A 114,711-nucleotide genomic window follows, 5' to 3' on the forward strand; every position below is an offset into this window, starting at 1 on the left:
GCGATGAATTGCAGTGAATGGAAATAAACAGGTTGCCATGGTTTTGATTAGCAATAGCCGAGCGCTGGTTTAGCGGGATAAAGGTATCATCGGTACGGGTAAGGATAGCGTTAACATCAGTAATGGCCGTATCAAGCGCTGCCTTGAGCTTCAGGGCTATGGACAGTGTTACATTTTTCTCAAACGAATGTGAACCACGCGCCCCGGCATCCTTACCGCCATGCCCGGCATCAATAACAACCGTTTTAAACCTAAAAGTTGTAACAGCAGGTATAGTATCTTTTTGCTGCGCGAATGAATTTTGAAACAGGAACACCAGGATGATCATCCCGGGCAAAGCGACGTATTTCATTTTTTCACCGCCTTTTTACTGCACCTGGGGCATAAGCCATGAGCATACAGGGTAAAGCCATGCGACTCAAATCCCGCAGGGAGATCTATAGCGGGCAGGTTCATATCATTAAGGCAATACACATTTTTGCACTGGGTACAATTAAAATGCAGGTGTTCATCATGGTGATCATGCTCATTACAACTTGATGAGCAAAGGGCATAATTAGCCGTACCGTTTAAATCAAATATCTTATGGATGATCCCTTTTTCTTCAAAAGCATTAAGGATCCGGTAAAGGGTAACCCTGTCAATATCATGCATCAGGTTCTCCAGGTCGGGCTGCGAGGTAGCGGAATGTCTTGACGACATCATAGATAAAACCCGCAGCCTGGGCGCAGTTTTTTTCAGGTGATGTTTATCAAGCAGGTGCTCAAAATGATGTATATCGCGGGTTTGTGTCATGTATCAATTGGGTAATAATTATAAGGCCGCTAATTTAATAATGGTACGTATAATATACGCCATTAGTTGCCGGCTTTTATAACGGTATTTTTTATCGGCTTAGTATGACGGTTTGATACAGCCGGGGCACCATGCTTTTCATGATTACAAGCCGGACTCAAAAAGCAGTTGAACAGCAAAAATGCATAAAAGAATTTCCTGTGGCGCTTATCCATTACTCAACCTTTTCAAGTTTATATGTTTTATGATCATGATTGCAGGCACCGGTATACCTATAATTTATATAATGCGCGGCGGCTATCAGCAAGCCCCCAACAGGAACTATCATAGCCTCGTATTTTCCTGTTGTTGTAAACGCGTGCCCTCCCATGATGATAACAAAACCTGATACAAGCATAAATAGTGGAACTGAACGGCGATGCGTACGCCGGTAAGATAAGCCTATAGAATACACTCCTATCACCAGGGCGAAAATGATCATCCCCCACTCTACCCAGGCGTTAGCCAAAAACCCGAGGCCCACCAACGGCAAACTGGTAAACAACAAAGGCACTACCGCACAATGGATAGCACAAAGCGTTGAAGCAGTGATACCAATATTATCCAACCGGGGTGAAAGCTTTTGAAAATCCATGCCGCAAATATAAACAAGTTAATGCAACACAATTGCATTTGTTTTCACTATCCATATCTACATCTATTAAATTAACAAATACCTGACAATTACTTAATATTAACCAGCAAACTGTATTTTTGCAGGCTTTATAAAAAAACATAGATTGAATTTAGCCTCCATTTATCATATAAAACAGCTTTGGCAGAGCGCCTATGATACCCAGGCCAGCAGGCTCAAGTTACTGGGCGCCACTATGGTCATAGTCATCATCATTAACCTGCTACCGTCTTTTTTCAAGTATATTGAAAAAAGGCAGGACGGGGTTGTACTTAATGATTGGGTATTGGCCCATTTACCCTCTTACGATCTTTCAGTCCCGATTTTTATACTCATCTGGAGCATGGGCATGCTGATGATGTGGCGGGCGCTTTATAACCCGAGGATATGTATCACTTATATCTGGACACTTAATTTTGTATGTATTGCCCGGTTTATTACCATCGGCCTGGTCAAGCTCAATCCGCCAGTGGGCCTTGTTCCGCTTATTGACCCAAGCACAAGCGTGTTTTACGGGCATACGTTTATCACCAAAGACCTGTTTTTTTCGGGCCACACAGCAACCATGGTACTTGTGTACCTCCACCTGCAAAAGCGAACAGATAAACTGATCGCCCTGGCCTGTGCAATTGTATTGGTAGTATTACTGTTGATACAGCATATTCATTATACTATTGATGTAGTGGCCGCGCCATTTTTTGTATATGGTTGCTGGAGATTGGTTAAATGGCTGGGGCTGGAATGATGACTTTTTTAATCAGTCTTCACTCCCATCCATCCACCAAATGCATGCTGTCCTTTAAATCACCGTACAGCTTTTTAAATACAGGGAACATCCTGCTATAAACCTCATGGTTTTTAGCACTTGGTTCGATAAAATCCTGCTGTTCAACACGGGTAAGCTTGTCATAACTTTCAGGATATAATACCCGTGCCGCGAGATAAATAGCGCCGAGCGCCGATGAATCTTCAGACTGAAGCACTGCGAGCCTTTTCCCGGTGATATCTGCCAGTACCTGTGTCCATACTGCCGAGCTGGTAAAACCACCACTGATATTAACTTGTATAATCCCGCCCGATGCATCTTCCAATGTTTTAAGCACATCGTTCAGTGCAAAGCAAATGCCTTCAAGCCCCGCACGTAAAAAGTGCGACCGGGTATGTGCCGGCTTGATATTAAAAAAGGTGCCGCAGGCTTTGGTATCCCAGAGCGGGGCGCGTTCACCGTACAGGTAGGGTAAAAATATAAGCCCGTTGCTGCCGGCAGGCATTGTTGCTATCTCATTAAATAAAGCGTCATAATCAGCAGCGGTAAGGTTATCCTTTTGCAAAAAGTTTTTGAGCAGCCAGTTTACCGCTATACCTCCGTTATTTACTGCTCCGCCGCATACATAAGTCTGCTCATCAAGCAGGTAATTAAAAACCATGGCTTCGTAATTGTAAACCGGCTTCGGGCTGGTAATGCGCACCGCGCCGCTGGTGCCTATAGTAAGCGCCGCTACATCCGGGCCGGTTGTGTGGCTGCCTAAATTAGCACAGGCTCCATCACTTGCCCCTATAACAAACGGGGTACCGGCATTTATCCCGGTTAACACAGCTACTTCGGGTCTGATACTGTTCCGGTAATAAGTGGTATTAACCGGGGTTGATAATTTTGAAGCCGTGATACCGGTGAGTGTAAGAGCCTCATCATTCCATTCTTTCGTTACAATATTAAACATTCCCGCAGCCGACGCAATGGAATAATCAACCTCAAAAACACCAAAAAGCCTGAACCAGATAAACTCCTTTATCGAAATGAATTTATGGGCGGCTTCAAAGATCTTACTTTGATTATCACGCAGCCACAGCAACTTATTTAAGGGCGACATGGCATGGATCGCAGTGCCGCAGTTATGATAAAGGCGTTCACCTTTTTCCGTTGCACGCAATGCCTGCGCGATGTTCTCGCTCCGCGCATCTGCCCAGGTCATCATAGGCAGCAGTGCTTCGCCATGCTCATCAACCGGAATAATACTATGCATGGCGCTGCTCAGGCTCACGGCCTGCGGGGCGGCGCCCAATTTAGCAGTAATACCAGCAAGGCATTTTACAAAAGCGTCCCAAATCAACAGCGGATTCTGTTCGCTGTAACCGGGTTCGGGGCTATTAATGGGGTAATGATTGGATACTGTACCTAATGGTTCACCCGTTAAACTTACCGCTACGGCCTTTGTACTGCCGGTGCCAATATCAATACCTAAAATATATGCCTGCATGGAGATGTATTTGATTGCCAAAATAATAAACAGAACCGGGATTTGGGGGGATTTTTAGGATTAAGGGATTTCTTTAACAGTTTAGCGTAAAACTGCTTATGAAATCCTGTCCATCCCATTAATCCTTAAAATCCCGGTTAAGACGAAATTACGGTTACATCCATGACAGCAAAGGACAGTTCAGGCATTTAAATTATCTACATTAGCCATACCAATATAAACCAATCAGAGAATATGCAAGTAATTTTAGGGGTCATCTTCCATTTTATCGGTGGCTTTGCTTCGGGGAGTTTTTACATCCCCTACAAAAAATAAAAGGCTGGGCCTGGGAAAGCTACTGGATAGTAGGCGGCATTTTTTCATGGCTCATTGTACCACCGCTGGCAGCATGGCTTACTATTCCCGGCTTTGCCGACATTATAAGCCATACAGCTACAGCTACCCTTGGCTGGACGTACCTTATGGGACTGCTGTGGGGCATTGGTGGTTTAACATATGGATTAGGGGTACGTTACTTGGGAGTATCGCTGGGTAGCACCATTATACTGGGCTTATGCTCAGTTTTTGGATCGATAATTCCATCGGTGTATTATGACCTTTTCCCGAAAGAGGGGAAAGATACTTTTACGCTGATGATGCACAGCGAATGGGGGCAGATGGTTTTATTGGGCATTGTGCTTTGTGTAGTGGGCATTATTATATGCGGTAAAGCAGGTATGATGAAAGAGAAAGAACTGTCGGCCGATAAAACCATAGCCCAGGAGAATAAAGATTACCGCTTTGGTTTAGGTATACTGGTGGCCGTAGTTTCGGGGATCCTGAGCGCTTGTTTCAACTTCGGTATTGAAGCCGGGAAACCAATGGCCGATACCGCTAACCAGATCTGGCAGGCGGCGCATCCGGGACAAGGTAACTTCCTGTTTTCAAACAATGTAACCTATATTATTATATTATGGGGCGGTTTAACCACTAACTTTATATGGTGTATGGTGCTAAATGCCCGCAATAAAACGTTTGATAATTATACCGATAAAAAAACACCCCTCCTTAAAAACTACCTGTTTGCGGCACTGGCCGGCACGACCTGGTTTTTACAGTTCTTTTTTTACGGTATGGGCGAAAGCAAAATGGGGAATGGCGCCAGCTCCTGGATCCTGCACATGGCTTTCATTATCCTGATAGCTAATACGTGGGGCCTGGTACTTAAAGAGTGGAAAGGCGTAAGTAAAAAAGCATTCGCAACGGTAATAGCCGGTATAGCGGTAATTGTAATATCGGTACTGGTTGTGGGATATGGGAATAAGATAAAACCCGAAAAACCGACGGTAAAAGCCGAATTAAATAAGCCAACGATAAAAACAAATCAATAATTCATTAACTCAATAATTCAACAATTAAAATATATGTCGTCGAAAACAACTGAATTTAAACACGTAAGCTATTTGTGGGATGAAGCAAAAGCCGCCGAACTGGCGGGCGATGAAGTAGCCCTGCTCATATACCGCTCCAACCTTTTGGGTGCCGATCTGCGCCTTACCAACTATGGTGGTGGTAACACATCATGCAAGTTGATGAGTAAAGATCCACTCACCGGCAACGATGTTGAGGTAATGTGGATCAAAGGCTCAGGCGGTGATATTGGCACGTTGAAAAAGAGCGGCTTGGCTGCCCTTTATGTTGATCGTTTACGCAGCCTGAAAAACATCTATCGCGGGGTTGAATTTGAAGATGAAATGGTTGAGTTGTTTAATCACTGCATCTACGATCTTAACTCGAAAGCACCATCTATTGATACGCCGCTTCACGGCTTCCTGCCATTCAAACACATCGATCACCTGCACCCGGATGCTGCCATCGCTATTGCTGCCGCAAAAGACGGTAAGAAAATAACCCAGGAGCTTTTTAACGGTACCATCGGCTGGGTTGAATGGAAAAAACCAGGCTTTGAATTAGGCTTGCAATTAAAACAATGTTTGGATGAAAACCCAGGCATCCGCGGTATTATGTTAGGTTCGCATGGTTTATTCACCTGGGGCGATACAGCTTACGAAAGCTACATGAATACGCTCGAGGTTATTGAGCGCTGTGCCGAATATCTTGAAGAAAACTACGGAAAAAAAGGCCCTGTTTTCGGTGGCCAAAAAGTGGAAAGCCTTGACGAGACCGGCCGTAAAAAACAGGCTGCTGCCCTTGCACCGGTATTGCGCGGTTTTTGTTCAAGCTACAGGCACATGGTTGGTCATTTTACGGATGATGCCCGCGTATTGGAGTTCATCAACTCCAATGATCTTGACCGTTTAGCACCATTAGGCACCAGCTGCCCGGATCATTTCCTTCGCACCAAGATCAGTCCGCTGGTACTTGACCTTGCACCGGGCGAAGACCTGAGCGATGTTACCGCGTTAAAAGCACGTTTGGCTCCTGCCTTTGAGGCTTACCGCCAAATGTATACCGACTATTACAATACCTGCAAGCATGATAACAGCCCGGCTATCAGGGATACCAACCCGGTTATCATCCTGTATCCGGGTGTAGGCTTGTTCTCTTTTTCAAAAGATAAACAAACCGCCCGCGTTGCCGCCGAGTTTTATACCAACGCCATCAACGTAATGAAAGGTGCTGAAGCAATTTCGGAATACACTTCTCTCCCGCGCCAGGAAGCGTTTGATATTGAGTACTGGTTATTGGAAGAAGCTAAATTACAGCGCATGCCTAAGCCAAAAGCTTTATCAGGTAAAATTGCCCTGATCACCGGTAGTGCTGGTGGTATAGGTAAAGCTATCGCCAAAAAATTTGTTGATGAAGGCGCTGTAGTTATTCTGAATGATATGAACGCCGAGCGTTTGGAAGGCGCAGGTGAAGAGTTTAAAAAACAATACGGCAAAGATTCATACACCACAGCCGTACTTGACGTAACCAAAGCCGACCAGATCAACGAAGCACTTGAAATTGCAGCCTTAGCTTTCGGCGGTGTGGATATAGTGGTAAATAATGCCGGTTTATCTATCTCTAAATCAATTGCCGACCATACTGAAAAAGACTGGGACTTATTGTACGATGTATTGGTTAAAGGCCAGTTCTTTATTACTCAGGCGGCAGTTGCTGTGATGAAAAAACAAGACATTGGCGGCGACATTATCAACATTGTAAGCAAAAACGCCTTAGTGAGCGGACCGAACAACGCCGGCTACGGCTCGGCAAAATCGGCCCAGTTACACCTGAGCAGACTGAACGCGGCCGAGCTTGGTACCGACAAGATCCGTGTGAACGTAGTTAACCCGGATGCCGTAATCAGCGACAGCAACATTTGGGCCGGCGGATGGGCCGAAGGCCGTGCTAAAGCTTACGGCGTTACCGTGGATGAACTGCCTGCTTACTATGCAAAACGCACATTATTGAACGAGGTAATACTACCTGCCGATATTGCTAATGCCTGCTTTGCCTTTACCGGCGGCCTGCTCAACAAATCAACCGGTAACGTGTTGAATGTTGATGGCGGCGTGGCGATGGCGTTTGTGCGATAGTTACAGTAACCCATGTCATTGCGAGCGATAGCGTGGCAATCGCACGGAAGCATGACCACCATGCGTAGCCACTCTGTATAGCATGCGATTGCTTCGTTCCTCGCAATGACATATTTATAAATTTTGCAAGTTCAAGCGTCAAACTTGAACTTGCTTTATAACCAATACCAATTATGCAGTTAGAAAAATATAAAATTGATGAAGCCAATCATCAGCAACTGAAAGATCACCAGCGCAAGTTTGATTTTGTTGCCGGTGACGTAAAAAACCTGGATACTATCCTGCAAAAACTGATTGATTTTAATATTGCTATACCAAGCTGGGCTTTAGGTACCGGCGGTACACGTTTCGGCAGGTTTTCGGGCGGTGGTGAGCCCCGCAGCCTGGAAGAAAAAATTGAAGACGTGGGCTTGATCCATGCACTTAACCGTAGCAGCAACTCTATATCATTACATATTCCCTGGGATATCCCATCCAATGCCTCAGCTATCAAAGCCCATGCGGCACAATTGGGTTTGCATTTTGACGCGGTTAACTCAAATACCTTCCAGGATCAGCCTAATCAGGAATTGAGCTACAAATTTGGCTCATTGCACCATGTAGATAAAGCGGTACGCAAACAGGCTATTGCCCACAATATTGAGGTGATCAAATACGGTGTTGAGCTTGATTCAAAAGCATTATCTGTTTGGCTGTCGGACGGATCGAACTTCCCCGGTCAGTTGAATATGCGCGGCGCGTTTGAACGCACTTTAGAAAGCTTGCAGGAAATTTATGAGGCCTTGCCCGATGACTGGAAAGTTTGGGTTGAGTATAAACCTTATGAGCCTAACTTCTACTCAACCACTATTGGCGATTGGGGTCAATCTTACCTGCTATCATCAAAACTGGGCCAAAAAGCGCAGACATTAGTTGATCTTGGTCATCACTTACAGGGCGTAAACATTGAGCAGATAGTTTCATTACTGCTGATGGAAGGCAAGCTGGCCGGTTTCCACTTTAACGATTCAAAATATGGTGATGATGACCTTACCGTTGGCAGCATCAACCCATACCAGTTGTTCCTGATCTTTAACGAACTGGTTGAAGGTATGGACGCCCGCGGCATGACACACGCCACTTCTATAGGCTGGATGATCGATGCTTCACACAATGTAAAAGATCCGATTGAGGACCTGCTACAATCAGTAGAAGCCATTAAGATAGCCTATGCACAGGCATTGTTAGTAGATACTCCAGCATTGGTACAGGCACAACAGGATAATGATGTAGTACTTGCCCAGGAAATATTGCAGCAGGCTTACCGCACCGACGTCCGTTCGTTATTGGCCGAAGCACGCTTAAGAGCAGGCGGCGCGTTAAACCCGCTGGCTGTTTACAGGCAGCAAACTATCAGGCAGCAACTGATAAACGAAAGAGGAGCTAAAGCAGTATCAACCGGATTGTAAGCCTATGGAGCCGATACCTGTTATAGCCGTTTTTGATGTGGGTAAAACCAACAAGAAGCTGTTCCTGTTCGATGAAAACTACAAGATAGTTTTTGAACGTACAGCCCGTTTCCTGGAAACCCACGACGAAGATGGCGACGCATGTGAAAACCTCGACAGCCTCAGGTTATCGGTGTTTGATTCATTGCGCGAAATTTTTAAGCATAAGGAGTTTGATCTTAAGGCGGTCAACTTTTCAACTTACGGCGCCAGCTTTGTTTATGTTGATGAACACGGCAAGCCGCTTACCCCACTTTATAATTACCTTAAGCCATATCCGCCTGAACTGGGCAGGCAGTTTTATGAAAACTATGGCGACGAAGCCAGGTTTGCTTTAGAGACCGCCTCGCCGGTTTTGGGCAACCTTAATTCGGGATTGCAGTTATACAGGCTTAAATATCAACAGCCCGAAGTGTTTAAGCGGATAAAGTATGCCTTACACCTACCCCAGTATATGAGCTATCTTATCAGCGGGCAAATGGTGAGCGACTTAACCAGTATCGGCTGCCACACTGCTCTTTGGGATTTTGCTAAGAACACCTATCACAACTGGCTTAATGCTGAAGGGATTCTGCCCAAAATGGCACCTCTGCATCCCGCGGATAGTGTGCTTCCGGCCGAGTTTCCGGGCAGTACTTACAAGGTTGGTATTGGGTTGCACGATAGTTCGGCAGCGCTGATCCCTTACCTGGTAAGCTTTAATATGCCTTTTGTGCTGATCTCTACAGGTACCTGGTCAATCAGTCTTAACCCTTTTAACCAAACACCGCTTACGGCTGATGAGCTGAAGCATGATTGTCTTAACTACCTGCAATACAAAGGCAGCCCGGTGAAAGCCTCACGCTTGTTTACGGGTTATGAATATGAGCAGCAAGTAAAAAGAATAGCCGCCCACTTTAACCAGGACGAGATCAGGTATCGTACCATAAATTATGATCCTGCAATTGCAGCCCGGCTAAATAATCAACCCTCATTACAGGCCGACGAAAATGAAGGCCAGTTACAGAAATCGGCATTTGAGCAGCGCGACTTAAACATTTTTGCCGATGATGTTGAAGCTTACCACCAACTCATGATTGATATTATTGCCCAGCAAACCATCTCAACCAATTATGTTTTAAACGGCTGTAAGGTAAAACGCATTTTTGTAGATGGCGGCTTCAGTAAAAACAGCGTTTTCATGCACCTGCTGGCGTTGGCCTTCCCTCATTTGGAAGTTTACGCCGCGTCGATGGCACAGGCAACTGCCGTAGGTACGGCATTGGCTATTCATCATGCCTGGAATACCAAAACACTACCGCATGACCTGATCGAGCTGAAATATTATTCGGGGGTGCAGAGCGAGGTTGTATAGCTCTATTTCGGTAAAAACCGATGTCATTTCGAACGAATGGCGGGGGGCCAAAGGTTGGGGTGAGGAGAAATCCTATACGGCATGCATTTAGGCTCAACAAGGTGTACAAGATTTCTCTTTCGCGCCCGCACACCATCCGTTCCAGCTCTATCGAAATGACATTTTTATAAACGAAACTCTTATTTAAAAATCCGGTTATCGACCGGATTTTTTTATTTTAGGGCAACCAATCAATAACCCTCTCATGAAAAGATTCGCTTTGTTTCTGTTATTGCTCAATTTTGCATTTATTGCCAATGCCCAACAAGCTAAGCATAAAAAAGCCATTATTGTGCTTACTTATGACGACGGCATCAATTCACAGTTAAACATAGCCATACCACAGCTCGATTCTGCACACCTTACCGCCACCTTCTTTTTAATGGGCAACATGACCGAAGCTACCTTGCCGCGCTGGCGCGAGGTAGGCAAAAAAGGTTATGAACTGGCCAATCACACTTTATATCACCCTTGCCTGCTCACTAATGTAAAAGCTAATCCGGCTAACAATTCGGCTATTTATACACCGTACATGATGCTGCGCGAGATCAATGAAATGAACACGCTGCTTTTTGCTGTTGATGGAAAAACAGGCAGCCGAACCTATGCATATCCATGTACCGAGGTTGAAGTTGGCGGCGTGAACTATGTTGATACCCTGCGTAAAGCAGGCCTCGCAAAATACGCCCGTATAGGCGGCGGACCGGATGCTGTGATCACTGATTTTAAAAACCTCGACCCGTTAAAAGTGCCCTCATGGGGCGTAACAGGCAACCCGGTAACCGGCGATGCCCTGATAGATTTTGTAAAGAAAGTACAACAAAGCGGCGGACTGGGCATCTTCATGTTTCACGGCGTAGGCGGCGATTATTTGGTTACACCCGCAGATGCGCACAGGAAGCTGTTAGCATATTTAAAGGCACACCGAAACGAAATTGAAGTGACAACTTTTATGAAAGCCATGGATGAGGTGATGGCCGCTAAATAGTTTTATAAAAGCTAAAAGCAGAAGGCTAAAAGCTTAAAGCCAAATTACTATATATAAAAATTAAGCTATCAGACTAACGAGATCTGATATAACAAGCTCATCTTTAATAACGCGTTCATGACCGGGGCCCTGGTATACTTTGGTCTCAACTTCGGGATGAGCGATAAGGAAGTTTTCCAGGAATGCGAAGGGTGCAATTTTATCTTCCGGGTCATAGGCTAACCAATGCCTCCTGACCAAACCGCCAGGATATAAATTATGGAGTGTAAAATGCGAAGCCTCCATATCAAACAATGACTCAAAATTAGTAAAGAATTGATCCTGTAAACCAGGAGCTACATCGGCCGCGTTCAGGCTGGCTATAAAATTCTCTTTCAGATTGATTAGCGGGGCAATGCTGATGAGCAAGGCAGGCTGAATAGCTGTTTCCTTAATAGCGATGGCATTGGCCATTGCCCCTAACGAGTGACCGATGAGCACATCGGGTGCGCCAAAGGTTTTGATTACCGTAGTCGCAGCTTTGGCAAAGAGCAGGAGGTTTGACAGCTCTCCTTCCGAGCTGCCGTTACCCGGTGCATCGAAAGCTATTACCTGCATATCATCAACACTTTTTAAAGCTGTGATGAGCTCGGCAAAGTCGGCGGCTTTTGAGCCCCAGCCGTGGGTGATAAGTATTTTGCGTTTCCCCTCTCCCCAGGTAAACCCCTTGAACTTTAAAGTAGATTTGGCAAAATGAGGATCGTCTACTTCAAGCGTAAAAGGTTTGGCTTCATCAAGCAAAAGTTGCTGCTGCAGGCGTACCGGCATTTTGGGCGAATAACAGATCAATTGCCATAGCAAACTGATCATATCAGGCGCCCCGGCGCCGTTAAGAGATTTTACCTGGTTAAATACCGTTTTTAACTTTTTCATAAGCGACGCAGGATTTCGTCGGCAAAATAAGCAAAAGCGCCTTTAAAATATACCAATAGGTATTTTATTTACATTGTCCCGACGAAGCCTTGCATTCCAATTGTAACAAAACGCATGTCCCAAATTTTTGATTCCCCATAAAAATTTAAAAATCCTCCCGGCGTTCTTTTTCCGGAAAACTGGAGTGTTCCAAATTCTGAATGTAAAAACGCGGGACACCTATTTTATGAAACACGTTGATGTTCAATACTTTAATCATTTACCTGAAACATCATTAAAATACTGATAATCAACACTTAAAACTATAAAGAGTTTAAAATACTTTTTTTCGAAAGATTAAAACGGCGACATTTAAAAGTGTAATTTTTGCTGATTTTTAGGATTTTTTTGAGAAAAAACCAAATGGCGGCTTTGCCTGTCTTGCATACTGACAAGGTAGCGACACCATTTTTATGGTCTGTTTTTCCGATAGTTTTTTGCGCCGGAATACGCAGGATTTTCTGCCTGTGACCGGGAGCGATAGCCGCTCCATCCATGACCATGTTCAGGCGTGGACGCCATAACCATTACCTAAGGGATTAATTTAGCGTAAGCGCTTTAAAATCCCCTCTTGAGAGAGTAATAGCCCATGAAAAGGCAGGAATAATTTGTATATTTATGATAATGAATATCATAGAGACGATTAAGCGTTTTCCAGATCAGTCCAGTTGCATAGACTATCTTGAAGGATTAAGATGGCAAGGATTGCCAGAATGCCCGTATTGCAACAGCAAACGGAGCAGCAAGCGCCAGGAAAGCCAACGGCATATTTGCAATAGCTGTAACCGCAGCTATAGCGTTTTGGTCGGCACTGTTTTCGAGGGCACCAAACTTCCTTTGCCGCAATGGTTTTTGGCTATTTCATTAATGCTGAATGCGAAAAAGGGGTTATCTGCACGTCAGTTAAGCAGGGATCTGGGATGCAATCGTAAGACAGGCTGGTATTTGCAGATGCGGATACGGGAAGCCATGCGGGACGGCGGGGATGGCGGTTTGTTTAAGGGTATTGTTGAGGTAGATGAGACTTATTTAGGTGGTAAAAAAGCCAATCACTCAAAGAAAAAGCGGCAGGAAAGGCGCGATAATAATTTGCAGGTCACCGGCATGCAGGATAAACAGCCCGTGATTGGGTTATTGGAGCGGGATGGCCGTCTAAAGCTTCAGGTCATAGATAAGGCACATGGGAAAACGCTCAAACCCATTGTTGAACAATCAGTGAGCACAGATGCTACTATTGTAACGGACGGCTTTGGTGGATATGCCGGTTTAAATAAAATATTCCGTGAACATCAGGTATTAAACAAGGAAAAAGAAGAGTATGCCCGGGGAGAGTATCACACCAATACGATTGAGGGCTTTTGGACATTGTTAAAACGGGGGATATATGGTCAATACCATAAAGTATCGCTCAGACATTTGCAATCATACCTGAATGAGTTCACATTTAAATATAACAATAGAGGCAATAACCAGGTGTTTAACTTTTTAATTAACAAAATGGCTACTGCCTCTTGATGGGCTATTACTCTTGAGAGGGGGCGCGGTGGGAAAGAGCGGGAGCAGGGGGTGTGTTATACAAGCGATAAGCCCCACGTAGAATAACACACCCCTCCGCCCCTCTCAAGAGGGGAATCGCACATTCCCCCACTTTTGAAGAGTTTTTTTCTTAGGTTACGGTTCAGGGCGTGGACGCCTAAACCCACGTAAAAATAAAACTTCTGCTTCAGTGGGCTGGTGACACTACTTTCCTCTGCCTAACCAAAGCAGCGAGTTGATGATCAGTTTATCAACATCGGCATTTTCAAAAGTTTGCGATAACTCTTTGTTGGTGCCGCCGTCATAGTCCATATCATTATGGCCTATGTTGAAATAAACCATGCGGTAATTTTTATTAGTCCAGGCTACGGGGTAGTAACCGCTATGCCAGATCTCGTGTTGCTTTGGGCCTGTACCCAAGGGAAAACTTGTTGAATCAACCGCAAGCAGGATATCGATATCCGGATTTTTGCGGAGATCGTGTTCCCAGCGGTACCATTCGTTAGGGTTTGTTTTAAAAATGGTGGGCAGGCCTTTGATTACCGGATGATTAGCATCCTCAACTCTTAAAATCGCCGAAGTTGGGTGCCAGGTATTGCTCACATATTGTCCCGAACCAAGGAACTCGTTATGGTACCAGTCCCAGTTTTGCGGAAAGTCCGAGGGCGTAAGCGCGAAGGCCGAAAAATGAAACCCCATCCAGGCGCCGCCCTTTTTCATATACTGTTCAAAAGCTGCACGCTGTTCGGGGTTATCAGTGCGGGTGTCTAAAAATATTACTAACTGGTATTTGGCCAAAAACTCCGGGTTCATATTTGCCCAGTTGTTGGTGCTGTCGTAGGTAAAATTGTACTTTTCAGCCATTTTAGGAAACCAGCGATTAGCCTCGTGCACAAAGCTGATATGCGCCAGGTCGCTCCGGCCGGTATAAAAGGCTATTACTTTGAATTTTTTATGGCTTTGGGCATGGGCGCTGCTTACACAAAAAAATGCCATGCAAAGCACGATGGCAAACAGTATTACTTTCCTGATATTGATTTGATAGATCATAAAAATCCCCGTGGTTATAATTGTGATATAAAAATAAGGGATTTACAGGGTCGGCGTTAGTAAAAGTGGGGGTGAGAGGTGATGTAGGGGGGATTAGAAGTTGATGACAACACTGTAACACTGTCGCGGCGGGTTAACACAAATACTGCCGTACATAATTAATCTATAGCGATTGGCACCGCATCCATAACGCATGGTTGTCTGTAAACGTCAATTTTATAATATGTTTTTTTACCTTGCTTTAAAGCAGGATAGTTGATGTTAAAAATTCTTTGATGATTTAAAAATACACTTCCTATATAAAAGTTGACTAAGGAATCACTCTGTGCAGATTTTAGTATCGACTTGTAATTTTCCTCATCAACCATCAAACAAGTATCAGGAAAGGTTCGTGTTCCATAACCGTTGATCTTTAGGTTTGCCGAATCGGTCTTATTAACAGAAGTGGCTTGTAAAACAGATATGAAGATTTCATTGAGCACTATCCTTCCATCATAACCATTATTGAGTTTTAGTATGTCCAAAGCTTTATTAAGTTCGGCTTCAAAAGTCGCTGTGGCGGAATGCATTTGTATAGGAGTGGTATCATAAACAAAGTTCCAATAGCTTCCCTCCTTGCGCTCGTTTGCAACGAGCGCTTAATATGGTTTGGCGATTGTATCGCCTGTGCGTTATAAACGCAAACCCAGCTACGCACTCGTTACAAACGAGCGCGAGTTTCTTGTCTTCCCCTTTGCCTGTGTCCTCACGGGCAAATATCATCACAACACCATCTGCTCAAACAACCTGTTCAGCGTAGCCTCCGCATCAGCGGTCATGCCCGGATGCACTTTGGATGCCTGCACCACCGTACTGCGTGTAGCCGTAAGCCAACGGAAGCGTGATGGCTGATCTAACTGAGCTATTGGCCCTGCATCTTTTTCGCCATTACAGATCCGCTCAAGCGAATTAATATTTTCCTTCAGGCAATCCAGGTCAAGGTCACCGCAAAAGGCAGCTAACCTTGCATCATCAGCCTTGAACAATACTTTTAAAAATTTTTGTTTGGGACAAAACAGGATCACCCCTATATTGATAAACTCTTCGCGCTCCACCCTTGGTACAACGCGGATTATGGCGTACTCAAATACCTGCATATAGGGCTTGTTTTGCGGCGTTAACCAATACATCTGAAGCGGTCAGCCGGGTTATTAAAAACTCGGCATATATATTCCGCACTTCTTCAGGCGTTTCTTCAAAATCGCGGTAGGTGATCCACTCGTCGGGGATCAAGCCCACAATATCACGGATCTTTTCGGGCGTTAGGATTGCTTTAAATTCAGCATCAACCGTATCCAGTTGGTTGGCGCGGGGCAGCAGCACATGGTCTTTCACCTGTAAAAACGGGCGGGTAGCCATTTCCTGCCAGTTATTCCATGAGTGATGGAAATACAGCGCGGCGCCGTTATCAATCATCCACAATTCTTTATGCCATATCAGCATATTGGTATTACGGGCGGTGCGGTCTACATTGGTAAGCAAACAATCGAACCAAACTATTTGCGAAGCCAGTTTGCCATCAACAATAGTTACCGCCGGATCGAAAGTAATAGCGCCCGACAAATAATGCAGCGCCAGGTTAAGCCCTACACTAAACTTCAGCAGGTCCTGGATCTCTTCATCAGCCTCCGAACGGCCGAAGGCTTCATCTAAATTGGCAAATACCAGCTCAGGGACCTTGAAACCTAACAGGCGTGCTATTTCGCAGCCAATAAGTTCGGCAATGAGGGCTTTTACCCCCTGGCCTGCCCCACGGAATTTCAGTACATATAAAAATTCGTCATCAGCTTCGGCAATGGCCGGTAATGACCCGCCCTCGCGCAAAGGCGTTACGTAACGGATCACGTTAACGGTGCGGAGCTGTGGTGGTGTGTAACTCATAGCTGCAAATTTATTCAATACTTACATTACTGCCTGGTGTAGTAAGTATTTTGTGTGAAGCTTTTATTTTTTCCATCCTCTACATACGGCGGAACTTCATAGTATAAACCAAGAGTAGCTGAGTTCACTTTTATTATTTTAAATACCCTATCAGGTAGCCTGCTTTTTGTTTTGTCGTTATAATCTGTTACTGTATCGTTTGTAAGCGTTAACGTTCTACCGGAAATACTGAAGTTGAACTTTTCATAAGTAAATAAATTGTTCGTACTTGTTCCGGTGCCATCTTTATTAAATTGTTTAAATTGTATTAAAGGATAATTTGCAATAGTATCATAGCCAGTGCGTATTCCATCTGTATAATCTATTTCGGCTATTGAAGTGGCTTTCCAATTGCCAATAATAAGAGTTGTTACAGGAATATCTTTGGACTGATCATTTTTTCTTTCTTGCAGGATGCGATAGCCAACGCTAAAATTGCCGGCAACAACAGGTTTTGTTTCTTCATTTGTTATAAGGTTTTACGAAGTTAATATTTAATCAGCAAAACCACTCATGGAAAAATCTCAAGTACCTATCATCAGGGTATATTAACAGAGCGGGTAATGAACCCTATCCACCAACAACATCCTGCCAATCCTAAAAATCACGGTTCAGAAAAATAATATTACCCTCCCCGGTCCCTGCTGACATAGGGCTGTCATTACCCCTTTGTTATTTTACATCATAAAACAAACAACAACACTTATGGACACTTTGAAATCGTTATTGCAGGAGATGGAGCAGGAAGCTCAAACCACCGAAAAAATGCTGAGCCGCATCCCCGACGATAAATACCAGTGGAAGCCGCACCCTAAAAGCATGACCATTGAACAGCTCTCGACCCACATTGCTGAATTACCTACCTGGGTTACTATTACCTTAAATACCGACGAACTGGATTTTGCCACTGTACCTTACGAGCCTAAAAAAGTGAGCGGCACTGCCGATTTGCTGAAGTTGTTTGAGGATTCATTGGCCGATGGCTATTCGAGCCTGCAAAAAGCTGACGTTAGTACGTTTGATAAAATCTGGACGCTCCGTAATGGCGAACAGATCCTTAATCAGCGGACAAAAGCAGAAGTGATCAGGATGACTTACTGCCAGATTGTACACCACAGGGCACAGTTGGGAGTTTATTTACGTTTACTGGATATCCCGATACCGGGCAGCTACGGCCCAAGTGCCGATGAGCAGGGCTTCTGAAAAAACAGGAGTAATAAGATCAGTTTTTAAATACAAAAGCAAAGCAGGCAAAAGTGTGCTTTGCTTTTGTATGTTTTGCACTCAACTACGGTGCTTTGACAGCTTGCCTGTGTTTATTTCTTCAAGGAAGCCATTTTCATTAATAGCATATCGGGCCTCAGAGGTATCGGTATCTATCTTATAATTAACGGTCTTTACTTTTTTGTTCCTGATCTTTTTGCCAAATATGAACATCGGCAAAATGAAAACCGCAAGCAGGACTACAACTTGTAACAGGGTTGTGTACATAACGTCTAACATAAAAATTTAAGTCTGATTGGTACCCATATAACGTTATCGGGAGAGAAATGGTTCGCCTTTTTAATGTTATTTTATACCCATCATGTGTACATACAGCTAAATGTGTGCCATACTTATATCTGACGCTCTGTGTTACCGTAATATTACATTTATGCTGACATTTAATTGATTTATAATTAAATGCACTAAACACTGCGCTATCATATTGATAATAGAGCCTATCGTTTTGAAATAAATAATATACAGCACAGTTTAGTGATTTTAGTACAGTGGCGAAGTATCGTAAAAACGCGGAATTTGATGAGATTATGGAACGTGAAATGAATAAAAAGAATTGTCATTTCGACGAAGGCGGGCAGGGAGATAGTGATGGCGTGAGGAGAAATCTTATGCGCCCTGTCCCGAACATGCGTTCTTGTTAGTCGTATAAGATTTCTCTTTCGCCCCCGGCGCTCAGCGCCCCAATGCTCTATCGAAATGACATTTTAGGTACTTTTAAGTATCTGGAATTTACCCTAAACCGTAAAAAGCAGCCGCGTTCCCACCAAAAAACAATTCCTTTTCTGCAGCTGATAGTCTTTCAGCATACAGGTCCATTACCTCCATTGTTTTTTCATAGCCTCCGGCCAGGAGGCACACTGGCCAGTCGGAGCCGAACAATACCCGGTTGATACCGAAAGCGTTGAATACAATATCGATATAAGGGATAAAATCAGCTGCGGGAGTGTTGTCCCAGTCCGCCTCGGTGAGCAGGGCCGATACCTTGCAGGATACATTGGGATAGCTTGCCAGCTTTTCGATATCCTGTTTCCAGCCATCTATTTTCCCGGCTTTGATGTAGGGCTTGGCCATGTGGTCGAGCACAAACTTTTGATCCGGAAATTCAGCTGCCAATTGCGCGGCATACGGCAAATGGTTAGGGAAGATGAGGATATCATAAGTGTATCCGTGTTTGCCCAAAGCGGCGATGCCTTTTTTAAATTGCGGATCAAGCATATATTGCTCATCGGGCTCCGACTGCAGAATATGCCGGAAGCCTTTAAGCTTTTCGTATTTCTTAAAATGATGCAGGCGGTCTTCCAGATCATCGGCTTTCAAATCTATCCAGCCTACTACCCCTTTGATGAAGGGATTAACGGATGCCAGATCTAACAGAAATTCCGTTTCCTTTTCCGACTGATCGGCCTGGACGGCGACACTGCCATCCATGCCGTGTTTTTGCAGTACAGGTAACAGGTCTTCGGGATAAAAATCCCGCCCTATTACCTGCATGTCTTCAGTGATCCAGCTGTCCCTTACCGGGTTGTATTGCCAGAAATGCTGATGTGCATCAATTTTTAGCATAAGCTATCAGGTTTTGTTTTGATTCACCCAGGCCTTCAATACCTAATTCTACCACGTCGCCCGCTTTTAAGTAGATCGGCGGCTTCATTCCTAATCCAACACCTGCAGGTGTACCTGTCGATATAATATCGCCCGGCAGCAGGGTCATGAACTGGCTGGTATACGAGATCAGGTGCGGCAGGTTAAATATAAAGTTTGAGGTAGTACCGTCCTGCATGGTTTCGCCGTTAACTTTTAACCATAGGCGCAGGTTATGCGGATCAGCAATTTCATCAGGTGTAGCTAAAAACGGACCAAGCGGCGCAAAGGTGTCGCAGCCTTTACCTTTATCCCAGGTACCATTACGCTCCAGTTGGAACTCACGCTCGCTTACGTCATTGTGCAGTACGTAACCGGCCACATAATCCATAGCCTCAGCTTCTTCCACATACGATGCTTTTTTCCCGATAACCACAGCAAGTTCCACTTCCCAATCGGTTTTTACGGAGTTTTTAGGGATCATGATATCATCAAACGGACCAACAATAGCGGTGGTAGCTTTCATAAAGATCACCGGCTCAGGCGGCAGCGGTGCATTGGTTTCTTTGGCATGGTCGGCATAGTTAAGACCAATACAAACCAGTTTTGAAGGGCGCACGATAGGGCTTCCTAAGCGTACATCATCGGCAACTTCGGGCAGTAAATTATCCTGTACAAAAGCGGTAAGGCGGTTGATGCCATCTGTTTCAAAAAACTGTTCGGTGTAATCTTCGCCAAAGGCCGATACATCATATCTTTTATCGTTCTGTATAATTCCCGGCTTCTCTTTCCCAATCTCGCCAAATCGTATAAGTTTCATATTATCGTTGTATTAGTTAGTTGTCAGTTTAATAATAGTATCGTTAGGGTCGGTTGCCACGCCGCTAAGATATACAAACACGCCCTCGGTTTGTTGTTTAAATTTCACCGCGCTGCCATCGGCCAGTAAAGCGGCTTTGGTTACTTTTCCTTTTAATTGCGGAATGAAAACGTAGGGTTGTTGCGGTGCTGTCATCACATGCACATACAGGTTTTTATCTTTCTGAGTGATTACTCCCCATGGCTGTGCCGGGATACCGCTGCCGCGGGTACCGTAAATCGCTTCGCCATTTTTTTGTACCCAGGCGCCTACAACAGCCAGCGTATCGGTAAATTCAGGCTGAATTTTTCCGTTTGGCATCGGGCCTATGTTCAATAAAAAGTTCGCATTTAAACCGGCCGCGTTAACCAGGTAATGGATAATGCGTTTGGATGACTTAAAACTCCTGTCGGTAATGTTAAAGCCCCAACTGTTGTTAATGGTTTCGCAGGTTTCCAAAGGTAATGCACCTATTTTTGATTTACCGCTGAAACCTGTAGTATTAGCTCCGGGCAAATCCTTTTCAAACATCTGAAAATCTTCGCCCTCTTTTGGCTCAAGGTGATGGTTATTGCCTACCAGTATAGCAGGGTTCAGTTTATGGATCAATCCGTAGATCTCGTCATAATGCCAGTTAACATCACGCTCCCAGTGGCCATCAAACCAAATGCCTTTAACGCCGGGGTATTTGGTAATGAGTTCCGTAAGCTGCGCTTTCATAAAACTGATGTAGCTGTCCCAGTCGCCGTTTGCGGGCTTGCCGTCAACTATCGGACTGCCATAAGCATAATCCTTGCGGCCCCAATCCAATAGCGAATAGTAAAAATGCAGCTCAATACCTTCCTTAACACATTCCTGTGCCAGTTCCATTAAAGGATCTTTGTGGTAAGGAGTAGCATCAACAATATTGTACGGCGATGCTTTAGTACCAAACATGCTGAACCCATCATGATGGCGCGAGGTAACGGTGATATACTTCATGCCCGCTTTTTTGGCAAACATCACCCAGTCGTGGGCGTTAAAAGCCTGCGGATTAAAGAAATCGGCCAAACGTTTATAGCTATCATAAGGGATATGCTTTTCATTCATCACCCACTCGCCCGCGCCAAGCTCACTGTAAATACCCCAGTGAATAAACAGGCCAAACTTCATATCCTGGAAGTTTTGCCTTGCAGCAAGGTTGTCGGTCGTTGGCGTGTAGGTTTGAGCGCCCGCGCGTACGGCGCCAAGCAGCATACCCATTAATAATAGCTTTTTAATCATATTAAGTCAGGTTTTAATTGTTCAGGGTGATAAAGCCGCCATCGATAGGATAATCGGTGCCGGTAATAAATCCAGCTTCGTCTGAGCAAAGGTAAAGTGCCAAAGCAGCTACTTCTTCCGGTTTACCCATCCTGCCTATCGGTTGACTTTTTGAGAGCTTTTCAAAGATTTCATCCTCACGACCAGCGTAGTTTTTGGCGATGAACCCATCCACAAAAGGTGTATGCACCCTTGCCGGCGAGATACAGTTGCAACGGATGTTATCATGCAGAAAATCACGCGCTACAGATAAGGTCATAGCATGGATGGCGCCCTTGCTCATGGAGTAAGCAAACCTGTCGGTAATGCCAACGCTAGCTGCTATGGAAGCCGTGTTGAGGATCACGCCGCCGCCATTGGCTTTCATTGCCGGGAGGGCCGCGTAAAGGCAGTTGTAAGCGCCTTTAACATTCACGTTAAACACACGCTCAAAATCTTCGGTACTGGTATTATCTGCCCTGCCAATATGCGCTATGCCTGCGTTATTGATCAGGATATCTATCTTACCTATTTTGGTAAAAGTATCAACCACTTGCTGCTGGTTACTTACATCACAGGCATAGCCCGTAGCTTTACCGCCCGCCGTAGTTATTTCGGTCACGGTATCGGCTGCCGCCTGATCGTTTAATTCGATGATATGAACCTCGGCGCCTTGCTGTGCAAATAACACGGCCATAGCTTTGCCTATGCCGCTGCCGCCGCCTGTTATAATTACTGATTTATTGGTTAGTTTGAACATAAGTACGGGCCGGGCCCCCTCTAAATCTCCCCCGAAAGGGGAGACTTTTTTGTTTTATGGTTATTAATATTTTATCTCTCAACGCCGTTGTTGGTATTGTCACCAACAACTTTTTCAATTCCCTCCCTCGGGAGGGGTGCGGTTGGACTATGCGGTGGCAGGGAGGGGTTTATACGCCATGCTTGCCGATTAAGCATATCGAAGAAACCCTTCCCTACACCCTCCCGAGGGAGGGAATCGCACGAGCCCCAGCTTTTATTGATGTTATAACGACACTCTCCTCTTCGCCGTTGTTGGTGTTGTCACCTACAACTTTATGCCTCCACGCAAATCTTTCGCCGTTGTTGGTGTTGTCACCAACAACCTCCTATATTACAACGACACCCCTCTCTTCCACGGGATAAAATCATCCTGGCCAAGTTTTACCGATTTAGGTTCGGCTTCGCCGCTGGCTACTTTTATTACGTAATCCAGGATCCGCTCGCCGGCCTGGTGAATGGTTTCGGAACCTTCAATAATGGTACCGCAGTTAATATCTATAATATCGGGCATACGCTCAAACATAGCCGTATTGGTTGATAGTTTGATGACCGGCGTAACCGGGTTGCCAGTAGGTGTCCCCAAACCGGTAGTGAATAGTACGATGTTTGCGCCTGCGCCTACTTCGGCAGTGGTGCTTTCCACATCGCTTCCGGGGGTACATAGTAAATTCAAACCAGGTTTGGTTACTTTTTCAGGATAATCCAAAACTGCTGTTACCGGCGACGTACCGCCTTTTTTAGCGGCACCTGCCGATTTAATGGCATCAGTGATCAATCCATCGCGGATATTGCCCGGCGACGGGTTGGCATAAAAGCCCGATCCATCCGCCTCTGCACGTGCATTATAAGTAGTCATGAGGTGCATGAAGCGGCTAGCGGTTTCCACATCGATACAACGGTCGCTCAGTTCCTGCTCCACACCGCAAAGCTCAGGGAATTCCGACAGGATCACGGATCCGCCCATGGTAACCAGCAAATCAGACAAGTAACCCAATGCAGGGTTAGCCGAAATGCCCGAAAAACCATCCGAACCGCCGCACTCCAAGCCAATACACAGTTTTGACAATGGTGCAGGTTGACGGGTTGTTTCATTGGCTTTCACTAAACCCGCGAAGGTTTGTTTCAAAGCTTGTTTCAATAGCTCGCTTTCGGTGCCTACTTTTTGTTGCTCCAATACTACCAGCGGCTTGCTGAAATTAGCATCACGTTTAGCAATTTCATTTTGCAAAATGCTCACCTGCGCATGTTGGCAGCCTAAGCTTAATATGGTTGCTCCGGCCACGTTGGGGTGGGTAATGTAGCCTGCTATCAATCCGCAAAGGGTATCTGAATCCTCGCGGGTGCCGCCGCAACCCATGCTGTGACTCAGAAATTTAATACCGTCGATATTTTTGAACAGGCGTTTAGAGTTTGGCTTATCCTCGGATACCTGGATATCGGCGTTCAAGATCTCCTCTACAGATTTACCAGCCTGGTAAAGTTCCATCAACTGCTCCACATCGCCCTCGTAGCTTTTGGCTTTTTTGTAGCCCAGCTTATCAACCAGTGCTTCCTTTAATACGTTGATATTCCTGTTTTCGCAAAAAACCATCGGTACCACTATCCAATAGTTACCTGTACCTACCGAACCATCGGCACGGTGGTAGCCCATAAAGGTTTTGCCTTCAAAGTTAGTCGTATCGGGCTGGTGCCATTGTAGCTTGCGTTCGCCCAAATGGAAGCCTTCGGCTGCGTGGTGCACATTTTCGGTGGTTAACAAACCACCCTGCGGTATGACGGCCGAGGCTTTGCCTACCAGCACGCCGTACATGTAAATTTCCTTGTCTACCGGCAGTTCGTTAATGGCGAATTTATGCTTTGCCGCTACTTTATCTACCAGTGTAAAAGTTTGTCCATCAAACGTGATAACGGTTCCCTGCGGCAGGTCCTGTAAGGCTACCAGTACGTTATCATGCGGATGGATCCTTAAATATGTTTCCTTTTGTGTTGACATTATTTGTATATGATCGGCCCTTTTTTTAGTAAGGACAATATTTTTTTGCTTATTGCTGAAGCGTAAGTTCAATTACCGGAATTTCATACGGCGGTTTTTGTGCGGGGAGCGTTAACTCCAGGTCGTCACCGCTGCCATCCTTATATAAAAGTTCAGAGCTGTCATTTAAAAACTGCGCGTATTTGATCTTGCCTTTGTAACCAGGTAAAACCAGCTTGCCTTGCGGATAGTTAAACAAATGTATATACAGTTTACCGGCGGCTTTGTTATAAGTAAGCTTGGTTCCCTCTGGTATTTTATAAGTATCAGGAGCAAACGTGCAGTTGTATACCGATTTGCTGTTGGCGTGCATCCAGTAAGCCAGGCTATCCAGCGCGCGGGTAGCACGATAGTCAAACTCGCCGCGTGCGGTTGGCCCCACATTCAGGATCAGGTTGCCGCCATTGCTTACCGAAGTAATTAACAGATCGAGCAGTTGACGATGGGTTTTCCAGGTATTTTCATCACGGTAGTACCCCCATGAACCCGAAAAGGTTTGGCAGGTTTCCCAGGTTTTGCCACGGTATTTGGCCAGTTCGGCAGTGCTTACCTGTTCAGGGGTTTCAAAATCAGCGCCGTCTTTATACTCTTCCAAGTTAAGGCGGTTATCTACAATAATGCCCGGCTGTAACTTCCTGATCAGCTTAAGCAACTCAACAGATCCCCATTCGTCTTTGCCTTTACCGTGACCATCTTTGCGCGGGAATGAGAAATCAAGCCAAAGGATATCGATTTTGCCGTATTTGGTTAGCAGTTCGGTGATCTGATCGCGCATGTACTGGCGGTATTTGGCCATATCGCGCCCTTTGTTCAGTTTAGCATATGAGGCATCGCTTTTATCGGCAGGCGACTGTGGGTGGATCTCGTCAATAGTATATTGCGGATGGTGCCAGTCTAACAGCGAATAATAAAAGCCAACTTTTAAACCCTGTGCCCTGAAAGCGTTTACGTATTCACGTACCAGATCGCGTTTGGCTTTGGTATTGGGAGCTTTATAATCAGTAAATTTTGAATCGAACAGGCAAAATCCTTCGTGGTGCTTGGTGGTTAGTACCGCATATTTCATCCCTGCCGCTTTGGCCTGCTTTGCCCATTTTTGCGGGTCAAACAGGTCGGGGTTAAACTGGTCGAAATATTTCTGGTAACCGGCGTTATCAATTTTTTCGTTATGCTTTACCCATTCGTGGCGGGCAGCCTGCGAGTACAGGCCCCAGTGAATGAACATACCAAAACGGTCGTCCTTCCACCATTCCATGCGTTTCTCTTTCTGGGTATCGGTTTCGGTGCCTATCATTTTTTGGGCAAATACCGATGGGGCCATCAGCAACACAAACATCAACAGTAATTGTAGTTTCTTTAGCATAACTATTCTATTTATAAGGAGAAAATTTTGTCCATTAAAACCCATTTTGCACCTGCGGGCGCATTTTTTACCGGCGACTGAAATCCCCACATCAAATCTTCCCATTCCTTTACTTTAGGGTTCGCCGCATCTAAAGCTGCCGATTTTTCGAAACTGAAAGTATCATCAACCTCCATGATCATGAACATGCGGGTATCAAAACGGTAGATCTCCATTTTGGTGATTCCTTTGGCGATAATGCTGTCATGAATTTCGGGCCAAATAGCCTGGTGATATTTTTCGTATTCGGCAATGAGTGCCGCGTCGTCTTTCAGATCGAGGGTTAAACAGTATCGCTGGCTCATAGAATAGCTCTCAAAAAAGTTTATATCGGTAATACAAAGAAATAAGGTTTGCAGGTAAATAGTTATCGGGAATTAAACAAAATGTTCAACTATTTTGGCATAGACCGTTGATGTGTTTTGATTACGCTGATAGCGTTGATTTTGAACTTTGATTTTTAGAGATTGGGGATTGTCAGTTTTTTTCTGAAACGGGATTTTTAAGGAATCTATTAGATGGACAGGATTTTTGTCTGAACTGTTTTTTGAATTTGTTAAATGGACAGGTTTTAAATAGCCAGGGATATTTCGATTATCATCCCGGCAATCCTTAAGTCCCTAAAATCATGGTTCAGAATCAATCAAAACCTAAATATTCCTTTTGGTGCACTTCTACCGAGCCGGAGATATTATCGTGATTAAGGAATATTACGATATGGAAAAAATCATTATCAAAAAGATAGATATCGTTTTTCACATCAGAGCCGTGGAGTTTCATGATCAGACCCATGTGTTTAGCCTGGCCTATTAAATTAATGATGTGTTGCGGTGTAGAAGTGGTATAGGTAACGGTACGCAGTACAGCTCCGCTGCTAAGCTTGCTACTAACGCCTATTACAATGGTTTCTTCCTTATTATCCGGCCCTATCCTGTTCAGGTGCTCAATGCTGTTGCCGTTAACATCCTGGAGATACCGGCGCTTGAATTTTTTCCCGAGGGTAAGATAGTTGTGTGCTTCGGCGTTTGAAAGATTGGAGATATTTGCCAGATCATTAATGGTTATGCTTTGGGCAAACAACGTTTCGCTGCAAAACAACAATAAGGCAATTAACAGGGTTCTCTTCATTTTTTAACTTACCAAATATACTTTTTACTATTTAAAACCGTCGCCGGGATGATAGGTGCGCTGCACGTGCTTTAAAACATCTTTTTTGTAAAACAGCACATCCTTAAATTTACCGTCAATAATGCCCTGCTCCTGATCGGTGAAGTTTTTTGATGCAGGGTCAAAAGAGCTGCCGCCATTTACGATGCTTTTGGCCCTTAACCGTGTACCAAATTCCACAACAGCGATAAAACTATTGCCCGAATATCCATACCGCTTGTTGGTGTTCATGGTACGGCTCTGGAACGATGGCAGCTGTCCAAAGCCCGATCCTGTTAAACCAACCGGGATACTGGGTTTGTTATCATCAAAGCTAATGCCATCATCCGGGCGCTGGTAACGGTTCATCTCCCCCACTCCACTTTCCAGGTACCAAAACGGCTTTGCAAATTTTTAAGTACATCATTTAACCAGGCTAATTGCTGCGCCGGACTTATGGTTTTAACCAATGTTTGAAAGCGCCGGGTAATAAAAGTGCTTTCCTGATCGGTTTGAGGCGGCGGCAGTGCTTTCACCATCAGGGTGCCCCATTCAATAGCAAGCGAACTGGCTACAGAATGGATAGCGGTATTCCTGTCCCATTGCTGCAGTATCTTTACTGGCTCAGCAAGCGATTGCTTTACAGAATCGGGGGCTGCATCGTATGCTTTAAAAAGTGAGGGTAACAGATCGTCAAAAGCGGCCAGGTAGTGGTCATACCCTTTGACTACCAGGCCATCAAGCGTAAGGTTTTTCGCATCTTTTAAAATCCGGATAGCAGTTACTGCCCGGTAGTTTTCACCATCGGGGGCCATGTACGCCGGGTATTTACTTTTATCCGGACTTGACGTGCCCGAAGCCGTATATGGTGTTGAATTACAGTTCTGGATCCAGCCGGTGGCGGGGTTGGTAATGGTGATGATCTCGCTCAGCTTGTGGACACCCTGCCATTCGGTAGCTGATGTGCTGCCATCAACCGGCAGGCTCCAGTCATATTTGGGATTGCGTTTGGGGATGTAGTTGCCGTACCAAAAAATTGTATTCCCCTTATCATCTGCGTAAACGGTACTGTTTGTAGCGTTTGATAACATATTCATGGCCTTTTTATATTCGCCCAGGTTATTAGCTTTGGTTATCAGCCATGACTCAACCAGGGCATTGTATGAGCGGTTGTTAGCTTTAAGTGCCATCCACTTACCATCCCTGGCGCCCAGCACCGGGCCGTGATGGGTATAATAGCCTGTTATGGAGCGCTGTTCAATCTCATCGTTATGCTTTATTTTGAAAGATAGTTCGCGGGTGATAACGGGCCTTAGCTTACCATCATATTCGTAATACCATTTACCCTCTTTTTTACTCACTTTTTCGGCGTAAAGATCGGCTACGTCGGCATAGGCACTGGTATGCATCCATCCGCAGTGCTGGTTAAAGCCCTGGTAAATAAAAAACTGGCCCCAGGTAACAGCCCCGTACGCGTTAAGGCCTTCATCGCTTACCAGCGCAACCTCACTGCGAAAATAGAACGGCACATGCGGATTGATATACAACAAAGCATGGCCCGATGCCGATTTGGATGGTGCTATAGCAAAGCCGTTTGAGCCGGTTTCGCGCTCGTTCACCATGTCGTAAATATTTTTTCCGGCTCGCTGATCACCGCGCCGAGCTTTTCGGGGGCAGTACTGTAAAACTCTTTGGTTTCGCTTAGTTTAATCCCCCCGGTTTCGGTAGCGGCAACGCTGCCATCGGTAAACATCAACGCGTACCAGGGTTCAAAATGTTTAAATACCTGGGGTTTTACTTCGGGATGTTTGTATAGGTAATAGTTAATGCCATCGGCAAACGCATCCAACAGTTTCCGGAACCAGGGGGCGCTTGTTTTATAATCTTTAATGGCATCGGCACTATCGGCAATCAGTTGCAGTTGCACGTCGGTATATAAATTAGTTTCGCCATCAACCTGGGTCTGTTTGCCTAGCTGGTAAAGGTAATTGCGTTCAATACCTTTAAAGTTATCTTCGCACTGGGTATACATCAATCCGAAAACAACAGCGGCATCTGTTTTTCCATAAATGTGAGGAACTCCCCAATTATCCCTGATAATGGTTACTGACTTTGCTAATGATTCGCTCCGTTTTATTTCCTTTTGATTAATTTTTTGAGCAAAAACCAAAGCAGGAAGAAACATTGAAACAATAATAAAATTAACTTTCACGGTAACAGCAATTTTACCAAACAATTTATCCATATAAATGTGAAGTAAACGAGGCTTTTTAAAGATTTTGAAGTAAATTTGGAGATTAATTCATAATAATTACATAGCACTGCCGTTTTTATTCAAATATTTACAATCGGCTTTTTTTAAGGTAATTATTTGCTGTACTTTTAAACTGTATAGTTAACATTTGATAAATTTCTGTACCGGTTTCCTTTCCGGTATCCGAATATAAAGAACTTGGGTACACATTTAATATGATATCTGAGATTTAGTTGATTCAATATCATTTGAGACGTGATATTGTGTGCGTTCCGGGGTGAGATACGGAACGCATTTTTTTATCTGCTACGCTCAATTTCACTTCGCGTCATTTTGCTTCGCGTCATTAGGTCATTTACCTTGTGTCATTGAGTCATTTTGCTTTGCATCATTAAGTCATTTTGTTTGTATTTCATGGCTCGATAATTCCAAAACAGTTGCATATCGCCTTCCAAAATGACTCAATGCCGCGAAGCCGATGACAACCATTGGTTTCGGTACCACGCCATAGCTAACAACACCATGCGGTTATAGGTTTCGAGGCCCTGGGGCTGGTTGTTGGCTTTCAGGAAATTATCGTAAAAAACACTGCTTATGGCCCCCAGCTTGTTTTCGTAGGCCAGCCAATAATTGCGCTCGGTGATATAATCGCCGCGTACATCTTTGCTGATGAGCGCTTTGAGTTCTTTATGCGCAAGGGTATCACGGGCGCCAAGCGAGTGCATGAATTCCTGCACGGCGAGATGATATGCCGAATAACGTAACAACCTGTCATGTGATTTTACGGCGATGACAAAGCCGGCAAAATCAGCTTCATCCTCCGCCCCGTACCCCATCTGGTGCGACATTTCATGACATACCACAAAGGGTCGGTTAAAAATGGGCATCTGGTAATTTACCTGGGCTTCGGAGGTGAAAGGGTTATAATAGCCCGAGGTACCGATATAATTTAATAATGGCGTCAATATCGATGGTTTTACATCAGGATTATAAGCCCTGAAATTAACAGAATCTTTACTGAGCACGCCGATGGCATGCCGTGCTGTATTATAAATATGGGTATTACTTTGGGCCCAGTCTGCTGGTGTAAGCCGTGCACGGGTAACGTTGGCGCTGTCAATCAGGATCCGGGTTACCGCTTTAAGATCAGCGGTTGTAAAAGCAGTATCCCTGAGCCCAAGCCGCTCGGAGGCCGGCAGCCTGAAATAGTTCATTCCCCACAAAAGATAAAAAGCCACAATGCCTGCCTGTATACCTATAACCAACCCTAAAAAAGTCTCCCAGCCATTTGAAATCTTTTTTTAAACAACAGGGCAATTAACATGATCACCGCATAAATCAAATAAATAACCACGGCTATATATGCAATGTCGCCAACACTAAACGGAAATACGTTTAAAACGGAATGAAAAACCCGGCATATGACAATGTAAAAACCATTGGCATAATAACGTTCAACAGCCACCGGATGATCAGCAAACAGCATCAGCAAAAAAATAGTCAATGCCAATAATGTTATCGCCATGATTCTTTTTAGTACAGGTTTTTTTGGGTTGGGTAGCGCATTATCTAAGGTAAATATAGCGCTTTAGGGTTCAGGTTTAAAAAAGAATGCTTTTGCGCGCTAAAACCCGGGTAATAGAAAAGGCCCCTGGCGGGGCCTTAAAAATTGTGAAAAATAAGGTTACTGAATATCATTTACTTACAGACACCGGCACTACGATCTTATCCCAGAACATGCAAAAGCTTTTTGCATCAACTGTATAAACTAATCTTTCGTGCATTGGCGCGGCTTTGGTTTTTACGTTTACACGCAGGGCGTCTTTTGACTCATCGTATTTAAACGCGCCCCATTGTTTGGCCACCTTGTTAAAAATAACTGTCCAGGTACCGTTTTCGGCAGGAATCAGGAAAAAGCCGTAAGTACCCGCTGCCAGTGGTTTACCCTCAACTTTGATATCTTTTGTTGTTGTAAAAGTTGTGGCCTCGTTAGCACCTGCACGCCATACTTTACCGTAAGCTTCAAGACCGCCCCAAATTTTACGGCCTTTAACCGATGGACTGCCATAGTTAATAGTAATAGTTGAACCTGCAGCTGTACCGCTAACGCTATCGCGCGGGCTTGCAGGTTTGTTCTGGGCAAAGGTTACCGCTGATACTAATAAGGCGAAAGCAAACAGGAATGCTGCTTTAAGCTGAAATGATTTTTTCATAAGATTTCTCATAATTTATTTAATATAAAGATAGATTGAAATTTGATTTAAAAACAACTATTCGTTTAAATACCTTCGAGAGGTGATTTTAACACATAAAACACTGAAAATAAACACCCGATGATTAAACTATTTTGATTTTATATTGTTTAATAATTGAAAGATCACATTGCAATTAGGAATAGACCGGAGGGATTCATAGCCCAAAGGTTAAACAATTGTTGTGGTTTTTTTACCCTGCCTACCATGGCAGGGTTTTTTATGCGCCGGCATCATTGTACCTTATAAGTTAATATGCTCCGCCCTATATTGCCTGCTTCATCAATACCCTCTATCACCAAACGGTAATTACCTTTGCTATCTGCATTAAAAAAATCAAACGAGGCATTGCCATCTTTGCCAGTTACAATATCGGGGTTCCAGTAGATAGCGGTTCTTGCGTCAGGTTTCTTATCAGCACCTGTTGATGCTTCATAAACCGGCGAATAAAAGGTACGGGCTTTGTAAAAACCCCTTGCTGTAAAATACAGTAAGCCTGGCGAAATCACATTATTTGAAACAACCGGAGCTTGAGTTTTCCACATTTTGAGCACCAATACCCCATTTGCCCCTCTTACACCATATATGGTAGCATCGTTATTTTTTAACACATTTACACTTTCAACATCAGCAGCATTGTAATTATCAATACTTGTTCCGGCCGGCAATACGGTATCATCAACTACAATCAACATTGGCCCTCCCTGCATGACCGGGTTCACCTTGTCGGCCAGGTAGGGCACACCTTGTCTCAAAACAATACCATTTAAACGTCCCTGCAACCCGTTTGACAGGGTGCTTTGGTCTCGCAGGTTATTTTTCCCCAAAAACTCTGTAGTAAGCTTACCGGCATTAATGCCTCTTTCACTAATGGTAACCGCATTAAGTGCCCTGCTATTTGCATCAGCTATATAAACCGGCTGTTGCGTAGTTTTATCAAAGCCCGCACCATTTACCCCTTGTGCCGGGCTCATCAAATCTCCGGTTTTGATATTTGTTAATGCCTTTGCCTGAGAAATGGATATTTTGGTATTACTTTTCCCTTGGGCCGTTTTAGCCTGGATCATGAACGGGGTTTTATCGTCATAAACCAGGTTTTTGAAAGTAAAATTACCATCATGATCGGTGGTTTGTGTTAATAAAGCCCCGCCTGCCTGCGGCATCAGGGTTACCGTACCGCCATCAACCGGCTTCCCCGAAATTGTTTTCACCTGGCCCGATACATCGAAACCGTTTTCGGCAGTATACACTGCGGCAGTGTTGGCATCATTTAGCACTTGCTTCCACTCAAAGTGGCGGTACCCCTGGCTTAGCATCAATACATCAAGGTTTGACCGGGTATCATTGCTAACATCAGCAAAATAATAATTGGGTTGCTCAATTGCCCCTTTCAGATCTGAAGTTAGCAGCAGACTTGATAATATGCTATTTTCATCGTCCCCGGTTGTGGAAACTTTGTCGGCATCAATAACTGCTGCTGATAAATAGCTTTTTACCGCCTCTCCATTTTTGTTTTTAGTATTGATAGCAATATGCACCTTTCCTCTTACCGGGTATAAAGGTTTATCGCTAACAGATGTAATCGTTAACAGGTCGGGATTTTGGATAAATACCAGGCGCTCATTGAGTGGTTCGCCCTGCTCCGAAAAAAGCGTTATCCGGGCTATACCTGTTTTAAAATCTTTTTTATTAAGATTTAGGTCGAGCACCTGGTTATCAAGCACGGTTTTTACCGAGCGGATACTACCGGCCGAATAAATAATTATCCCTATTTCCTTGTTCTTATTTTTAAGGTAATAAGCTTTATTGGCATTTATTTCAATGCCAAGTTTATCGGGATTATCATTGTTAACCATCAACGTGATCCCCTCGTTATCGGCTTTCGGTAAATCCACTATCGCTTTGGTACCATTGGCATAGGTTAAATTAGCTTTATAAGTTTTACCTGCTTCGGCAGTAATAAATATAAGCCCCATGCCCAGGTGTTTCGATTCAAACCTGGTTACTTCGGCATTGGTGTTGTCAACCACAACACCTTTAACATCAAGCCCCTGACCGTTTGTACTTACCGCTTTGAAGGCCAGTTTGATTGGTATACCGTTTACAAAACTTCCCCTTCCGGAAAAAAAGCGATGTTAGGTTTACCTGCTTTAACCACTAACGCTTTATTGCCTGCAAATGCCCCGCCATTGACGTTTACCTGCCGGTCAAATAAACTCTGCCCGTTATCGATCATCCACTTAGTATAAGCCCTGATACGATAGGTTCCTCCGGGCAAGATACCGGGAAGACTAAAATCGCCTGCGGCCAGGCCGTTAACCATTTGCAGTGGGATAGTTTGCAGCAGGGAATCGGAGGGGCTAACCAGGTCGACATGTAACATGCCACTTAACTTTGAAGGCTCATGCTGTTCGCCCAGGGTTACATATGCTTTGAAGTATATGGTATCGCCTGCATTGTAATAAGGTTTATTCAAATGCAGGTACACTTTTTCAACTGCTTTATTGGCCGATAAAGTTTGCAGACGCGATACCACAGCGTCTAAAGGAACGGAAGGTGAAACCGGATTATTATTTTGTGAAAAAACAGGCACAGAGCAACACCATGCCGCTAACAGCGATAAAACTATCTTTTTCATAAGCGGGAATGACAGCAGGTTAAAACTGGTTATATAATGGCAATTAAATATAAGTATTTATTTGCAAAAACACTCATTTTAAATTAGTTATACACACCTACAAAACTGCGCCTGCTATTGCGTCAGTTCGGCATCCTGCTTGATTTCTTCCCAGTAAAGTGTTTCAAGGTAAATACCGTTTTGAATAGCTACACGCGCACGTATTTTTTCTAATTCGGCTTTCACTTCTTCATTGCTGAGCTCCCTACCCAGCGAATGGTAATAAATGGCGTAACCTGTTTTGCTGTTTACGCATTTATAATGCTTTTCCCCGGCTTTCATAATTGGATTGACTAATACAAATACAATACTGCAGATGGCAGGATTGTTTTAATTAAACTCAAATGTTACACAATTTTCCTTATTCAATTAGCAGGTTTCTTTTTACTTTAAGTCAGCAACTTACAACCTCACTAATTTCGTTTTATTACATTGGCTTAACCATTCTTAACATTAACTTAACAATTGGCATTATATTAATGGTTACTTTTATCCGCTGAATAATTTATAGTGACATATTTTAAAATCCACTTAATATAACTACTGTAAATTCACGACTGATAAGACAGATCAATGAAGAGCACTAACTCAAAATCGATATTTCCAAACTCAAACCAGGTTTTTTACGATTTGTTCAACACTGCTGTAGCCAATGTTACCGAAATGGCCAGGCTACTGGATGAAGCCGTTAATGCCCCCACCTCATATGAGCAGAAGTTTAATTTTGCCCATATTGATAAGCTGAAATTTAAAAGTTATGAGATAACGCACAGGGTATTCTCCGAATCGGGCCGGACGCTGATCTCGCCGTTTAACCGTAAGGATATGTGCGAACTGGCATCGGCCATTGATGACGTAGCAGACAGGATTACCATGGCCGCCCGCAGAATAAACCTTTACAACGTACCTGTTATTACCCAGCCAATGATAGATTTGGCTGCCCTGATCCTTAAAACCAGTACCGAGCTTGAAAAGGCAGTAAACGCCATGAACAACCTGAACAAATCGTCCGAAATTTTTGAGCTTTGCAGTAACATCAAAAAACTGGAAGCCCAGGCCGATGCAGTTCATAATAAGGCCTTTGCCGATCTGCTCAATAATGAAAAAGATCCGATTGAATTAATTAAATACACCGACGTTTTTGCAGCCATGGAAACTGCTACCGACAGCTGTGAAGATACAACGCTGATCATTGAAAGTATCCTGATCAAGAACGGATAAGACCTCACCCAACCCTCTCCAAAGGAGAGGGCTTTAAATAGATATTTTAAACAAAAAACGCGATGATAACTCATCGCGTTTTTTGTTTTTAAAGTCCTCTCCTTTGGAGAGGATTTAGGTGAGGTTATTTCCCCTTATCAGTTTGAGGACCATTGTCACCTCCATTATTATCCTGCTCATTGTTTCTCTCTTTTTCCCGCTCCTTCTTAAATTCAAGCTTGCCAAACTTATAACTCAGGCTTATGCCGAACGACTGTACCGGCACTAATCTCAGGTTGGTTGAATAAAAGTTACTGCCAAAGGTTGATGAGCTTTGACTCACGTATTTGGCAAACGGATTGGTAGCCGTAAGGCCGATGCTCGCCTTTTTATTCATGAACATTTTGCGAATGGCAAAATTGTAGAATACAAATTTGGGATTAGTACCCTGGATGCCCTTTTGCGATGAGTTATAGTTACCAAAAAACTCCGCGCTCAAATCATGACCAAAGCTATATTGCGCGTTGAGGTTAAGGCGGTATGCGAAGGCACTTACATTGGCAAAACCCGGGTTGGTGCTGCGCCTGTCGCTAAAAATCATATTGGTACGCAGGCTTAGTTTACTGGTTACCGGTACCGAAGCATAAATATTGATACCGGTGCGCTCTTCCGAACCTATATTATAGCGCTGGTTCAATGACACATCGGTATAGGTAGTGCCGTTTACATCAAACGTAGAATAGAAGGTAGTGAACTGCTGAATATCATCGGTGTTACGACGGTAGAAAGCTGCTATGTTAATATTGGCGCCTTTATCAAATGATTTGTTATAGCCTAACTCAAAAAGGTCGCCTTTTTCGGGTTTCAGGTTGGGGTTACCTGTACTGATATTATGCGGATCGCTGATGTTCAGGAAGGGGTTCAGATCGCCATAATCAGGACGCTGGATGCGGCGTGTATAGCTCAATTTAACAGACTCAGCACCATTGCCAAATTTGTGCGAAAACACAAGCGATGGCGCAAGGATATTATAAGATGGAATATTTACTCCCTGAAAATCGGCCTTAGTAGTAGTATACTCATCTCTTAAACCTGCTTTCACATCCAAAAATTTATCAAATACCGACGCTGAAGCTGATAGGTAATAGGCATATACCTTGCGTTCATAAGTAAAACCATAGGTTTGATTTTGGTTGGGCACGAAAGCATTACCGCCAAAAAGGGTATCTGTCACCACATTATTATTGATGTGGTTAAATACAAGCTTACCACCTGTTTCCAGTGTAAAGTTTTTGCTTACCGGCTGGGTATAATCAACAGAAATATCGGTCTCCCTGTCCTTACCCGGATTGTTGTTGGAGATACCGGATGAGGTTATGCCCGAATCATAATCCTGCCGCTGAAATGAACTGAACGAATTACGGCCAAAACTTGATGAATATAATACATCAAGCTCCTGTCCTTCTTTGGCGAAAGTTTTTTTGTAATTCAAACTTACATCGGTTGAGTAGCCACTGAATTTACTGCTTGAGTTACGGATACTCCTGATATCAGATATCGGGTTACCTGCTGCGTCAACCTCGCTTTGATCCTGGTTGGTAATTCCGTTGCCATGGTTACCAAAATGATTAAAGCCCACACCTGCGGTCAGCTGATCTTTAGGGCTGATATCCCAGTTAAAATTAATGCCCGATTCATAACCGCTGCGTTTAAAATTATTGCTGCCCTGCTGAAAAAGAGTGGTCCTGTTAGCGGCCGAATCGGTTGATACGCGGTTACGGGTATTGGGTGCGTTACTATTGATCTGGGCGTTACCGCTAAAAAAAGCGTTAACCCCAAAATTGCCTTTACGGGCATTGAGGTTAAATGAGCCGTTTTCGCGGCGGGTACCTGCCGATAGGTTAACACTGCCGTTAACGCCCTGCACTTTGCTATCTTTTAAGATAATGTTTACGATACCTCCCGTACCGGCCGCGTCATATTTGGCGCCAGGGCTGGTAATCACCTCAATACTTTTGATCTGACTGGCCGGGATGCTGGCCAAAGCATCGGCAAGGCTGGCCCCAAAAATGCTTGATGGTTTACCATTGATCAAAAAACGGATATTGGCATTGCCCTGAAGCTCCACATTACCATCAATATCAACCGTGATCTGCGGTACTTTTTTCAATACATCAATAGCTACGCCGCCCTGTGCACTTAAATCGTTTTGAGGGTTGTAAACCATTTTATCTATCCGGTTTTCAACAGTAGGTACTTTGGCAGTTATGGTTACGCCTTTTAGTTCATTGGCAACCGGAGCTAATTTGATCTCGCCCAATGATACGGCTCCATCTTTAACCATTACATGTTCGATAGTTGCTTTCTGGAAACCTAAAAATTCGGCGGTTATTTTATACTCCCCGGCGGGGATGTTATTTATGCTAAAATTTCCTTTGGGATCGGTACTGATGCCATTGAAGGGTGAAGCAGCGCCTTGTTTAAATACAGATACGGTGGCATAGTCAACCGGCAGCTTGGTAGTGGCATCGGTAACTTTACCGGTGATTTTCCCCTTGGCTCCGGGGACAGTTTGGGCGTGTAAGGTGGTTATAAAAATAAAAGAAAATAATATCAAAAAAACAGACTTCATTATAAAATACGGGTGTTTGGAACCACAAATTTTATAAGAAAGATTGGATTAAATCTGAATTAAATGGTATTGAAGTGTATTTGTTACAATATGTTTTTGTTATGTATATATGCTTGTTACATTGTATATGAGCATGTTACAAAAAGATTAGAAAATCAATACAATTGTGCCGCCAATGATAAGCAGCGCGCCTATGGCATTTTTTAAAGTTAATGGCTCGCCCAGAAAAATAACAGAAAGCGCTATGGCCAAAGCAACGCTTAGTTTATCAACCGGGGCAACCTGGCTTACCTTGCCCAACTGCAGGGCGCGGAAATAACAGATCCACGAAAGGCCGGTTGCACAGCCCGAAAGAATGAGGAAAGTCCAGTTGGTTTTAGTAAGACTGCCGATACCGCCATGAGTCCCTTTAAAAAGCGATATGGCCCAGGCCAGGATCAGGATTATGACGGTACGGATGGCCGTAGCAAGGTCGGTATCAACTCCTTTAATCCCTATTTTGGCAAAAATGGCTGTAAGCGCCGCAAACAGTGCCGAAAGTAATGCGTAGATCCACCACATAATGATCCAATTTTGTTTTTAACTTGCAACAAGCTAAATGCAAATTTGCTTAGGTATTCTGTACAAAATCTGTGAGATAGCTGTTAGCCTCTGCTCAAAATCCAGAATCTGTACAAATTGGCGTTTTAACTTTATCAAAAAAACGTTTTGAAAATACTCATCATCGAAGACGAAGAAGGCCTGCGCGAAAGTATTGAAGAATATTTTACCGAAGCCGGCAACATTTGTGAAACCGCGGCCAGCTATGCAGCAGCCCTCGCAAAGGTTGAATTATACCGTTACGATTGCATCCTGCTGGATATCACCTTGCCCGGCGGTAATGGTATTGATATATTAAAAAAGCTTAAAGCCAATAACTACACCGATGGGGTGCTCATCATATCGGCCAAAAACTCGCTCGATGACCGCCTCCAGGGCCTTGACCTCGGTGCCGATGATTATCTGGTAAAACCCTTTCACCTTTCGGAATTGAAGGCGAGGGTATCTGCCATCATCAGGCGTAAAATGTTCAATGGCAGCAACGTGCTTAACTTTAACGAGCTCAGTATCGACCTGATGGCCAAAACCGTAGCTGTAAACGGCACGCCGGTAAAGTTTACCCGTAAGGAATTTGCTTTGCTTATCTATTTTATCTCCAACAAAGGCAAGGTAATTTCAAAAAACGCCATTGCCGAACATTTATGGGGCGATGGCATCGACCTGGTCAATAATTTCGACTTTATTTATTCGCACATTAAAAACATCCGCAAAAAAATAATGGAAGCCGGCGGTAAGGATTATATTTATGCAGCCTATGGTATGGGCTACAAATTTGCCGATCAATAATGAAGCTTTCGGAAAGGTATAACCGGGTAAATTTAATTGCTACTATCGTTATCATGCTGATAACCGGTGCCATTTATTACCAGGCCATCAGCCTCATCCTTACTAATCAAAAAGACAATTCACTTAAGGTTGAAGAGCAGGAAGTTTTTGATTACGTAAAGCTCAATCACCACCTGCCCCAGGTTTTCGCCTCTAAAGATCAGCAGATCACCTTTATTTCGGCCGAACCCAATTCCGTTAAACGCGAATTTTTTAACACTACTTATTACCGCGAAAAAGACGAGCCGGAATCAGGTCGCGGTTTGGTCAGTTCGGTAAAAGTTGGCGACAGGTATTATAAAATTCTGATAGTTGAATCAAAAGTAGAAACGGAAGATCTGATCCAGATCATCTTCGGCATTACCATTGGCGTTATCTTATTACTGCTGCTGGTGCTGGTAATTACCAATCGCCTCATATTGAGCCGGCTTTGGCAGCCATTTTACAGTATCCTGAGCGAGTTGAAACTATTTAACGTTACCGATAGCCGCGAAATGCCATCTCCCAATACCACTATCGACGAGTTTAACGAACTCCAGGCCGAAGTTACCGCCATGGCCGAACGGGTAAAAAAAGACTACAAAGACCTTAAAACCTTTACCGAAAACGCCTCGCACGAATTGCTTACCCCTATCGCTGTGATCAATTCAAAACTGGATACCCTAATCCAGACAGAAAACTTTAGTGAGCATCAAAGTAAATTGCTCAATGACCTTTACAGTGCTGTATCCCGCCTGAGCAGGCTTAATCAATCGTTGTTATTATTGGTCAAGATTGAGAACAAACTACTGAACGATCGACAGCACCTGGATTTGCAGGAACTTATAGATGATTTGCTGTATCAATTGGAAGATATTTTCAACGACAAAGAAATAACGGTTATTTCAACAATTGGCGAAAAAGAAATTGATGCCAGCAATTACCTTATTGAGATATTGTTAAATAACCTAATCATCAACGCTGTTCGGCATAACCGAACTAACGGCGAGATCATCATCAGCCTCACAAGCCAAAATTTAACTATCAAAAACACCGGTGAGCAAGTAGCCTTGAATCCTGAAAATATCTTTACACGTTTTCATAAAGCATCCACATCCGAAGGCAGCGGCCTGGGGCTCACTATCTCCAAACAGATCTGCGAAAGTTTGGGTTATCAGCTGGTTTACAGTTATGAAGAACTTTACCATATCTTCACGGTTAACTTTTAAATTTGTTACACTGCCCCTACCAATTTTTTCCAGAATTATCGTGTAGCTTAGCTATTATTTAACACAATACGCATTATTTTGACCATCCGGATAAAATGGGTTTTCGGCTTTTTATTTTGCCTGTTTAGTGCTGCTATACAGGCACAAACCTACAATCTTGAACATTACCTGGAGCTTGCCAAAAGCAACAGCCCGCTGTTAAAGGACCTGCAAAACCAGGTTGCGTCAGGCCAACTGGACAGCCTCCGGATCAGGGCAGGTTACAGGCCACAGGTAAGCGCTAACAGTGCCGGTCTTTACGCGCCGGTTGCCGGCGGCTATGGCTATGCCCCTGCTATAACCAACGAGCATACGCTTAATGCACTATTAGGCATCAATCAATCGCTGGATAGCAAAAAATATCGCCGCGCAGATCGACGCCGTTAAGCTACAGTCGCAATCGGTGCTCAATACCGCTAAAATATCCGAACAGGATTTGAAAAAAGCAGTCACTGCACAATACATCGCCGCATTTGGCAGCCTGCAGCAGGTAAAATTTAACCAGGAAGTGATCAGCCTGCTTAACCGGGAGGAAGCGCTGCTTAAAAAACTAACGCGCACCAATGTTTATCGCCAAAGCGATTACCTTACCTTTCTGGTTACCCTTAAGCAGCAAGAGTTAACACTGTCGCAGGCAAGGCTGCAATATAAAAATGACTATACAACGCTTAACTATTTAACCGGCATTGCCGATACCAGTTACATCGAATTACAGGATCCCGGTATTCAAAAAACTATCCGGGCCGATATCAGCAACAGCATCTTTTTCAACCAGTATAAAACGGACAGCCTTAAGCTGGTGAATAGCCGTTCATTAGTTGATTTCAGCTACAAGCCCAAGATCAACCTGCTGGCCGACGGCGGTTACAATTCTGATTTCCTGAGCGGACCAGCGTATAAAAATTTCGGGGCCAGCGTTGGTTTTAGTTTTACCCTGCCATTATATGATGGAGGCCAGCGTAAGATCCAGTACCGCAAGCTTTCGTTAGAAGAGGATACCCGGCGCAGCTATAAAGCGTTTTTTGATACCCAATACCGCCAGCAGATTGCCCAGCTAAACCAACAGATTGATGGTTCAGAGAAACTGCTAAACCAGATTGACGACCAAATGAAATACACCGAAAGCCTGGTAAAAGTTGACACCCAACTCCTGCAAACCGGCGATGTGCGGGTAGCCGACCTGGTGCTGGCGATTAATAATTATCTTGCTATAAAAAACCTTAAAACACAAACCAATATTAATAAGCTGCAGCTCATTAATCAGCTCAATTACTGGAATAAATAACATGAAATTTAAACATATATACCTGTTTGCAGGCCTTTTAACCTTGCTGTATAGCTGCAAAGGCAACACTCCTGCAGATGATGCCGGCGATGCAGAAACAGCAGCTCAAACGCCCGTAACCGTAACCACGGTTGCCAATAGTGCTATGGTTGATTACATTGACCTTAGCGCCACATCTGTTTTTCAACAAAAAAATGTTGTTAAGGCAAATGCCAACGGGTATATCCAAAAGGTAAATATCCTGCCGGGGCACTATGTAAATAAAGGCGAGTTTTTATTCAGCATAAAAACCAAGGAAGCGCAAAGCATTGGCAACAGCATCAATGTGCTGGATACTACGTTTAAGTTTTCGGGCGTAAATAAAATAAAAGCTGCCGGTAATGGCTACGTTACCCAACTCAACCATCAACAAGGCGATTATGTGCAGGATGGCGAGCAGCTTGCCGTGATCAGCGACCGCTCAAGCTTTGTATTTGTGATGCAATTGCCTTATGAACTGCGTAGCTATGTAAAAAACAATCAGGACGTACAACTTGTACTGCCCGGCGGTGAAAAACTTACGGCACAGGTAAGCTCATCAATGCCCGCTGTTGATTCATTATCGCAAACCCAGGGCATTGTGCTTAAGGTAAACAGCGCCAATCCCATTCCCGAAAATTTGGTAGCCAAAGCGCGGATCATTAAAACGATACGCCCGCATACGCTATCACTTCCAAAATCGGCCATACTAAGCAATGAAACACAAACGGAGTTTTGGGTAATGAAGCTGATCAATCCTACTACCGCCGTAAAAACTGCCATAACCAAAGGCATTGAAACCGGCGGCAGGGTGGAAATTTTAACCCCCAAATTTTTGCCAGGCGATAAAATTGTAGCAACAGGTAATTATGGACTGGCAGATACGGCTAAAGTGAAAATTGTAGAGTAAGCCCCTCTAAATCTCCCTTAAAGGGAAGACTTTTAAGAGAGCTTTAAAAAAGAGATCTGGACTTAGATAAATACAAGAAAACTTTCTGACCATCCCACGATCAGAGAGCTATTTTAAACCTTTCCGCCGATTGGCTGAGCGGGTTGAGTGGGGTTTATACTATGAACCAGCGAAAAAATTACTTCATAACCCACCGCAAGCCTTTAGGCCTGGTACTTGCCCTGATTATTATGGGCGGTTTGTTTGCCTATTCAAAACTGCAAACTTCGCTTTTTCCTGAAATCACTTTCCCAAAGATCAAAATCATTGCCGACGAGGGCCTGCAGCCGGTAAATAAAATGATGGTTACGGTTACCAAACCGCTGGAAAATGCCATTAAGCAGGTGCCGGATCTGCAACTGGTACGCAGTACTACCAGCAGGGGAAGCTGTGAAATTTCAGCACTGCTCAACTGGAATGCTGATATCGACCTGAGCCAGCAGCGTATCCAGTCGAGCATCGACCAGATCAAGAACGACCTTCCTGTCGATGTAAATATCAGCGTAGCCAAAATGAACCCTTCCATTTTACCGGTAAGCGGGTACACACTGGAAAGCCACAACCTGTCTCCTATCGAGTTAAGGCAATTAGCTACTTACACGGTAAAACCATTCCTTTCGCAGGTCGACGGGGTATCGGAGATCAGGGTGATCGGCGGTAAACTCAAAGAATACTGGCTCACGCTCGATCAGCAAAAAATGACCTCATTAGGCCTTACGCCTGATATTATCAGCAATACGCTTGCTACTACCAATTTTGTAAAATCAGAGGGTTACCTGTCTGATTATAAGCGCATGTACCTCACTGTTACTGATGCTACCATCAACGCCAAAGATCAGTTGGAAGACCTGGTGATCAGCAACAACCGCAAAAGGATAGTTCGGCTCAAGGATTTTGCAAGCATCCAGGTTAACGAAGGGATTGAATACACCCGCATCAACGCCAACGGTCATGATGGGGTACTGATAGCCGTAGTGAAGCAACCCAATGCCAACCTAATTTCGGTGAGTAACGATATGGCTGATAAGATTGACGCGCTGAAAAAACTACTCCCGCGGGGTATAAGTATACGGCCATATTATGTTCAGGCCGATTTTGTGAACGATTCGGTTAGGAGTGTGAGCGACAGCCTTTGGGTAGGCTTACTCCTGGCTATTATTGTGGCGGTTATCTTCTTAAGATCGTTCAAGGCAAGTATAACCATATTGATTACCATCCCGGTTACACTTGGGCTTACATTACTTATACTGTACTGGCTTGGCTATACTTTTAATATCATGACGCTGGGTGCTATCGCAGCATCCATAGGGTTAATTATTGACGATGCCATTGTAGTGGTTGAGCAGATCCACCGGGTACATGAAGAACACCCTGATGAGCTGAGCAGCCATTTGGTACGCAAGGCTATTGATTATCTTTTCCCGGCCATGGTGGGCTCATCTATTAGTACCATCGTAATTTTTATTCCGTTTGTTTTGATGACGGGTGTGGCCGGGGCCTACTTCAAGGTGCTTACCGATACCATGATCATTACCTTGCTGAGTTCATTCTTTGTAACCTGGATCGGTTTACCGGTAATTTACCTGCTCGTAACGCGTAAGCCTAAATTAAATACAGCAAAAGCCAAGGCAGAAGAAATACATACAGTTAAGCAACAAAAGTGGGTAAGCTTCTTTATCCTGCGCCCTTATGTAAGCCTTATCATTATTGCCGCGTTGGCTGCCGTAATTGTGATTGTGCCCCCATTGCTGGAGACCGGCTTCCTGCCCGATATGGACGAAGGCGCCATCGTGCTCGATTACAAATCGCCTCCCGGAACATCACTGGAAGAAACCGACCGGATGTTGCGCCAGATAGAAAAACAGATCATAAAACATCCGGATGTAACTGCCTATTCGCGCCGCACGGGTACACAAATGGGCTTTTTTATTACAGAGCCTAACAGCGGCGATTATCTTATCCAGCTAAAAAAAGATCGCACCAAAAGCACCGAAGAGGTGATCAGCGATTTGCGCAAAATAGTTGAAGAAACCCAACCCGCGCTGCAGGTTGAGTTTGGCCAGGTGATATCCGATATGCTTGGCGACCTCACCACATCAGCCGAGCCTATCGAGATCAAAGTATTTGGTGATAATCAACAAACATTGCAAAACCTGTCAAGGCAGATAGCCGGGCTGGTTGAAAAAGTAAAAGGCACTGCCGATGTGCTGCCGGGTATTGTTATCGCCGGTCCTTCGGTAAGCATTCAACCCCATTACAGCAAAATCGCACAGTATGGAATTACCGCCGCCGATCTGCAAATGCAGATCCAAACCGCGCTGGAAGGTAATGTGATAGGCAGCTTACTGGAGAAAGAACAACTCTCACCCATTCGCATGGTTTACCCGGGTAACCGCTCGCTTAACGTGAATGATATCCATAACCTGCATATATTTTTACCCAACGGTAAACTCATCCCTATAACCGAACTTGCCTCGGTAGAGCTAAGGCCTGGCGATGCCGAGATCAACCGCGAAAACCTGCAAAGCATGAATGTAGTGAGCGCCCGGCTAGAAGGCAGCGACCTGGGTACTGTAATAACATCCATTCAAAAAACCATCCATGACAACGTAAACCTGCCAACGGGTTACCATGTGGAGTACGGAGGAGCTTACGCCCAGCAGCAGCAGTCATTTAAAGAATTGCTTATTATCCTGATAACTGCCTGTTTACTGGTTTTTGGTGTGATATTATTCCTGTTCAGGCAGTTCAGGATAGCACTGCTTATTTTGATGATTGGCATTTTAGGTATCGCCGGTAGCTTCCTGGCCTTATTTATTACCGGTACGCCGCTCAATGTGGGCAGCTATACGGGGTTGATTATGATTGTAGGCATTATTGGTGAAAACGCCATTTTCACCTTTCTGCAGTTTAAGGAAAGCGCTATCGAAAATGAAAATAAAAACATTGACGCCGCTATAACCTTTGCCATCAGTACCCGTTTAAGACCAAAACTGATGACCGCGTTGGGCGCTATTATAGCCCTGTTGCCGCTTGCTTTAGGCATAGGTGCGGGCGCGCAATTACATCAGCCACTGGCTATTGCGGTTATCGGCGGATTTTTAGCGGCGTTGCCATTACTGCTTATTGTTTTACCGGCAATGCTCCGTATATTGTACAGCAAAGGGTTTAACACCCATTTAAATGAAATTAATGAAAGCCACCGCGGTTAACACAGCATTTTTACAGATTCGGGACTTAATTTCATGGCAATAAACACTCCCGAAAAATGAAAAAGCAAATTTTGGCCGTAGCCTTGCTCATAGCAGGTATAGCTCCTTTTAAACTGAACGCGCAAACCTATGTGGCCGATAAAACCATCGCGCTACCGGGTGATGGAGGTTACGATTACCTGGCTATAGACAAGATCAACCGCAACCTGTATGTATCGCATGGCACCGCTGTAAATGTCATTAACCTGGATACCGAAAAGCCGGTTGGCGTTATTGATAACATGAAAGGCGTTCACGGCATAGCCATAGTAAATAAACTTAATCGTGGTTTCATCAGCGATGGCAAGGCAAATGGCGTAGTTGTTTTTGACTTAAAAACTTTTAAAACCATAACTACCATTGCCCTTACCAATGCTAATGGCCCGGATGCCATTATGTATGACCCCTACTCCGACCGGGTGTTTACCTTTAACGGCGAAAGCAATAATTCATCGGTAATTAACCCGGCAACGCTTAAACAGGTTGGCACGGTTGCACTTGGCGGCGGCCCCGAGTTTGCAGTATCGGACGGTAAAGGTAAAATCTACAATAACCTTGAAGATAAAAGCAGCCTGAATGTTATTGATAGCAAAAGCCTTAAAGTGGTTAAAAACTATCCCCTTGCCCCCTGCGGCGGCCCAACAGGCTTAGCGCTTGATGCCGCTAATCAGAAATTGTTTACCGTTTGCCGCGAAAATAAAGGGGTGAGTGTTGTTGATATCAAAACAGGTAAAGTGACTGCTACCCTGCCAATTGGCGCGGGTGTTGACGCGGTAGTTTATGACCCTGAAACCAAACTTATATTTTGCTCATGCGGCGATGGCACCACTACCGTCATCAAACAAAAATCGGCTGATGAATATGAGGTGATCCAAACCCTAAAAACTGCCGAACGGGCCCGCACGATGACACTTGACGCCAAAACCCACAAAATTTATTTAAGCGTTGCACAGTTTGAGCCCGGTACACGTAAAGCCATTCCAAATACTTTTAAGGTGCTTGTTTTTAAGCAAAACTAACGTAAATTATGTATAAAATTTATATGAAATGATCGTGAAGATTTTGTTTATTCCTAATATTGCTAATTAATTTTTACAAAAAAATGAACTTTTGCGCACGTTATCGTTATATTTAACGTTTTAACACTATATGATTAAAAAGACTGATTTTGTTTATTCCCAGGAGTCTGAACCTCATCGTATCCGCACAAAAAAATCTTGAAGGAGTTTCCGCAATTGCGAAAGCTTATTGGTAAAAACCCCGCAACCATATGGGCCATTATTGGTTTAGTAGCTTTCCAGGTTGTTTTAGCCTGGTTTGTACGCGACCAGTCATGGTGGATAGTTTTCGGAGCGGCTTATTTGCTCGGCGCTTTTGCCGATCATGCGCTGTTTGTAATGATCCATGAATGTACACACCAGCTGCTGTTTAAAAACCGCAACGCAAACCGTTGGGCATCCATGTTTGCCAATTTACCGCAGATATTGCCAAGCGCTATTTCATTCGAAAAATACCACATCAAGCATCACTCTTTCCAAGGTGTGCATGAGCTTGACGCCGATTTGCCTAACCGCTGGGAAGCCAAACTGATCAGCAATTCATTTTTTGGTAAAGCAATCTGGCTGCTGTTTTTCCCGGTATTTCAATTGTTTCGCCTTTCACGTTTAAGGGAAATCCATCCTTTTGACGGCTGGATCCTGACAAACTGGTTATTACAGGCAGCATTTACAACCGCTATCGCTTATTTCATGGGCTGGCATGCAGTAGCGTTTCTGCTGTTAAGCTTTTCTTTTTCAGTTGGCCTGCACCCGCTGGGCGCCCGCTGGATCCAGGAACATTACCTTACCGTTACCGAAGAACAGGAAACATACAGCTATTATGGCAACCTTAACGCGGTAGCATTTAATGTGGGCTTCCACAATGAGCACCATGATTTCCCTTCTATCCCATGGAACAAGCTCCCCGAGATTAGGAAAACTGCCCCGGAATATTATGATACATTATACTATCACACCTCATGGACCAAACTGTTTTTCCAGTTTTTGTTCGACAGGGAGATCTCGTTGTTTAACCGCATCCTGCGTAAAGACCGTGGCCGCGTAGCGCTAACAGATATTTCAAAACCGGATATTGACCTCAGCAAGTCCGAAGCCACAAAGCCGGAGCTTATTGATGTTGAGAAATAATAAAAATGAGAAAGGGCCTTGAAAAAGGCCTTTTTTTATTGGTAGCACATTGCCGACCCACGCCCAAAAACATTTCAGATACTGGCGCATATGCAGCGAGGGATTGAGATCCGGATACCCGTGACTACTTATAGAACCGCACGATTACGCAACACGGGAAGTTAATTTACCATAAAACTTTTAGTGGTTTACCCATAGCAATCACACTGTCTTTTGAATTAACACACAAATTAAGTTTATATAATGTATCATTGAGTCTAAATTTGTGAACAAACACACGCGTATCAGATGACGACAACCTATCCAGTTCTTGGGGGCTTATAATTATACCAAACTGAATCTGCGACTTTAGATCCAAATGTCCTAATTGTTGCACATCAATATATTCATAATTTTTATAAACAGGAAAGTTCTCTTTTACAAAACCTTGAATATTACGTTTCAACGGAATTTCGCGTCTAACTGCGTAAATAGTTAAGCCAATTAATAATAGTATCCCGAAAACAACTTTTATGCTTCGAATGTAAGGTTTAATCAAGCCCATTTTAAAAGTGCTATATATAAAACAAAAAATATAGATATTAAAGGGTAGTAAAAAAACCAATATTTTTTATCGGAATCTACTTTCAATCCAAAAAATTTAATATGGCTTGCGTCGCCTATTTTTGAAGTCAAATTAATCTCAGGATGAGTTGATTGAATTAATGTTTCGATGTCCAATGCATGCTTAACAGATCCTTTTAATAGCTTATGGTACCAATATTTGTCCATAAAGTAAAATGCACACATGATTATCATACCAATTAATGCCGCTATGGCCGAGGAGGGAATAATATAACCATGAAGATCTATATTAATTTTTTCCTTTAATAAATAGCCTATTCCAGCCATTATGCCGGTAAATAAAGTTAAAGTATAGTTTCTTATTTGTAATTCAATATCATTAAAATGCTGTTGAACATCAATAGTCTTTTCCCATATTTTTAAAGTATTATCAATACCTTGACGAGAGTTTTGATTAGGCATCTGCAAACTTAGTGAAGCGAAATAATGTTATTAATTCATCAAAAGATTTTAAAGTATAATCGGGAGAGGGTATATCTAATTTTTGAGATTTAAATTGCTTCTCTCTTTCCACATCTCCCGGTGACCAATGTGTAACTTCCTTTAACAACTCATATCTATCACCGTCGATTATATGCCCATATTCCGCATGTACACTCGTAACACCAGCTTGCTGCGCCATATAAATATCTCTATCTAATTTATCTCCAATATAAATACTTTTACTTTTATCTGCGTTAAAATCTTTAATAATAGTATTTAATATTTCAACATTAGGTTTACGAGTTTCTTTCGGCAAGGTTTTAATTTCTGTTTGCTTAAGATCCCAATAATCTTCTGAATAGTGTTTGTAAACCGAACCAGGAATTTGATAACCTTCGGGAGAATATACGGTATCGATAATAGTATCTAAACCTAAGTGTTTAATACGATACTTGGTAAAAAAACATTTGATTCAGTAAACGCTACTATTTTACTGCCTTGATTTTTAATAAACTTTAATGTGTCTATAACGCCCTCGTAAGCAGTTAAATTATTTTTTTATTAGAATTATATTCATGTAATATACTTTTTTTACCGTCAACAACCTCTTCAAAAATCGGATAAAAAGACTGATTAATAGATGGCAACTCTTTATAAATAAACGACATCTCCGTCGTTCCATATTTTTCATGAAGTGCTTTAAACTCCTTTTTTAAAATATTTATGTTAATGCCGGTTTCTTCAACTATTCTATTTAGATACGGCATAAATGATTGATACCACATCTCCAACCAATCCCATATTGTGTCATCAAGATCAGTTATCACGAAATTGATATCTTCTTTTTTTATTTGCTCCATATTTAGATAGATTACTTGTTTTATAAACTAAAGTTCTGAATTATAAAATTATAAAGATTAATTTAATTAAAGCTAATATTTTTAGCAATTCTTTATATCCTCTTGTAAATATAATTTGGGGGGCTTAGCCAATGAAGTTACTAAACTTAAATGGCTAACCACCGATTGCGCTGCACTAAACTTTCGGCATGTACCATTGAACATGACCGCAATTTTATTACATCATGGTTTAGCATTATCAATGTCAACCATTTCGCATTCGCCCTTGCATCTTACTAACTAATTTCCGTATTTTGCTAATAAAATTAGCAAAATGAAACAAGTAAGTGTGATAGCCCAGCTCGTGATTTTTAGTCGTTATATCGGTCAGCAGGTTATGATCATTAGTCTTTTAAACAATAGCGAAGTGAATATTGGCGTCCTTACCGGCGTAAAACATAATGCCATAGCAGTTAGTATTGACGATGTAATACGCTGGATCCCGCTTTATGACAACTTTAAACTTTGTGAAATTAAAATACTTTTAAAGCCCTTAAAAAAACTTACGCCTAATGTTGTTTCCGCAGCAAACGAACTGCCTGTAAAAGCGTTCATCACTCCATACTACCAGCAACTGGGCTATGATATGCCTGTTTTTATTGAACCCGGGCACCCCTGCAATTGCAAATATGTTCAGGAACTTGAACTGGCCGATTACCGTACCCCTGCAGAAATATTCCGGCAAAGCGCCTTATTACATGCCTTTGAATCGGCATAAATGTTTCGTGGTACGAATATTGTGTACCATTGCCCTGTTTGTTATATAATTTTCATATAGTCGTAACAAAATCAAATAATTAATGTCAACTTCATACTAATGCGCTTTATTTGCGTTATTGTTTGCAAGAAACAGAATGAGCCGGTCAAAAAAATTAAATATACTCTTACCCATTGTATCCCTACTTTTCATGGGGGCCTTCGCCAAGCACAGGCTGCTCGACAGGCAGGACATTACAGGCACCCTAAATGATAAAGAGATGGATGAAACGTCGGGTATTGCGGCGTCATCCATTAGCCCCGACACCTATTATGTACATAACGACAGCGGCGATACAAGCCGTTTTTTTGCTATAACAGCCGAAGGCAAACTCAAATCAACCATTTATTTTAAGGGTGACAGCACTCAAAAGCTGGGCGTACAGGATTGTGAAGATATTGATGTTGGCCCCGGACCGGAAAAAGGTAAAAGCTACGTTTACCTTGGCGATATAGGCGATAACAATCAAAACAGGCCATATATTACAGTTTACCGCATGGCCGAAAAAAATCATGGGCTACAGGCGATAAGGCTATTACAAACACACAAGCTGTACGGGCAGATTTTAAATATCCGGATGGCCCCAAAGATGCTGAAACTTTGATGATTGACCCGATAGGCAAGCAATTGATCATTGTAAGTAAAAGGGGTGATACCGTTGCGGTTTACACCAGTCCGTTAAAATACCAGGCCAATACAACAACAGTATTAACCAAACGCTGCAAATTGTACTTCGCGGGCTTTAAACCTTTTAAATGGATCACAGCCGGCGATATCTCTAAAGACGGCCAGCAGATCCTGCTAAAAAGTTACGACAAAGTTTACTACTGGCGCCGCCAGCATAACGAACCCATATGGGAAACTATGGTACGCAAGCCACAGGAACTTACCTACAAAGTTGAAAAACAGGGCGAGGCGATAGGTTTTCAGCCCGATGGTAAAGGCTACTACACTACAAGTGAAGGAGTTTTTTCGCCGGTATATCATTACGATGTGCCAAATTGATTTTCAAACTACGTTATATAAAAATGGCCTTTATCGAATAGATATAGGCCATTTTTGCTATCAACGTCCCATCAGGGTCTCTCGCAGAGGACCCTGATGTATACGTCATGCAGATTGATATACGCCAGATCAGCTGTTCTAACCAAAACGCAGTGAACCTCAAGGTCCTCTGCGAGAGACCCTGAGGGGACATGAAACGATGTGCCAAATTGATTTTTATAAAATCAGCTAATCAAATAAAAAGCGTCATTGCGAGGTACGAAGCAATCCCAAACTATACAGGGTGGCCCTGCTCATCGGGGATTGCTTCGCACCTCGCAACGACGCGTGTTTTTTATCTCCCTACCCTAAATCCTTACATAACCCTAATAAGCTTTACGCCATGCGGTGGGATTTTGAAAGTATATTTGTGGTTAACCGCTATCAGGTATTTCTGTTCCCAAACATCACGGGCTTTGGTAAAGCCTTTTAACAGCTTGTCATTAGCTTCCAGGTTAACAGTTTGATATTTATCAGATGTGTTAAAGAAACCTATTGCTTTTTCGCCTTTGGTGAGCTCTTTTACCCAAATCTGCTGCTCATCTGTTTTAGAAGCCTGTCTTGCACCTTTGCCTAAGGCATCCTGGTCAATAGCCAGTACTTCATCATTCGTTAACAGGCTAAGCGTAAACCTGTCCAGGTGCCCCATATCGCAGCCGATTAACAGCGGCGCAGACAGCAGGCTCCATAAACTGATGTGGGTATATTGCTCATCATAAGTTAAACGGCTATTGTGCAGGCTTGGCCCCCAGCCTACTTTGCCTACAACCAGCATATCCGGATCATTAAAATGCCCCGGACCAGCGTAAGGCGAAGCAGGATCCTGGCTAAAGCCAATATCACTCATACTTCTCCAGGTATCCTGGATATCGCCGGTGGTACGCCAGCTGTTGCCGCCGGTTTCGGCACCCCATTTCCAAACATCACCCCAGCCGTACTGGCAAAAACTGAACATAATATCGCGGTTTACCTTATTTAAAGAGGTGCGCATTACTTCATATGGTTTCTTAAGTGCAGGCAGGTCGGGATGCGGAGGGGTAACTTCCGAGTAGGAGCACCAGTCGTATTTTAAATAATCAAAACCCCAGTCGGCATAAGTTTTGGCATCCTGGTCTTCATGCTGCCAGCTGCCCAAAAAGCCGCCGCAGGTGCGCGGGCCAGGCGATGAATAAATCCCGGTATGCAGGCCAAGGCTGTGTACATAATCAGTTAAACCTTTCATATCCGGAAACTTACTGTTAGCTACGATGGCACCATCGGCAGCACGGTTTTCCGCCTCCCAGCCATCGTCGATATTGATATAGTTCCAGCCATAAGCACTTAATTTCTCCGACATTTCTTTAGCCGAGATCTTTACTTTTTCGTCATTAACGCTCAAGCCCCAGGCATTCCAGCTGTTCCAGCCAAGGGCCGGGGTAAGGCCAATTTTATCGCCAATGCTAATAGTTAGTGTTTTGGTTTTATTGCCTAAGCTATTGGTAACGGTAAGCGTTACAGGATAATCTCCCTTTTGGCTTACCACACCCGAAATGATACCCGTTTTAGCATCAAGCGTTAAGCCGGCAGGCAAGCCCGCAGCTTTATAGTTAAGCGGCTTTTTACCGGTTGCCGGGATCAGATAAAGGAAAGGGTTACCAGGCCTTGCACCGTAAACATCGGCTCCGTTAATTTTTGGCCTGGGCGATGGGTAAGGCGTAAGTACATAAGGCGTAGTTTCGGTTTTAACAATCTCTTTACCAGATTTTTGATCTGTAAAAGTATAAGCTATGGTATACGATTTTTTTGCTAACCGGGCTATCACAAACGAATAGGTAAAAGGCTTGCCTGTGGTAAAGTTTGCAGGGTTTGTTTTTTCGTAGATTACGGCGCCCGTTTCAGGATCGGTAACTTTAAAAGCCAAAGTACCCTGGTACTGGTATTTATTGGTGGTTACCAATTTAACTGATTTGGCCAGGCTGTTATTTTCCTGGAAACTAAAATCGCCATCGGTATTAACTGTAACGTGATCCATTACATCGGCCATGGCAATAGAAAAGTTATCGCCGTAAATACCACCGTCGCCCCCGGTATCGTAAATACGGATGGCCAGTACGTTTTCTTTATCCCACAAAATTGCAGGATCTGAAGCCGGGATACTATAAGTGCGCGGCCCGTAATTGCCATCTTTAATGGTTCCGCTGTGACCGCCATATTTGGCGATAAGCTTTCCGTTTAAATACACTTCGTCGTTATCATCAACACTGGCCAGGCTTAAGCGGAGGCTATCTTTTAAATAGGCTTTCTCCTTAAGCGATGAAGGGATTACTACGTGGATACGGTACCAGCCGAAGCCATCGTAATTAGGGTGTCCCTGCGGTTCCCAGGAATGGGCGACATCAATGTTTTGCCAGTTTTGATCGTTAAAAGTTGGGGACGACCATTGGGCAGAATCACCCACGGCAAATTTCCAGCCTTTGTTAAGCTGAACATCCTGAGCCGAAGCGCCCAGATATGTACCACCCAACAATAGCAATGCGGTAAAAATTTTCTTCATTATTATAGGTTGTTTAAAAGTGAAAAGCGAAACAGGATTTCGCCCGGTTAGTATGCAGATTTAAAGGTACAATCATTTTGAATAATTGGAAATGTATCATTAACATTTATTTAGAGATAGTCAAAAAATGCTCCTAAATACAAATGAAAGTAAAAAAACAATCCAGCATTAATTACCTGGCTGTTATAGTACAGTTTTTGTTCATAAATCGATAATACTGCAGGCAGTAAATTTAATGTACAGTTTACGTTTTGGTTTAATATCGATTTTACATTTACCGATGAAAACAACAGCTATGAAAAAGACTTTTTTAACCTTAGCCCTTGTAATAGTTTGTATTGCGGTTTGCTTTGCAGCCATTGCCGGAATTGCCGGAAAGTGGGAAGGCAAGCTTGAAACAGAAACCGGTGAAATTTATCCATTGCTTTATAATTTTCAGATTGATGGGGACAAACTAACCGGCACAGCCAAAACACCTAAAGGCGATATGCCGATTGAAGACGGCAAAATAACGGGCGACAGTTTCAAATTTACCGTAAGCATCGAAGATATCCACATTGCCCATACAGGCAAATTCTATGGCGATTCGGTAGGTGTTGATATTGAAGCCAATGGTTCAAAAGTACATAGCACTTTAAAAAGAGCTCAACAACCTTAATTTCCTGATTTAAGAATTACATGATATTTAAATTTCACATCATAAAATATCATGTAATCATTTCATCCTAGAAATCAAGGTGCTTATATTTATAAACCAAAATTCACATTTATGAAAAAAAGATTTTTACTACTACCTTATTGGTAAGCTGCTTTATGATATGTCTTGCAGCTATAGCTGATCTTAACGGCAAATGGGCAGGCAAATTAGTTACAAGCGACGGCCAGGAATACCCACTGCTTTATAATTTTAAGGTTGATGGCGATAAACTGACCGGCACAGCCTTAACTCCGGAAGGCGACGTTGACATTAAAGAAGGCAAAACCAATGGTACCGACTTTTCATTTACAGTAGCCACCAGCGGTATCGTGATACCTCATACAGGCAAATTCATGGGCGATTCGGTTAGCGTTGAACTGGATATCAATGGCTCAAAAAGCAGCTCGGTATTGAAAAGATCGGTTGAAAAGAAATAACCTTATTTGATAACAAGATAATCATGCTGAACTTACTTCAGCACCCCACTTGCTAAGCAAGCTTGCATGGTCTGCCTGTCTCGTGGGATCCTGAAACAAGTTCAGGATGATGTATCTTAAATATCAAAAAAGAAAAACCTTACCCGTCCGGTAAGGTTTTTCTTTTTTTAAACTTAAAGGCAATAAAATTGTATATAGTTTAAAATTACAGCATATAGGTATCTGCTTAAACTATATCAACAATGAAAAAAGAGTTCCTGGTGATCAGTGCGTTTGTTATTATTACCGCTTTCAGTTTTATTTCGATGGCCGATATTAACGGCAGATGGATAGGTTCATTAAAACTTCCCGGAGATGATCATTTTCCATTAAGCTACACTTTTAGGATCGATAGCGGCAAGCTTACCGGCACCGCCCATGCGCCACAAGGGGATGTAGCGATTACCGACGGCATGATCAACGGTGATAATTTCTCTTTCAGTATCCCGGTACCGGGAGGCAGTTCGCCCCATACGGGTAAAGTTTATCAGGATTCTATTGGTATGGACCTGGTTTACAAAGGCCAACACCTGCATGCTACGTTGAAAAGAGACAAGTCTTGAGTCGAAAGTACTAAGTCAAAAGTCTTTAGTCGGGTTATGCATTTAGATTTTTGAACTTAAGACTTAAAACTGAGACTTCCGACTTAGTACTTTCGACTTAAGACTTAGAACTAAAGTTGCTTATTAAACCCACAGGGCGTACCTTTGCGCCATGCTGCAACGTATTACAGCCTATTTACTCATCTTTTCACTGATCACGGTCAACTTCTCGCGTTTTTTTATTTTCGCGGGTTTTGAGCTGAACAGGAATTACATTGCTACCAAGCTTTGCGAAAACAGGAACAGACCCTGGCTGCACTGCGATGGCAAATGCTACTTCGCGAAAAAGATCAAACAGGCAGAGGACAAGCAGGCCAGCGACGAAAGGCAGTCGCAAAAGAGCCTCTTTCAGGAGGTTTATGTCATCAGTTCAACTGATGTAAAATTCCACTCCAGCCTGTTGCAGGTTATTTCAACCCCTTACACCCCCACCGTACCGGCCGATCGCCCGGCTACGATATTCCAGCCTCCGCAGTTAGGATAATCATTTCATTTTTATTGGTTTTGATTGATGGTATGGTGTGAAAACTATGTCATTGCGAGCGAAGCGCGGCAATCTCATGCTTTACAAAGTAAGCTTTTTTATCTTTTGCGATAGGATCGTATCTGCTACGTATGATCGGTTTTAAACATTCCGTCATTGCGAGGTACGAAGCAATCCCAAACTATACCGAGAGCCTTGCGTAGCCACCCTGCTGATCGGGGATTGCTTCTTACCTCGCAATGACGGGTAGAAGACACCTTTACACTCTCCTATCAATCAACCCACACTCTACTCTACCCATTTTTACACCGGGAAGCAACTCCCGTAATAATATATAATGAAACGATATTTAATCCTACTTATAACTTTTATACTCGTTAAAACCCTGGCTCACGGCCAAAACATACAGGGCACCATAACAGATGCCAATACCCACGAAGCCATCGCGGGTGCATCAATTTGCAATGCCGATGCAGCTACAGGTGCAAAGCTTGGCATGACTAATGCCAAAGGGCAGTTCAGCATCAATACCCAAGGCATTATCCGGCTTAAATTTGCCATGGTTGGTTACAGCGCGCGCATTATTGAGGTATCTGCCATAAAAGGCCAAAAGCTTGATATTGCCTTAGAACCTTCTACTGTCGATCTGCAACCTGTGGTAGTAACCGCCAGCCGCGAAGGACAGGCAAGACAGGACGCACCTATCGCCATCAGCAAAATTAATTCTACCCAAATTAAGGATACCAAAGCCACTGCCCTTTATCAATTGCTGAACAAGGTTGCAGGTGTTTACATGGTGAATTTGGGTAACGAACAGCACACCATGGCTATTCGTCAGCCTATAACTTACAATGCACTTTACCTGTATATGGAAGATGGCGTACCTATCCGCCCTACAGGCATCTTCAACCATAACTCGCTGTATGAGATCAACATGTCGGGCGTTAAGGATATCGAAGTGATCAAAGGGCCGGCATCATCGCTTTACGGCAGTAACTCCATTGGTGGCGCGGTTAACTTTATTACCCAGGGCCCGCCTACAGGTTACGCCGGCAATGTTTCTGTTCAGGGCGATAATTATCATTACCGCCGTGTTGATGCCGACGGCGGTTTTACCCAGGGCAAATTTGGTTTGTATGCAGGTGGATATGTAGCCCATCAAACCGATAGCTGGCAGGATTATTCTGATTTTGATAAGTACTCGGCCAATTTTAAAACTACCTATGATTTCAGCGCCAAAACTAAACTTACCACTTCAGTTGCTTATAATTATCTGAACACCCAAACTCCGGGTAGTTTGGACAGCGCCCGGTTTTATGACCGTAGCTACGGCTCCAACCAACGTTTCACCTATCGCAAGGTAAAATCGTTTCGTGCCGGCACCCGTCTGGATCATCAGTGGGATGACAAGAACAGCACTTTTGTAACGCTCTTTTTCCGCAATAACTCTACAGCGCAATTGCCAAGTTACTATATCTCCGACGTGCGCGACGCTAACGGTGTTTACAAAAGCAGCAACGGCCAGGTAAACGATCAAAAATTCAACAGCTATGGCTTACTGGCACAGCACCGGGTTGATTTTGATTTCCTGCATTCGAGGCTCATTGGTGGTGTTTATATGGATGACAGCCCGAGTTCATATTATGCCCAATATCTTGATATCACCAAAGATGTAGCTAACAACTATTACACCAGCTTCAGTAATACAGGCAGGTACATTGACAACTACAAGATCAAGTTGTTCAACACCGCGGCTTATGTCCAGTATGAAGTCAAGCCTACTGAAGCATTGAGGATTGTTGGTGGTTTACGTTATGACAGGGTTCATTACAACTTTGATAATGAGATCCCGGCCGGACAAACCAAGTATAAACAACAGGAAACCAACAATTTTAATATCGTTGCTCCCAAATTGGGCATCACCTATAACTTTGGCAATAACAAAGGTATTTACGCCAACTATAGCGTAGGTTTCCAACCACCAGAGACAGGTGATTTGTACAGTTCACGTCAGCTTACCCAGCTTAAACAGGCCACTTTTGATAATTATGAAGCGGGTGGCTGGTTTTCGGCGTTTAACAAAAAGTTGTATTTTGAGTTGAGTATATTCGACCTGGAAGGCCATAACGAAATCATTAACCAATTGCTACCGGATAACACTACCCAGAACCAAAACGCAGGTGCAACACGTCACCGGGGGATTGAATACTCGGTTACTGTGGCCCCGGTTAAAGAGCTTACCTTCAGGTTTAGCGGTACCAATGCCAAACATACCTATGTTGAGTACAGCGAGGTGACCACCAATTACACCACCGGCACCAACACGGTAACCAACTATGATGGCAAACGCATGAACAACGCACCAGCCTGGATTGCCAACTCCGAACTCACATACAAGCCGCAGTACTTTCCTGGTTTCAGGATAGCAACAGAGTGGCAGCACATTAATCAATACTACACCAACCCAGCCAATACCAAAACTTACTCAGGTTATGATATTTACAACCTGCGTCTGGGTTATGATGTAAAAAGCAGCGTATTAAAAGGCGCGGGCATCTGGTTCAATGTGCTTAACTTAACCAATAAGCTTTACGCTACAACAGTAACCAGCAGCCAGTACGGCGATACCTATAACGCCGCGCCGCCACGTACTTACACCCTGGGCATCAGTTATTCATTTTCAAAATATTGATCAATGGCATCAGCAACAGTAAAAAGCAACTTTTATAAATGGCACCGGGTGCTGGGCTTAACAGCCCTCATCCCGGTGATCTTCTGGACACTGAGCGGTCTTTCACACCCATTCATGTCAAACTGGTTCAGGCCTTCAATTGCGGAGGAAGTGTTCAAACCATTGCCTCAAAGCCAGATGAAACCGGTACTCAGCATTCAGCAGGTATTGGATAAAAATAATATCTCCGTTATCCGAAACTTCGGACTGATTAACTTTAATCACAACACCTATTACCAGGTGCTGGATAAAGATAGTGTGTACAATTACTACTCGGCCAATGACGGGGTATTGTTAAAAGATGGGGATAAGCTATATGCCACTTATCTTGCCCGCTATTTTACGCAGGACTCAACATCTAACATTAAAAAGATCGCTCTGCAAACAACATTTGATGGGCAATACCAGCCCATCAATCACCTTTTGCCTGTTTGGAAGATTAGCTTTGACCGTCCCGATGGCATGGACATTTATATCGAAACCAGTCAGAGCCGCATGGGTACATTTAACAATAATACCCGCAAGGCTTTCCTTTGGCTGTTTGAACAATTCCATACCTGGCAGTTTTTGGCTGATATCGGCGGCGATATTTTCCGAAATGTAGTATTACTCATCATCATGGTGGTAATGCTGTTCGCCCTCATCAGCGGCTTAACTGTTTATGGTTTAATGTGGAAAAAGTTTAAATCCGTAACTCAAAAGCGAAAAGAAAATGGCGGTGAGGACAAGCGCATCGTTCATCGTTATCACCGGCAGATAGGCCTTATCGTTTCCTTTGTGATGTTTACTTTTGTGACCAGCGGGGCATTCCACCTTGCGGTAAAGCTGCATAATACCGAAACGCCTAAAGCCGACTATGGACAAGTGATCGACAGGAAACAGCTGGCTATCTCCAACCTTCAGCTTCCTGTTGCCGATAGTATCATCAAGAGGATAGCCGTGGTTAACTTTGGTGGCAACAGCTATTACCAGGTAACTGATAATAAAAAGCAGATCTCCTACTTTAACACCTTAACCGGCATAGAACAAATTAATGGAGATGAGGATTATGCCCGTTTTTTAAGCACCTACTACCATACCAGCCTTGATGCTGATAAATTTTATGGCAGGGTAAAAGTTAACCAGGTAAAGCAGTTTGATAACGAGTATGGTTTCATCAACAAACGCCTGCCGGTTGAAAGGGTAAGTTATGCCGACGGCAGCAATTGGTATATTGAAACTACCTCATCAAAACTGGCTACAAAAGTTGCAGGAATTGACAGGGCCGAAGGGCTTTCTTTTATATTTTTACACAAATATTTCGGCATGACCTGGGCGGGTAAGGATATCCGCGACATAGTGAGTATACTGGCCTCTTTAGGTGTGCTGGTAGTATCGTTGTTCGGGTTGGCCTCATTCATCAAAAACAAATAATCAATGAAAAAAAGCTTTATCATTTTAGCCTTAGCCGGCCTTGCCCTTGGCGCCTGCAACAGTGCGGTTAAAAGCACCGGCAAAACCGACACCACCTCAACAGTAAAGAAAAAAGGAAAATACACCTGCACCATGCACCCCGATCTTACGTTTGATAAACCCGGCACCTGCCCTAAATGCGGCATGGCCCTGGTTGAAAGGGATACAACGGAGGATAAGAAATAGTAAAAGAAAAAATGTCATTGCGAGGAGTAGCATAAGCCAATGCAATGAGGCGACGCGGCAATCTTTTAGCTATACAGGGCGGCTATGCATTAGCTACGAGATTGCCACGCTTCGCTACCCATGACAACTTAAAACGGTGTCATGGGTAGCCTGTCGAAGCATGGTGGGTAGGCCTCTGCGCGCGAGTCTTCGACAGGCTCAGACTGACAGGCTCTCTTTTGTCATTTCACTTTCAGAGGCCTCCGGATTTAAACACTCGCAATGACATATTTTTAATTTTTTCAGCTTGCACACGTTGAAAAGGTGTGCAATTTCTATCCGTAACAATTACAGCTTCCACCCGTCTCATACTTACAAACAATACAACTTATATCCCGTTATACCCCCTGTTACAAATAAATCACTAATTTTGGCGCTGATGAAAAAGGTGGAAGTATTAAAAATGATTGACCTGGTTGAAGAGATCAAGAAACTTGATGATCTCATACAACAAAGCCGTAAGAAAAAACTTCTGACTTTGTAATCAACCAGTACGAGGCAAAAAAACTTAAGCTCATTGGTTCAACCATCACTGAACTGGCTTCCGCTCCCATTCAATCCATCGAAAGCTACCAGCTTATTCAAAAGATCCTGAATAAGTATTACCCCAACATTTCTGAAGACGCTCTGCTTAATGACGATGACATCAGCAAAATAGCAACCGCTATTTAATTAAAGCCGCTTGTTAAAAAGGCGGGTAAATGGATGCCGTTTGCTCCAGCGATTCATCGCCTTTCCAAAACACGGTACCGGGATGAAAATGTTTCCATGAGTGCCAGTATTCCTGGTAGGCCTGAATTTTAGCAAGGCGCTGCCCTTTTTGTGTACCGGTTAAGCACAGGCCGTCCCAATCCCAAACCGAAGCGGTTTCTTCGTCGGTGAGCATGCCTTTATCATCCAGTTTAAAGTGAAGGGTTTTACCGCTTACTGATGTATTCCAGGCATGATAGCTGAGGCTGTCCTTTTCAATGCCAATAAGCAGTGAACTTTTGTTCAACTCATCATTCAGCAGGCGTTTGGCGTACATGTGGCGCCAGTCGTAAGCTTTGGCTTTGCCGTTTATGATCACACCAATTACCCAGCTTTTACGCATCAGGGAATCTTTGTTTTTTATAGTGCTGTCACGGTCGATAGCTTGCACACGGTCGTAGTTTTTCAGGTCGGCATAATCTGCGGTGTATAGCCTGTCGGGTTGTAAAATGAGCGTTTCGGGATGTTTCTGTAACCAGGCCGCGAGGGTTAATTGTTCATAAGGCAGCTCGGTTAATTGCTTTCCTTTCAGCTCCCCAACAGCCGCGTTACCGGTAGCCTGGTACCACCAGGTTTTAGTGTTTTCATCTTCAATTATAGCATTGTAGTGCCTTGCCCCCACCAACCTGAAGTTTTGCCTTACACCGTTTATAACCGGACTGTAAACCCTGCCTGTACGGCACATGGTGCAATAGGTAACCAAAACGGGTTTATTGCCTACATCGTCCTGCAGTTTATGATGATAGCCCAGGTAGATGAGCGGATAAGCTTTGGCTACACCGTTGTTTACAACACCCACTACCAGGTAGCTTAACGGCACCCTGTTTTTTAATCCATTGGCAAAAACAGCTTTTGTGGTTTCTTTAAACATGGTTTCTGCCTTATACATATAATCGGTTATGTAAAAGCTGCCTATGCAAAGCACAAAAACAGCGGCTTTAACAGCCTTTTGTTTAAAGGTATTTTTAGCGTAGAATTTAAACAGGTACCAAACAACGAATAGCAAGCCAATCAAGCGCAGCGGCATGATCACCTTTTCGAGATAATAACACAGGGTTATGGCATTCAGATCCTGGCTGCCGGGAAATGGCATGAGCAGGTAAGCATGAACAAGGCCGGGTACCACAAGTAAAATGATACCTATCCAGAATATTTTAGCACTGTTCCATCTCATGCTTATTCAATAAATCCTCAGCATTGGGCTGTTACCTCAATAAGTTTATAATTGGTTTATAATTTCCTAATTTATAAAAATTTACATATTACAAAAAATTATCGTCCAAATAAAAACGATCAGTCATTATTGCTTTTTTCCATTCTCCACGCTTTTAATCTCTTCCTTGCGGTCTTTCTTAAAGTCAAAGCTGTTAAATTCCGGCGTTTGCGGCAGGTCAATGGTATAGCTTGTTAACGTTTCAACTTCAATGGTGATATCATCTGCAAGCAAATCAATAATATGGCCGCCACCGGTTTTATCATCAGATAAAAAATGAAAATGGTAGCCGCTGATATGCGCTCCTTCCATCAGTGCAGGGATCTTAAAACCCATAAGATCGCCTTTGATGTTCTTAAAATCAAAAAAATGTTGCCTGTCAAGCATCGCCGCCAAGGGCAAATAAGGTTTATCAACCGGCGGGAAAGCCCTTGTTTTAACCATACTAAAATTTCCTTTGATGTGGATAGCGTAGATCCCGTTCTGGTTGGTTAAGATACTGTCAAGGTAGCTAAACAGTGCCGACTTGGATAAAGGCTTATTACACTTATATGTTTTTTCGGCATGAAAAAAGCAAACCACAGCATAAGGGGTTTTGCCGGTATCGGCAAGTTGGGTTGTTTTACCCGTTGACTGAGTTTGATAAAGTTTGCCGTTAAACACCATGAGCTCACCATCAAGCTTGCCCGGGGCGCCCAAACCAAAATCGCCATGTTGTTTTAATTGTTTATACGGATAATAGGAATCATACAAGCCGCCAATAAAGCCTGCCGCGTAACCTGCGCTGAATAAATTTTTATCAGTTGTTTTTTGTTGTGCCGATGTTTTAAGGCTTGTAAAGATCATTAAGAGCAAAAAGCATCTCAGGCATAAATTCTTCATGAGGGGAACGTGTTTTTAAAGCAATAAAAGTAGTTCAAAAATCACTCTGGCATCTAACAAAGCCTGTTAAATTTTACTTTGCCTTTACGGGGATAAGAATTACAGGCCTTAAATTTGTTTAAACATTTAAAATAGAAATGATGAAGGTAGAAATATGGTCGGATGTGATGTGCCCGTTTTGTTATATAGGCAAACGCAGGTTCGAGGAAGCACTGGCCGGCTTTGAAGGCAAAGAACAAATTGAGATAGAATGGAAAAGCTTTCAGCTAAACCCCGACCTTAAAACCAACCCCAATATCAGCATTAACCAGTACCTGGCCGATATAAAAGGATGGACGCTTGACCATGCCGAACAGATGAACGACCATGTTACCCAAATGGCAGCGCAGGCCGGCCTTACTTATAACTTCAGCAAATCGGTTGTGGCTAATAGTTTTAATGCGCACAGGTTAGCTCATCTGGCCAAAAAGCATGGATTAGGAGACGCTGCCGAAGAAGCTTTGTTCAGGGCATATTTTACCGAAGGCCGCAATATTGATGATACCGAAACTCTTATTGAAATGGGTACGGCGATTGGCCTGAACGCTGAAGAAATTAAACAAATGCTTGAAAGCGACACCTACGCCGACGAGGTAAAACACGATATTGCCGAAGCTCAATATTTAGGAGTGCGTGGTGTTCCGTTTTTTGTAATGAACCGCAAATATGCCGTATCAGGGGCACAGGAGGTGGCCGTATTTAAAGATACCCTTGCAAAAGCCTTTACCGGCTGGCAGGAAGAAAACCCCAAACCAGCATTTGATACGATCGAAGGCGAATCATGCAGCCCCGATGGCGACTGTAAATAATTGAAAAAATTGTAAACTTTTCTTAACATTATTTGTATCAAATAGTTTTTCTCCTACGTACAAAGAGCTAAAATACTTATATTTAAACCGTTAAAACCATAAACTATCACTCTTTGTATATATGAAAAAAATTTACTGTAAAGTAATTACCCTTCTTTTAATAGCAGCTTCGGTAAGTAGCTGCAAACTTGACCCACCGCTCGGGCCGGATAAAGAAACAAAAGCAATTGCCGTTGTCCCTACCACAGGTACAGGAACCGGGACGGGTACGGGTACGGGTACCGGCACTGGCACTGGCACTGGAACGGGTACCGGGACGGGCACGGGAACCGGAACTGGAACTGGAACGGGTACAGGAACCGGGACGGGCACGGGAACAGGTACAGGTACAGGAACTGGAACTGGCACAGCTGACGACGGCTCTGATTACCCGGCTACTTCGCAAGGAACCATCTCCTACCAGGTTGATGGAGGTGCCAAGGTTGTAAAGAGCGGCCCTATGCTTACATCTATAGATCAAAGTCCGATATCTACTACCGGAACTACTATGATTTCGTACATCAATGGTAATGGTTCGGATATATTTCAGTTAGGAGCCAATACAGTGGTCGCAGGCACCTATGATCTAATAGATTTGAATGTTAATTTGGGTGCAAATATAGATGCTACTTTTTTCGGTGGCAAAGTTAAGTTTACAACGTTAAATCATTCAAGCGCAAGCAAAGGAAATGCAGTAGGTACTTTCAGGGCCGAGTTTAAAAACCTGAATACCGGTATATCATATGTCGTTGTTGGCTCCTTTAATGTAAAAACTTAACAATATAAAGCAAGATTATAGAAGCGTTCGCTTTCAGTCAATTACAGGCTAAGCGAGCGCTTTTCCGTTTATATAGTGTTTAATTCACGTAAAAGTAAAAAACGATTTAGCTTATTAAAAGTACAATTAATTGCCTTATATTTGTGGCAATTAACCATAGTGTCATTTAGACACTATGGCAATACTAAAACATGAACAATATCCCACAAAAAACAGATACCATTAACAAGTTAACGCTCCGCATTGCCGTGGGTGCTATGTTTTTTATGGCGGGGTTAAGTTTCTCAAGCTGGGCATCACGCATTGCTACTGTTCAGCAAAATTTAGGTTTATCAGACGCCGGTTTGGGTGCCGTGTTATTCGCCCTGCCGGTTGGCCTCATGTGTTCCCTGCCTTTCTCGGGCTGGATCATCACCAAAATAGGCAGTAAAAAACTCGTTATCGCCGCGCTGTTGGTTTACGCTGCTGCATTGGTAAGTTTAGGCCTCGCACAAAATACTTTTCAGCTTATCATCTGCCTGCTTTGTTTCGGCTTTGCAAGCAATTCTGTAAACATTGCGGTAAACACACAGGCAGTGGCTACCGAGCAGCTTTATCAAAGGCCTATTATGGCATTTTTTCATGGCTTGTGGAGCCTGGCCGGTTTTACCGGGGCAGGTATAGGTACGTTCATGATAGCCAACGGCATTATCCCTTTTCATCATTTTTCGTTAATGCTGATCGTGATAGCGATTGGCGTGGCCGTAGCTGCCCGTTACCTGAAAGATGATCAAGTAACCGACTCCGGGCCTGTGTTTGTAATGCCCGATAAATCGCTCATCAAATTAGGTATTATAGCCTTCTGTTCCATGATTTGCGAAGGCGCTATGTTCGACTGGAGCGTGATCTACTTCAAAAAAGTAGTACTGGCCCCCGAGGCGTTGGTTGGCATAGGCTTTACTACATTCATGTTCACCATGGCAGGCGGCCGTTTTGTGGCCGATTGGTTTGCTCACAAATTTGGCTTAAAACGCACCTTACAAGTTAGCGGCTCATTAACCGCAACAGGTTTGCTAATAGCGGTAGCTTTCCCTTATGTTTATACGGCCATGGCCGGTTTTTTACTGGTTGGTGCCGGTGTATCATCTGTAGTGCCTATGGTATACAGCGCTGCCGGCAAATCAAAAACTATGTCGCCGGGCGTTGCACTGGCTGCAGTATCAACTATTGGTTTTATGGGCTTTTTAGTCGGTCCGCCGGTTATCGGTTTTATAGCAGGAATTGCTACCCTCAGGGCCTCTTTTATCCTGATTGCCTGTATGGGAATTTCGGTAGTAGTGGTATCAACAATGGCCAAAATTGATTCGGATAATACCAAAGAGGAATTACCCAACGATACAACAACCGTTGATTTTAGTCCTCCTGTTCCAAATCCGCAGCGGCAGGGTTAAGCAGGTATTCAAACTGCTCGTACCCGTTGTGAAAAATAAACTTCAGCCTTTCCTTCGGTAAATTAATATCCAAGGCCATCAGCGCAAGTGTTTCGGGCAGGTTATCCCTTATTAGTTTAAGGTCTGTAACATGCGGCATCTCCACAAAAATATCATCCCCCTGCGGCTTGATCTCCCAACCATTTAAATGAGCGTTTTTCAATGTACTTATCCATTTTTGCTGATAGTTATTCATAATATCCGGTTTCATTGATAAATGTTTTATGGCCGGGTTTTGTTTTAATCCGATGTAATTGGCAGATCATCTCACCAAAAAATCAAACTTAATCCCTATTTTAGGCATCTATGAAACAAAGCTACCCTATTGATAAAATCACGCAGCCGGTAAGCAAATTCATAAACCAGGAACATACCGGCGGCATAGTGCTTTTTATCAGCGTAATTGTGGCTATCGTATGGGTAAACTCGCCTTTTCAGCTCAGTTACCACCAACTTTGGGACCTCAAACTATCGCTCGGTTTTGATAAATATGTTTTAAACCATCCGCTGCACCTTTGGATCAACGACGGCCTTATGGCTTTATTTTTCTTTGTGATAGGCCTCGAGTTAAAACGCGAGTTTATGGCCGGCGAACTATCCTCTGTAAAAAAAGCTTCACTCCCTATGTTTGCCGCATTGGGCGGAATGCTGGTGCCTGCTTTCATCTTTTTCCTTTTTAATACAGGTAAGCCATCGGCCCATGGCTGGGGAATTCCGATGGCTACAGATATAGCCTTCGCACTGGCTTTACTATCTATGGCGGGCAAACATATTCCATCCTCTGTAAAAGTTTTCCTATCAGCATTGGCCGTTGCCGATGACCTTGGCGCGGTATTGGTAATTGCCCTGTTTTACAGCAGTCACATAGCGCTTGTACCACTTACCTTTGGGGTTTGGCTGCTGGTGCTGCTGCTTATCGGCAATAAAATGGGGATCAGGAGTACTGCTTTTTATTTGATCATAGGCTTCGCTGTTTGGATAGCTTTTTTACTTTCGGGCGTCCACGCAACTATTGCGGGTGTATTGGTGGCTTTTACTATTCCTGCCCGTACCCGCATCAGCGAGATCAGTTACACCCAATCTGTAAAGCAATACCTTACCGATTTTGAAAACGAGCAACCAAACAACAGCACGCTTATAACGCCCGGACAGCACCACATTATTGATAAAATAAAAAAGCTGAGCCTTGACGCCGAAACACCGCTGCAAAAAATTGAACACACCCTGCATCCCTGGGTAGCTTTCGTCATCATGCCGCTTTTTGCTTTAGCCAACGCCGGGATTATTGTTAGCCATGACTTTTTCTCGTCACTGGCCAACCCTGTTAGCATGGGTGTGGCTATAGGCCTGCTTGCCGGCAAGTTTACAGGTGTATTGCTCTTTACCTGGTTCATGGTAAAATTTGGCGCACAATTACCCGCAGGCTCATCCTGGAAACAAATGACAGGTGTGGCTTTGCTTGCAGGCGTAGGTTTTACCATGTCCCTTTTTATATCGGCATTAGCCTTTGATCATGTCGAAATGATTGACCAGGCCAAGTATGGGATCCTGTTAGCGTCCTTGCTGGCCGGGATATCGGGGGTAGCTGTTTTAAGCAAAAAGCCGAAGACTTAAAGCATAAAGCCAAAATGAATGTATTATCCACCTCCTCTATGAACCATGAACTATCATCCATGAACCGCAAGGCTACTGCTTCCAATTTGGCTTACCATAAATGCCCAGTGGTGTTATGCGGTTTTGGAAAATGGTTTGCGGGCTATTATAAAACTTTATAAAATCACCGGCGCTGGTTTGGCCGGGGTAGGGAACGTAATAATGATGATCGTTTCCGTTGCGCCATGCCATTACGTAGGATACTTTATGCTTAGCGAGGGCTTGCAGTAATATATCCGTCCACCAGTTGGGCATGGGGATACCTTCATAGCCGGTTTCGGGCAGGCATGCTATTTTATGGTGTTTTACAGCGATGCCATCAACAATGGCAAGGCGTTGATCCAGCTTAGCTTGAAAACGCTCAACGCTTTGCGTACAATAATTATCAAAGCCTATAAAATCCGCGTAAGCATCGCCGGGATAGCGTTCCAAAAACTCATCTTCCGATTCAAAATCAGCCGCCGAATATACGATGAGCAAGTTATGCAGCTTCTTTTTATCCCGCAGGTAATCGATAGTAAAACGCCACAGGGCTTTAAATTCATCGGGGGTACAGGTGTTTTTGCACCACCAAAACCAATTGCCCGTAAGTTCATGAAATGGCCGGAACAATATCGGGATAGCCTCGCCTTCCGGGCCTTTCATATCAGCTAAATAATTGGCCGCACGATCAAGATACTCAATATATACATTATGAAACGCGCCGCCGGGGATAAGATCTTTTACGGTATGCTGCGTGGTATCCCAGGCGGTTTTGCCATTGGCCGGGTTATCCATATGCCAGCAAAATGTATTGATGCCGCCGCGCGCGTAAACATCCTTAACAAACTGCTTCTGCTGTTCAAAGGCGATTCCGTTAATATCGTGAATGCTGTCGTGCTCAATCCTGGCCAAATCCCAACCACACAGGGCCGGGTATGATCCGGTAACAGTCTTAACATCTGAGCGGCCTGGTTCATTACGCCATCCCACACCATAGGCCAGGTCATCATGGTGGCCAAATATTACCCCCACGTTAAGCAGCCGCTGCATACTGTAAAAAAGCTGCCGGGTTTCGGTTGTGGCGTGCTTATCGGCAGGTTCAAACAGCTGCGCCATAGCGGTTGAACTATGGATCAGCAGGTATAAAACAGCAATCCTTCTAAAAAATTTTATCATAATCACTGCCGCTAAGTTAAACCATTTGAAGCCTTGCTTTACGGCTAATTTATCGGGCCTATACGCCTGATAATTTCAATACATGCACGGCTGTTATGATAGGGGCATTTCCAAAGCCCTGCTTTGTCCTCGCCGGGCATAATACTGCCATCGGCTTTGATACCCCAAAACCATTCACCGTTTTGTTTATCAAGTATTTTATCTTTTATAAAAGCCCAGTTTTTAAGGACCAAATGAAAGTATTTATCATTACCGCTAACCTGCCAGGCATTGTAAAAACCTACCATAGCTTCGGCCTGTACCCACCAGTGTTTTTCTTTGATGAGACGACCATTTGCCGGTTCATATTCATACCATAAGCCACCATCAACATCTAAACCCTGTATAGTTGCTTCTGCTATCGCGATGCAAGTGCTGCTGACCTTCTCGATCATTTCCTGATTACCAATAACTTCGGCGGCCTCCAGTAAAAGCCAGGTGGCTTCAATATCGTGCCCGTACGATATGGTTTCTGACCGGCGGTTCCAATCCTCATCAAAAAACAGCACGAGGTGCCTGGTTCCAGCATCAATAAAATGATCAAAAAAATTATTGATCAGGGTTTCAATCTGCTGTTTAAGTCCGCCATCGGGCCAGATGCGGTACAGGTTGGTATAAGCTTCCAGTACGTGCAGATGGGTGTTCATGGTCTTTTTCTCGTTGGCATCCTTAGCGCTTAGCCTAAGATCGCCGAGCGGCTGCCAATCGCGCGTGAAAGCTTCGAGATAACCCGTTTTATCCTTGTCGTAGCTTTTATTGATCAAAAGATGATAGAGGCCGATGGCTTCCTGCTTTACCCTTTCCGATTTCGAAGCTATATAATATTCACTCAGCGCGTAAATGGTAAAGGCATTGGCATATACCTGTTTTTTAGTATCCGGCATATCGCCTTTGTAATCAACCGACCAATACACGCCGCCAAACTCATCATCAACAAAATGAGCTTTGATATAATCATAGGCCCGCTTAGCTGCCTGTAAATAAACTTCATCAGGATTTTGATTATAAGCAGCAGAAAAACTCCACAGGATGCGCGCGTTTAAGACCGAACCTTTGGGGGCACCGGGAGTAACCTGGTTATCATTGTTAATCTTGCCCCAAAAACCACCGTTTACTTCATCTACAGTATAATTAAGCCAATAGTTGAGGATATTTTTCAGCTCACCTGTTAGCTCATTGCTGAAGATAGCAAGCTGATGATTTGAAACAGTATTTGATAGTTGAAGCATGTTTAAATCTCTGTTCAGGCGCCGGCTCCCTGTAATTGGCCTAAAGCTTTATTTTTATCGATAATATTGTACACTGCCTGTACCGATGAGGCCGAACGCAAACCATCGGCCGGTGTGTTCATGGCATAGTCTATCAGTTTATCAATTGTAGTTGTGGCTACATGCATGCGGGTATCTGAGGACGCATAATAAACATAAACCGATCCGTTATCATCGGCTATCCAGCCATTACAGAACACTACATTTGATACATCGCCAATACGCTCCTCACCAACCGGGGCCAAAAAATAACCTGCTGGTTGGTAAAGTACTTTAGTAAGGTCATGAAGGTCGGTCATAAACATGTACAACACATAACGTAAACCAGCAGCTGTATTGCGTACGCCATGCGCCAGGTGCAGCCAGCCTTTTTCCGTTTTGATTGGCGCCGGGCCCTGGCCATTCTTGGCTTCGTAAACGGTATGGTAGCTTTTATTGTGGATGATAGTTTCGTGGTCAACAACCGCGTTCTCCATAGTGTCGCACAAGCCAAAACCTATTCCACCGCCGGTCCCTGCACTGATAAAACCATCCTGCGGACGGGTATACAAGGCATACTTACCATCAACAAACTCGGGGTGTAATACTACGTTGCGCTGCTGGGGCGAGTTGGTTTTCAGATCGGGCAGGCGCTCCCATTTTACCAGGTCCCTGGTACGCGCAATACCGCAGGCCGCTATCGCCATCGACTGATCATATGACGGAGCTTCAGGGTCACGGCGTTCGGTACAAAACAGGCCATAGATCCAGCCATCTTCATGCTGGGTAAGGCGCATATCGTACACATTGGTATCGGGTTCATCGGTTTGGGGCAGTTCAACCGGGTAATCCCAAAATTTAAAACCATTGATCCCATCAGCACTTTCGGCCACAGCGAAAAATGATTTCCGATCGGCGCCTTCAACCCTTGCTACCATCAGGTATTTGCCGTTAAACTTTATAGCGCCGGCATTAAAAACGGCGTTAATACCAAAACGTTCCATTAAATGAGGGTTGGTTTTAGCATCAAGATCATACCGCCACTCAAGCGGGGTATGGGCGGCAGTAAGCACAGGATATTTAAACCGGCAAAAAATACCGTTGCCTGTTTCCTCAACCTGGTTTTGCCGGTTAATCAATTGAGCTTGTTCGGCCTGTAGTTGAACGAGCCTTTGGTTAAATTCCTGCGTCATATAGTTTTCTATCAATAGTCCTTTAATTTATTCCACCATGTTTTTTTCAGTATGGTAATAGTAACCACCAGTATGGCTATGGTAACTATGAGTGATGCTTTTTGTGCCAGTATCAGGTACATGGGCAGTATGGTAAGGCAGCATTGTGTAATAGTGCCTATAACCACGTTGAACATGTTTAGCTTAAAGTTTTTGTTGGGCACAAATGATGGATCTTTCTCCATTACCAAAGCCTTAATAGGCCCCCAAAAGCCCCATGGCCTTACGGTGGTATAAAATGACCGCAACACGGTCATATCCGTTGGCGCTGTAGCGTACGAGCCGATAACCGAGCCCCCCAGCGAGATGGCAAACAGCACCGGGAACCAGTACAACAGTTGGACCGAAGGGATAATAAGCGAGAATATCATGGCTGACAAAATCCCCGAAAGCATGCCGTAAAAAAACCGTTGGCATTAAAGCGCCACCAATGCCATTTAAGTACATTACTGGCTATATAACCGCCATAAAGTGCCGATACTATCCATTGCAGCACACTATTCACATCCTTTACAAAAAAGCCGAGTATCACGCCCACCGCTACCACAAAAACCCCCACCATGTAGTTGGCGGTGATGATTTTTTTGGTAGATGCCCTTGGATTGATGTATTTGAGGTAGATATCATTCACAATATAAGCCTGCGCCGCGTTCATGGTACCGCTGAAGGTGCTCATGAAAGCCCCAAGCAAGCCGGCCAGCAGCAAGCCAACCAAACCAACGGGCAAAAAGTTGTTGATCACGGCCGGCAGGATGCGTTCAAAATCAATAGCCCCTTTGGCGTCTTTCAAATCCATTTGGTGATAAAAAAGTACGCCCAGGATAGTTAAACTCACAATAAGCGAATAACGGATAGGCAGCAGGATGATATTTACAAAGCCGCTCATTTTGCTGGCCTCTTCGGGCGAGCGGGTGGAGAGGATCTTTTGCATATCATAATTGGGTGCGGGCCCGGCCACTGCCGCGAAGAAGCCTTTAAAAGTCATCATCATAAAAAACAGGCCGAACAGCGAATAGCCATCTTCTTTGATCTTGTTATTTACCTCGTTGATGATCCCCGTCCAGCTGAGGCCAAGATTTTTACCAAAAAAAGGGCTATACCAGCCATCGGGCACATTGAGGTGGTTGCCGCTGAGTTTGCCTGCAGCTATGAAACTGATCCACACGCAGGCCACCGTCATAATGCCGTACTTGATCATATCGCCCAGTACAATACTATGCATGCCGCCTATGATAGAATAAAACATGGCGAATAGCGTAAATATGATCCCGTACATATGCGGTACATACTGAGGCGCCACGTGGAAGGGCACGTAAGCTTTAACCAGGTCCCAGGGAATAAATATTTCAATGAACTTGCCCAAACCAATAAACCCATAAGCCAGGAAGCCAAAACAGCTCAAAAGCGCGAAAGCGATAACCACCACATTTGAACCTGTTACTCCCGGCCCGGTTTTACCGAAACGGGTTGCCAGCCATTCGGCCCCGGTAGCGGCGTTTGACCGGCGCAGCCAGCGCGACAGGTACATCATCAAAAACACCTGGTTAAATACGGGCCATAGCCAGGGGATCCAGATGCTTTTCATGCCATAAACAAAGCACAGGCTTACCATCCACATGGTGCCGCTGATGTCGAACATATCGGAGGCATCGCTTAAACCCAGTTTATACCAGGGTAAAGATTTGCCGCCCAGCATGTAGCTTTCCTTATTTTCGCGAGCTTTTTTACGGTACCATAAACCAATAAAAATGGTGCTCAGCAGGTATAAAACTATAATGGCAACATCAAGTAAGTGTAACTTCATCTTGTCTGAATCGGAATTTACAGAATTTTTGAATTAACAGAATTAAAATAATCCAGTACATAAAGGCTGATAGGGCGATGTTCAAGCATTCTGAAAATTCTTAAATTCTGAAAATTCTGATCCTAACGGTCATTACTCAAAAATGAATTTATTATCAGCAACTTTATAATACTTTTTTAACCTTATATTTAACTTTATCGATAGGCTGATACATTTTTAACCAGCCATAAAGCCAAATAAATACCAGTTAAATAAATACGCGGTTTCCGGTATAGGTTTCCCTGAATTCTTTGGGAATACACATTTTTTTACGCTTAAAAATCCTGTTAAAATTGGAGATATTGTTAAAGCCGCATTTATAGGCAATTTCGGCTACCGTGGTTGTAGAGTCAATAAGCATCCTGGAAGCATGCCCAAGCCTGATCTCGTTCAAACTGTCAATAAAGGTTTTGCCCGTGCGCTTTTTGATAAACCTGCTAAATGAAGCTTCGGGCATATTGGCAATTTTAGCTACTTCGGCAAGGGTGATTTGCTTGTTATAGTTAATATTCATGTGCTCAAACACTTTTTCGATGCGGCGGCTATTGTAGTAAAACTTCTCATTTGTAAAGCTTGGATCCGACAGCATTTTCATATTGCGGGAAATTGACAGGTCATGAAGAATGGACAGAAGCTCTAATACGGAGTCAAAACCGCTCTTTTTATCCAATTGCATAATCCTGTCTTTAAGCGCGTAAATGGTTTCCGATGAGAAAGAAATCCCCCTTTGCGAGCGCTCGAGCATGCTTTTTACAAAACTTAACTGATTTCGCTTCAGAAACTTTTCATCAAACAGATCCTTATGAAACTGGATGGTAACTTCAGTTATATCTTCGCTTTGACATTGGTGCGTAAACCAGGCATGGTATAAGTTTGGGCCTATCAGCGCCAGCTCTACTTCTTCAATAACCTCAATATGGCCACCTACTACCCTTTTGGCCCCTTTGGCGTTGATAATTAAATTAAGCTCGTATCTCGTCATGATAATGAAGCGGAAAATCAAATTTCTTTTTTACCCTCGAAAAAATAGTAAAACAATCACTTGGCGTTAGCGGAGTTATCTCCCGCATTACATTACTTGTAGTCATAAAATCCCACTAAAATAAGTTTACTAATTAATGATACTAATTTAACACTTTTATACTTTCAAAATGTCAATTAAACAATTAATTATTAATTTTCGTTACTTCATCGCCTATTATGTCTCCTTACAGCACCGTAACCAATTAAAATGTGCCTGTATGGTTTAACGTTAGTGTATGGCAAAATCACAGTTAACCTCACTATCTGATAATTTGCCGTTAATATCAAGCCGTGAAAACTCAAATGAATTTGGCAGCGAGTTTTAAAATGCCCGACAATACAGTATAATATAAGGCAACTTATCAAAATTTTACACTTCATTAACTAATATTTTAGGGGCTGTACTGCGCTATATAAATTTTAACTTTTAGGTTTGCAGACAAATTGGTTTAAACATTTAACCCAAACGGTCAAAGGTTTATTTAGCCGTAATTTAATCTGTCATTAATACTGTATTGATAATTTGCCGGCAGAGATTTTGGCCGGCCTTTTGCTACAGCATTTTATAATTGATTTAGCATCAAATGTACTTTTAATGCACGGGCAAGATGTAATACTTTTTTTCATTATTTAGTTTTAAATTACCAAAAACGTTTAAATTACTACTGTAAACACTCAAAATAAAGCATCGATACCTAATACTTTTATGTCATTTTATCAATTAAACAAACTCTTTTTAAAACGATTTAAAAAGTTGCCCAAAGTATCTTAGTGAAATAAAACACGGTACAGCAAACAAACACCTGCGGGTTTTGTAGAGTTACCATACGCATATACAAGTACATTTTTAATGGACAATACGCAAAGCATAACCAGGCATACAAACAAAAGATTCGTGAAGCTTAAACAAAGCCTGAGCGACTTTTTTTAACGCTTTATCGCATAAACCAGTTTATCATCCGCTTTTTTAAAGAAGCTTTTGTACCGCCTTTTGAACTTAAGGAAGTTATACGCCAGTGTTATGAAGTAGGTGTGCGTTCATTTACCCTGATATCGGTTACGGGTTTTATTGTGGGGGTTATATTTACCAAGCAATCAAGGCCATCGTTATCACAATTTGGCGCCGAATCGTGGTTGCCCTCGCTGGTATCCATAGCCATTATGCGTGCGCTTGCCCCATTAGTTACCGCGCTGATAGCGTCAGGAAAAGTAGGCTCAAGCATTGGCGCCGAGCTGGGGTCCATGCGCGTTACCGAGCAGATAGACGCGATGGAAGTATCGGGCACCAAACCATTTAAATACCTGGTATGTACCCGCGTACTGGCTACCACGCTTACTATTCCAATTTTATCAACCTATACAGGCTTTGTGGCTTTATTTGGTGGGTATTTAAATGTAACCATGAACGAAGGCACCACCTGGACAACTTTTATACAGGAAGTTTTTGAGCCGCTAACCTTTACCGATTTTGTGGCATCGCTTATAAAATCAATTGTATTTGGCTTTACCATTGGCATTGTGGGCTGCTACCAGGGCTATAACTCCAATAAAGGAACCGAAGGCGTAGGTAAAGCAGCAAACGGCGCGGTAATTACCGCCATGTTCCTGGTGTTTATTGAAGAAGTTATTATTGTACAAATAACCGGCTGGTTCCGCTAATTTATGGAAGTATGAAAAAGGCAGCAGTACAGACAGATCATAATAACCCGGTTATCAGCATCAGGGGCTTAAAAAAGCGTTCCAGGATTATGCCGTACTCCGCGGTATCGACCTTGACCTTTACCAGGGCGAAAACCTTGTGGTGCTTGGCCGATCAGGTACAGGTAAGTCGGTACTGATTAAGATCATATCGGGTCTGCTTAAACCCGATGAGGGAATGGTAAAAGTATTTGGCCAGGATATCGCTCATATTACCGAAGATGACTTACAGAAATTACGCATCCGTATCGGCTTTTCGTTTCAGAACAGTGCTTTGTACGATAGTATGACCGTGCGTAAAAACCTGGAATTCCCGTTGGTGCGTAACAAACGTAACCTTACCCGCGGGGAGATCAATACCGCGGTTGAAACGGTGCTTGACGCGGTTGGACTTTCGCAAACCATCAACCAGATGCCATCCGAACTTTCGGGCGGGCAGCGTAAGCGTATCGGCATTGCCCGCACGCTGATCCTGAACCCCGAGGTTATGCTGTATGATGAACCCACCGCCGGCCTTGACCCCATCACCTGTATCGAAATCAATGACCTGATTAACGAGGTGCAGCAGCGTTACAATACATCATCCATCATCATAACACATGACCTTACCTGCGCCAAGCAAACCGGCGACAGGATAGCCATGCTCTTAGACGGGCAGTTTCAGCGCACCGGCACTTTCGACGAGGTGTTTAACACCACCGATAGCCGGGTGAAACCATTTTACGATTACAACTTTATTGAATAACAACAATTAGATAAGATATACCATTATCATGGATCCAGCAGAAAACAGAAAATCGATCATAGTAGGCATATTCCTGGCACTTGGGCTCGTATTGTTCATATTAGGGGTATTTACACTGGGCGGCCAGCAAAAAGCCTTTGTTAAAAATATAAAACTAAGCGCCAGATTTACCGACGTTGCCGGTTTAAAGAAAGGGAACGCCATTTGGTTTTCGGGCGTTAAAGTAGGCACTATCAGTGCTATCAAATTCATTGGCCCATCAGAGGTTGAGGTTTATATGAATGTTGACGAGGCTACGCAGCAATATATCCGTCGTAACGCAAAGGCCAAAATAGGATCAGATGGTTTAATAGGTAATAAGCTTATTGTAATAGAAGGCGGTACCCCGCAGGCTCCGGTAATTGAAGATGGTGATGTATTGCAATCAGAAAAAATGCTGTCAACCGATGATATGCTTAAAACCCTGCAGGACAATAACCAAAACCTGTTAGCCATCACCAACGATTTTAAATCACTAAGCCATAACATATTGCAAGGCAAAGGCACTGTAGGCGCTTTATTGGCCGACAGTACCATGGCCATACAACTACGTGGCGCTATGCGTAACCTGCAGGCCACCACCCAAAGCGCGGCTTTAATGGCTGTACAGCTTAATAAGTTTAGCCAAAAAATTAATACCAAAGGCGGTCTTGCCGATAAAATGCTTACGGACACAGCTACCTTTGCCCAAATTAAACAGGCGGTAGGCCAACTGCAGCAAACCGCTGCAAATGCTTCAACGCTTACTAGCAACCTTACCAAAGCAAGCAATAAGCTTAATAGCACAGATAATGCGCTGGGAGTATTGTTAAACGATCAAAAAGCAGCAGTACAAACACAATCGGCCATTAATAACCTGCAGGCAGCATCTATCAAATTAAATGATGACCTGGAAGCCGTTCAGCATAACTTTTTCCTGAGAGGTTTTTTCAAGAAGAAAGAAAAAGCAAAAGCTGATAGTTTGAAAGGAAAATAGTAATTACTTAAAAACTTATTTCTATTTCCTTTTTTAGTGACTACTGTTCGCAGATTACCTTCTATAAAAAATGTCGTTTCGATAGGGCCGGGGTGCGCGTAGGTACCGGGGCAAAAGAGAAATCTCGTGCCGTTGTTGGTGTTGTCACCAACAACTTTTTTGCCTGTTTTATCTCTAATAATCACGAAATCACCATTTGCTATCCACGTAGTAATTGAGCGGCGCGGAGTTGTTGGCGACAACACCAACAACGGCGAGGTTTATCAGGCGTATAATATTTCTCACCCGTTCCTCGTTTCGAAATTACAATTACTTTCGTTTGATAACCCCTCAAAAAAATGCGTTCCGTATCTCACCCCGGAACGCAATCTCGACAACATCTCATTGATATCGATCAACTAAACCAGGTTAAATCTCAGCCTGTACTTTAGTATACACGCATATCGTGCCATTGTTTTAAATAATTAAAAACCAATATTTTAAGCAAAAAAAACATTCGCTCCAAGTGTCTGATTCTGCACATATCATGTTCAATTACGGTCATATAATCGGTTAATGCAGGTCTTTCCCTTTTTTTAAATTTTATTTTCACCTCAGCTCCGAATCAAGTACCAGCGAAACATGTTGCAGCCCGATAGTCACCATCAATGATATTTACAATACAAATAATACACCAGTTTAATCACGAAGGCCCCATCACTCTTCACACTCCCGCACAAATCATTCATTAACTTAAAATATAATTTTTTTATATATTTGATTAAATATTGAACTTATACTATTCTTTAATTGACTCCTGATTTGAAGCCGCAGTTACAAACGCCTGCCCCCTCAGCCAGAGCAAGGCGGCGGTTATACGAACCCTGTATGACAACTATGCCGCAACGCTTTTAGGCTATATTTTTGAGGTGGTGCAAAACCAGTTGGTAGCTGAGCAGTATCTTATTGCTGTTTTTAACGATGTACCTAACGAAATAGAAGAGCTTTCAAAAACAGATATGAACGTATTTTGCCGCCTGCAGACAATGGCGCGCCAAAAAATGGCTGATTTTTTTGAAACACCAGATAATGATACCGGCAAAAAAGCAGAACAGTGTATGCCATTCTTAAATAATAAACCTATTAGCCTGATGACACCATTACAGCGTCAGGTTTTTTGCGATATTTATTATCAATGCAAAACAACATCGCATATTGCAAAAGAACTGAACAAAACAGCGGAAGAAATAAGGAAAATATTAAAAGAATGTTTTACCATTATCAGGAACGGGAGGAACGATGAAAAAATACATTGACAGCGGCATTCTTGAAGTTTTTGTAATGGGCGCAGCTACCGACGAGGAAGTAAGGGAGCTAATGTACATGAAGGCCAAGCATCCGGAAGTGGAGGAAGCCCTGAAGCAACTGGAAACTGACATGGAAAAGCTTGCAGGTGAAATGGCTATTGCACCGCCTCCGCATATGTGGGAAAAGATAGAAGATGAGATAGACGGCCTTATCCACCAGGGAAATCCGGCACAACCAATTAAATTCCGCACTTCAGACGATGGCCGTAATAAGCATAAAAAAACACCTCCCGAAGATCAATTCATCCCGATTGAATCGGAATCGAACCATATGCGCCTGCATAAATCGTGGCGCTGGGTCTTTGCTGCTGTGTTTGTGTTAGGGAAGATCTTTTTAGGCTTCGCGATATATTTTTACCTTGAAAACCGTCAAACCAGGCAACAATTACAGGAGTTAAAAACCGAGATCAGGGAATTGAAGAAAAGATAGAGGTTGGTGGTTGGAAATTAGAGGTTAGATTTATTTAAAAAAACATTTGAGGTATCCCGAGGGATGCCTTTTTTGTTGTTTATTAAACCACCACCTCTTAACTTTAACTTATGGAAAACGACTATCTAACCAGTGTAAAAAAGCAGTTTGCCTATTACAAATCCCTCGGCGAAAAAACGTTTGAACAGCTTACCGACGAACAATTATATTGGCAATACAACCCCGAATCAAACAGCATTGCCATGATCGTGAAGCACATGTCAGGCAATATGATTTCCCGATGGACTGATATTTTTACTACTGATGGCGAAAAACCCACCCGTAACCGGGAAGCTGAATTTACCCCTTCTACCCCCACCCGCCAAACAATTACCGAAACCTGGGAACAGGGATGGCAATGCCTTTTTGATACGCTTGATAAACTAACCGCCGACGATCTCGGTAAGATCGTCTATATCCGCAACCAGGGCCATACAGTTATGGAAGCCATTAACCGGCAGCTGGCCCATTACCCCTACCACGTTGGCCAGATAGTTTTTTTAGGTAAGATGTTGTGCAATGAAAACTGGCATTCATTATCTATCCCGAGGGGGCAATCTGAAAACTATAATGCAGATAAGTTCGCCCAGGAAAAACGGAAAGTTCATTTTACTGATGAGAAATAGTTTATCTATCATCAAGTAGTTAAGCTGTCTAAAAACGATAATTATTGAATGTAGAGGCGCATAATTGCGTCTCCTGCTTGCAATTTACGTTACCTGATACGCTTTTGAAATCGGCTTGTCCTTCGGGAGACGCAATTATGCGTCTCTACAAAAAATATTTTCCTTCATTTTTTAATAATACCACAGAACGCTCAACTTTCAATCTCAGCTCTAAAACATTTTCCAAATAAATTTCCGCAACCAATTAATTGCATTTATATTGCAATCGAACGGTTGCAAAAAAGATTTTATGAGAAGAGATGTATTTCAGGCCATTGCCGATCCTACCCGCAGGGCCATCATTAGTTTGCTTGCTTTGCAGGCTATGACACCCAATGCCATTGCCGAACATTTTCAAAGCAGCCGGCAAGCTGTATCCAAGCATATCCAAATCCTGAGCGAATGCCAGCTGGTTAATCAAAAACAAACCGGCCGCGAAATTTATTATCATTTTAACGCTCAAAAAATGAAAGAAGTGGATGTTTGGATGGACCAGTTCCGCGCCCTGTGGGAAACCCGTTTTAGCCAGTTAGATAACGTACTACAAAACCTAAAAAACAAACAGTCATGACAAACAACGAAACCGTATTTACCAAAGACCTGCAAAACAGACGGCTTAATGTGGTAAGAACTTTTGACGCGCCACTCAATTTAGTATGGCAGGCATGGACCGAAAGTGAAATTCTTGACCAGTGGTGGGCACCAAAACCTTATCGCACCGAAACAAAAACCATGGATTTTAGGGAAGGCGGCTACTGGTTATACCAGATGGTTGGCCCGGAGCATACTGAACATCCAACATGGTGCAAGGAAGAGTATAAAACCATCGTAGCTCCGCAAAAAATTGCCAATGCTGTTTCCTTTTGTGACGAAAATGCTGTAACCAATACCAATTTCCCTGTTATGAACTGGGAGAAGAACTTTACCGGCAAGGGTGAGCATACTACCGTTAACATCGATATCTATTTTGACAAAGTGGAAGATATGCAAACCATTGTTGGTATAGGCTTCCAGGAAGGCTTCACTGCCGGCTTAAGCAACCTTGATCATTACCTGAGCACAGCTTTCAGAATCAGGAAAGATCTGAAACCGGGCAATGCTGCAAGGGTTACCACTTATTTAAATTTCCCCGGAAACACTGAAGAGGCTTTAACCTTTTACAAAGAGGTTTTTAAGGGTGAGTTTACAGGTAAAAAACTCACGCGGTTCAGCGATATAGAGTTACCGGCTGAGGTCCGGATGAACGAAGCTGATAAAAAATTGATCATCCACGGCGAACTTACCATTATGGGAGGCCACGTACTGATGGCTACCGACGCGCCGGAGAGTATGGGCTTTAAACTGCAGACCGGCAATAATATGCACATCAACGTTGAACCCGAAAGCCGCGAAGAAACCGAGCGCCTGTTCAACGAACTTTCGGTTGGTGGTGTGGTTACTATGCCATTGAGCGATATGTTCTTTGGGGCATACTTCGCGGAGCTTACGGATAAATACGGTATTAACTGGATGCTGAATTATCAGAACGTTTGAACCGGGATTTGGGGGGGTTGGTTTACTGGGATTTTAATTGCGATTTTAATATAGCTTAACGTCCCATCAGGGTCTCTCGCAGAGGACCCTGATGCATACACCATTCAGGTCCGCTGTTCAATCCACTTGCGCTCGTTTGCAACCTACCGTGTACCCATATCTTTTTATTAAAGAAAATGTCATTTCGAACGAGCCAGCGCAGGGAAAAGCTGGGCGCGAGGAGAAATCTTATACGCCATACATAGCGAGTTTGCTGCTTGTAGAAGATTTCTCCTCACCTCCAGCGCACCATCCCGCCCAGGGTTCGTTCGAAATGACAACTACTTTTGTTTAATCAGAAGGTTTGATAAGATATGGGTACACGGTAGGTTAAAAACGGGCGCTTAACGTGGCTTAGCGATTGCATCGCAACTCGCATTACAAATGCCGAACCATATTAAGCACTCATCACAGATGAGCGCAAGTTCATCGGCAAATCATCAAATAAAAAAATCCGAAATCCCAACTCCCAATTCCGAAATCAAAATCCTATCTTTGCCCATGCAAGAAAAAATCCTCATTCTTGACTTTGGTTCGCAATTCACCCAACTTATAGCGCGCCGTGTCAGGGAGCTCAATATTTATTGTGAGATCCACCCCTTCAATCATTATCCCGAAATTGACAGCACTGTAAAAGGTATCATCCTTTCCGGCAGCCCTTATTCTGTAAGGCAGGAAGATGCTCCTCATTTCGAGTTTGAAAAATTCCACACCACACGCCCTATTTTAGGTGTTTGCTATGGTGCTCAATACGTTGCCCATTTTCATGGCGGCGAGGTATTGCCATCAAGTACCCGTGAATATGGTCGCGCCAATCTGGAATATATCAAAAAGGAGAATCCATTATTTAAGGATGTTCCCGGTGGCTCACAGGTGTGGATGTCGCACGGCGATACCATTGCTACCATTGGCGATAACTTTGAGGTAATTGCAAGTACCGATAGCGTTAAAGTTGCCGCTTACCAGGTAACCGGAACCCAAACTTACGGCATCCAATTTCACCCGGAAGTTACCCACAGTATTGACGGTAAACAATTGCTGCAAAACTTTTTGGTTGACATTTGCGGATGCAAACAGGACTGGACACCTGACTCGTTTATCGAAACCACAGTTGCCGCTCTTCGCGAAAAACTGGGCGATGATAAAGTAGTACTTGGTTTATCAGGCGGTGTTGATTCGTCGGTTGCGGCAGTATTGCTGCACCATGCTATCGGCAAAAACCTGCATTGTATATTTGTAGATAACGGCCTTTTGCGTAAGGATGAATTTGAGCAAGTACTTGATTCATACCAACACATGGGCTTAAACATAAAAGGCATCGATGCCAAACAACGTTTTTATGACGCGCTTGCGGGCTTAACCGATCCTGAAAAGAAACGTAAAGCTATCGGCCGCGTGTTTATCGAGGTATTTGATGATGCCGCACATGAGGTACAGGATGTGAAATGGCTTGGCCAGGGCACTATTTATCCCGATGTTATCGAGTCGGTATCAGTAAAAGGTCCTTCAGCTACCATCAAGTCGCACCACAACGTTGGCGGTCTGCCTGATTTTATGAAACTTAAAGTAGTTGAACCGCTTAACACTTTGTTTAAAGATGAGGTAAGGAAAGTAGGTAAAGCTTTAGGGATCGATCCTAATATTTTAGGTCGGCACCCTTTCCCGGGCCCAGGCCTGGCTATCAGGATTTTGGGAGACATCACACCCGAAAAAGTGGCGATACTACAGGAAGCTGATGCAATTTATATAAACAATTTACGTGCTGCCGGGGTTTACGATAAAGTTTGGCAGGCCGGCGCTATATTTTTACCGGTACAGTCGGTAGGCGTAATGGGCGATGAGCGTACTTACGAAAACGTGATCTGTCTCCGTGCTGTTGAATCGGTTGACGGGATGACCGCCGACTGGTGCCATTTACCGTACGACTTGCTGGCCAAGATCAGCAACGAGATCATCAACAACGTAAAAGGAATTAACCGGGTAGTATATGATATCAGTTCAAAACCACCGGCCACTATTGAGTGGGAATAAGTGGTTACCGTTTTTTTGCATAGCCTTGCTGCTGGCCGCGTGTTCACCCAAAACGCGGCCGGTAGCAACTACCGTAAAAAACCGACTGATACCGAAAAAAGCCCGATAATACCTCCGAAAAACCGGTCAAAGCTCCGGAGCAAAAGGTGGCTACTATAGCCATGATCCTGCCTTTGAATCTTGAGCATTTAAATCCGGCTCAAAAATATAGCCCTATACAATTAAGCCAGGCCAATATCGCTGTTGAATATTACCAGGGATTTAAGCTCGCCCTCGATTCGCTTACTGCTTACGGAAATAATTATAGGCTACAAATCTTTGACTCGAAAGACGAAGCCATGCAGGCACATGACCTGGCTTTAAACGCGTTTATACGTTCAAGCGATTTGATAGTGGGCCCGGTTTTCCCGGATGGCGTAAAATCCTTCTCCGGCGCATTGTCGTATTCAAAGGGACCAATTTTATCTCCTTTATCGCCTGCCAATCCAAGCACAATTAAAAGCAAAAATTTAATCACTGCTATTCCTCCGCTTGAATATCACGCATGGGGCGCTGCCGAATACATTAACAGAACGGTTAAACCTAAAAAAATCTTCATTCTGCGTTCGGGCTTTAACCAGGAAAGTGATTACGCTATTAACTTTAAAAAGGCTATTGACAGCTTAAGTAAAAAGAAGGTAAAGGTCACCAACGTATATGTTATACGGGGCAAACTGAGTAGCCTGCTGCCGCAGCTATCAAAAACCGAAAAAAATGTGTTTGTGATCCCTGCAACCGATCAGGCATTTTTAGGTGTAACCCTCCGATCTTTAGATACATTGAACAAACACTATCCGGTTATGGTGTTTGGGCACCCGAGCTGGGAGAAGTTCAGTTTCCTGAAACCGCAACTTTTACAACGTTTGAATACGCATATTACCTCTACCGAAAAAATAAATTACAAAGCGGGGGCTACAATAACATTTTTACGTAACTATAGGCGTGCTTATCACGTTGAACCGACCGAATACGCCATTAAGGGTTTTGATGAAGGATTGTATTTTGGAAAGCTACTCTTTACGGATAAAGGCATGCAATCCATAGAAGGAACGGATTTTACAGGTTTGCATAATGGCTTCCATTTTGTCAAAAAGCCGGGGCAGGGCTGGATCAACACCCACGTAAATATATTAATGTACACTAACTTTGAGCTAAAACAGGTAGAATGAAGGCTATAAATCAGCTTAAAACGTTTCAGCGAATTTTGGGTGAATACCCTGCCGATACGCCACTAAGTAAATTTTTACCCGGCTTTTACCGGCAAAACAAACAAATGGGCTCAACCGACAGGCGGGTTGCCAACCGGTTAGTATACAATTACTTTCGCCTGGGCAGGGCATTGCCTGATGTTTCTGAAGATGAGCGGCTGCTGGTTGCCGAATTTTTATGCAATACCCAAACCAACTCTTACCTGCAACACTTCAAACCAGAGTGGGCTGTATGTGTTGGTTTTAGTGACGATGATAAACTGGCCCTTGTAAAAACCGCCTACCCTGATTTTAAACTGGCAGATGTTTTCCCATGGAGCAGCCAGCTTTCAGAAGGGATTGATAAAGAAGCTTTTCTGAAATCATTTTTTTGCCAGCCCGATCTGTTTATCCGCGTGCGCAACGGTTATGATCATTTGGTAAAAGCCGAACTAACCAAAGCCCAGGTTGTATTTAAAGACGAAGGTAATGGCTGTTATTCGCTGCCAAACGGTACGCGCCTCGAAACCATATTTCCTAAACAACACTGGTTTGAGGTGCAGGATTATTCATCGCAGCAAACAGGGAATTATTTTAAGCCTCAGCGCTGGGATAGCTGGTGGGATGCCTGCGCGGCATCGGGCGGTAAATCACTATTACTGCATGAGGATGAGCCTAATATTAAACTGGTTGTATCCGATATCCGCGAATCTATCCTGGCCAACCTTGATGAGCGCTTTCAATTGGCCGGATTAACCAAATACCAGAAAAAAGCACTTGATCTTACCCAAAACATTGATTCAGTGATGCATGACTACGCTTTCGACGGGATCATCCTGGATGCCCCCTGCAGTGGCTCGGGCACCTGGGGACGTACACCCGAAATGATAGCCCAGTTTGATATGCACAAGATCGAGTTTTTCCAAAAGCTTCAGAAGAGTATTGCCCAAAACGTAGTAAAATACCTCAAGCCCGGTAAGCCGCTCATCTACATTACCTGTTCTGCCTTTAAAGGTGAGAATGAAGATGTAGTTGATTATTTAGTAAACGAGCTTGGTTTAAAACTGGAAGAGAAAGCGGTATTAAAAGGCTATGAGCGTAAAGCAGATACCATGTTTGTGGCGAGATTAAGCCCTTCTCCTATTGTTTAATAAAATATATAATTGCTGCCGTCGCTCGGCTCCAGCCGAGTGACCACTATTAAGCGGCGTCTCGCCGTCGAATTGCTAAGCCTTTTTAAGCGCGCAGGCCAGAGGCCTGGGGATAATCGTCACTCGGCTGGAGCCGAGCGACAGCGTTAGTATTGAATACTATAGTACCCTTTGACGCAAGTCTTGAATAGGGGGATATCGTGGAGGCTGACTTGTGCCTCTGCAAACTCATCTCAGAGAATTTCACATTGGTCTTTTTATCACAGCTGTAATAATCCCCCTGCAATTAAACCAATAGGCAAAATAATTTGACCGGGTACAACCACCATTGAAACAATAGCTAAAAGAACACCGACTCCTATTTTTAATAGCGCTAAATTAAAGAATGGTTTTTGCGCGTTATTAACGTCAACTATCTTTTGAGCAGTTAAATTTTTAGTACTTGTTCTATCAAATCAGCAGGGATAGCCTGTTTTTCGAGCCGGCATAAATTACCTCATTGTCAAGGCCCTCGTTTTTTAATCTTGAAGCTTGCAGGTAGGCTTTCCTTTTTAGTTCTTCGTCCATTGGTTCAGGTTAAAATATTCAAACAAATCAGGGGATTACAAATGCGTATTACTCCTAAACAGCTTAATAGCTATCGCCAAAAGAATTATCCCAAAGGCCTTACGCAGCACGCTTAACCCAATCGGACCAAGCAGCCTTTCAAGCCATTTTACGTTTTTAAGTACTAAATAAACCACAAGGGTATTCAGTACAATACCTACAAGGATATTCTGCGTTTGATATTGCGATTTAAGGGAGAGCAACGTGGTCATGGTACCGGCGCCTGCAATAAGCGGGAAAGCAAGCGGTACAATGGATGCAGCCTGTGGTAATTCCTCTTTAAAAAAATCGACACCTAAGATCATCTCCATGGCTATAATGAAAATCACCAGTGAGCCCGCTATCGCAAATGAAGAAATATCCAGACCTATTACAGCTAACAGTTCATCCCCTATAAAAAGAAAGGTTACCATAAGCACCAGCACGGCTATACTGGCCTTTTCCGACTCGATATGACCGACACGTTGCCTGAGCTGGATAATTACCGGTATACCACCCAAAATATCAATAATAGCAAAAAGGATCATCGTAACCGAAATGATCTCCTTAAAAATAAATGGGTGCGGCATGGTCTCTTAAATTTATTCTTTTTTCTTTAACCGGATGCTTAGCAGCAACGCAGCTAAAATATAGCATGAAGATAAGAAGAAAATAGCATGTACCGATAGCAAAGCTGCAAAGCCGGCCGTAACCGGACCAAGGGTTTGACCAATGGAAGCATATGACTGATTGATGCCCAATATTTTGCCTTGCTCTTGATGATCAATATGATCGGCAATTATCGCGTTGAGCATAGGATTACGCAGACCGTTAAACAAGCCATAAATACAAATACCTATAACAAAAGGAATAAAATGATTGGTGAGCCCGGTTACAAACATCGCCGCAAGGCAAAGAAAAGTAGAGAGCAACAGGATCATTGATTTAGATGAAAACCATTTGGTGAACAGCGGCACACAAAGCTGCATGATAATACCACTCACGCCGAAACCTGCGTACAGAATACCGATCTGCGTGGGGTTGATCTTCAGTACATCAACAGTAAAAGTTTGAAATGCTATGATCATGGTAAACTGCGCCATGGTAAGCATAAAACCGGTAAACACAGCTGTGCCGATAACCGGTCGTTTAAGGGTAGTTATCAGCGAGGTAAACGAAAATTTAGTTTTTTCTGAATTCTTTTTCGTTTTATCGGGCGGGTTGGTTTCCTTTAAAAAGAACAGGCTGCAAAGTGTGCCTATAAGTGAAATGCCCGCCGCAAAAAAGAAAGGTACCTGCATACCGTACCTGTTAAGGAAGCCGCCCACAGCCGGCCCAATCACAAAGCCAAAGCCAAAGGCCGAGCTCAAAATGCCGAACCTTTTGGCACGGTTATCGGGTTTAGCCGTATCCGATACCATGGCCTGCGCCACGGATACATTACCGCCGGTAAGCCCATCAAGGATGCGGGCTGCAAAAAGCATGATCATGCTCCTCGCTTCGGCAAAAAGGATAAAGGAAATACAGGTACCTGCCAGGCTGATCACTAGCAAAGGCTTCCTCCCCCATTTATCAGACAGGGAACCCAGAACCGGTGTGGCAAAAAACTGAGCTACTGAAAAGGAAGCGGTGAGGATGCCTAATGTTTCGCCGGTAACGCCAAAGGTTTTACCGTATGAGTAAAGTATCGGTACAATAATGCCGAACCCTAACGAGTTGATGATACATACAAATACTAATACCCACAGGTTTTTATCGCCCTTCATGAAGCGGTTTTATTGGTTTACTGGTATAAAAAGAGAATGTAACAAAAAAGGTTCTGAAAATTCAGAACCTTTTTTGTTTATGATAACATTGTTATGATTACTCAACAAATTTAGGGTTGATAGGGTTATTGGCACCTTCAACTTTACCATGGCGTACATGCGAACGTTTGATACTGTAACCAAAGTAAACGGCAAAACCGATCAATAACCAAACGATAAGCCTTGCCCAGTTTTCCCAGCCTTCACTCGCAATCATACACAGGCATATGAGGGCACCAAGCGGGCAAACTATCATATAAGCCGGAGTTTTGAACGGGCGTACAATGTCGGGATCGGTTCTCCTTAAGATAAGGATACCTATACATACGAGCACAAAAGCGAAAAGCGTTCCGATACTTACCATGTCGCCTACATATTTATCGGGAATAAAACCGGCAAATAATGATACGAACACAAAGAATAACCATTGCGATTTATAAGGGGTACGGAATTTAGGATGTAGTTTTGAGAATACTTTAGGAATTAAACCGTCTGTACTCATGGTATAAAATACACGTGTTTGGCCCATAAGCATTACCAGGATCACAGACGAGAAGCCCGCAAGTATAGATACAGTAACAAATGACGCCAACCAACCGTAACCAGGCATAGCGGTTTTGATAGCATAGCTTACTGAAGCTTCTTTACCCTGGATAAGGAAATCTTTGTATGACACTAAACCAGTCAACACATGCGAGAATAAGATATAAAGTACTGTACAAAACACCAATGATATCAAAATACCTTTTGGCATGTCTCTCTGCGGGTTCTTAGCTTCCTGAGCAGCAGTTGAAACAGCATCAAAACCGATAAAGGCGAAAAACACAACGCTTGCACCGCGTAATACGCCAAGCCATCCGTGATTAAAGGTATCGGCATAGTCAACTACACCGGCACTCACTTTAATTTTTCCTGCATCGGCAGGGATGGTATATGGGGTATGGAAAGCCGGGTTAATAAAGTGCCAGCCTAAACCAATGATCATCAACACAATGGCAACTTTTACAATTACGATGATATTATTCACAACTGCCGATTCTGCAGTACCACGAATCAATAACAGCGTTAACAGGAACAGGATCAGAATAGCCGGCAGGTTAACGATACCTCTTGTACCCATCTCGGCGGCGTACATACCTGCAGTGGTATTTGACACTTCCATAAACGAGTGCGACCATGCGTATGGTATATGCACGTTAAAGAAAGTGGTTAAAAATTCATTAAAATACTGCGACCAGCCAATTGCAACTGTAGCGGCACCAAGCGCGTATTCAAGCACTAAATCCCAGCCAATGATCCAGGCAATAAACTCGCCCATGGTAGCGTAAGAGTAGGTATAAGCAGATCCTGCGATGGGGATCATACTGGCAAATTCTGCGTAGCACAATCCGGCCAGGGCGCAACCGGCGGCTGCTATAAGGAAAGAGATGGTAACCGCAGGGCCGGCATGTTCACCTGCCGCGGCTGCCGTACGAACGAAAATACCGGCACCTATAATTGCGCCGATACCGAGTGCTATAAGTGAGCCAACGCCTAAGGTTCTCTTGAGCGACTTCTCCGTCTCTGCCGAAGCAGCCATTAGTTGAGCAATCGGTTTTTTAATAAATAATTTCATTTTAAATTAGTAAGATCAGTCAAAAATTAAAAATTTACATTTCCCCAAACGTACTTAAATTTATTGAAAACATAAAGCGCCGAATGAAACAACAGTTAAGTATTAATTATCAAAATATTAAACTGTTAAATGCTATTAAATCTATAGAGAATCAGATTTTAAAGCTGAATGCAGAACGCCTAAAGCTCAAAGCAAATAAACCGGCAAATCTTACAGCGAACTGCTGCTCACTGCAAACTGTTACTGCCACTCACTGAAAACTGCCCACTGTTATTGCTCCCCTTCCCGTTTCACCAGCAATACTTCATCATTATCTAATAACAGGTAGCCGTACTCATAATTAAAAAAATAGGTCGACCCGGTTTTAGTTTGATAGAGGCTGGTAATATGGTCGAAATCAAAACCTTTTGCGGTGAGTTTTTTACGGGTTGTTTTGGTTTTGCCGGTTGGGTTCAACTCTTCCAGCACACGGCGGTTACGGCGCAGGATATTATTGATATTACGCACCAGGTTATAGCTGTTACTGTTAAGCTGATTGTTATAATTATTGCGGCACAGATCATTACAAAACTTTTTGTCGGCACGGCCTTGTAGTGGTGTACCACAATCTAAGCATACTCTTTCCTGGTTCATGACATAAAGATAGCGATTAATTTATCCGTTTGCAAACGCTTACAAACGGATACTATCGACTATAAACGGTTAATATCCGGTTAAATTTTCTTGCCCTCCCCACCTTTGTATCGTTAATTCAAACAAACATTAAACAGTAAATATTAAAACGATGAACTCATTAAGAAACAGTGTGCGCCTGGTAGGCAACTTAGGTATGGACCCGGAAGTAAAAGTATTCGACAGCAATAAAAAAATGGTACGCCTTTCCATCGCCACCAACGAAAGCTATAAAAATGATAAAGGCGAAAAAATAACCGATACCCAATGGCATAACCTGATTTTCTGGGGCACACAAGCCAAACTTGCCGAAGACCTGCTTAAAAAAGGCGATGAGTTGGCCATTGAAGGCAAACTGACCAACCGCAACTATACCGATAAGGATGGCATTAAACGTTACGTATCCGAAATAGTGGTTAACGAATTTTTAAAAGTGGGCGTTAAAGGCTGAAAAGAAAAGGGCGAGGTGCCTAAGGCTACAGGGCATTGGCGGGTAAAACCTGTGAACGCGGTTGGTTTGGTATCTCCAAAGGATGAATAATCCCAAGTTTCCTATACGACAGGACAACGTCATGGCTTGTTCTTATAAGAACGTATAGGAAACTTATTTTTGTTATTACTTTGATGTTCTTTGTCGTCAAATACGTCAATGGAATTCTTTCAAACACTTAGTCTTGCTGATTATGATTAGATTTACTTAGCTATCTTGAACCATGAAAGAAATTCGACTATATGGAGTAATGATGAAAGCCCATAGACTCTTCCATATAAATAAGCACTTATCAGATTGGGATTTAAGCCCTGTTGAAGGAAAAGGGCTGTACGTAAGGCGAAACGAAAATTATGGACATATTGAAATCAAAATCTACAAATCATTGGAGTACGATACCAAGATGATTTGGAATCTAAACAGTGACCAATTACCTGATGAATGGGGAGCCAAAGAGGCGGGTGAACATGCATTACGTTTTTTATAAGTTACCTTGAAGGTATAAGAGGAGAAGACATCCCATTAATTTTTGAAGTTATTGGAGGAAGCTATCACCCCGTTGACTCAAAAGCCCGAAACTATACAACCGCCACAATATATGCTATTGTAGATTGTTTTGCGAAAAACGTTATTGAATTCAGAAGTCACCGACTGATTAAGAAAAACATATATTAAAGTGCAATCATCTTCGCTTGAATTACAAACCACGTAAGCATAGACCCTCAATTAAAGGTATCGATCAAACGCAGAGGCTTAATCCCGAGGGTATGCGGGCGCAGATATCGTCTAAAAACGAATGACAACAAATAGTAATTAAATACTTAACGCTTGATACATGTTAAAGTTATATAAAAAAGATGCCGCGGTGATAAACTATTGGGAAACCTGGGATAAAGATGATAAAACAGGATTAATTCACTGGGGAATTGTCGGCGAAGTAGGGCAAAATGAAGAAATACATTCAAGCTTGCTATCAAGCTTTCGAAAAAAATCCAAACGATCATAAACAAAAAAATAGACGAAGGTTATAGACACGTTGACATAGATGATCACTACACACTTTTAATCGAATATATAATTGAAGGTATAGGGACTCCAGAAGACATTGAAAAAAGAACAAGACTTCAAAACAAAATGGACGAGGTTTTAGGATGGACAGGTCTTGGACATTGTGACGGCGGAAGTACTGGTGGCGGAACAATGGAAGTTTGCTGTTTAGTAATAGATTTTGACTTAGCTAAGACTGTAATTGAAGTAGCCTTACAAAATACGGAATTTGCAAATTACGTTCGGATTTACGACGAAAACCAATGATAATCGCAATTAGGAAAACATTTGTTTAATCAGGATATAATATTAACTTACACATTTTAGAAATAATAGTCTATAACCTAAGTTGCCCAACTATATAGACAGCATCCAGGTTTGTTCTGCGAACACACAGAGGAAACTTATTTTATAATATACATAGCGTTAGAAAAAGAGCTTTTTTCATGTGTAACATCGTTCGAAACTGCAAAATATAAAGTTTTGCACCGTATTAAATGGTGTAATATGATCTTCGTTGATACATTTTAGTTTTTGAAAACCGTTAGACATGACCTGCTCCAGTTGCAACTTAGAATATCGGTTTACCGAAAGGCCGCTACATTTTTCAGGGCCATTCTCTGAAAATGTACCTACAATAAGGTTACGTTTAACTGCGTTGCGCGCAATGGAAATGTATGACGCAATTTGTTGCTGCGTGGTTAAAAAATGGAAAGTGGCGCGATCATGCCAAACATCATAAATTTCTGACGGCTTAAATTCGGTGATTTCTGAAACAATCCATGTTACCAAATTGGCCTTCGGTCCAAGTCTCATCTTTGCGCGGTTTAGTGCGGCTTCGGAGATATCAAGCACCGAAATATTACGATACCCTTCATTCAAAAGATGGTCAACCAGGTTGCTGTCGCCTCCTCCAATATCGATGATTTTGGCATCTTTAGGAAGGTTGAAACTATGAATGAAATTTAATGATGTTTGTGGGACGGTTTGTGTCCAACTTACCTCATTAGATGATTTTGTTGCGTAGACATGCTCCCAATGCCCTTGCCTATTTTCTTTCATAAATAATTCTGAACTTTGACAGCAAATATCAGATAATTAAAATGAAACACATTTTCTCCATCTCACTTATAAGTTTATTTTTCCTTATATCAATATCTTTCCAAACCAAAGCGCAAATATCAAATCAACCCTTAAAGATGCCCGAAATCGGATATCCCTGGAAAAAGAGTGAATTACTTGAACCTTCTGTTTTGGCTGGTTTTATACAGTCGGGAAAGGAAGAGATAGCAATCCTGAACATTGGAGCAGTTGAAGATTTGCCTGGAGCCTTACATATAGGTGCAGTGAGCGATGAACGGAACATGACAAAACTGCGGCAACTATTAACAAACTTACCTAAGCATAAGCCTGTAGTTATTTACTGCGGGTGCTGTCCTTTTACCAAATGCCCCAACATTCAGCCTGCCTATCAAGAATTGTCGAAAAATGGCTTCACTCAGATTAAAGTGCTCGATCTTCCTACAAATTTACAAACTAATTGGATTTCCAGAGGATATCCGATAGCTAAGAAACAAACGAATAAATAGCATATAAACAAAGCCCTTGCTTTATTACTAAGGGCCTTGCATCATTTTTAGAGGAAACCTTATTTTAATTATAATGTAATTTCCATCCATGCCGGTATTGTCATTTAACAACCTGCTCCCTGGCTAATTTCTCTATCTCGGGCAGTTGCTTCTTATATTTCCCGGCGTCCCAATTTTTAACATAATCTTTCATTGGTGGCATCCCCATTGCTTTACGTCGCTCGTCCAAATGATCAACATCAGCAATAGGATATATATATCTTGCCTGTTTGTTTATCTGTAAATCCTTGGCTACCGTAAACTTGTTTCTTGCCGGTCCGCATATTGATCCTGTCTTCAAGGATAGCAAGGTTGCTTGAAAGTATTTCGCCATTTTTTTCCGCAGCTCTGATCATTTGTAAATAGTTTTGCTGCGTTTGCAAATCGGCATGTTGGATTACCAGGAACAGTACCTGACTTCCCGTAATACCTACTTTTTGCGGCCCCAGCCAACCATACTTTGTTAGTATAGCATTCACCCTGATCAAATTTTGACTGTCGGTTTTATGCATAACTTCTTGCAGGCTATCGGCAACATTGATTTGTGCATTATCTCTTTTTGCCCACAGATATTTTATTCTAACAGATTGGTCTGATTGATAAACGGAATCCAAAACAATCATTAACGATCTGTTTAACTTACTACTGTCAATGGTGAATGTGGTAACCTGCGCAAAAGAAGCTGCACACACAAATAAGAAGAAACTAATGCAAATCAAATATTTCATTCTGCACAGGCTTATATCCACTCATTTGCTGATTACTTATATCTGCGTTTTACCCCAGGATACGATCATGGGATAAAGATCGGCCGTTTTTACATTATTATTTACTTTAAGGTATAAAAAATATAACTACCGATTAAAAGCACCACTTACATATCAGCCTCGGAAGCCCTGATATATGCCGTTCTTTCCACAATGGAATGAATAACCCCGTCAAGTTGCTGCGATGTTGTATCAATATGCCCGATAATCTCTTTATTGAGCGGGTTTTGAAGATCTTCATTATCAAACAAATTAACTAAACCTAAGATAGTTGCAACCGGTTTGCGCAACTCATGCGAGCTGATATTAGCTATGGTTTGCAGCCTATGATTTTGTTCTCGTATATTATCTTCGGTCTTTTTGCTTTCTATCAGCACTCTCAGAATATTTACAGTGCGCTCAATAATACTCAACTCATCATCATTTGGCTCACGTACTGTATGGTAATAAATGCCAAACACAGCCAAAACTTTGGTATTTTTTGAACTCATTACCGGCGATGACCAGCAAGCCTTAAGGCCGTAGGGTTTAACAAGCCCCACATAATCGCCCCACAGGGGATCATTTTCGATATCACTTACAATAACCTGCTTGCGGTGAAATGCCGACGTACCGCATGACCCTACATTTGGCCCTACTAATAAGCCTTCTAACTGATCGCTATAAGCCTGCGGCAGACGCGGACCGGCAAGCGTATGCAATTTTTCCTGTGCATCATCAACTTCCAAAACAGAACAGATCATATCCGGGAAAATCCTTTCAATTCCCATAAGCAGTTCGCCTGCAGATTGTGCCAGTGTGTATTGCGATGCAGCATTTAACTCCAGCACCCTTTTTTCAAGCTCTAATACCCATTCCTGCATTTTTATTTCCGTTATATCACGTACAAAAACAGCCAGATGTTCCTGATATGGGTATATATTGATGCGAAGCCAGCTGTTTGAATTTGCATTTAAATATTGTACCTGTGTTGATTTTTTGCAGGTTAATGAAAGTTGAAACTCGTTCTCTACCCTTTCAGTTAAACCAAGACTTTTAATCTCCATAAAATTGGCCTGATCAAGTTCGGTTAAGCTAAGGTTAGTCATGGACTGGAAGGCCGGGTTAAAGGAAATTATATTCCAGCTGGCATCAAGTACAATAAAACCTTCATTAAGGCTTTGAATGGTATGCTGAACAATATCATCTGCCGATTGGGCAATCATACCGGCAAGTGTATTACCGCTTGAATAAATCAGGTTATCATCCTCATTCAATATTACCGACCAGATAATACTAAAGTAACATCCGTCTTTTGCTTTAATACGGCTTTGGTAACCAACTAATTTTTTATTAAGCAGAAGGCTGCCCTGTGATTCTGCCTGGCGTTCTTTATCTGCCGGATGGCACAGGGCCTCGATATTGATGCCTGTTAATTCATCATCGCTGTAGTTAAGGATATTACGAAAAGCATGATTGGTATGCATGATCACGCCATTCATATCCATGACAAAAAAATATCTTTTGAATGAGTAAAGAGTGACGTAAACCTTGTGTCCATACGCAGCAGGCATAAACATATTTATAATAACTAAGTTATAAAAAATGTTTGCAATATTATCTAATATTTCAGGGAGTACTTGCTGCTACGGGTATTATTTTCCCGTTAAAAAATTTACTCCCGGTTAAAGCAAAATCAGCTATATATTTACCCATTTCAAACGCCATTACGGGCGATTGATAACCCGGAAAAGCCTGTTCCAGCATCTCGGTTTGCGCCGATCCTAAAGCCAGGCAATTTATTTTGATCCCTTGTTCGGTTAACTCCTGTGCTAAACATTCGGTTAGCGTGTGCAATGCTGATTTACTTGCTGAGTAAGCCGCGAGGCCCGGAAATTTAGCGCTCCCCTGAAATCCTCCCATGCTGCCAATATTAACAATGTGCGAGCCCGCAGGCATTAAAGGAAGCAATGCCTGGATAGCACGTACATGACCAATAAAATTGCTTTGCAGCATCTCTACAAAATCCGACTCGCGTAATTCGGTAAACGCTTTATTGATAAGCACACCTGCATTATTAATCAAAATATCAACCCGGTTATCAAAATGCGAAGCGATAAACTGCTGCAAACCTTCATAATCATCATGCACTATATCAAATTTCAAGGCAAACAATTGGCAATCGGGGTTTAAACCATGTGCTATCTCCAGCAAACGTTCCAGTTTATCCTGTGAACGGGCCAGCGCTATCACCTTATGGCTGCCCGAAAGTATCAGTTCAATTACGGCTTCAAAGCCCACGCCGCTGCTGGCGCCGGTTATTATGATGTTCATATGCCCCCTAACCCCCTAAAGGGGGAATGATTATTTGTTATTAATTTCGTTTCCCACGCGTACTTGCCTCGTTCCTCACAATGACGCGTGATTTATCCTCTAAGATGATAAATCAACGCTAAACTACCAATTTTTGCTCAACCGGGTGTTTAATCAGGTAAAAGCCGTCGCTGATGAGCTTACCATATTCAGGCTCGCTACGGCCCTTTTCTTCAAGAAAATGCTTGATTTCGGCTGCTAACACCGGGTCTACGCCTTCATGGTCAAGTATTTCCAGTATCTCCAGGGCACAAAGCCAGTCATCATGATGGTCTTTTTGCAGTTGCTGCCATACATTGCCTAAAAAGCCATAATCGCCATGATTTGTGCGGCAATTGCGTACCTGCTGGTAAAGCCTGTGCAGTTCTTTGGTTTTATGATCATGCCGGGCGTGGTATGTTTCTGTTTTGGATTTATAAACAATGGTTTCATAAGCCTCCCTGTCAGCCGCTCCGCAAAATACCGAAATGATCTCTTCGCCAACAGCCATGTCATAAACGCCCCAGGCCGGATCAAACAACACCGTTCCATTATCATCAGTAACGGTTACGTTATCAAAAGTGACCAGGCAGATTTTGCCAGCCTCTGAAAGGATATTTTTAACAATGCCTTTTACGGTGATCCCGCTTTCAAAATGCAGTTCGGTTCCCAGCCCTTTTATTATACCCGCCGCTTTCAGATCATACTCCGAAAAATCCTCCAAAGATGTATCGTGATAGCCTTTCAATTTGCCAACCGGCGAGCTGAAACCATCTTTATGATAATCTTTACCATGGCCTCTTAACTGTTTATTGTTCAGAGCCAGCGCGGTGGGGCCGGTGGTTTTTATAAAATAAGGTTTGCCGGCTGCATCTGTCTTAAAATCGGTAATGTTACCCGAAACCTGCAAGCCCGAACTGTAAACAGCCGTACAGGTATTTTTGCTTTCAACAGCCTTGTTTAATCCGTAAGCACCACCTTTTCTGAAAGCCATCGTATTGGCAAACTCTTCCAGCACGCTGATCAGGTTTTGAAAATCGGGGGTTACAAAAAGCTGGGGCTGTGGCTTGGTGATATCATAAGGATATTTAACAGCGTCAATAGTATACCATAGCTTTTGTACATCTTTATTCATACAGGTTGAACTTTCACCGATAGATGAAAGCAGGCCTGCACCATAGATTTTTGGCTGTTCAAGAGTGCCTATTAAGCCGTACTCTACCGTCCACCAGTGTAAGCGGCTTAGCAACGCCATTTCCGAAGGTTCACCCATATTCTCCTGGCAATAAGTTACCAGCTCTTCGGCTTTAAGGATTTCCTGTTCATCGGCATCGGGCATTTCTTTTAATATCGATAAAGCCCGGATAGCCTCATAAAGCTCAAAATCCTGTGCCGAAAACATGGCCTTGGCCCCTATCGATCCAAAATAGCTCAGGTATTCATGGTAATCCTTATCGGCAATAATGGGCGCATGCCCTGCCGACTCGTGGATAATATCGGGCGCCGGGGTGTATTCAATATGTTTTAACTGGCGAATGTCCGCAGCTATAACCAGCACCCGGTAAGCCTGGTACTCCATAAAGGCTGCCGGCGGGATAAAGCCGTCGACCGTAACAGCACCCCAGCCAATTTTGCCGAGGGCGTCATTCATCTCCTGTAAATCGGGAATATGTTCAATAGTTAAACCTGCTTTTTGCAAGCCGGGAATGTACGGGTAGTAAGCAACATCCTTTAGATAACTATAATTTTGGCGCATGACATAGCGCCACACCGCATGATCGATAGGCGTATAATGCTCGTAGTGCTGGTCGACAATAAATTGTTTTAAATGACCGGGCAATGCCGCAACCTGCGGATTATTAAAATCATTAAAATGGCTCATTGATAACTTGCGATTTATAATACAACGCCAAGTTTAGCAGATGGTTGCCATGAAAACAAGTTTCAGTTTATTATTCTGAAATTAAAACAGAGGCAGAATATTATTCTTCTATCGGGTGATTTTCCAATTTTGGTTCTTCGCCTTTTTTAAGACTGGCCTCAAGCCGCTTAGGAGCTAATACATAATATACACCTAATAAAGCTACAATAATTGAGATTAGATAAAATCCAAAGCTCAGGTAAACCGCCATATCTTCGGCTAAGTTAAATTGACGGGCAAGGGTAAGAAACAGCGCGTCGCGGATACCGCCGCCGCCCAAACTAAAAGGTATAATTGCCGCCAGCGATGAGAAAAGAAATGACAACAGGTAAGGGGCAAATTTGCCGTTAAAATCCTGCGCAAGCAGTAAGCAAACAATGGCAAGCAATTGCATACTTTGTACACCTATTGCTTTTAAGTGGGCCTGTATAAAGTTGTGAGTGTATTCTTTAAAAAACTTGCGGGCTACAGCGTAATAGATCACAGAACCAACCGATACTATACCAAGCGGCCAGGCCAGATGATAAGGAAAACTTGGTATTAAAATTACCAAACCAACTACAATGGCCCCTATGGCCCAAAAACCGCTAAGTCTGTCAAACAAGATAGCCCAGAATACTTTTTTGGTAGGCAAATGATAGCGTTTATGCAGCAGGTAAATTTTGTAACCATCGCCGCCGATACCGCCGGGTAATAACACGTTATAGCACAAGCCAAGAAAATATAAACGCAGGTTGAAGCGCCAGTCTAACCGCAAACCGATGGATTTAAAGTAGCTTAACAACCGCCATGACAGAAAAAAGCATCGACCCGATATAACAGGCAATAGCGGCAGCTAACCAGGCGCGGTCGGCATGGATTAAGCGATATTTAATTTTCGCAAACGGAACCTTACTGAATACATAGTAAAGCAACCCCCGGTTACTGCTATGATAAGGATTACTTTTATAACGCCCCAAAGCTTACCTTTCCAGGTTTTGTGTTCGGCACCTTCGTCAATGATGTCTTCTGTTTGTGTCATTCGGCTGCAAAGCTATGTTATTTTTTTATTTGGATGTACGGGATAGTCAATTAACAATTTTTCTTCATTTTGTTTTCACAAACATTAAAACCAGTAAATCAGTTAATTATTACGGGCTATTCTTACCAGGATAATTCATAGCTCAAATAATTAAACCATGGCTATTGTAATCAAATATTCAACGCTGTGTAATCATAACATCAAATCGGTAAAATCCTGACAACAAAGTGTTATTTTTGCGCAAATTTTTTGGAGATGAGTAAAGTAAAAGTTGGTTTAGTACAAATGAGCTGTACTGCTGATAAAGAGCAGAACCTGCAGAAAGCAATTGTTAAAGTAAGGGAAGCGGCTGCTAAAGGCGCGCAAATAGTTTGTTTACAGGAACTTTTTACCTCGCTTTACTTTTGCGATGAAGAAAATTACGACAATTTTAAGCTGGCCGAAGCCATTCCCGGCCCATCAACCGATGAGCTTTCAAAAGTTGCTGCCGAGCTGAATGTGGTGATCATTGCTTCGTTATTTGAAAAACGTGCTCAGGGTGTTTACCACAACACCACTGCCGTGCTTGATGCCGACGGAAGCTATTTAGGAAAATACCGCAAAATGCATATTCCTGATGATCCGGGCTTTTACGAAAAATTTTACTTCACGCCTGGCGATTTGGGTTACAAAGTATTCAACACCAAATTTGCCCGTATAGGTGTATTGATCTGCTGGGACCAATGGTACCCTGAAGCAGCGCGTATCACCGCTTTAATGGGTGCCGATATATTATTTTACCCAACCGCAATTGGCTGGGCTACCACTCAAGACGAGAGCTACCAACGTTGAGCAATACAACGCATGGCAAACCATTCAACGTTCGCATGCGGTAGCTAATGGCATACACGTAGTAAGTGTGAACCGTGTTGGCGAGGAAGCCGGTGTAAAATTCTGGGGCGGTTCGTTCTTTGCTAACCCATTTGGTGCTATTATACATCAAACATCACATGATCTGGAAGAAGTTATAGTACAGGAACTTGATCTGGATAAATCGGATTACTACCGCAGCCACTGGCCGTTTTTGAGGGATCGCCGCATAGATTCTTATCAGCCGATAACAAAGAGACTGTTAGATGAGGATTAGTCCATGGTCGATAGTCCATAGACCATTGTAAAAAGTATGGCTTTAAATTTGAAAACCTCCAGGTCTGGCAAAAAGCTCTGGAGCTAACTGATGAGATTAATTCACTTACAAAAAACAGTTTTCCGAAGGAAGAGTTATTTATTTTAACGTCCCAAATAAAAAGGGCTGCTGATTCTGTAGTACTTAATATCGCCGAAGGTTGCACGGGACAAACCAATGCAGTTTTCAAAACTTTTTTAAGTTACGCATTAAGATCAGCCATTGAAGTTGTAGCATGTCTGTTTATTGCCAAAAAACGAAAAATTATTAAGGAAGATGATTTTCATAAATTATATAATGAATACCAGGCATTATGTAAAATGATAACAGCTTTGAGAAATACACTATAAAACCTTCTACCATGGACCATCGACTATCGACTATGGACAAAATTATACTTACCCCCGCCTCGCAAGGCTTTTCTTTTCCCGCCGAGTGGGCTAAACATACCGCCACTTGGTTAAGCTGGCCACATAAGGAAGCTTCATGGCCGGGCAAGATCGATACCATTTACGCACCTTACATTGAGTTCATTAAGGTAGTTACCGAAGGCGAACTGGTACGTATCAACGTAGTAAATGAGGATATGAAAGCATCTGTAATTTTTCAACTGCAGAATGCCGGTGTGGATTTGAATAAGATCGAGATCTTTGAATTCCCGACCAATGATGCCTGGTGCCGCGACCACGGTCCGGCGTTTTTGATCAACCCAACTACAAGTCAAAAAGCTATCGTAGACTGGGGTTATAACGCATGGGGCGGCAAATACCCTCCATTCGACCTGGATGACGTGATCCCTACCAAAATAGGTAACCACTTTGGTTTGCCGGTATTTAATCCCGGCATAGTAATGGAAGGTGGCTCGGTCGACTTTAACGGTAAAGGCACTATTTTAACTACCACTGCTTGCCTGCTTAACAAAAACCGGAACCCGCAGCTTAACCAGCAACAAATTGAGAGCTACCTGCAAAGTTATTATGGCGCAGAACAGATCCTTTGGCTGGGTGATGGCATTGTAGGAGATGATACCGACGGACATATCGACGATATCACCCGCTTTGTAAACGAAGATACCGTAGTTACCGTTGTGGAGGAAGATAAGAACGATGAAAACTATCACCTGCTACAGGAAAACCTCGAAACGCTGAAAACCATGCGCCTGCTTAACGGCAAACAGCTAAACATTGTTGAATTGCCCATGCCTGATGCGGTTGTTTATGAAGATACCCGTTTACCGGCATCTTATGCTAATTTTTACATTGCCAACTCGGCCGTTATTGTGCCTACTTACCGTTCAAAGAACGACGATAAAGCGCTTGATATATTAACCAAATGCTTTCCCGACCGCAAGGTTGTGGGCATTGACAGTACCGACATTATCTGGGGCCTCGGCAGTTTCCACTGCCTGAGCCAGCAAGAACCGGAATAAGACCTCACCCTGCCCTCTCCAAAGGAGAGGGTTCTTTTTTGATCAAAAATTGTCATTTCGACGAACCGGTGGGGGCATGGGGTGGTGTGAGGAGAAATCTTATACACCTTGCTGTGAGATATATGGCGCATAAGATTTCTCTTTCGCTCGGGCGCTCATTCCTTCCGGTGCTCTGTCGTATGACAATTTGATTTTTGAATAAGAACCTACTCTTTCTTTTCTTGCTTCTTTGATCTTGCTTCTTGACTCTTGACTTCCTGGCTCTTGCCGCTCCGCTTCTTTTCACCGCCCTTATCCCCTACTTTACCGACATCTCCCCTTACATCGCCAACAATTGATTGACCCGCCTGCCCTGTTGCAGTAGTTTTGGGTAACATTAAAACTTAAAGCGATGAACAACGATATAATAAACACCGAAAACAAAAGAAATGGCAAAATCATGTTAGGAATAATTTTACTGGCAGCCGGTGGTTTATTTCTGATAGATCAGCTTAATGCCTTCCTACTTCCCGACTGGCTTTTTAGCTGGCCAATGTGGTTCATAGCCTGGGGCGCTTACATGGGTGCCAAACATGACTTTAAAAAACCATCATGGATCTTTATGATACTGTTAGGCATCATATTCCTGGTAAATGATAACGTTTATAACGCCGACCGTATAACCTGGCCAATTGCATTGATGCTGCTTGGCACCTGGATAGCCATCAAACCGGCCAAACAAACCGACCGGGACTTCTGGGAAAAGAACGAAAAAGCTAAACAACACTTCGACTTTGAACAACCCAAAACCGAAGCTTAAACTCAATCATCCATCATATATCAAAGCCGGGGCATTTTTAAAAAGCCCCGGCTTTTTGTTTTATATAAACCGCGGGCAAGTAGAGCTTATTGCAGTGTTTTCAGTGCGTATATTATAATAAATATACCCAAAAGGCATATTGCGGTGGCGGCAATTAAATTACCTATTACATCTTCTTCAGGAAAAAGAATCTGATCTTTCCCTTTTAAATACTTCATCTCTATATTTTTCCCTACCCGGTGCGTCTCACAAAAATTTGCGCCTATCTGCTTTGAGTATGTCGCCCCCTCATAAAATACTTTCATAAAGTACTTAGCTTTAGTTCCACTACACACGCCCGGAAGCTCAATTATTTTCATTTTTACAATGCTTCCTTCATTTTGTATCTGCAACTGTGCTTTACAATTCAGCATTCCAAGCACAGATAATATTGCTATTAATATGCCTGCTGATATCGCCAGTATTTTCATTGAGTTTGACCGGATTTGAGCCCTTAATTTACCAACTTATTTACTGACATAAAACCATGGCATTTTAAAAAGTCCGGGTTTTAGATTTATGTATACAGTATCCCCAACTTTGACCTGGTAATAAAGCGATTTGGATACTTCGGTTTCTTCGCTTTCTTTCGGCCCCCATTTGCTTAGTGTTAATTCATATGAAGTATGTTTCCCCGTCAATACCCTTTGGTTAAGCACCCGTGCTGTGTACACTTTTGGTTCGGCGTAATCAAAATTACAATTGATCAGGATAGGTGCTGTAAAACCATATAACAGAACAAACATCACAGCGCTGAACCAGGTAGTTCTGTTGTTACGTGCTTTTTCCTTCGCGCTCATTATTATCCCAATAAAAGCTGCGCCTAAAACAACCATAATTACGGCTGCAGGCAAAAGTGCATCTGTTAAATGCATTAATTTAAAATCAACAAAAGTTCTTACCAGAAGCGCAAACGGCGGCAGTATAAATGCAGTGTTCAGTGATGGATATACAGCCTGTTTCTTCCTATCGGCACTGTTAAGCGTAACCACATCTCTCTTTGAATAAAACACAAACATCACTACTAAAGGCCATACAATGCCTGTTAAAACAGCAAAATCATAAGGCCGGGGATACATAAACACCCAAAAGCACACAGCTGCTCCGGCATAATTAAAGTACGAGCAAAATCGCTTTAACCGTTTTAACTCGGCCAACCGCTCTTCTCCGGTGTAGCCGTAACTATCGTCGTTTTGGATCTCCTCAATTCCTATCCGTTCCTGTTCGGCATCAAGATCCTTACAATTTGCCAATATCCATTCCAATATCCCGCGATGGTCAGAAAAGTAGCTGTAATCGCTTAAAACTATTGCTTTATTTGATTTATCGACAGGCCGTATCGTTATCCTTTTACCCTGGGCGGTATCGTAACCTTTAATATCATTCGTCAACAGTTCCCGGCTGCTAAAATATCCTACTCTTTTTATACCGTTATTGGATATAATTATCTTACTTGCTTTTAATTCGAGATAACAATAAATACCCAGCGCTATCAGCGCAATACCGATTGACGGCAGCCACCAACTTTTATCGGCGATAGAAGTATAAGTCAGATAAGCCCCTCCGATAATCATCGTCGCAATAAAGATGTATAAAAATATTTTCCATCCAATACTGAGGGTGTATTCCTTTTCAAACACAGTGCCGCGGAATGGGCTAAAGTCCTGTTTCATCTTAATATGATAAAGTTTAGTATGGTTATTTATAGATAAAAAACCGTCGCAACATACAAATTTTTATTTTTGCCGGATGATAAAAAATCAACCGCAACTTTTTCACCGCCAAAACATCCCCCTTCACCGATTTCTTTAAATACGTCGCCAGTTTTTGTTTGGCTCAACTATAATGTTACCTTAGTTTTGGATATGATTTCAATTTGCAGATAATACAATGAACAACGATATAGAACATCCAAAAGATCCCAACAAGGGTAAGTCTGTTGCCGGGATCATTTTACTTGCTGTAGGCAGCATACTGCTGCTTCAGCAGTTCAACCTCTTCTTTATACCACATAATATTGTTTTGTGGCCATTTTGGCTTGTCTTCTGGGGGCTTTATATTGGCTCAAAGCATCAGTACAAAAAAGCCTCATGGCTTTTGCTGGTAGGCTTAGGTGTATTGCTTCTGCTCAGCAAAAACATCAATAATTCCGACCGTATTCTTTGGCCCTTAGCTGTAATTGGATTTGGTATGTGGCTGATATTAAGGCGCAACAAACATTTTGATCCGCAGCAATGGAAAAACGATTTCAAAGGAGAGAAATGGGCCAACTGGGATAAAAAAGAGCCCTTCCAATTTGAAAAAGCCGAAACTGTTGACTACACCGTAAAAGAAGAAGGCAGCGAGATCCCCCGGTTGATCCTTACGCACAAAAACAACAGCAATACAACACCAAATATTCTGGCGATGATTATATCGATACTGTATCCATTTTTGGTGGGGTTAACAAAACCATTCTTTCCAAACAGTTCCGCGGTGGTGATATCGTAAACATATTTGGCGGGGCCGAGCTTGATTTTACCCAGGCAGATATTAACGGCCGCATTATCATTGACATTACCCAGATCTTCGGCGGCACCAAAATTATTGTGCCATCAAACTGGCAGGTAGTATCTGACCTGGCGGCGGTTTTTGCCAGTGTTGATGATAAACGCATCAGGAGCACCGCAAGTGTAGGCAGCGAAAAGGTGCTGGTACTTAAAGGCGTATCCATATTTGCAGGGGTGGATATCCGCAGTTATTAATTAATCAAGGCAGCTAATTACGAAAAGCATAAAAACATGAACTGGTACGTAGCAAAATTAGTTTTCAGGGTGATAAGCGGGGATGGCGACCATCAGGCGCAATTTGATGAGCAATTAAGATTGATCAGCGCAGATAATGAACTGGTAGCTTATGAAAAAGCTAACCGGATAGGTCACGCCAACCAGGATAGCTTCAAGAATATTGAAAAACAAACCGTTAAATGGCAATTTATTGATGTAGCCGAGCTTAACCAGCTTGGCGAACTTACCGACGGTGCTGAATTGTATTACAACATACACGAAACACCCGATGCCGACCTGTACATTGCATGGGCGCATCATAAGTCGGCCTTATTGGGCATCAGAAATTAAACCTTAAAACCACAGAAAGTAACCCGTTTTGGAAGTTCCATCAATACAATCATCAAAACTATACGCGGCATTTGTAATATGCGGTGTGGCCTGGGCTGCATTGCAAACTTACATCATCCATAGTTTTGGTTTTTTATGGTTCACCGCCGCTACCGATGGCCTGTTAAGCGCCATATTGCTTTCATGTGCATGCTGGCTTATCAATAACAACTTACGTTACTACCAACCGGGCAAGGGCAGCTATATTAATCTCTTTATATGGTGTGTTGCGCTTGCAGGGATCTGTACGGCCGGCTGCCGTTACCTTTTGCCGTTAATTAACAGCGATACGATTTACACCGGTTTCCTGGCCCAATCGTTAACCATCCGCTTTTTTACCGACTTTTTAGCTATAGGGTGGATGGCGATGATCAGTTTGTTATGGTTTTCGCAATTGGATCAGAAAGAAACCCTGAAACGCAAAACCGAAGCTGAGCAGTTGGCCCGCGAGGCCGAATTATATAATTTGAGGCAGCAACTACAGCCCCACTTCCTGTTTAACAGCTTAAATTCCATCAACGCGCTTATTGGCTTTAAACCAGATGAGGCCCGCAGGATGATCCACCAGTTATCCGACTTTTTGCGCGGAACACTTAAAAAGGACGATCAGCTGCAGGTTAGCCTTACCGAGGAATTGGCGCATCTTAACCTCTACCTCGACATAGAAAAAGTACGCTTTGGCCACCGCCTACAAACCGAAATAAGCTGTGACCCCAAATGCGGAAGTGCCATATTACCATCCATGCTGTTACAGCCTTTGGTTGAAAATGCCATTAAATTTGGCCTGTACGACACCATAGGCGAAGTTACAGTGAGCATTCGCGGTGAAATTGAGGATGGCTACCTGAACTTAATGGTACAGAACCCTTACGATCCGCAAACATCTAAACCAAAAAAAGGTACAGGTTTTGGTTTGCGGGGAGTGCAACGGCGATTATATTTGCTGTATGCCCGCAATGATTTAATGGAAACCCATGCGAGCGATGATCTGTACACAACCATTATAAAAATACCGCAACTATGAAGCGAGCTTTAATTATTGATGATGAACCTTTAGCCCGCATGGTTGTAAGGGAATACCTGCTTGATTTTAAAGACATTGAACTGATACAGGAATGCAACGACGGCTTTGAAGGCCTTAAAGCCATTCAACAGCACCAGCCCGACCTGGTCTTTTTAGATATCCAGATGCCCAAAATTACCGGCTTCGAAATGTTGGAACTGGTTGAACAGCCTCCTGCCGTAATATTTGCTACCGCATTTGACGAATACGCCATCAAAGCTTTTGAAGCACACGCGGTTGACTATTTATTAAAACCATTCAGTAAAGAACGCTTTAATAAAGCGGTTGAAAAATTCCTGGCTTCAGCCACGCCAAAACCGGCTGTTAAACAAACGGAAGAGTTGCTGGAAACCGCCGCTACCCAGTCGCCTGCGCAGCATGAGCGTATTGTGGTAAAAACTGGCACTAAGGTAAAGATCATCCCCGTTGCCGATGTTGAGTATTTGCAGGCTGATGATGATTATGTAAGTGTGATCACCAAAGAAGGCTCGTACCTCAAAAACAAAACCATGAGCTTTTTTGAGCAAACCCTTGATCCTAATCATTTTGTTCGTGTTCATCGCTCCTACATCGTAGCCATACAACAAATCACCCGTATCGATCCATACGAAAAAGACGCGCACCTGGCCATCCTGAAATCGGGTGCCAAAATCCCGGTAAGTAAAACAGGGTATGTGAAGTTGAAGCAGGTGTTGGGGATATAGCACCAACTGCTTACAACAAAAAATGTCATTGCGAGGAGGGACGACGAGAGCAATCGCATGCTATACAGAGCGGCTATGCATCCGTGCGATTGCCGCGCTGCGCTCGCAATGACATGGAGACTATAACCTGCATTTTTAGCCAACAAAAAATCTCCCCTCCCACATAATTTCCTTCCAATAACTCCGTTAACTATAATTATAGTTAAAAACCTAACCAATGCCTAAACCAATTACGTTGTTGTTGCTGATTCTATTATTAGCACTTCACAAAACCGAAATCCCCGACAGCAAACGGGCCACCGATGTACGTCTTAAAATATGGCCTAAACTTCAGAAAGAACTTAAAGATAAAGGCTTTGCCCCTATGGCCCAGTGTACCTCCGTATCATTAAAGACATCAGCGTACTTGAAGTATGGGTAAAATCGGCTAATAAATACCAGCTCTTTAAAACTTATGACGTATGCACATATTCAGGCGGATTAGGTACCAAAACCCGCAGCGGCGATGGTAAAAGCCCGGAAGGCTTATATACCATAGAACCCAAACAACTTAACCCGGTAAGCAACTATTACCTGGCTATTAATGTAGGCTATCCTAATGCCATTGATAAAGCTAAAGGTTATACCGGCAGCGCCATCATGGTACATGGGCATTGTGCTTCTATAGGTTGCTATGCCATGACTGATGCGCGCATTGAAGAAATTTATACCCTGGTTTACGAGGCGTTTGTAGCCGGCCAAAAGCAAGTTCGTGTTGATATTTTCCCTTTCCGGATGGATGACGCAAACTTAAAGCGCTATGCGGCTTACAAACAGGATGCCTTTTGGCGCAACCTCAAACCGGCTTACGAATTATTTGAAAAACGACAGCTACCAGTTGATTATCATCTTAAAGGGAAGGAATACGCGTATTGACCGTTGATTTTTTTAATTACGCGGTTGGGGCTCAAATATTTAGCTTGTGATCGGTGTTATCAGCTCAATGTCAATCCAAATAAGTATTTGCACTCCCTGGGAGAGGAGGCTTCGGCCACCAGGCATAATATGGAGGCTTTATTTACAAAGTTTACATTTTTATTTACAATCCTGGTTCTTCTGACGGAGAGGTATCAAAGTAATTTCGCTGGATCAACTTTGATATGATATGAAAAAGAAAAGAAACGTTTTCTCCTGCCTGATTATTCTGCTGGCAGGAGTAATTTATTTCCCTGTACAGGCCCAGCAAAAACATGCCGAGAACGTAGTTCCTTTCGCCGGGCCTAACCGAATTACCCGTAATATCATACAAGATAAAAAAGGCAACATTTGGATTGCTGCTTTTGATGGCATTTTTCGGTACGATGGGAAATCTTTTACCAATATCACAAGTAAAGTGACTTCGGCCCGCTTTTTTTCTGTTTTAGAAGATAAGAAAGGCAACCTGTGGTTTGGCTCTATCGGTTCAGGTGCTTACCGTTACGATGGTAAATCCTTTCGCAATTTTACAATAAAGGATGGCCTTCTCAATAATGATGTTGTAAGTATTTATGAAGATAAAAAAGGCAGCATCTGGTTCGGCGTTCGGGGTGGAACAAGCCGGTATGACGGAACATCATTTCGGAATTATATCATAAACGGAAATGGGATGAATGAAGACCCAACAGGGAAAACATTTCCGGATAGGGCACCTTATGAAGTTAATTCAATTATTGAAGACAGAACGGGCAAGCTTTGGTTTGCAACAAGAGGCAACACCTTTGTGTACGACGGAAAAATATTTAACGTTTTCAGCCGTAATGGTAAACCTTTTACCAACGTTCGTTCTGTAATGGAAGATAAAAAGGGCAATATCTGGCTCGCCGGCAGTGATGGACTGTGGCGCTATGATGGTAGTTCATTTACCAATTTCACCCGGAAATTTGCGGGTTACGTTTACGAAGATAAAAAAGGAAACATTTGGACAAGTTCAGAAAATGCTGATAACCCTAACAGGGTACTTTCTGGTTTTAGCGCTAATACAGCGGCCTGGGCGCTTTCTCGTTACGATGAAAAATCCTTGTCTGATAAAAAGCCATCAGTAACCGAAATAACTAATAAGCCAATGGTTTTTGGGATTTTAGAAGATGATAAAGGAAATATTTGGTTTGGTGCTGTAGGTGGAGTGTACCGGTATGATGGAAATACTATAACAGACTTTAAAGGGATGTAGCTGATGATCCGTACTACACTGGCAGAAGAATACATATTCAGCTATCATTCCATCAGCAACGCCATCAAAGCTTCTTCAACCCGCTCTTCTTCAAGCAATTGCTTAGCTTTCAAATGTAATTGCAACTCACGGGTCTGACTATCGCCGATGGTGGCATCAAGTACTTCTTTTATCTCCGGGGTAAGCGCAAAGGCTTCAATAGCTTCATCGCCGGGTATAGCTTCGAGGTTACCCAATTGCCCGAGGTTGTTACCTGTAAGGATCCTTGAGTTACGGATAGCATAAGGCAGTGCATCAACACCTATGCCCATTTTGGTATTGGGTTTGGCTACTTTAAACAGGTTATCTTTAGTAACCCGGCAATACCAGTCGCCGCCAAGCCGGGCAACCAGGTCCATTTTGGCCTGGTTTATTTTGCCCTCTGCATCTAAAACGGCATCATTAATATGGACCAGCTTAATTTCGGCAAGCACAAGATTACCTGCACCATGACTTTGCCCCAATTCAATCACTTCGTTAACCACACATTCCAGTTGTACGTATGACTCGGCCACACGCGGGGGTTTTACCAGTTGCGAAGGTAACTGCGTTAAACCCGATTTAATAAACTCATTAACGCCCTGAGGATATTCTACGCTTGAGAGCGAAGTTTGCTGTACCATATCATAGTTAACAATATTGATCACGCATTCGGGCACTTCCCTGATATTTTCGAGCGTGTGTTTGGTGGTATTGTCCCTTACCCTGCGCGATGGCGAAAAAATACAAATGGGCGGATTAACGCTGAAAATATTAAAATAGCTGAATGGGCTCAGGTTTACATTCCCGGCTTTATCAACCGTTGAGGCCAGGCAAATCGGTCGTGGTGCTACCGCAAAGTTCAGGTAGCTTTGCAGTTGAACAGGAGAAAGATCGGATATATGGATGGTTGGCATGGGTAAATATTATAAAACATGCCATTGCGAGCGTAGGGTGGCAATAGCGCGTAAGCAAAGCCACACTGTATAACATGCGGGTGCCACGCTACGCTTATAATGACTTGGTTGTAAGTTGTTGGTTATTAAATATTTTTTTGATCGATATTATAAACATGAGCGTTGCCTGCGGCCCGTGCTATACGCTCATACTGCACAGGCATTAGCCACAAGGCCGGTATCCGCTCCTATCACTAACGCGCCCCGCACACCATCTCTAAAACGTATTTTATACGTCATTACCATTTTTTCCGGAGTTTCCCTAATGATTTCTCGCAATAACACAATTATTTGCAATAGTGTGGTATATTCTTTTTACTTCTTTAACTTCAAGATCGAAAAATTACTATCCGCTTTTTCTATAATATTCCCCAGCATCCCTAAACCGGTAACTTCCATTTCAACCAGATCACCCGGCTGCAGCCATTGTGGTTCATAATCGGCATTATTAAGTACGCCGGTGCCATTCAGTTCAAGAAAACAGCCTGTGCCAACCGTGCCCGAACCTATTACATCGCCCGGTAAAACATCGCAACCATAGGCAGCTCGCTCAATGATCTCGGCAAAGGTCCAGTCCATATCGGCCATATTACCTGCCGATACCTGTTTGCCATTCACCACGCATTTCATCTCCAGGTTATAGGCATTCCCTGTATGACCAGGTTTTGCAGGTACTTTATATTGCTCCAGTTCGTCGGGCGTTACCAGCCAGGGACCAATCACCGTCGAAAAATCCTTACCCTTTGCCGGGCCAAGGTTCAGCAGCATTTCTTCCATTTGCAGGGTGCGGGCGCTCATATCGTTCATGATCATGTAACCGGCAATAAAGCTATCGGCTTCGGCGGCGGTAATGTTACGTCCTTTTTTATTGAGAACAACGGCAACTTCCAGCTCAAAATCAAGCTTTTGAAAATGATCGGGCATACATTCAATTTCGCCGGGCCCTTGTACAGCGTTATGGTTAGTGAAATAAAATATAGGATACTGATCAAACTCGGGTATCATATCCAGCTTACGGTTACGCCTTGCCGAAGCCACATGCTGACGGAACGCATAACCATCGCGGCATGATGTTGGGTGCGGCACCGGGGCCATTAGCTCAAAAAACAGTTCCTCTTTAGCCTCTATCTTTCCCGACCGGATTTCTTCATTAACCCGCGCGGCATGTTCCATCAGTTCTGGCCCTCCCCATAAAAATTCGTTCATGTTATCAGGGATCAGCTTATCGCATGAGTTTAAATTGTAGATGTGGCCATTAACAAAAACGCCAAGATGTTCGCGGTCTTCGGTTTTATAGGATACTAATTTCATAGAGTAGCTTAATTGGTATAATCAAAGCTAATGATTTTGATTGAGGGAATTATAGTGAATGGTTGATTAAGTTGAGTGGTCTCTCTCGCGGGCGTATATAAAGATATACTGCCACCGCTCGGCTCCAGCCGAGTGGTAATTATTCCCAGGCCTCTGGCCTGTATACATCATGCCGGCGGCCAGAGGCCGTTTTATAGTCGCCACTCGGCTGGAGCCGAGCGGCGGCGTAAGAATTAAAAAATAACTAACCACTCACCTAATCAACCACTCACTATTCAACCCTAAATTTGCATCCTAAAAATAATCCCCCTAACTTAGTATCATGTTACGCGTACAAATGCATTTCCTGTTTTCATTGGGGTTAACCTCCATGAGCGATGCGTCATCGTTCAGAGATGCTATGCTTGCCAAGATCGTGCTGGCGCAATACTAATTTCCCCTCCTCTTTCCTCTATCTTTTTTAACCATTATTTATTAAATGGTCAGGCTAGGCGTTACGGACTTTTTAGCCCGAACACAAATCAGCATTTTATACGTTTTATTGTTAACCAATTAAACCAATTCATGCCTCTATATCATAGTTTAGG

Annotated in this window: 122 protein-coding genes and 2 pseudogenes (2 of these 124 only partly in view); 62 read left to right on the forward strand and 62 right to left on the reverse strand. The window is 43.2% G+C overall.

What is annotated here, in order from left to right; all coding sequences use genetic code 11:
• The 3 genes from ACQ86K_RS24370 to ACQ86K_RS24380 form a co-directional block, all read right to left on the reverse strand.
• Positions 1-352: the beginning of an N-acetylmuramoyl-L-alanine amidase family protein gene (locus tag ACQ86K_RS24370; protein WP_091175307.1), read on the reverse strand. Its footprint begins 458 nt before the window's first position; 352 of the gene's 810 nt are visible here — the first part of the coding sequence; its start codon is at positions 350-352; its stop codon lies beyond the left edge, outside the window.
• Positions 349-795: a Fur family transcriptional regulator gene (locus ACQ86K_RS24375; protein ID WP_091175311.1), complete on the reverse strand. Its 447-nt coding sequence runs from the start codon at positions 793-795 to the stop codon at positions 349-351. The genes ACQ86K_RS24370 and ACQ86K_RS24375 overlap by 4 nt, the downstream gene beginning before the upstream one ends.
• 214 nt (positions 796-1,009) lie before the next feature.
• On the reverse strand, positions 1,010-1,429 hold the full coding sequence (locus tag ACQ86K_RS24380; protein ID WP_091175313.1) for a MerC domain-containing protein: 420 nt from the start codon (positions 1,427-1,429) through the stop codon (positions 1,010-1,012).
• 145 nt (positions 1,430-1,574) lie between these two features.
• Between ACQ86K_RS24380 and ACQ86K_RS24385 the strand changes: the two genes are divergently transcribed.
• The gene (locus ACQ86K_RS24385; RefSeq protein WP_256337555.1) at positions 1,575-2,213 is read left to right on the forward strand and encodes a sphingomyelin synthase family protein; all 639 of its coding nucleotides are present in this window, start codon (positions 1,575-1,577) and stop codon (positions 2,211-2,213) included.
• Positions 2,214-2,232: 19 nt separating this feature from the next.
• On the opposite strand, the gene ACQ86K_RS24390 is transcribed toward ACQ86K_RS24385, so the two are convergent.
• The gene (locus tag ACQ86K_RS24390; RefSeq protein ID WP_256337557.1) at positions 2,233-3,747 is read right to left on the reverse strand and encodes a gluconokinase; all 1,515 of its coding nucleotides are present in this window, start codon (positions 3,745-3,747) and stop codon (positions 2,233-2,235) included.
• 320 nt (positions 3,748-4,067) lie between these two features.
• Between ACQ86K_RS24390 and rhaT the strand changes: the two genes are divergently transcribed.
• The 5 genes from rhaT (at position 4,068) to ACQ86K_RS24415 (ending at position 11,118) form a co-directional block, all read left to right on the forward strand.
• Positions 4,068-5,096 carry an L-rhamnose/proton symporter RhaT gene (gene rhaT, locus ACQ86K_RS24395; protein WP_431200924.1) on the forward strand — a complete coding sequence of 343 codons (1,029 nt, stop codon included), beginning with the start codon at positions 4,068-4,070 and terminating at the stop codon, positions 5,094-5,096.
• Between the two features lie 33 nt (positions 5,097-5,129).
• Entirely contained in the window at positions 5,130-7,250 is a 2,121-nt protein-coding gene (locus ACQ86K_RS24400; RefSeq protein WP_091175320.1) for a bifunctional aldolase/short-chain dehydrogenase, read from the forward strand.
• Positions 7,251-7,423: 173 nt separating this feature from the next.
• Positions 7,424-8,698 (forward strand): sugar isomerase, encoded by a 1,275-nt coding sequence (locus tag ACQ86K_RS24405; protein ID WP_091175323.1) that lies wholly within the window; start codon positions 7,424-7,426, stop codon positions 8,696-8,698.
• Positions 8,699-8,702: 4 nt separating this feature from the next.
• Positions 8,703-10,091, forward strand: coding sequence for an FGGY-family carbohydrate kinase (locus ACQ86K_RS24410; RefSeq protein WP_091175325.1), 1,389 nt, complete (start codon positions 8,703-8,705; stop codon positions 10,089-10,091).
• Positions 10,092-10,335: 244 nt separating this feature from the next.
• Positions 10,336-11,118 (forward strand): polysaccharide deacetylase family protein, encoded by a 783-nt coding sequence (locus tag ACQ86K_RS24415; protein WP_091175327.1) that lies wholly within the window; start codon positions 10,336-10,338, stop codon positions 11,116-11,118.
• Positions 11,119-11,178: 60 nt separating this feature from the next.
• Here ACQ86K_RS24415 and ACQ86K_RS24420 read toward each other — a convergent pair whose 3' ends face one another.
• Together ACQ86K_RS24420 and ACQ86K_RS24425 are read right to left on the reverse strand one after the other, a co-directional pair.
• Positions 11,179-12,030, reverse strand: coding sequence for an alpha/beta hydrolase (locus ACQ86K_RS24420; RefSeq protein WP_091175330.1), 852 nt, complete (start codon positions 12,028-12,030; stop codon positions 11,179-11,181).
• 302 nt (positions 12,031-12,332) lie between these two features.
• Positions 12,333-12,566 (reverse strand): hypothetical protein, encoded by a 234-nt coding sequence (locus ACQ86K_RS24425; protein WP_091175333.1) that lies wholly within the window; start codon positions 12,564-12,566, stop codon positions 12,333-12,335.
• A gap of 127 nt (positions 12,567-12,693) precedes the next feature.
• Between ACQ86K_RS24425 and ACQ86K_RS24430 the strand changes: the two genes are divergently transcribed.
• Entirely contained in the window at positions 12,694-13,584 is an 891-nt protein-coding gene (locus tag ACQ86K_RS24430) for an IS1595 family transposase (protein WP_189549506.1), read from the forward strand.
• Positions 13,585-13,809: 225 nt separating this feature from the next.
• On the opposite strand, the gene ACQ86K_RS24435 is transcribed toward ACQ86K_RS24430, so the two are convergent.
• The 4 genes from ACQ86K_RS24435 to ACQ86K_RS24450 all read right to left on the reverse strand — a co-directional run bounded on the left by ACQ86K_RS24435 (position 13,810) and on the right by ACQ86K_RS24450 (position 16,575).
• Positions 13,810-14,655 carry a ThuA domain-containing protein gene (locus tag ACQ86K_RS24435; protein ID WP_218134398.1) on the reverse strand — a complete coding sequence of 282 codons (846 nt, stop codon included), beginning with the start codon at positions 14,653-14,655 and terminating at the stop codon, positions 13,810-13,812.
• 158 nt (positions 14,656-14,813) lie between these two features.
• Positions 14,814-15,224, reverse strand: coding sequence for a hypothetical protein (locus tag ACQ86K_RS24440; RefSeq protein WP_091166894.1), 411 nt, complete (start codon positions 15,222-15,224; stop codon positions 14,814-14,816).
• Positions 15,225-15,416: 192 nt separating this feature from the next.
• Positions 15,417-15,791: a DUF3037 domain-containing protein gene (locus ACQ86K_RS24445; RefSeq protein WP_090528220.1), complete on the reverse strand. Its 375-nt coding sequence runs from the start codon at positions 15,789-15,791 to the stop codon at positions 15,417-15,419.
• Entirely contained in the window at positions 15,778-16,575 is a 798-nt protein-coding gene (locus tag ACQ86K_RS24450; RefSeq protein ID WP_091166892.1) for a HipA family kinase, read from the reverse strand. Before ACQ86K_RS24450 ends, ACQ86K_RS24445 begins: the two co-directional genes overlap by 14 nt.
• Positions 16,576-17,319: 744 nt before the next feature.
• Here ACQ86K_RS24450 and ACQ86K_RS24455 point away from each other — a divergent pair.
• On the forward strand, positions 17,320-17,817 hold the full coding sequence (locus tag ACQ86K_RS24455; RefSeq protein WP_091166888.1) for a DinB family protein: 498 nt from the start codon (positions 17,320-17,322) through the stop codon (positions 17,815-17,817).
• An 81-nt stretch (positions 17,818-17,898) separates the two neighbouring features.
• On the opposite strand, the gene ACQ86K_RS24460 is transcribed toward ACQ86K_RS24455, so the two are convergent.
• The 18 genes from ACQ86K_RS24460 to ACQ86K_RS24545 form a co-directional block, all read right to left on the reverse strand.
• Complete coding sequence (locus tag ACQ86K_RS24460; RefSeq protein ID WP_091166886.1) at positions 17,899-18,105, reverse strand: hypothetical protein; 207 nt, start codon at positions 18,103-18,105, stop codon at positions 17,899-17,901.
• A 522-nt stretch (positions 18,106-18,627) separates the two neighbouring features.
• Positions 18,628-19,461, reverse strand: a complete 834-nt coding sequence (locus ACQ86K_RS24465; RefSeq protein ID WP_091166884.1) for an amidohydrolase family protein — start codon at positions 19,459-19,461, stop codon at positions 18,628-18,630.
• Positions 19,448-20,299 (reverse strand): fumarylacetoacetate hydrolase family protein, encoded by an 852-nt coding sequence (locus ACQ86K_RS24470; RefSeq protein ID WP_091166882.1) that lies wholly within the window; start codon positions 20,297-20,299, stop codon positions 19,448-19,450. The genes ACQ86K_RS24465 and ACQ86K_RS24470 overlap by 14 nt, the downstream gene beginning before the upstream one ends.
• A gap of 12 nt (positions 20,300-20,311) precedes the next feature.
• On the reverse strand, positions 20,312-21,601 hold the full coding sequence (locus ACQ86K_RS24475; protein ID WP_091166880.1) for an alpha-L-fucosidase: 1,290 nt from the start codon (positions 21,599-21,601) through the stop codon (positions 20,312-20,314).
• Positions 21,602-21,614: 13 nt separating this feature from the next.
• Entirely contained in the window at positions 21,615-22,379 is a 765-nt protein-coding gene (locus ACQ86K_RS24480) for an SDR family NAD(P)-dependent oxidoreductase (RefSeq protein WP_091166878.1), read from the reverse strand.
• A gap of 372 nt (positions 22,380-22,751) precedes the next feature.
• Positions 22,752-24,413, reverse strand: coding sequence for a UxaA family hydrolase (locus tag ACQ86K_RS24485; RefSeq protein WP_091166876.1), 1,662 nt, complete (start codon positions 24,411-24,413; stop codon positions 22,752-22,754).
• Positions 24,414-24,462: 49 nt separating this feature from the next.
• Positions 24,463-25,815 (reverse strand): alpha-L-fucosidase, encoded by a 1,353-nt coding sequence (locus tag ACQ86K_RS24490; RefSeq protein ID WP_091166873.1) that lies wholly within the window; start codon positions 25,813-25,815, stop codon positions 24,463-24,465.
• 11 nt (positions 25,816-25,826) lie between these two features.
• Positions 25,827-26,159, reverse strand: coding sequence for an L-rhamnose mutarotase (locus tag ACQ86K_RS24495; protein ID WP_091166871.1), 333 nt, complete (start codon positions 26,157-26,159; stop codon positions 25,827-25,829).
• Positions 26,160-26,493: 334 nt separating this feature from the next.
• A complete protein-coding gene (locus tag ACQ86K_RS24500) occupies positions 26,494-26,982 on the reverse strand; it encodes a hypothetical protein (protein ID WP_091166869.1) in 489 nt (162 codons plus the stop codon).
• Between the two features lie 27 nt (positions 26,983-27,009).
• The gene (locus tag ACQ86K_RS24505; RefSeq protein ID WP_431198971.1) at positions 27,010-27,369 is read right to left on the reverse strand and encodes a penicillin acylase family protein; all 360 of its coding nucleotides are present in this window, start codon (positions 27,367-27,369) and stop codon (positions 27,010-27,012) included.
• Positions 27,366-28,622 (reverse strand): penicillin acylase family protein, encoded by a 1,257-nt coding sequence (locus ACQ86K_RS24510; RefSeq protein ID WP_431198972.1) that lies wholly within the window; start codon positions 28,620-28,622, stop codon positions 27,366-27,368. Before ACQ86K_RS24510 ends, ACQ86K_RS24505 begins: the two co-directional genes overlap by 4 nt.
• Positions 28,616-29,245 carry a penicillin acylase family protein gene (locus tag ACQ86K_RS24515; RefSeq protein WP_431198973.1) on the reverse strand — a complete coding sequence of 210 codons (630 nt, stop codon included), beginning with the start codon at positions 29,243-29,245 and terminating at the stop codon, positions 28,616-28,618. Before ACQ86K_RS24515 ends, ACQ86K_RS24510 begins: the two co-directional genes overlap by 7 nt.
• 470 nt (positions 29,246-29,715) lie before the next feature.
• Positions 29,716-30,519, reverse strand: coding sequence for a DUF3810 domain-containing protein (locus ACQ86K_RS24520; RefSeq protein WP_431198974.1), 804 nt, complete (start codon positions 30,517-30,519; stop codon positions 29,716-29,718).
• A gap of 2 nt (positions 30,520-30,521) precedes the next feature.
• Positions 30,522-30,779: a DUF3810 family protein gene (locus ACQ86K_RS24525; protein WP_431198975.1), complete on the reverse strand. Its 258-nt coding sequence runs from the start codon at positions 30,777-30,779 to the stop codon at positions 30,522-30,524.
• A gap of 169 nt (positions 30,780-30,948) precedes the next feature.
• On the reverse strand, positions 30,949-31,467 hold the full coding sequence (locus ACQ86K_RS24530) for a DUF2911 domain-containing protein (RefSeq protein WP_091166863.1): 519 nt from the start codon (positions 31,465-31,467) through the stop codon (positions 30,949-30,951).
• A gap of 272 nt (positions 31,468-31,739) precedes the next feature.
• The gene (locus ACQ86K_RS24535; protein WP_431198976.1) at positions 31,740-33,536 is read right to left on the reverse strand and encodes a hypothetical protein; all 1,797 of its coding nucleotides are present in this window, start codon (positions 33,534-33,536) and stop codon (positions 31,740-31,742) included.
• 71 nt (positions 33,537-33,607) lie between these two features.
• Positions 33,608-34,144 (reverse strand): hypothetical protein, encoded by a 537-nt coding sequence (locus ACQ86K_RS24540; protein WP_431198977.1) that lies wholly within the window; start codon positions 34,142-34,144, stop codon positions 33,608-33,610.
• 114 nt (positions 34,145-34,258) lie between these two features.
• Entirely contained in the window at positions 34,259-34,465 is a 207-nt protein-coding gene (locus ACQ86K_RS24545) for a hypothetical protein (protein ID WP_091166858.1), read from the reverse strand.
• A 291-nt stretch (positions 34,466-34,756) separates the two neighbouring features.
• Between ACQ86K_RS24545 and ACQ86K_RS24550 the strand changes: the two genes are divergently transcribed.
• The gene (locus tag ACQ86K_RS24550) at positions 34,757-35,404 is read left to right on the forward strand and encodes a DUF47 domain-containing protein (protein WP_091166857.1); all 648 of its coding nucleotides are present in this window, start codon (positions 34,757-34,759) and stop codon (positions 35,402-35,404) included.
• Between the two features lie 124 nt (positions 35,405-35,528).
• Here ACQ86K_RS24550 and ACQ86K_RS24555 read toward each other — a convergent pair whose 3' ends face one another.
• Positions 35,529-38,015, reverse strand: a complete 2,487-nt coding sequence (locus ACQ86K_RS24555) for an outer membrane beta-barrel family protein (RefSeq protein WP_091166854.1) — start codon at positions 38,013-38,015, stop codon at positions 35,529-35,531.
• 147 nt (positions 38,016-38,162) lie between these two features.
• Positions 38,163-38,576, reverse strand: coding sequence for an EamA family transporter (locus tag ACQ86K_RS24560; protein ID WP_091166851.1), 414 nt, complete (start codon positions 38,574-38,576; stop codon positions 38,163-38,165).
• Positions 38,577-38,723: 147 nt separating this feature from the next.
• On the opposite strand from ACQ86K_RS24560, the gene ACQ86K_RS24565 reads away from it, so the two are divergent.
• From ACQ86K_RS24565 to ACQ86K_RS24605, 9 genes are all read left to right on the forward strand, one after another.
• Positions 38,724-39,401, forward strand: coding sequence for a response regulator transcription factor (locus tag ACQ86K_RS24565; RefSeq protein WP_091166849.1), 678 nt, complete (start codon positions 38,724-38,726; stop codon positions 39,399-39,401).
• Positions 39,401-40,648: a sensor histidine kinase gene (locus ACQ86K_RS24570; RefSeq protein ID WP_091166847.1), complete on the forward strand. Its 1,248-nt coding sequence runs from the start codon at positions 39,401-39,403 to the stop codon at positions 40,646-40,648. The genes ACQ86K_RS24565 and ACQ86K_RS24570 overlap by 1 nt, the downstream gene beginning before the upstream one ends.
• A 78-nt stretch (positions 40,649-40,726) precedes the next feature.
• Positions 40,727-41,074 (forward strand): hypothetical protein, encoded by a 348-nt coding sequence (locus ACQ86K_RS24575; RefSeq protein ID WP_431198978.1) that lies wholly within the window; start codon positions 40,727-40,729, stop codon positions 41,072-41,074.
• Between the two features lie 49 nt (positions 41,075-41,123).
• Positions 41,124-41,972: a TolC family protein gene (locus ACQ86K_RS24580; RefSeq protein WP_431198979.1), complete on the forward strand. Its 849-nt coding sequence runs from the start codon at positions 41,124-41,126 to the stop codon at positions 41,970-41,972.
• Between the two features lies 1 nt (position 41,973).
• Positions 41,974-42,900, forward strand: coding sequence for an efflux RND transporter periplasmic adaptor subunit (locus ACQ86K_RS24585; protein ID WP_091166844.1), 927 nt, complete (start codon positions 41,974-41,976; stop codon positions 42,898-42,900).
• A gap of 161 nt (positions 42,901-43,061) precedes the next feature.
• Positions 43,062-46,151 (forward strand): efflux RND transporter permease subunit, encoded by a 3,090-nt coding sequence (locus ACQ86K_RS24590; protein WP_091166842.1) that lies wholly within the window; start codon positions 43,062-43,064, stop codon positions 46,149-46,151.
• A gap of 56 nt (positions 46,152-46,207) precedes the next feature.
• On the forward strand, positions 46,208-47,209 hold the full coding sequence (locus ACQ86K_RS24595) for a YncE family protein (RefSeq protein ID WP_091166840.1): 1,002 nt from the start codon (positions 46,208-46,210) through the stop codon (positions 47,207-47,209).
• 130 nt (positions 47,210-47,339) lie between these two features.
• Positions 47,340-47,411 carry a hypothetical protein gene (locus ACQ86K_RS24600; RefSeq protein WP_431200925.1) on the forward strand — a complete coding sequence of 24 codons (72 nt, stop codon included), beginning with the start codon at positions 47,340-47,342 and terminating at the stop codon, positions 47,409-47,411.
• Positions 47,408-48,376, forward strand: a complete 969-nt coding sequence (locus ACQ86K_RS24605; protein WP_431198980.1) for a fatty acid desaturase — start codon at positions 47,408-47,410, stop codon at positions 48,374-48,376. The genes ACQ86K_RS24600 and ACQ86K_RS24605 overlap by 4 nt, the downstream gene beginning before the upstream one ends.
• A gap of 166 nt (positions 48,377-48,542) precedes the next feature.
• Here the strand turns inward: ACQ86K_RS24605 and ACQ86K_RS24610 are convergent, their stop codons facing one another.
• The 4 genes from ACQ86K_RS24610 to ACQ86K_RS24625 form a co-directional block, all read right to left on the reverse strand.
• Positions 48,543-48,920, reverse strand: coding sequence for a hypothetical protein (locus ACQ86K_RS24610; protein ID WP_091166835.1), 378 nt, complete (start codon positions 48,918-48,920; stop codon positions 48,543-48,545).
• Positions 48,911-49,402, reverse strand: coding sequence for a hypothetical protein (locus ACQ86K_RS24615; protein ID WP_091166833.1), 492 nt, complete (start codon positions 49,400-49,402; stop codon positions 48,911-48,913). The genes ACQ86K_RS24610 and ACQ86K_RS24615 overlap by 10 nt, the downstream gene beginning before the upstream one ends.
• Positions 49,395-49,739, reverse strand: a complete 345-nt coding sequence (locus ACQ86K_RS24620; protein WP_431198981.1) for an HAD family hydrolase — start codon at positions 49,737-49,739, stop codon at positions 49,395-49,397. The genes ACQ86K_RS24615 and ACQ86K_RS24620 overlap by 8 nt, the downstream gene beginning before the upstream one ends.
• A 229-nt stretch (positions 49,740-49,968) precedes the next feature.
• Positions 49,969-50,283, reverse strand: a complete 315-nt coding sequence (locus tag ACQ86K_RS24625; protein WP_431198982.1) for a hypothetical protein — start codon at positions 50,281-50,283, stop codon at positions 49,969-49,971.
• Between the two features lie 313 nt (positions 50,284-50,596).
• On the opposite strand from ACQ86K_RS24625, the gene ACQ86K_RS24630 reads away from it, so the two are divergent.
• The 3 genes from ACQ86K_RS24630 (at position 50,597) to ACQ86K_RS24640 (ending at position 52,084) form a co-directional block, all read left to right on the forward strand.
• Complete coding sequence (locus tag ACQ86K_RS24630) at positions 50,597-51,040, forward strand: hypothetical protein (protein ID WP_091166828.1); 444 nt, start codon at positions 50,597-50,599, stop codon at positions 51,038-51,040.
• Positions 51,041-51,230: 190 nt separating this feature from the next.
• The gene (locus tag ACQ86K_RS24635; protein WP_431198983.1) at positions 51,231-51,683 is read left to right on the forward strand and encodes a hypothetical protein; all 453 of its coding nucleotides are present in this window, start codon (positions 51,231-51,233) and stop codon (positions 51,681-51,683) included.
• The gene (locus ACQ86K_RS24640; protein WP_431198984.1) at positions 51,683-52,084 is read left to right on the forward strand and encodes a hypothetical protein; all 402 of its coding nucleotides are present in this window, start codon (positions 51,683-51,685) and stop codon (positions 52,082-52,084) included. The genes ACQ86K_RS24635 and ACQ86K_RS24640 overlap by 1 nt, the downstream gene beginning before the upstream one ends.
• Positions 52,085-52,439: 355 nt before the next feature.
• On the opposite strand, the gene ACQ86K_RS24645 is transcribed toward ACQ86K_RS24640, so the two are convergent.
• A complete protein-coding gene (locus ACQ86K_RS24645) occupies positions 52,440-54,656 on the reverse strand; it encodes a putative Ig domain-containing protein (protein WP_091166824.1) in 2,217 nt (738 codons plus the stop codon).
• A gap of 295 nt (positions 54,657-54,951) precedes the next feature.
• Between ACQ86K_RS24645 and ACQ86K_RS24650 the strand changes: the two genes are divergently transcribed.
• The 7 genes from ACQ86K_RS24650 (at position 54,952) to ACQ86K_RS24680 (ending at position 61,284) form a co-directional block, all read left to right on the forward strand.
• Positions 54,952-55,314 (forward strand): hypothetical protein, encoded by a 363-nt coding sequence (locus tag ACQ86K_RS24650; protein ID WP_091166820.1) that lies wholly within the window; start codon positions 54,952-54,954, stop codon positions 55,312-55,314.
• Between the two features lie 155 nt (positions 55,315-55,469).
• Positions 55,470-55,790, forward strand: a complete 321-nt coding sequence (locus ACQ86K_RS24655; RefSeq protein ID WP_431198985.1) for a hypothetical protein — start codon at positions 55,470-55,472, stop codon at positions 55,788-55,790.
• A 242-nt stretch (positions 55,791-56,032) separates the two neighbouring features.
• Positions 56,033-56,392 carry a hypothetical protein gene (locus tag ACQ86K_RS24660; RefSeq protein ID WP_091166816.1) on the forward strand — a complete coding sequence of 120 codons (360 nt, stop codon included), beginning with the start codon at positions 56,033-56,035 and terminating at the stop codon, positions 56,390-56,392.
• A gap of 151 nt (positions 56,393-56,543) precedes the next feature.
• The gene (locus tag ACQ86K_RS24665) at positions 56,544-56,915 is read left to right on the forward strand and encodes a hypothetical protein (RefSeq protein WP_090528324.1); all 372 of its coding nucleotides are present in this window, start codon (positions 56,544-56,546) and stop codon (positions 56,913-56,915) included.
• A 337-nt stretch (positions 56,916-57,252) separates the two neighbouring features.
• A complete protein-coding gene (locus ACQ86K_RS24670) occupies positions 57,253-59,607 on the forward strand; it encodes a TonB-dependent receptor (RefSeq protein ID WP_091166813.1) in 2,355 nt (784 codons plus the stop codon).
• A 3-nt stretch (positions 59,608-59,610) separates the two neighbouring features.
• On the forward strand, positions 59,611-61,059 hold the full coding sequence (locus ACQ86K_RS24675) for a PepSY domain-containing protein (protein ID WP_091166811.1): 1,449 nt from the start codon (positions 59,611-59,613) through the stop codon (positions 61,057-61,059).
• Between the two features lie 3 nt (positions 61,060-61,062).
• Entirely contained in the window at positions 61,063-61,284 is a 222-nt protein-coding gene (locus ACQ86K_RS24680) for a heavy metal-binding domain-containing protein (protein WP_091166809.1), read from the forward strand.
• Between the two features lie 724 nt (positions 61,285-62,008).
• On the opposite strand, the gene ACQ86K_RS24685 is transcribed toward ACQ86K_RS24680, so the two are convergent.
• Complete coding sequence (locus ACQ86K_RS24685) at positions 62,009-63,247, reverse strand: DUF3179 domain-containing (seleno)protein (protein WP_090528340.1); 1,239 nt, start codon at positions 63,245-63,247, stop codon at positions 62,009-62,011.
• Between the two features lie 126 nt (positions 63,248-63,373).
• Positions 63,374-64,168 (reverse strand): acetolactate decarboxylase, encoded by a 795-nt coding sequence (gene budA, locus ACQ86K_RS24690; RefSeq protein ID WP_091166804.1) that lies wholly within the window; start codon positions 64,166-64,168, stop codon positions 63,374-63,376.
• Between the two features lie 137 nt (positions 64,169-64,305).
• Between budA and ACQ86K_RS24695 the strand changes: the two genes are divergently transcribed.
• From ACQ86K_RS24695 to ACQ86K_RS24705, 3 genes are all read left to right on the forward strand, one after another.
• The gene (locus tag ACQ86K_RS24695; protein WP_223266280.1) at positions 64,306-65,016 is read left to right on the forward strand and encodes a DsbA family oxidoreductase; all 711 of its coding nucleotides are present in this window, start codon (positions 64,306-64,308) and stop codon (positions 65,014-65,016) included.
• A 121-nt stretch (positions 65,017-65,137) separates the two neighbouring features.
• On the forward strand, positions 65,138-65,833 hold the full coding sequence (locus ACQ86K_RS24700; protein WP_091166800.1) for a hypothetical protein: 696 nt from the start codon (positions 65,138-65,140) through the stop codon (positions 65,831-65,833).
• Positions 65,834-66,024: 191 nt separating this feature from the next.
• Entirely contained in the window at positions 66,025-67,263 is a 1,239-nt protein-coding gene (locus ACQ86K_RS24705; RefSeq protein ID WP_129571424.1) for an MFS transporter, read from the forward strand.
• Here the strand turns inward: ACQ86K_RS24705 and ACQ86K_RS24710 are convergent.
• On the reverse strand, positions 67,226-67,513 hold the full coding sequence (locus tag ACQ86K_RS24710; RefSeq protein WP_091166797.1) for a hypothetical protein: 288 nt from the start codon (positions 67,511-67,513) through the stop codon (positions 67,226-67,228). The genes ACQ86K_RS24705 and ACQ86K_RS24710 overlap by 38 nt on opposite strands.
• A gap of 95 nt (positions 67,514-67,608) precedes the next feature.
• On the opposite strand from ACQ86K_RS24710, the gene nhaA reads away from it, so the two are divergent.
• On the forward strand, positions 67,609-68,916 hold the full coding sequence (gene nhaA / locus ACQ86K_RS24715; protein ID WP_091166796.1) for a Na+/H+ antiporter NhaA: 1,308 nt from the start codon (positions 67,609-67,611) through the stop codon (positions 68,914-68,916).
• A gap of 72 nt (positions 68,917-68,988) precedes the next feature.
• Here the strand turns inward: nhaA and ACQ86K_RS24720 are convergent, their stop codons facing one another.
• The 6 genes from ACQ86K_RS24720 to ACQ86K_RS24745 form a co-directional block, all read right to left on the reverse strand.
• Positions 68,989-70,113 (reverse strand): glycoside hydrolase family 26 protein, encoded by a 1,125-nt coding sequence (locus tag ACQ86K_RS24720; RefSeq protein WP_091166793.1) that lies wholly within the window; start codon positions 70,111-70,113, stop codon positions 68,989-68,991.
• 44 nt (positions 70,114-70,157) lie between these two features.
• On the reverse strand, positions 70,158-71,381 hold the full coding sequence (locus ACQ86K_RS24725; RefSeq protein ID WP_091166792.1) for an AGE family epimerase/isomerase: 1,224 nt from the start codon (positions 71,379-71,381) through the stop codon (positions 70,158-70,160).
• A 14-nt stretch (positions 71,382-71,395) separates the two neighbouring features.
• Entirely contained in the window at positions 71,396-72,592 is a 1,197-nt protein-coding gene (locus ACQ86K_RS24730) for a glycoside hydrolase family 130 protein (protein WP_091166790.1), read from the reverse strand.
• A gap of 11 nt (positions 72,593-72,603) precedes the next feature.
• Positions 72,604-73,002 carry a hypothetical protein gene (locus tag ACQ86K_RS24735; RefSeq protein WP_431198986.1) on the reverse strand — a complete coding sequence of 133 codons (399 nt, stop codon included), beginning with the start codon at positions 73,000-73,002 and terminating at the stop codon, positions 72,604-72,606.
• Positions 72,999-74,435, reverse strand: coding sequence for a sodium:solute symporter family transporter (locus ACQ86K_RS24740; protein ID WP_431198987.1), 1,437 nt, complete (start codon positions 74,433-74,435; stop codon positions 72,999-73,001). Before ACQ86K_RS24740 ends, ACQ86K_RS24735 begins: the two co-directional genes overlap by 4 nt.
• A gap of 247 nt (positions 74,436-74,682) precedes the next feature.
• Positions 74,683-75,456: an AraC family transcriptional regulator gene (locus tag ACQ86K_RS24745; protein WP_431198988.1), complete on the reverse strand. Its 774-nt coding sequence runs from the start codon at positions 75,454-75,456 to the stop codon at positions 74,683-74,685.
• Between the two features lie 983 nt (positions 75,457-76,439).
• Between ACQ86K_RS24745 and ACQ86K_RS24750 the strand changes: the two genes are divergently transcribed.
• The 11 genes from ACQ86K_RS24750 (at position 76,440) to ACQ86K_RS24800 (ending at position 87,415) form a co-directional block, all read left to right on the forward strand.
• A complete protein-coding gene (locus ACQ86K_RS24750; protein ID WP_431200926.1) occupies positions 76,440-77,156 on the forward strand; it encodes an MlaE family ABC transporter permease in 717 nt (238 codons plus the stop codon).
• A gap of 142 nt (positions 77,157-77,298) precedes the next feature.
• Complete coding sequence (locus ACQ86K_RS24755) at positions 77,299-77,940, forward strand: ABC transporter ATP-binding protein (RefSeq protein WP_431198989.1); 642 nt, start codon at positions 77,299-77,301, stop codon at positions 77,938-77,940.
• Between the two features lie 28 nt (positions 77,941-77,968).
• Entirely contained in the window at positions 77,969-78,955 is a 987-nt protein-coding gene (locus ACQ86K_RS24760) for an MlaD family protein (RefSeq protein WP_091166782.1), read from the forward strand.
• Between the two features lie 911 nt (positions 78,956-79,866).
• Complete coding sequence (locus ACQ86K_RS24765; protein WP_143020736.1) at positions 79,867-80,250, forward strand: sigma factor-like helix-turn-helix DNA-binding protein; 384 nt, start codon at positions 79,867-79,869, stop codon at positions 80,248-80,250.
• Positions 80,234-80,731 carry a hypothetical protein gene (locus tag ACQ86K_RS24770; protein ID WP_091166777.1) on the forward strand — a complete coding sequence of 166 codons (498 nt, stop codon included), beginning with the start codon at positions 80,234-80,236 and terminating at the stop codon, positions 80,729-80,731. The genes ACQ86K_RS24765 and ACQ86K_RS24770 overlap by 17 nt, the downstream gene beginning before the upstream one ends.
• 110 nt (positions 80,732-80,841) lie before the next feature.
• On the forward strand, positions 80,842-81,396 hold the full coding sequence (locus ACQ86K_RS24775) for a DUF1572 domain-containing protein (RefSeq protein ID WP_091166776.1): 555 nt from the start codon (positions 80,842-80,844) through the stop codon (positions 81,394-81,396).
• A gap of 289 nt (positions 81,397-81,685) precedes the next feature.
• Positions 81,686-82,006 carry an ArsR/SmtB family transcription factor gene (locus ACQ86K_RS24780; protein WP_090528388.1) on the forward strand — a complete coding sequence of 107 codons (321 nt, stop codon included), beginning with the start codon at positions 81,686-81,688 and terminating at the stop codon, positions 82,004-82,006.
• On the forward strand, positions 82,003-82,968 hold the full coding sequence (locus ACQ86K_RS24785) for an SRPBCC domain-containing protein (RefSeq protein ID WP_091166773.1): 966 nt from the start codon (positions 82,003-82,005) through the stop codon (positions 82,966-82,968). Before ACQ86K_RS24780 ends, ACQ86K_RS24785 begins: the two co-directional genes overlap by 4 nt.
• Before the next feature lie 540 nt (positions 82,969-83,508).
• The gene (gene guaA, locus ACQ86K_RS24790) at positions 83,509-85,038 is read left to right on the forward strand and encodes a glutamine-hydrolyzing GMP synthase (RefSeq protein ID WP_091166967.1); all 1,530 of its coding nucleotides are present in this window, start codon (positions 83,509-83,511) and stop codon (positions 85,036-85,038) included.
• Between the two features lie 146 nt (positions 85,039-85,184).
• Entirely contained in the window at positions 85,185-86,246 is a 1,062-nt protein-coding gene (locus tag ACQ86K_RS24795) for an ABC transporter substrate-binding protein (protein WP_431198990.1), read from the forward strand.
• Complete coding sequence (locus tag ACQ86K_RS24800; protein ID WP_091166770.1) at positions 86,243-87,415, forward strand: RNA methyltransferase; 1,173 nt, start codon at positions 86,243-86,245, stop codon at positions 87,413-87,415. The genes ACQ86K_RS24795 and ACQ86K_RS24800 overlap by 4 nt, the downstream gene beginning before the upstream one ends.
• 602 nt (positions 87,416-88,017) lie before the next feature.
• On the opposite strand, the gene ACQ86K_RS24805 is transcribed toward ACQ86K_RS24800, so the two are convergent.
• The 3 genes from ACQ86K_RS24805 to ACQ86K_RS24815 all read right to left on the reverse strand — a co-directional run bounded on the left by ACQ86K_RS24805 (position 88,018) and on the right by ACQ86K_RS24815 (position 91,420).
• A complete protein-coding gene (locus ACQ86K_RS24805; protein WP_091166768.1) occupies positions 88,018-88,590 on the reverse strand; it encodes a MarC family protein in 573 nt (190 codons plus the stop codon).
• Positions 88,591-88,602: 12 nt separating this feature from the next.
• Positions 88,603-89,766: an MFS transporter gene (locus ACQ86K_RS24810; RefSeq protein WP_091166765.1), complete on the reverse strand. Its 1,164-nt coding sequence runs from the start codon at positions 89,764-89,766 to the stop codon at positions 88,603-88,605.
• Positions 89,767-89,863: 97 nt separating this feature from the next.
• Positions 89,864-91,420: an amino acid permease gene (locus tag ACQ86K_RS24815; RefSeq protein WP_091166763.1), complete on the reverse strand. Its 1,557-nt coding sequence runs from the start codon at positions 91,418-91,420 to the stop codon at positions 89,864-89,866.
• 83 nt (positions 91,421-91,503) lie between these two features.
• Between ACQ86K_RS24815 and ACQ86K_RS24820 the strand changes: the two genes are divergently transcribed.
• Complete coding sequence (locus ACQ86K_RS24820) at positions 91,504-91,677, forward strand: hypothetical protein (protein ID WP_189549455.1); 174 nt, start codon at positions 91,504-91,506, stop codon at positions 91,675-91,677.
• 13 nt (positions 91,678-91,690) lie between these two features.
• Here the strand turns inward: ACQ86K_RS24820 and ACQ86K_RS24825 are convergent, their stop codons facing one another.
• Complete coding sequence (locus ACQ86K_RS24825) at positions 91,691-92,053, reverse strand: hypothetical protein (protein WP_091166760.1); 363 nt, start codon at positions 92,051-92,053, stop codon at positions 91,691-91,693.
• Positions 92,054-92,204: 151 nt separating this feature from the next.
• Between ACQ86K_RS24825 and ACQ86K_RS24830 the strand changes: the two genes are divergently transcribed.
• From ACQ86K_RS24830 to ACQ86K_RS24845, 4 genes are all read left to right on the forward strand, one after another.
• Positions 92,205-92,543, forward strand: a complete 339-nt coding sequence (locus tag ACQ86K_RS24830; protein ID WP_091166759.1) for a single-stranded DNA-binding protein — start codon at positions 92,205-92,207, stop codon at positions 92,541-92,543.
• A 262-nt stretch (positions 92,544-92,805) separates the two neighbouring features.
• Complete coding sequence (locus ACQ86K_RS24835) at positions 92,806-93,069, forward strand: hypothetical protein (RefSeq protein ID WP_431198991.1); 264 nt, start codon at positions 92,806-92,808, stop codon at positions 93,067-93,069.
• 348 nt (positions 93,070-93,417) lie between these two features.
• Positions 93,418-93,588, forward strand: coding sequence for a hypothetical protein (locus tag ACQ86K_RS24840; protein WP_431198992.1), 171 nt, complete (start codon positions 93,418-93,420; stop codon positions 93,586-93,588).
• Between the two features lie 128 nt (positions 93,589-93,716).
• Positions 93,717-93,896: a hypothetical protein gene (locus ACQ86K_RS24845; protein WP_431198993.1), complete on the forward strand. Its 180-nt coding sequence runs from the start codon at positions 93,717-93,719 to the stop codon at positions 93,894-93,896.
• Between the two features lie 177 nt (positions 93,897-94,073).
• Here the strand turns inward: ACQ86K_RS24845 and ACQ86K_RS24850 are convergent, their stop codons facing one another.
• Positions 94,074-94,691: a class I SAM-dependent methyltransferase gene (locus tag ACQ86K_RS24850; RefSeq protein ID WP_091166753.1), complete on the reverse strand. Its 618-nt coding sequence runs from the start codon at positions 94,689-94,691 to the stop codon at positions 94,074-94,076.
• A 41-nt stretch (positions 94,692-94,732) separates the two neighbouring features.
• Between ACQ86K_RS24850 and ACQ86K_RS24855 the strand changes: the two genes are divergently transcribed.
• Positions 94,733-95,218, forward strand: coding sequence for a rhodanese-like domain-containing protein (locus tag ACQ86K_RS24855; RefSeq protein WP_091166751.1), 486 nt, complete (start codon positions 94,733-94,735; stop codon positions 95,216-95,218).
• Between the two features lie 100 nt (positions 95,219-95,318).
• Here ACQ86K_RS24855 and ACQ86K_RS24860 read toward each other — a convergent pair whose 3' ends face one another.
• The 7 genes from ACQ86K_RS24860 to ACQ86K_RS24890 all read right to left on the reverse strand — a co-directional run bounded on the left by ACQ86K_RS24860 (position 95,319) and on the right by ACQ86K_RS24890 (position 101,297).
• Entirely contained in the window at positions 95,319-95,447 is a 129-nt protein-coding gene (locus ACQ86K_RS24860; protein ID WP_431198994.1) for a hypothetical protein, read from the reverse strand.
• A gap of 10 nt (positions 95,448-95,457) precedes the next feature.
• Entirely contained in the window at positions 95,458-95,985 is a 528-nt protein-coding gene (locus ACQ86K_RS24865) for a DUF6624 domain-containing protein (protein ID WP_143020734.1), read from the reverse strand.
• Positions 95,986-96,131: 146 nt separating this feature from the next.
• Positions 96,132-97,511: a PAS domain S-box protein gene (locus tag ACQ86K_RS24870; RefSeq protein ID WP_431198995.1), complete on the reverse strand. Its 1,380-nt coding sequence runs from the start codon at positions 97,509-97,511 to the stop codon at positions 96,132-96,134.
• A gap of 121 nt (positions 97,512-97,632) precedes the next feature.
• Positions 97,633-98,337, reverse strand: a complete 705-nt coding sequence (locus ACQ86K_RS24875) for an SDR family NAD(P)-dependent oxidoreductase (protein WP_091166744.1) — start codon at positions 98,335-98,337, stop codon at positions 97,633-97,635.
• Between the two features lie 118 nt (positions 98,338-98,455).
• Positions 98,456-100,237 (reverse strand): aromatic amino acid hydroxylase, encoded by a 1,782-nt coding sequence (locus ACQ86K_RS24880; protein ID WP_091166742.1) that lies wholly within the window; start codon positions 100,235-100,237, stop codon positions 98,456-98,458.
• Positions 100,238-100,337: 100 nt separating this feature from the next.
• A complete protein-coding gene (locus ACQ86K_RS24885) occupies positions 100,338-101,102 on the reverse strand; it encodes a lysylphosphatidylglycerol synthase transmembrane domain-containing protein (RefSeq protein ID WP_431198996.1) in 765 nt (254 codons plus the stop codon).
• Positions 101,103-101,135: 33 nt separating this feature from the next.
• Positions 101,136-101,297, reverse strand: coding sequence for a hypothetical protein (locus ACQ86K_RS24890; RefSeq protein WP_431198997.1), 162 nt, complete (start codon positions 101,295-101,297; stop codon positions 101,136-101,138).
• A 255-nt stretch (positions 101,298-101,552) separates the two neighbouring features.
• On the opposite strand from ACQ86K_RS24890, the pseudogene ACQ86K_RS24895 reads away from it, so the two are divergent.
• The 3 genes and pseudogenes from ACQ86K_RS24895 to ACQ86K_RS24905 all read left to right on the forward strand — a co-directional run bounded on the left by ACQ86K_RS24895 (position 101,553) and on the right by ACQ86K_RS24905 (position 103,891).
• Positions 101,553-102,423 (forward strand): annotated as a pseudogene (locus ACQ86K_RS24895) (carbon-nitrogen hydrolase).
• A 17-nt stretch (positions 102,424-102,440) separates the two neighbouring features.
• Positions 102,441-102,812, forward strand: a complete 372-nt coding sequence (locus ACQ86K_RS24900) for a four helix bundle protein (RefSeq protein ID WP_091166965.1) — start codon at positions 102,441-102,443, stop codon at positions 102,810-102,812.
• Between the two features lie 11 nt (positions 102,813-102,823).
• Positions 102,824-103,891, forward strand: coding sequence for an agmatine deiminase family protein (locus ACQ86K_RS24905; RefSeq protein WP_091166737.1), 1,068 nt, complete (start codon positions 102,824-102,826; stop codon positions 103,889-103,891).
• 206 nt (positions 103,892-104,097) lie between these two features.
• On the opposite strand, the gene ACQ86K_RS24910 is transcribed toward ACQ86K_RS24905, so the two are convergent.
• The gene (locus tag ACQ86K_RS24910; RefSeq protein ID WP_176844434.1) at positions 104,098-104,268 is read right to left on the reverse strand and encodes a hypothetical protein; all 171 of its coding nucleotides are present in this window, start codon (positions 104,266-104,268) and stop codon (positions 104,098-104,100) included.
• Positions 104,269-104,282: 14 nt separating this feature from the next.
• Here ACQ86K_RS24910 and ACQ86K_RS24915 point away from each other — a divergent pair, with 14 nt between their 5' ends.
• Complete coding sequence (locus tag ACQ86K_RS24915; protein WP_091166735.1) at positions 104,283-104,690, forward strand: LiaF transmembrane domain-containing protein; 408 nt, start codon at positions 104,283-104,285, stop codon at positions 104,688-104,690.
• An 86-nt stretch (positions 104,691-104,776) separates the two neighbouring features.
• Here ACQ86K_RS24915 and ACQ86K_RS24920 read toward each other — a convergent pair whose 3' ends face one another.
• The 3 genes from ACQ86K_RS24920 to ACQ86K_RS24930 are packed head-to-tail and all read right to left on the reverse strand — an operon-like array spanning position 104,777 to position 106,569.
• Positions 104,777-105,160: a hypothetical protein gene (locus ACQ86K_RS24920; RefSeq protein ID WP_091166733.1), complete on the reverse strand. Its 384-nt coding sequence runs from the start codon at positions 105,158-105,160 to the stop codon at positions 104,777-104,779.
• Positions 105,161-105,196: 36 nt separating this feature from the next.
• The gene (locus ACQ86K_RS24925) at positions 105,197-106,402 is read right to left on the reverse strand and encodes a hypothetical protein (RefSeq protein ID WP_091166730.1); all 1,206 of its coding nucleotides are present in this window, start codon (positions 106,400-106,402) and stop codon (positions 105,197-105,199) included.
• Between the two features lie 29 nt (positions 106,403-106,431).
• Positions 106,432-106,569 (reverse strand): hypothetical protein, encoded by a 138-nt coding sequence (locus ACQ86K_RS24930; RefSeq protein WP_167516053.1) that lies wholly within the window; start codon positions 106,567-106,569, stop codon positions 106,432-106,434.
• Positions 106,570-106,619: 50 nt separating this feature from the next.
• Here ACQ86K_RS24930 and ACQ86K_RS24935 point away from each other — a divergent pair, with 50 nt between their 5' ends.
• The 8 genes and pseudogenes from ACQ86K_RS24935 to ACQ86K_RS24970 all read left to right on the forward strand — a co-directional run bounded on the left by ACQ86K_RS24935 (position 106,620) and on the right by ACQ86K_RS24970 (position 111,839).
• The gene (locus ACQ86K_RS24935) at positions 106,620-107,219 is read left to right on the forward strand and encodes a LiaF transmembrane domain-containing protein (RefSeq protein WP_431198998.1); all 600 of its coding nucleotides are present in this window, start codon (positions 106,620-106,622) and stop codon (positions 107,217-107,219) included.
• A gap of 2 nt (positions 107,220-107,221) precedes the next feature.
• Positions 107,222-107,314, forward strand: a pseudogene (locus tag ACQ86K_RS24940) (LiaF transmembrane domain-containing protein); the annotation flags it as partial.
• Between the two features lie 3 nt (positions 107,315-107,317).
• Entirely contained in the window at positions 107,318-107,473 is a 156-nt protein-coding gene (locus ACQ86K_RS24945) for a hypothetical protein (RefSeq protein ID WP_431198999.1), read from the forward strand.
• Positions 107,474-107,509: 36 nt separating this feature from the next.
• The gene (locus ACQ86K_RS24950) at positions 107,510-107,845 is read left to right on the forward strand and encodes a DUF4288 domain-containing protein (RefSeq protein ID WP_090528450.1); all 336 of its coding nucleotides are present in this window, start codon (positions 107,510-107,512) and stop codon (positions 107,843-107,845) included.
• A gap of 28 nt (positions 107,846-107,873) precedes the next feature.
• Positions 107,874-108,908, forward strand: coding sequence for a sensor histidine kinase (locus ACQ86K_RS24955; protein ID WP_256337400.1), 1,035 nt, complete (start codon positions 107,874-107,876; stop codon positions 108,906-108,908).
• Entirely contained in the window at positions 108,905-109,651 is a 747-nt protein-coding gene (locus tag ACQ86K_RS24960) for a LytR/AlgR family response regulator transcription factor (protein WP_091166727.1), read from the forward strand. Before ACQ86K_RS24955 ends, ACQ86K_RS24960 begins: the two co-directional genes overlap by 4 nt.
• Before the next feature lie 372 nt (positions 109,652-110,023).
• Complete coding sequence (locus ACQ86K_RS24965; protein ID WP_091166725.1) at positions 110,024-110,566, forward strand: L,D-transpeptidase family protein; 543 nt, start codon at positions 110,024-110,026, stop codon at positions 110,564-110,566.
• 229 nt (positions 110,567-110,795) lie between these two features.
• Entirely contained in the window at positions 110,796-111,839 is a 1,044-nt protein-coding gene (locus ACQ86K_RS24970; RefSeq protein WP_091166723.1) for a ligand-binding sensor domain-containing protein, read from the forward strand.
• A gap of 44 nt (positions 111,840-111,883) precedes the next feature.
• On the opposite strand, the gene ACQ86K_RS24975 is transcribed toward ACQ86K_RS24970, so the two are convergent.
• Together ACQ86K_RS24975 and ACQ86K_RS24980 are read right to left on the reverse strand one after the other, a co-directional pair.
• Positions 111,884-112,774, reverse strand: coding sequence for a flavin reductase family protein (locus ACQ86K_RS24975; RefSeq protein ID WP_091166721.1), 891 nt, complete (start codon positions 112,772-112,774; stop codon positions 111,884-111,886).
• 354 nt (positions 112,775-113,128) lie between these two features.
• Positions 113,129-114,124: a fumarylacetoacetate hydrolase family protein gene (locus tag ACQ86K_RS24980; protein WP_091166719.1), complete on the reverse strand. Its 996-nt coding sequence runs from the start codon at positions 114,122-114,124 to the stop codon at positions 113,129-113,131.
• A 564-nt stretch (positions 114,125-114,688) separates the two neighbouring features.
• On the opposite strand from ACQ86K_RS24980, the gene ACQ86K_RS24985 reads away from it, so the two are divergent.
• Positions 114,689-114,711, forward strand: partial view of a homogentisate 1,2-dioxygenase gene (locus tag ACQ86K_RS24985; RefSeq protein WP_091166718.1) — the 5' end (the start) only. It continues 1,135 nt past the right edge of the window; only the first 23 of its 1,158 coding nucleotides appear in the window; the start codon lies at positions 114,689-114,691; its stop codon lies beyond the right edge, outside the window.

It is taken from the genome of Mucilaginibacter sp. P19 (genome assembly GCF_050632265.1).
Classification (GTDB): Bacteria; Bacteroidota; Bacteroidia; order Sphingobacteriales; family Sphingobacteriaceae; genus Mucilaginibacter; species Mucilaginibacter gossypii.

Excerpts from the sequence above, each read along its gene's own strand:
- ACQ86K_RS24810 (WP_091166765.1), bottom strand. The coding sequence starts at position 89,766 with ATGAAGGGCGATAAAAACCTGTGGGTATTAGTATTTGTATGTATCATC.
- ACQ86K_RS24960 (WP_091166727.1), top strand. The coding sequence starts at position 108,905 with ATGAAGCGAGCTTTAATTATTGATGATGAACCTTTAGCCCGCATGGTT.
- ACQ86K_RS24560 (WP_091166851.1), bottom strand. The coding sequence starts at position 38,576 with ATGTGGTGGATCTACGCATTACTTTCGGCACTGTTTGCGGCGCTTACA.
- ACQ86K_RS24450 (WP_091166892.1), bottom strand. The coding sequence starts at position 16,575 with ATGAGTTACACACCACCACAGCTCCGCACCGTTAACGTGATCCGTTAC.
- ACQ86K_RS24550 (WP_091166857.1), top strand. The coding sequence starts at position 34,757 with ATGAAGAGCACTAACTCAAAATCGATATTTCCAAACTCAAACCAGGTT.
- ACQ86K_RS24475 (WP_091166880.1), bottom strand. The coding sequence starts at position 21,601 with ATGATTAAAAAGCTATTATTAATGGGTATGCTGCTTGGCGCCGTACGC.
- ACQ86K_RS24630 (WP_091166828.1), top strand. The coding sequence starts at position 50,597 with ATGAAACAAGTAAGTGTGATAGCCCAGCTCGTGATTTTTAGTCGTTAT.
- ACQ86K_RS24470 (WP_091166882.1), bottom strand. The coding sequence starts at position 20,299 with ATGAAACTTATACGATTTGGCGAGATTGGGAAAGAGAAGCCGGGAATT.
- ACQ86K_RS24845 (WP_431198993.1), top strand. The coding sequence starts at position 93,717 with ATGGACGAGGTTTTAGGATGGACAGGTCTTGGACATTGTGACGGCGGA.
- ACQ86K_RS24890 (WP_431198997.1), bottom strand. The coding sequence starts at position 101,297 with ATGACACAAACAGAAGACATCATTGACGAAGGTGCCGAACACAAAACC.
- ACQ86K_RS24495 (WP_091166871.1), bottom strand. The coding sequence starts at position 26,159 with ATGAGCCAGCGATACTGTTTAACCCTCGATCTGAAAGACGACGCGGCA.
- ACQ86K_RS24800 (WP_091166770.1), top strand. The coding sequence starts at position 86,243 with ATGAAGGCTATAAATCAGCTTAAAACGTTTCAGCGAATTTTGGGTGAA.
- ACQ86K_RS24760 (WP_091166782.1), top strand. The coding sequence starts at position 77,969 with ATGGATCCAGCAGAAAACAGAAAATCGATCATAGTAGGCATATTCCTG.
- ACQ86K_RS24505 (WP_431198971.1), bottom strand. The coding sequence starts at position 27,369 with ATGAACCGTTACCAGCGCCCGGATGATGGCATTAGCTTTGATGATAAC.
- ACQ86K_RS24545 (WP_091166858.1), bottom strand. The coding sequence starts at position 34,465 with ATGAAAGCCGGGGAAAAGCATTATAAATGCGTAAACAGCAAAACAGGT.
- ACQ86K_RS24815 (WP_091166763.1), bottom strand. The coding sequence starts at position 91,420 with ATGAAATTATTTATTAAAAAACCGATTGCTCAACTAATGGCTGCTTCG.
- ACQ86K_RS24850 (WP_091166753.1), bottom strand. The coding sequence starts at position 94,691 with ATGAAAGAAAATAGGCAAGGGCATTGGGAGCATGTCTACGCAACAAAA.
- ACQ86K_RS24695 (WP_223266280.1), top strand. The coding sequence starts at position 64,306 with ATGATGAAGGTAGAAATATGGTCGGATGTGATGTGCCCGTTTTGTTAT.
- ACQ86K_RS24775 (WP_091166776.1), top strand. The coding sequence starts at position 80,842 with ATGGAAAACGACTATCTAACCAGTGTAAAAAAGCAGTTTGCCTATTAC.
- ACQ86K_RS24720 (WP_091166793.1), bottom strand. The coding sequence starts at position 70,113 with ATGATAAAATTTTTTAGAAGGATTGCTGTTTTATACCTGCTGATCCAT.
- ACQ86K_RS24455 (WP_091166888.1), top strand. The coding sequence starts at position 17,320 with ATGGACACTTTGAAATCGTTATTGCAGGAGATGGAGCAGGAAGCTCAA.
- ACQ86K_RS24400 (WP_091175320.1), top strand. The coding sequence starts at position 5,130 with ATGTCGTCGAAAACAACTGAATTTAAACACGTAAGCTATTTGTGGGAT.
- ACQ86K_RS24490 (WP_091166873.1), bottom strand. The coding sequence starts at position 25,815 with ATGCTAAAGAAACTACAATTACTGTTGATGTTTGTGTTGCTGATGGCC.
- ACQ86K_RS24410 (WP_091175325.1), top strand. The coding sequence starts at position 8,703 with ATGGAGCCGATACCTGTTATAGCCGTTTTTGATGTGGGTAAAACCAAC.
- guaA (WP_091166967.1), top strand. The coding sequence starts at position 83,509 with ATGCAAGAAAAAATCCTCATTCTTGACTTTGGTTCGCAATTCACCCAA.
- ACQ86K_RS24650 (WP_091166820.1), top strand. The coding sequence starts at position 54,952 with ATGAAAAAGACTTTTTTAACCTTAGCCCTTGTAATAGTTTGTATTGCG.
- ACQ86K_RS24830 (WP_091166759.1), top strand. The coding sequence starts at position 92,205 with ATGAACTCATTAAGAAACAGTGTGCGCCTGGTAGGCAACTTAGGTATG.
- ACQ86K_RS24595 (WP_091166840.1), top strand. The coding sequence starts at position 46,208 with ATGAAAAAGCAAATTTTGGCCGTAGCCTTGCTCATAGCAGGTATAGCT.
- ACQ86K_RS24980 (WP_091166719.1), bottom strand. The coding sequence starts at position 114,124 with ATGAAATTAGTATCCTATAAAACCGAAGACCGCGAACATCTTGGCGTT.
- ACQ86K_RS24645 (WP_091166824.1), bottom strand. The coding sequence starts at position 54,656 with ATGAAGAAAATTTTTACCGCATTGCTATTGTTGGGTGGTACATATCTG.
- ACQ86K_RS24500 (WP_091166869.1), bottom strand. The coding sequence starts at position 26,982 with ATGAAGAGAACCCTGTTAATTGCCTTATTGTTGTTTTGCAGCGAAACG.
- ACQ86K_RS24780 (WP_090528388.1), top strand. The coding sequence starts at position 81,686 with ATGAGAAGAGATGTATTTCAGGCCATTGCCGATCCTACCCGCAGGGCC.
- ACQ86K_RS24640 (WP_431198984.1), top strand. The coding sequence starts at position 51,683 with ATGATTGACCCGATAGGCAAGCAATTGATCATTGTAAGTAAAAGGGGT.
- ACQ86K_RS24555 (WP_091166854.1), bottom strand. The coding sequence starts at position 38,015 with ATGAAGTCTGTTTTTTTGATATTATTTTCTTTTATTTTTATAACCACC.
- ACQ86K_RS24375 (WP_091175311.1), bottom strand. The coding sequence starts at position 795 with ATGACACAAACCCGCGATATACATCATTTTGAGCACCTGCTTGATAAA.
- ACQ86K_RS24430 (WP_189549506.1), top strand. The coding sequence starts at position 12,694 with ATGAATATCATAGAGACGATTAAGCGTTTTCCAGATCAGTCCAGTTGC.
- ACQ86K_RS24935 (WP_431198998.1), top strand. The coding sequence starts at position 106,620 with ATGAACAACGATATAGAACATCCAAAAGATCCCAACAAGGGTAAGTCT.
- nhaA (WP_091166796.1), top strand. The coding sequence starts at position 67,609 with ATGAAACAAAGCTACCCTATTGATAAAATCACGCAGCCGGTAAGCAAA.
- budA (WP_091166804.1), bottom strand. The coding sequence starts at position 64,168 with ATGAAGAATTTATGCCTGAGATGCTTTTTGCTCTTAATGATCTTTACA.
- ACQ86K_RS24515 (WP_431198973.1), bottom strand. The coding sequence starts at position 29,245 with ATGGATAAATTGTTTGGTAAAATTGCTGTTACCGTGAAAGTTAATTTT.
- ACQ86K_RS24950 (WP_090528450.1), top strand. The coding sequence starts at position 107,510 with ATGAACTGGTACGTAGCAAAATTAGTTTTCAGGGTGATAAGCGGGGAT.
- ACQ86K_RS24510 (WP_431198972.1), bottom strand. The coding sequence starts at position 28,622 with ATGGTGAACGAGCGCGAAACCGGCTCAAACGGCTTTGCTATAGCACCA.
- ACQ86K_RS24685 (WP_090528340.1), bottom strand. The coding sequence starts at position 63,247 with ATGAGATGGAACAGTGCTAAAATATTCTGGATAGGTATCATTTTACTT.
- ACQ86K_RS24420 (WP_091175330.1), bottom strand. The coding sequence starts at position 12,030 with ATGAAAAAGTTAAAAACGGTATTTAACCAGGTAAAATCTCTTAACGGC.
- ACQ86K_RS24840 (WP_431198992.1), top strand. The coding sequence starts at position 93,418 with ATGTTAAAGTTATATAAAAAAGATGCCGCGGTGATAAACTATTGGGAA.
- ACQ86K_RS24735 (WP_431198986.1), bottom strand. The coding sequence starts at position 73,002 with ATGATATTCTCGCTTATTATCCCTTCGGTCCAACTGTTGTACTGGTTC.
- ACQ86K_RS24480 (WP_091166878.1), bottom strand. The coding sequence starts at position 22,379 with ATGTTCAAACTAACCAATAAATCAGTAATTATAACAGGCGGCGGCAGC.
- ACQ86K_RS24855 (WP_091166751.1), top strand. The coding sequence starts at position 94,733 with ATGAAACACATTTTCTCCATCTCACTTATAAGTTTATTTTTCCTTATA.
- ACQ86K_RS24880 (WP_091166742.1), bottom strand. The coding sequence starts at position 100,237 with ATGAGCCATTTTAATGATTTTAATAATCCGCAGGTTGCGGCATTGCCC.
- ACQ86K_RS24975 (WP_091166721.1), bottom strand. The coding sequence starts at position 112,774 with ATGCCAACCATCCATATATCCGATCTTTCTCCTGTTCAACTGCAAAGC.
- ACQ86K_RS24540 (WP_431198977.1), bottom strand. The coding sequence starts at position 34,144 with ATGAAAAAGATAGTTTTATCGCTGTTAGCGGCATGGTGTTGCTCTGTG.
- ACQ86K_RS24710 (WP_091166797.1), bottom strand. The coding sequence starts at position 67,513 with ATGAAACCGGATATTATGAATAACTATCAGCAAAAATGGATAAGTACA.
- ACQ86K_RS24425 (WP_091175333.1), bottom strand. The coding sequence starts at position 12,566 with ATGGATGGAGCGGCTATCGCTCCCGGTCACAGGCAGAAAATCCTGCGT.
- ACQ86K_RS24570 (WP_091166847.1), top strand. The coding sequence starts at position 39,401 with ATGAAGCTTTCGGAAAGGTATAACCGGGTAAATTTAATTGCTACTATC.
- ACQ86K_RS24615 (WP_091166833.1), bottom strand. The coding sequence starts at position 49,402 with ATGCCTAATCAAAACTCTCGTCAAGGTATTGATAATACTTTAAAAATA.
- ACQ86K_RS24405 (WP_091175323.1), top strand. The coding sequence starts at position 7,424 with ATGCAGTTAGAAAAATATAAAATTGATGAAGCCAATCATCAGCAACTG.
- ACQ86K_RS24910 (WP_176844434.1), bottom strand. The coding sequence starts at position 104,268 with ATGTTACCCAAAACTACTGCAACAGGGCAGGCGGGTCAATCAATTGTT.
- ACQ86K_RS24415 (WP_091175327.1), top strand. The coding sequence starts at position 10,336 with ATGAAAAGATTCGCTTTGTTTCTGTTATTGCTCAATTTTGCATTTATT.
- ACQ86K_RS24445 (WP_090528220.1), bottom strand. The coding sequence starts at position 15,791 with ATGCAGGTATTTGAGTACGCCATAATCCGCGTTGTACCAAGGGTGGAG.
- ACQ86K_RS24785 (WP_091166773.1), top strand. The coding sequence starts at position 82,003 with ATGACAAACAACGAAACCGTATTTACCAAAGACCTGCAAAACAGACGG.
- ACQ86K_RS24440 (WP_091166894.1), bottom strand. The coding sequence starts at position 15,224 with ATGCATTCCGCCACAGCGACTTTTGAAGCCGAACTTAATAAAGCTTTG.
- ACQ86K_RS24610 (WP_091166835.1), bottom strand. The coding sequence starts at position 48,920 with ATGGGCTTGATTAAACCTTACATTCGAAGCATAAAAGTTGTTTTCGGG.
- ACQ86K_RS24700 (WP_091166800.1), top strand. The coding sequence starts at position 65,138 with ATGAAAAAAATTTACTGTAAAGTAATTACCCTTCTTTTAATAGCAGCT.
- ACQ86K_RS24875 (WP_091166744.1), bottom strand. The coding sequence starts at position 98,337 with ATGAACATCATAATAACCGGCGCCAGCAGCGGCGTGGGCTTTGAAGCC.
- ACQ86K_RS24805 (WP_091166768.1), bottom strand. The coding sequence starts at position 88,590 with ATGCCGCACCCATTTATTTTTAAGGAGATCATTTCGGTTACGATGATC.
- ACQ86K_RS24730 (WP_091166790.1), bottom strand. The coding sequence starts at position 72,592 with ATGACGCAGGAATTTAACCAAAGGCTCGTTCAACTACAGGCCGAACAA.
- ACQ86K_RS24925 (WP_091166730.1), bottom strand. The coding sequence starts at position 106,402 with ATGAAACAGGACTTTAGCCCATTCCGCGGCACTGTGTTTGAAAAGGAA.
- ACQ86K_RS24665 (WP_090528324.1), top strand. The coding sequence starts at position 56,544 with ATGCTGCAACGTATTACAGCCTATTTACTCATCTTTTCACTGATCACG.
- ACQ86K_RS24725 (WP_091166792.1), bottom strand. The coding sequence starts at position 71,381 with ATGCTTCAACTATCAAATACTGTTTCAAATCATCAGCTTGCTATCTTC.
- ACQ86K_RS24460 (WP_091166886.1), bottom strand. The coding sequence starts at position 18,105 with ATGTACACAACCCTGTTACAAGTTGTAGTCCTGCTTGCGGTTTTCATT.
- ACQ86K_RS24740 (WP_431198987.1), bottom strand. The coding sequence starts at position 74,435 with ATGAAGTTACACTTACTTGATGTTGCCATTATAGTTTTATACCTGCTG.
- ACQ86K_RS24865 (WP_143020734.1), bottom strand. The coding sequence starts at position 95,985 with ATGAAATATTTGATTTGCATTAGTTTCTTCTTATTTGTGTGTGCAGCT.
- ACQ86K_RS24660 (WP_091166816.1), top strand. The coding sequence starts at position 56,033 with ATGAAAAAAGAGTTCCTGGTGATCAGTGCGTTTGTTATTATTACCGCT.
- ACQ86K_RS24590 (WP_091166842.1), top strand. The coding sequence starts at position 43,062 with ATGAACCAGCGAAAAAATTACTTCATAACCCACCGCAAGCCTTTAGGC.
- ACQ86K_RS24770 (WP_091166777.1), top strand. The coding sequence starts at position 80,234 with ATGAAAAAATACATTGACAGCGGCATTCTTGAAGTTTTTGTAATGGGC.
- ACQ86K_RS24585 (WP_091166844.1), top strand. The coding sequence starts at position 41,974 with ATGAAATTTAAACATATATACCTGTTTGCAGGCCTTTTAACCTTGCTG.
- ACQ86K_RS24670 (WP_091166813.1), top strand. The coding sequence starts at position 57,253 with ATGAAACGATATTTAATCCTACTTATAACTTTTATACTCGTTAAAACC.
- ACQ86K_RS24625 (WP_431198982.1), bottom strand. The coding sequence starts at position 50,283 with ATGGAGCAAATAAAAAAAGAAGATATCAATTTCGTGATAACTGATCTT.
- ACQ86K_RS24485 (WP_091166876.1), bottom strand. The coding sequence starts at position 24,413 with ATGTCAACACAAAAGGAAACATATTTAAGGATCCATCCGCATGATAAC.
- ACQ86K_RS24525 (WP_431198975.1), bottom strand. The coding sequence starts at position 30,779 with ATGGCGATAACATTATTGGCATTGACTATTTTTTTGCTGATGCTGTTT.
- ACQ86K_RS24835 (WP_431198991.1), top strand. The coding sequence starts at position 92,806 with ATGAAAGAAATTCGACTATATGGAGTAATGATGAAAGCCCATAGACTC.
- ACQ86K_RS24680 (WP_091166809.1), top strand. The coding sequence starts at position 61,063 with ATGAAAAAAAGCTTTATCATTTTAGCCTTAGCCGGCCTTGCCCTTGGC.
- ACQ86K_RS24820 (WP_189549455.1), top strand. The coding sequence starts at position 91,504 with ATGAAACAACAGTTAAGTATTAATTATCAAAATATTAAACTGTTAAAT.
- ACQ86K_RS24635 (WP_431198983.1), top strand. The coding sequence starts at position 51,231 with ATGGGGGCCTTCGCCAAGCACAGGCTGCTCGACAGGCAGGACATTACA.
- ACQ86K_RS24920 (WP_091166733.1), bottom strand. The coding sequence starts at position 105,160 with ATGAAAATACTGGCGATATCAGCAGGCATATTAATAGCAATATTATCT.
- ACQ86K_RS24530 (WP_091166863.1), bottom strand. The coding sequence starts at position 31,467 with ATGAAAAAATCATTTCAGCTTAAAGCAGCATTCCTGTTTGCTTTCGCC.
- ACQ86K_RS24915 (WP_091166735.1), top strand. The coding sequence starts at position 104,283 with ATGAACAACGATATAATAAACACCGAAAACAAAAGAAATGGCAAAATC.
- ACQ86K_RS24675 (WP_091166811.1), top strand. The coding sequence starts at position 59,611 with ATGGCATCAGCAACAGTAAAAAGCAACTTTTATAAATGGCACCGGGTG.
- ACQ86K_RS24380 (WP_091175313.1), bottom strand. The coding sequence starts at position 1,429 with ATGGATTTTCAAAAGCTTTCACCCCGGTTGGATAATATTGGTATCACT.
- ACQ86K_RS24870 (WP_431198995.1), bottom strand. The coding sequence starts at position 97,511 with ATGGATATGAATGGCGTGATCATGCATACCAATCATGCTTTTCGTAAT.
- ACQ86K_RS24465 (WP_091166884.1), bottom strand. The coding sequence starts at position 19,461 with ATGCTAAAAATTGATGCACATCAGCATTTCTGGCAATACAACCCGGTA.
- ACQ86K_RS24745 (WP_431198988.1), bottom strand. The coding sequence starts at position 75,456 with ATGACGAGATACGAGCTTAATTTAATTATCAACGCCAAAGGGGCCAAA.
- ACQ86K_RS24905 (WP_091166737.1), top strand. The coding sequence starts at position 102,824 with ATGGACCATCGACTATCGACTATGGACAAAATTATACTTACCCCCGCC.
- ACQ86K_RS24435 (WP_218134398.1), bottom strand. The coding sequence starts at position 14,655 with ATGATCTATCAAATCAATATCAGGAAAGTAATACTGTTTGCCATCGTG.
- ACQ86K_RS24655 (WP_431198985.1), top strand. The coding sequence starts at position 55,470 with ATGATATGTCTTGCAGCTATAGCTGATCTTAACGGCAAATGGGCAGGC.
- ACQ86K_RS24705 (WP_129571424.1), top strand. The coding sequence starts at position 66,025 with ATGAACAATATCCCACAAAAAACAGATACCATTAACAAGTTAACGCTC.
- ACQ86K_RS24825 (WP_091166760.1), bottom strand. The coding sequence starts at position 92,053 with ATGAACCAGGAAAGAGTATGCTTAGATTGTGGTACACCACTACAAGGC.
- ACQ86K_RS24970 (WP_091166723.1), top strand. The coding sequence starts at position 110,796 with ATGAAAAAGAAAAGAAACGTTTTCTCCTGCCTGATTATTCTGCTGGCA.